The 115,343-nt window shown below is 47.6% G+C and carries 101 protein-coding genes, 1 pseudogene and 1 riboswitch (2 of these 103 running past the window's edge); of the genes and pseudogenes, 60 read left to right on the top strand and 42 right to left on the bottom strand.

All coding sequences use genetic code 11. The annotated features are described in order from the left end of the window. The 15 genes from hflX to DN599_RS08550 form a co-directional block, all read left to right on the top strand. Positions 1-1,088, top strand: the 3' portion of a protein-coding gene (hflX, locus tag DN599_RS08480; RefSeq protein ID WP_110457185.1) for a ribosome rescue GTPase HflX. 211 nt of this gene lie to the left of the window's left edge; only the last 1,088 of its 1,299 coding nucleotides appear in the window; the start codon falls outside the window, past its left edge; it ends in the stop codon at positions 1,086-1,088. 41 nt (positions 1,089-1,129) lie between these two features. After that, on the top strand, positions 1,130-2,272 hold the full coding sequence (gene hflK, locus DN599_RS08485; RefSeq protein WP_110457186.1) for an FtsH protease activity modulator HflK: 1,143 nt from the start codon (positions 1,130-1,132) through the stop codon (positions 2,270-2,272). 2 nt (positions 2,273-2,274) lie between these two features. Continuing rightward, on the top strand, positions 2,275-3,153 hold the full coding sequence (hflC, locus tag DN599_RS08490) for a protease modulator HflC (protein ID WP_110457187.1): 879 nt from the start codon (positions 2,275-2,277) through the stop codon (positions 3,151-3,153). A 324-nt stretch (positions 3,154-3,477) separates the two neighbouring features. Further along, a complete protein-coding gene (gene petA, locus DN599_RS08495) occupies positions 3,478-4,068 on the top strand; it encodes a ubiquinol-cytochrome c reductase iron-sulfur subunit (RefSeq protein WP_110457188.1) in 591 nt (196 codons plus the stop codon). After that, on the top strand, positions 4,068-5,282 hold the full coding sequence (locus tag DN599_RS08500; protein WP_110457189.1) for a cytochrome b: 1,215 nt from the start codon (positions 4,068-4,070) through the stop codon (positions 5,280-5,282). Before petA ends, DN599_RS08500 begins: the two co-directional genes overlap by 1 nt. After that, positions 5,282-5,983 carry a cytochrome c1 gene (locus tag DN599_RS08505; RefSeq protein WP_110457190.1) on the top strand — a complete coding sequence of 234 codons (702 nt, stop codon included), beginning with the start codon at positions 5,282-5,284 and terminating at the stop codon, positions 5,981-5,983. Before DN599_RS08500 ends, DN599_RS08505 begins: the two co-directional genes overlap by 1 nt. 106 nt (positions 5,984-6,089) lie before the next feature. Next, positions 6,090-6,719: a stringent starvation protein SspA gene (sspA, locus tag DN599_RS08510; protein WP_110457191.1), complete on the top strand. Its 630-nt coding sequence runs from the start codon at positions 6,090-6,092 to the stop codon at positions 6,717-6,719. Positions 6,720-6,721: 2 nt separating this feature from the next. Beyond that, positions 6,722-7,177 carry a ClpXP protease specificity-enhancing factor gene (locus DN599_RS08515; RefSeq protein ID WP_110457192.1) on the top strand — a complete coding sequence of 152 codons (456 nt, stop codon included), beginning with the start codon at positions 6,722-6,724 and terminating at the stop codon, positions 7,175-7,177. Positions 7,178-7,355: 178 nt separating this feature from the next. After that, a complete protein-coding gene (locus DN599_RS08520) occupies positions 7,356-7,931 on the top strand; it encodes an anthranilate synthase component II (RefSeq protein ID WP_110457193.1) in 576 nt (191 codons plus the stop codon). 169 nt (positions 7,932-8,100) lie between these two features. Continuing rightward, positions 8,101-10,575: a S9 family peptidase gene (locus tag DN599_RS08525; protein ID WP_110457194.1), complete on the top strand. Its 2,475-nt coding sequence runs from the start codon at positions 8,101-8,103 to the stop codon at positions 10,573-10,575. Positions 10,576-10,772: 197 nt separating this feature from the next. After that, positions 10,773-11,918, top strand: a complete 1,146-nt coding sequence (locus DN599_RS08530) for an HDOD domain-containing protein (RefSeq protein ID WP_110457195.1) — start codon at positions 10,773-10,775, stop codon at positions 11,916-11,918. A gap of 408 nt (positions 11,919-12,326) precedes the next feature. Continuing rightward, positions 12,327-13,544, top strand: coding sequence for an aspartate aminotransferase family protein (locus tag DN599_RS08535; RefSeq protein ID WP_110457196.1), 1,218 nt, complete (start codon positions 12,327-12,329; stop codon positions 13,542-13,544). Positions 13,545-13,677: 133 nt separating this feature from the next. Next, positions 13,678-14,697, top strand: coding sequence for an arginine N-succinyltransferase (gene astA / locus DN599_RS08540; protein ID WP_110457197.1), 1,020 nt, complete (start codon positions 13,678-13,680; stop codon positions 14,695-14,697). Between the two features lie 9 nt (positions 14,698-14,706). After that, positions 14,707-16,167: a succinylglutamate-semialdehyde dehydrogenase gene (astD, locus tag DN599_RS08545; protein WP_110457198.1), complete on the top strand. Its 1,461-nt coding sequence runs from the start codon at positions 14,707-14,709 to the stop codon at positions 16,165-16,167. 104 nt (positions 16,168-16,271) lie between these two features. Then, on the top strand, positions 16,272-17,066 hold the full coding sequence (locus DN599_RS08550; protein WP_110457199.1) for a DUF1338 domain-containing protein: 795 nt from the start codon (positions 16,272-16,274) through the stop codon (positions 17,064-17,066). Positions 17,067-17,245: 179 nt separating this feature from the next. On the opposite strand, the gene DN599_RS08555 is transcribed toward DN599_RS08550, so the two are convergent. The 4 genes from DN599_RS08555 to crp all read right to left on the bottom strand — a co-directional run bounded on the left by DN599_RS08555 (position 17,246) and on the right by crp (position 20,620). Then, complete coding sequence (locus tag DN599_RS08555) at positions 17,246-18,613, bottom strand: ATP-binding protein (RefSeq protein WP_110457200.1); 1,368 nt, start codon at positions 18,611-18,613, stop codon at positions 17,246-17,248. Continuing rightward, positions 18,610-19,284: a response regulator gene (locus tag DN599_RS08560; protein WP_110457201.1), complete on the bottom strand. Its 675-nt coding sequence runs from the start codon at positions 19,282-19,284 to the stop codon at positions 18,610-18,612. The genes DN599_RS08555 and DN599_RS08560 overlap by 4 nt, the downstream gene beginning before the upstream one ends. 279 nt (positions 19,285-19,563) lie before the next feature. Then, complete coding sequence (locus DN599_RS08565; RefSeq protein WP_110457202.1) at positions 19,564-19,902, bottom strand: PepSY domain-containing protein; 339 nt, start codon at positions 19,900-19,902, stop codon at positions 19,564-19,566. Positions 19,903-19,984: 82 nt separating this feature from the next. Next, positions 19,985-20,620 carry a cAMP-activated global transcriptional regulator CRP gene (gene crp / locus DN599_RS08570; RefSeq protein ID WP_012156707.1) on the bottom strand — a complete coding sequence of 212 codons (636 nt, stop codon included), beginning with the start codon at positions 20,618-20,620 and terminating at the stop codon, positions 19,985-19,987. Positions 20,621-21,204: 584 nt separating this feature from the next. Here crp and DN599_RS08580 point away from each other — a divergent pair. Beyond that, positions 21,205-21,978 (top strand): tetratricopeptide repeat protein, encoded by a 774-nt coding sequence (locus tag DN599_RS08580; protein ID WP_110457204.1) that lies wholly within the window; start codon positions 21,205-21,207, stop codon positions 21,976-21,978. Between the two features lie 428 nt (positions 21,979-22,406). Here the strand turns inward: DN599_RS08580 and DN599_RS08585 are convergent, their stop codons facing one another. The 3 genes from DN599_RS08585 to DN599_RS08595 all read right to left on the bottom strand — a co-directional run bounded on the left by DN599_RS08585 (position 22,407) and on the right by DN599_RS08595 (position 24,607). Next, positions 22,407-23,294, bottom strand: coding sequence for a phosphoribulokinase (locus tag DN599_RS08585; RefSeq protein WP_110457205.1), 888 nt, complete (start codon positions 23,292-23,294; stop codon positions 22,407-22,409). 83 nt (positions 23,295-23,377) lie between these two features. Beyond that, positions 23,378-23,629, bottom strand: a complete 252-nt coding sequence (locus DN599_RS08590; RefSeq protein ID WP_110457206.1) for a YheU family protein — start codon at positions 23,627-23,629, stop codon at positions 23,378-23,380. A 3-nt stretch (positions 23,630-23,632) separates the two neighbouring features. Continuing rightward, positions 23,633-24,607, bottom strand: coding sequence for a hydrolase (locus DN599_RS08595; protein ID WP_110457517.1), 975 nt, complete (start codon positions 24,605-24,607; stop codon positions 23,633-23,635). Positions 24,608-24,729: 122 nt separating this feature from the next. Between DN599_RS08595 and DN599_RS08600 the strand changes: the two genes are divergently transcribed. Both DN599_RS08600 and DN599_RS08605 read left to right on the top strand, forming a co-directional pair. After that, positions 24,730-25,236, top strand: coding sequence for a TAT leader-containing periplasmic protein (locus DN599_RS08600; protein WP_110457207.1), 507 nt, complete (start codon positions 24,730-24,732; stop codon positions 25,234-25,236). Positions 25,237-25,343: 107 nt separating this feature from the next. Beyond that, on the top strand, positions 25,344-26,936 hold the full coding sequence (locus tag DN599_RS08605; RefSeq protein ID WP_110457208.1) for a GMC family oxidoreductase: 1,593 nt from the start codon (positions 25,344-25,346) through the stop codon (positions 26,934-26,936). 32 nt (positions 26,937-26,968) lie between these two features. Here the strand turns inward: DN599_RS08605 and DN599_RS08610 are convergent, their stop codons facing one another. Next, a complete protein-coding gene (locus DN599_RS08610; protein ID WP_110457209.1) occupies positions 26,969-27,412 on the bottom strand; it encodes a TIGR02444 family protein in 444 nt (147 codons plus the stop codon). A 228-nt stretch (positions 27,413-27,640) separates the two neighbouring features. After that, on the bottom strand, positions 27,641-29,560 hold the full coding sequence (locus DN599_RS08615) for an ABC transporter ATP-binding protein (RefSeq protein ID WP_110457210.1): 1,920 nt from the start codon (positions 29,558-29,560) through the stop codon (positions 27,641-27,643). Positions 29,561-29,735: 175 nt separating this feature from the next. Here DN599_RS08615 and DN599_RS08620 point away from each other — a divergent pair, with 175 nt between their 5' ends. Beyond that, positions 29,736-29,936, top strand: coding sequence for a YheV family putative zinc ribbon protein (locus DN599_RS08620; RefSeq protein ID WP_110457518.1), 201 nt, complete (start codon positions 29,736-29,738; stop codon positions 29,934-29,936). A gap of 54 nt (positions 29,937-29,990) precedes the next feature. Here DN599_RS08620 and DN599_RS08625 read toward each other — a convergent pair whose 3' ends face one another. Next, positions 29,991-30,302, bottom strand: coding sequence for a hypothetical protein (locus DN599_RS08625; protein WP_110457211.1), 312 nt, complete (start codon positions 30,300-30,302; stop codon positions 29,991-29,993). Positions 30,303-30,794: 492 nt separating this feature from the next. Here DN599_RS08625 and DN599_RS08630 point away from each other — a divergent pair, with 492 nt between their 5' ends. The 4 genes and pseudogenes from DN599_RS08630 to DN599_RS08645 all read left to right on the top strand — a co-directional run. Then, positions 30,795-32,231 carry an MFS transporter gene (locus DN599_RS08630; protein WP_239473267.1) on the top strand — a complete coding sequence of 479 codons (1,437 nt, stop codon included), beginning with the start codon at positions 30,795-30,797 and terminating at the stop codon, positions 32,229-32,231. A 303-nt stretch (positions 32,232-32,534) separates the two neighbouring features. Then, positions 32,535-33,938 (top strand): ATP-dependent RNA helicase DbpA, encoded by a 1,404-nt coding sequence (gene dbpA / locus DN599_RS08635; protein ID WP_110457212.1) that lies wholly within the window; start codon positions 32,535-32,537, stop codon positions 33,936-33,938. Positions 33,939-35,406: 1,468 nt separating this feature from the next. After that, positions 35,407-36,984 carry a GmrSD restriction endonuclease domain-containing protein gene (locus tag DN599_RS08640; protein ID WP_110457213.1) on the top strand — a complete coding sequence of 526 codons (1,578 nt, stop codon included), beginning with the start codon at positions 35,407-35,409 and terminating at the stop codon, positions 36,982-36,984. 1,697 nt (positions 36,985-38,681) lie between these two features. Further along, positions 38,682-38,928, top strand: a pseudogene (locus DN599_RS08645) (transposase); the annotation flags it as partial. Between the two features lie 120 nt (positions 38,929-39,048). On the opposite strand, the gene DN599_RS08650 reads toward DN599_RS08645, so the two are convergent. Then, positions 39,049-40,038 (bottom strand): class 1 fructose-bisphosphatase, encoded by a 990-nt coding sequence (locus DN599_RS08650; RefSeq protein ID WP_110457214.1) that lies wholly within the window; start codon positions 40,036-40,038, stop codon positions 39,049-39,051. A gap of 215 nt (positions 40,039-40,253) precedes the next feature. On the opposite strand from DN599_RS08650, the gene DN599_RS08655 reads away from it, so the two are divergent. Both DN599_RS08655 and DN599_RS08660 read left to right on the top strand, forming a co-directional pair. Next, entirely contained in the window at positions 40,254-42,512 is a 2,259-nt protein-coding gene (locus DN599_RS08655) for a S9 family peptidase (RefSeq protein ID WP_110457215.1), read from the top strand. Positions 42,513-42,736: 224 nt separating this feature from the next. Continuing rightward, positions 42,737-43,183, top strand: a complete 447-nt coding sequence (locus DN599_RS08660; RefSeq protein WP_259650883.1) for a lysophospholipase — start codon at positions 42,737-42,739, stop codon at positions 43,181-43,183. Positions 43,184-43,495: 312 nt separating this feature from the next. Here the strand turns inward: DN599_RS08660 and arcA are convergent, their stop codons facing one another. Continuing rightward, positions 43,496-44,215: a two-component system response regulator ArcA gene (gene arcA, locus DN599_RS08665; protein ID WP_110457217.1), complete on the bottom strand. Its 720-nt coding sequence runs from the start codon at positions 44,213-44,215 to the stop codon at positions 43,496-43,498. A 573-nt stretch (positions 44,216-44,788) separates the two neighbouring features. Here arcA and DN599_RS08670 point away from each other — a divergent pair. The 3 genes from DN599_RS08670 (at position 44,789) to DN599_RS08680 (ending at position 48,109) form a co-directional block, all read left to right on the top strand. Then, positions 44,789-45,220 (top strand): DUF3293 domain-containing protein, encoded by a 432-nt coding sequence (locus DN599_RS08670; RefSeq protein ID WP_110457218.1) that lies wholly within the window; start codon positions 44,789-44,791, stop codon positions 45,218-45,220. 119 nt (positions 45,221-45,339) lie between these two features. Beyond that, a riboswitch (Lysine riboswitch) is annotated at positions 45,340-45,516 on the top strand. A gap of 131 nt (positions 45,517-45,647) precedes the next feature. Next, entirely contained in the window at positions 45,648-47,006 is a 1,359-nt protein-coding gene (gene lysC / locus DN599_RS08675) for a lysine-sensitive aspartokinase 3 (RefSeq protein WP_110457219.1), read from the top strand. After that, a complete protein-coding gene (locus tag DN599_RS08680; RefSeq protein ID WP_110457220.1) occupies positions 47,003-48,109 on the top strand; it encodes a succinylglutamate desuccinylase/aspartoacylase family protein in 1,107 nt (368 codons plus the stop codon). The genes lysC and DN599_RS08680 overlap by 4 nt, the downstream gene beginning before the upstream one ends. Before the next feature lie 117 nt (positions 48,110-48,226). Here the strand turns inward: DN599_RS08680 and asnC are convergent, their stop codons facing one another. From asnC to DN599_RS08705, 5 genes are all read right to left on the bottom strand, one after another. Continuing rightward, positions 48,227-48,688: a transcriptional regulator AsnC gene (asnC, locus tag DN599_RS08685; protein WP_110457221.1), complete on the bottom strand. Its 462-nt coding sequence runs from the start codon at positions 48,686-48,688 to the stop codon at positions 48,227-48,229. A 127-nt stretch (positions 48,689-48,815) separates the two neighbouring features. After that, entirely contained in the window at positions 48,816-49,493 is a 678-nt protein-coding gene (gene rluA / locus DN599_RS08690) for a bifunctional tRNA pseudouridine(32) synthase/23S rRNA pseudouridine(746) synthase RluA (RefSeq protein ID WP_110457222.1), read from the bottom strand. A 94-nt stretch (positions 49,494-49,587) separates the two neighbouring features. Beyond that, positions 49,588-49,875: a hypothetical protein gene (locus tag DN599_RS08695; protein WP_110457223.1), complete on the bottom strand. Its 288-nt coding sequence runs from the start codon at positions 49,873-49,875 to the stop codon at positions 49,588-49,590. A gap of 29 nt (positions 49,876-49,904) precedes the next feature. Continuing rightward, positions 49,905-50,435 carry a class I SAM-dependent methyltransferase gene (locus tag DN599_RS08700; RefSeq protein WP_110457224.1) on the bottom strand — a complete coding sequence of 177 codons (531 nt, stop codon included), beginning with the start codon at positions 50,433-50,435 and terminating at the stop codon, positions 49,905-49,907. Beyond that, positions 50,410-50,820 carry a hypothetical protein gene (locus DN599_RS08705; RefSeq protein WP_110457225.1) on the bottom strand — a complete coding sequence of 137 codons (411 nt, stop codon included), beginning with the start codon at positions 50,818-50,820 and terminating at the stop codon, positions 50,410-50,412. Before DN599_RS08705 ends, DN599_RS08700 begins: the two co-directional genes overlap by 26 nt. Before the next feature lie 362 nt (positions 50,821-51,182). On the opposite strand from DN599_RS08705, the gene DN599_RS08710 reads away from it, so the two are divergent. Both DN599_RS08710 and DN599_RS08715 read left to right on the top strand, forming a co-directional pair. Next, a complete protein-coding gene (locus DN599_RS08710; RefSeq protein ID WP_110457226.1) occupies positions 51,183-52,172 on the top strand; it encodes a 2-hydroxyacid dehydrogenase in 990 nt (329 codons plus the stop codon). A gap of 132 nt (positions 52,173-52,304) precedes the next feature. Further along, positions 52,305-53,042, top strand: a complete 738-nt coding sequence (locus DN599_RS08715; RefSeq protein WP_110457520.1) for a dienelactone hydrolase family protein — start codon at positions 52,305-52,307, stop codon at positions 53,040-53,042. Positions 53,043-53,262: 220 nt separating this feature from the next. On the opposite strand, the gene corA is transcribed toward DN599_RS08715, so the two are convergent. Together corA and DN599_RS08725 are read right to left on the bottom strand one after the other, a co-directional pair. Continuing rightward, positions 53,263-54,234 carry a magnesium/cobalt transporter CorA gene (gene corA / locus DN599_RS08720; RefSeq protein WP_110457227.1) on the bottom strand — a complete coding sequence of 324 codons (972 nt, stop codon included), beginning with the start codon at positions 54,232-54,234 and terminating at the stop codon, positions 53,263-53,265. Positions 54,235-54,260: 26 nt separating this feature from the next. Then, on the bottom strand, positions 54,261-54,806 hold the full coding sequence (locus tag DN599_RS08725) for a mechanosensitive ion channel family protein (RefSeq protein ID WP_110457228.1): 546 nt from the start codon (positions 54,804-54,806) through the stop codon (positions 54,261-54,263). A gap of 376 nt (positions 54,807-55,182) precedes the next feature. On the opposite strand from DN599_RS08725, the gene DN599_RS08730 reads away from it, so the two are divergent. From DN599_RS08730 to DN599_RS08750, 4 genes are all read left to right on the top strand, one after another. After that, positions 55,183-55,926, top strand: a complete 744-nt coding sequence (locus DN599_RS08730) for a spermidine synthase (RefSeq protein ID WP_110457229.1) — start codon at positions 55,183-55,185, stop codon at positions 55,924-55,926. Positions 55,927-56,439: 513 nt separating this feature from the next. After that, entirely contained in the window at positions 56,440-57,009 is a 570-nt protein-coding gene (gene ahpC / locus DN599_RS08740) for an alkyl hydroperoxide reductase subunit C (protein ID WP_110457230.1), read from the top strand. 175 nt (positions 57,010-57,184) lie between these two features. Further along, positions 57,185-58,750 carry an alkyl hydroperoxide reductase subunit F gene (ahpF, locus tag DN599_RS08745; protein ID WP_110457231.1) on the top strand — a complete coding sequence of 522 codons (1,566 nt, stop codon included), beginning with the start codon at positions 57,185-57,187 and terminating at the stop codon, positions 58,748-58,750. A 119-nt stretch (positions 58,751-58,869) separates the two neighbouring features. Next, entirely contained in the window at positions 58,870-60,072 is a 1,203-nt protein-coding gene (locus DN599_RS08750) for a GGDEF domain-containing protein (RefSeq protein ID WP_110457232.1), read from the top strand. A 32-nt stretch (positions 60,073-60,104) separates the two neighbouring features. On the opposite strand, the gene DN599_RS08755 is transcribed toward DN599_RS08750, so the two are convergent. From DN599_RS08755 to DN599_RS08765, 3 genes are all read right to left on the bottom strand, one after another. Next, the gene (locus DN599_RS08755; RefSeq protein ID WP_110457233.1) at positions 60,105-60,302 is read right to left on the bottom strand and encodes a cytoplasmic protein; all 198 of its coding nucleotides are present in this window, start codon (positions 60,300-60,302) and stop codon (positions 60,105-60,107) included. 200 nt (positions 60,303-60,502) lie between these two features. Then, positions 60,503-61,915: a cytochrome C biosynthesis protein gene (locus DN599_RS08760; RefSeq protein WP_110457234.1), complete on the bottom strand. Its 1,413-nt coding sequence runs from the start codon at positions 61,913-61,915 to the stop codon at positions 60,503-60,505. A gap of 264 nt (positions 61,916-62,179) precedes the next feature. Continuing rightward, the gene (locus DN599_RS08765; RefSeq protein ID WP_204165112.1) at positions 62,180-62,635 is read right to left on the bottom strand and encodes an OmpA family protein; all 456 of its coding nucleotides are present in this window, start codon (positions 62,633-62,635) and stop codon (positions 62,180-62,182) included. Between the two features lie 514 nt (positions 62,636-63,149). Here DN599_RS08765 and ohrR point away from each other — a divergent pair. The 4 genes from ohrR to DN599_RS08785 all read left to right on the top strand — a co-directional run bounded on the left by ohrR (position 63,150) and on the right by DN599_RS08785 (position 68,298). Continuing rightward, positions 63,150-63,590, top strand: a complete 441-nt coding sequence (gene ohrR, locus DN599_RS08770; protein WP_110457235.1) for a transcriptional regulator OhrR — start codon at positions 63,150-63,152, stop codon at positions 63,588-63,590. Positions 63,591-63,706: 116 nt separating this feature from the next. After that, positions 63,707-64,873 (top strand): glycerol-3-phosphate dehydrogenase/oxidase, encoded by a 1,167-nt coding sequence (locus DN599_RS08775; protein ID WP_110457236.1) that lies wholly within the window; start codon positions 63,707-63,709, stop codon positions 64,871-64,873. Between the two features lie 96 nt (positions 64,874-64,969). After that, a complete protein-coding gene (gene rlmC / locus DN599_RS08780) occupies positions 64,970-66,145 on the top strand; it encodes a 23S rRNA (uracil(747)-C(5))-methyltransferase RlmC (RefSeq protein WP_110457237.1) in 1,176 nt (391 codons plus the stop codon). Positions 66,146-66,633: 488 nt separating this feature from the next. Further along, a complete protein-coding gene (locus DN599_RS08785) occupies positions 66,634-68,298 on the top strand; it encodes a methyl-accepting chemotaxis protein (protein ID WP_110457238.1) in 1,665 nt (554 codons plus the stop codon). Between the two features lie 164 nt (positions 68,299-68,462). Here DN599_RS08785 and fdhF read toward each other — a convergent pair whose 3' ends face one another. Further along, positions 68,463-72,680: a formate dehydrogenase subunit alpha gene (gene fdhF / locus DN599_RS08790; RefSeq protein ID WP_110457239.1), complete on the bottom strand. Its 4,218-nt coding sequence runs from the start codon at positions 72,678-72,680 to the stop codon at positions 68,463-68,465. Between the two features lie 610 nt (positions 72,681-73,290). Here fdhF and prfB point away from each other — a divergent pair. Both prfB and lysS read left to right on the top strand, forming a co-directional pair. Then, positions 73,291-74,389, top strand: a protein-coding gene (prfB, locus tag DN599_RS08795; RefSeq protein ID WP_162599182.1) for a peptide chain release factor 2 whose coding sequence is annotated in 2 segments (ribosomal slippage) — positions 73,291-73,365 and positions 73,367-74,389 — 1,098 coding nt in all. Because the reading frame shifts where the segments join, the coding sequence is not laid out codon by codon here. 12 nt (positions 74,390-74,401) lie between these two features. Next, the gene (lysS, locus tag DN599_RS08800; protein ID WP_110457241.1) at positions 74,402-75,904 is read left to right on the top strand and encodes a lysine--tRNA ligase; all 1,503 of its coding nucleotides are present in this window, start codon (positions 74,402-74,404) and stop codon (positions 75,902-75,904) included. 146 nt (positions 75,905-76,050) lie between these two features. Here the strand turns inward: lysS and DN599_RS08805 are convergent, their stop codons facing one another. Beyond that, positions 76,051-76,701: a pseudouridine synthase gene (locus tag DN599_RS08805; protein WP_110457242.1), complete on the bottom strand. Its 651-nt coding sequence runs from the start codon at positions 76,699-76,701 to the stop codon at positions 76,051-76,053. Positions 76,702-77,039: 338 nt separating this feature from the next. On the opposite strand from DN599_RS08805, the gene nagB reads away from it, so the two are divergent. From nagB to DN599_RS08825, 4 genes are all read left to right on the top strand, one after another. Then, positions 77,040-77,834, top strand: coding sequence for a glucosamine-6-phosphate deaminase (gene nagB, locus DN599_RS08810; protein WP_110457243.1), 795 nt, complete (start codon positions 77,040-77,042; stop codon positions 77,832-77,834). A 371-nt stretch (positions 77,835-78,205) separates the two neighbouring features. Beyond that, positions 78,206-80,119 (top strand): peptidase U32 family protein, encoded by a 1,914-nt coding sequence (locus DN599_RS08815; protein ID WP_110457244.1) that lies wholly within the window; start codon positions 78,206-78,208, stop codon positions 80,117-80,119. Positions 80,120-80,160: 41 nt separating this feature from the next. Then, positions 80,161-80,535 (top strand): PH domain-containing protein, encoded by a 375-nt coding sequence (locus tag DN599_RS08820; RefSeq protein WP_110457245.1) that lies wholly within the window; start codon positions 80,161-80,163, stop codon positions 80,533-80,535. 268 nt (positions 80,536-80,803) lie between these two features. Then, the gene (locus tag DN599_RS08825; protein ID WP_162599183.1) at positions 80,804-81,784 is read left to right on the top strand and encodes a catalase family peroxidase; all 981 of its coding nucleotides are present in this window, start codon (positions 80,804-80,806) and stop codon (positions 81,782-81,784) included. A gap of 190 nt (positions 81,785-81,974) precedes the next feature. Here DN599_RS08825 and rpiA read toward each other — a convergent pair whose 3' ends face one another. Beyond that, positions 81,975-82,637 carry a ribose-5-phosphate isomerase RpiA gene (gene rpiA / locus DN599_RS08830; protein WP_110457247.1) on the bottom strand — a complete coding sequence of 221 codons (663 nt, stop codon included), beginning with the start codon at positions 82,635-82,637 and terminating at the stop codon, positions 81,975-81,977. A 247-nt stretch (positions 82,638-82,884) separates the two neighbouring features. Here rpiA and DN599_RS08835 point away from each other — a divergent pair, with 247 nt between their 5' ends. Then, on the top strand, positions 82,885-83,805 hold the full coding sequence (locus DN599_RS08835; RefSeq protein WP_110457248.1) for a DUF808 domain-containing protein: 921 nt from the start codon (positions 82,885-82,887) through the stop codon (positions 83,803-83,805). Positions 83,806-83,891: 86 nt separating this feature from the next. On the opposite strand, the gene DN599_RS08840 is transcribed toward DN599_RS08835, so the two are convergent. Beyond that, entirely contained in the window at positions 83,892-84,785 is an 894-nt protein-coding gene (locus DN599_RS08840; protein WP_110457249.1) for a LysR substrate-binding domain-containing protein, read from the bottom strand. Positions 84,786-84,893: 108 nt separating this feature from the next. On the opposite strand from DN599_RS08840, the gene DN599_RS08845 reads away from it, so the two are divergent. After that, positions 84,894-85,334, top strand: a complete 441-nt coding sequence (locus DN599_RS08845; RefSeq protein ID WP_110457250.1) for a CidA/LrgA family protein — start codon at positions 84,894-84,896, stop codon at positions 85,332-85,334. 1 nt (position 85,335) lies between these two features. After that, positions 85,336-86,037 (top strand): LrgB family protein, encoded by a 702-nt coding sequence (locus DN599_RS08850; protein WP_110457251.1) that lies wholly within the window; start codon positions 85,336-85,338, stop codon positions 86,035-86,037. Positions 86,038-86,041: 4 nt separating this feature from the next. Here the strand turns inward: DN599_RS08850 and DN599_RS08855 are convergent, their stop codons facing one another. Next, positions 86,042-86,461, bottom strand: a complete 420-nt coding sequence (locus DN599_RS08855) for a CBS domain-containing protein (RefSeq protein WP_110457252.1) — start codon at positions 86,459-86,461, stop codon at positions 86,042-86,044. Between the two features lie 346 nt (positions 86,462-86,807). Between DN599_RS08855 and DN599_RS08860 the strand changes: the two genes are divergently transcribed. After that, a complete protein-coding gene (locus tag DN599_RS08860) occupies positions 86,808-88,580 on the top strand; it encodes an alkaline phosphatase D family protein (protein WP_110457253.1) in 1,773 nt (590 codons plus the stop codon). A 268-nt stretch (positions 88,581-88,848) separates the two neighbouring features. Further along, a complete protein-coding gene (locus DN599_RS08865; protein ID WP_110457254.1) occupies positions 88,849-89,409 on the top strand; it encodes a phosphoribosyltransferase in 561 nt (186 codons plus the stop codon). Between the two features lie 173 nt (positions 89,410-89,582). Here DN599_RS08865 and pepN read toward each other — a convergent pair whose 3' ends face one another. From pepN to DN599_RS08890, 5 genes are all read right to left on the bottom strand, one after another. Next, the gene (pepN, locus tag DN599_RS08870; protein WP_110457255.1) at positions 89,583-92,243 is read right to left on the bottom strand and encodes an aminopeptidase N; all 2,661 of its coding nucleotides are present in this window, start codon (positions 92,241-92,243) and stop codon (positions 89,583-89,585) included. 101 nt (positions 92,244-92,344) lie between these two features. Next, positions 92,345-92,938: a penicillin-binding protein activator LpoB gene (gene lpoB, locus DN599_RS08875; RefSeq protein WP_110457521.1), complete on the bottom strand. Its 594-nt coding sequence runs from the start codon at positions 92,936-92,938 to the stop codon at positions 92,345-92,347. Positions 92,939-92,963: 25 nt separating this feature from the next. After that, the gene (locus tag DN599_RS08880) at positions 92,964-94,331 is read right to left on the bottom strand and encodes a COG3014 family protein (RefSeq protein WP_110457256.1); all 1,368 of its coding nucleotides are present in this window, start codon (positions 94,329-94,331) and stop codon (positions 92,964-92,966) included. Positions 94,332-94,454: 123 nt separating this feature from the next. Further along, the gene (locus DN599_RS08885; RefSeq protein ID WP_110457257.1) at positions 94,455-94,667 is read right to left on the bottom strand and encodes a SlyX family protein; all 213 of its coding nucleotides are present in this window, start codon (positions 94,665-94,667) and stop codon (positions 94,455-94,457) included. A gap of 9 nt (positions 94,668-94,676) precedes the next feature. Further along, complete coding sequence (locus DN599_RS08890; protein WP_110457258.1) at positions 94,677-95,633, bottom strand: WD40 repeat domain-containing protein; 957 nt, start codon at positions 95,631-95,633, stop codon at positions 94,677-94,679. A 212-nt stretch (positions 95,634-95,845) separates the two neighbouring features. Between DN599_RS08890 and fkpA the strand changes: the two genes are divergently transcribed. Continuing rightward, positions 95,846-96,604 (top strand): FKBP-type peptidyl-prolyl cis-trans isomerase, encoded by a 759-nt coding sequence (gene fkpA, locus DN599_RS08895; RefSeq protein ID WP_110457259.1) that lies wholly within the window; start codon positions 95,846-95,848, stop codon positions 96,602-96,604. 220 nt (positions 96,605-96,824) lie between these two features. After that, on the top strand, positions 96,825-97,199 hold the full coding sequence (locus tag DN599_RS08900) for a YacL family protein (protein WP_110457260.1): 375 nt from the start codon (positions 96,825-96,827) through the stop codon (positions 97,197-97,199). Between the two features lie 147 nt (positions 97,200-97,346). Here DN599_RS08900 and DN599_RS08905 read toward each other — a convergent pair whose 3' ends face one another. Together DN599_RS08905 and narQ are read right to left on the bottom strand one after the other, a co-directional pair. Further along, positions 97,347-97,976 carry a response regulator gene (locus DN599_RS08905; protein WP_110457261.1) on the bottom strand — a complete coding sequence of 210 codons (630 nt, stop codon included), beginning with the start codon at positions 97,974-97,976 and terminating at the stop codon, positions 97,347-97,349. A gap of 41 nt (positions 97,977-98,017) precedes the next feature. Next, on the bottom strand, positions 98,018-99,718 hold the full coding sequence (narQ, locus tag DN599_RS08910; RefSeq protein WP_110457262.1) for a nitrate/nitrite two-component system sensor histidine kinase NarQ: 1,701 nt from the start codon (positions 99,716-99,718) through the stop codon (positions 98,018-98,020). A gap of 246 nt (positions 99,719-99,964) precedes the next feature. Here narQ and nrfA point away from each other — a divergent pair, with 246 nt between their 5' ends. Next, complete coding sequence (gene nrfA / locus DN599_RS08915) at positions 99,965-101,365, top strand: ammonia-forming nitrite reductase cytochrome c552 subunit (protein WP_110457263.1); 1,401 nt, start codon at positions 99,965-99,967, stop codon at positions 101,363-101,365. Positions 101,366-101,508: 143 nt separating this feature from the next. Here the strand turns inward: nrfA and DN599_RS08920 are convergent, their stop codons facing one another. Further along, the gene (locus DN599_RS08920) at positions 101,509-102,051 is read right to left on the bottom strand and encodes a hydrolase (protein ID WP_110457264.1); all 543 of its coding nucleotides are present in this window, start codon (positions 102,049-102,051) and stop codon (positions 101,509-101,511) included. Positions 102,052-102,302: 251 nt separating this feature from the next. On the opposite strand from DN599_RS08920, the gene DN599_RS08925 reads away from it, so the two are divergent. From DN599_RS08925 to DN599_RS08940, 4 genes are all read left to right on the top strand, one after another. Then, positions 102,303-102,641, top strand: coding sequence for a P-II family nitrogen regulator (locus tag DN599_RS08925; protein WP_110457265.1), 339 nt, complete (start codon positions 102,303-102,305; stop codon positions 102,639-102,641). 12 nt (positions 102,642-102,653) lie between these two features. After that, positions 102,654-103,904, top strand: coding sequence for an ammonium transporter (locus DN599_RS08930; RefSeq protein WP_110457266.1), 1,251 nt, complete (start codon positions 102,654-102,656; stop codon positions 103,902-103,904). 227 nt (positions 103,905-104,131) lie between these two features. Next, a complete protein-coding gene (locus DN599_RS08935) occupies positions 104,132-104,482 on the top strand; it encodes a hypothetical protein (RefSeq protein WP_110457522.1) in 351 nt (116 codons plus the stop codon). Between the two features lie 82 nt (positions 104,483-104,564). After that, positions 104,565-105,722 (top strand): tetratricopeptide repeat protein, encoded by a 1,158-nt coding sequence (locus DN599_RS08940; RefSeq protein ID WP_110457267.1) that lies wholly within the window; start codon positions 104,565-104,567, stop codon positions 105,720-105,722. Positions 105,723-105,877: 155 nt separating this feature from the next. On the opposite strand, the gene DN599_RS08945 is transcribed toward DN599_RS08940, so the two are convergent. From DN599_RS08945 to nfsB, 3 genes are all read right to left on the bottom strand, one after another. After that, entirely contained in the window at positions 105,878-106,540 is a 663-nt protein-coding gene (locus DN599_RS08945; protein ID WP_110457268.1) for a thiol:disulfide interchange protein DsbA/DsbL, read from the bottom strand. Positions 106,541-106,690: 150 nt separating this feature from the next. After that, complete coding sequence (locus tag DN599_RS08950; RefSeq protein WP_110457269.1) at positions 106,691-107,374, bottom strand: DNA-J related domain-containing protein; 684 nt, start codon at positions 107,372-107,374, stop codon at positions 106,691-106,693. 106 nt (positions 107,375-107,480) lie between these two features. Further along, positions 107,481-108,134 (bottom strand): oxygen-insensitive NAD(P)H nitroreductase, encoded by a 654-nt coding sequence (nfsB, locus tag DN599_RS08955; protein ID WP_110457270.1) that lies wholly within the window; start codon positions 108,132-108,134, stop codon positions 107,481-107,483. A gap of 246 nt (positions 108,135-108,380) precedes the next feature. On the opposite strand from nfsB, the gene DN599_RS08960 reads away from it, so the two are divergent. After that, positions 108,381-109,421 carry an endonuclease/exonuclease/phosphatase family protein gene (locus tag DN599_RS08960; protein ID WP_110457271.1) on the top strand — a complete coding sequence of 347 codons (1,041 nt, stop codon included), beginning with the start codon at positions 108,381-108,383 and terminating at the stop codon, positions 109,419-109,421. Positions 109,422-109,511: 90 nt separating this feature from the next. Beyond that, a complete protein-coding gene (locus DN599_RS08965) occupies positions 109,512-110,420 on the top strand; it encodes a hypothetical protein (RefSeq protein ID WP_110457272.1) in 909 nt (302 codons plus the stop codon). A 34-nt stretch (positions 110,421-110,454) separates the two neighbouring features. On the opposite strand, the gene DN599_RS08970 is transcribed toward DN599_RS08965, so the two are convergent. Together DN599_RS08970 and DN599_RS08975 are read right to left on the bottom strand one after the other, a co-directional pair. Beyond that, positions 110,455-111,372, bottom strand: coding sequence for a DMT family transporter (locus tag DN599_RS08970; protein ID WP_110457273.1), 918 nt, complete (start codon positions 111,370-111,372; stop codon positions 110,455-110,457). Positions 111,373-111,644: 272 nt separating this feature from the next. Beyond that, positions 111,645-111,881, bottom strand: coding sequence for a ribosome alternative rescue factor ArfA (locus tag DN599_RS08975; protein WP_110457274.1), 237 nt, complete (start codon positions 111,879-111,881; stop codon positions 111,645-111,647). Positions 111,882-112,215: 334 nt separating this feature from the next. Between DN599_RS08975 and DN599_RS08980 the strand changes: the two genes are divergently transcribed. Beyond that, entirely contained in the window at positions 112,216-112,689 is a 474-nt protein-coding gene (locus DN599_RS08980; RefSeq protein ID WP_110457275.1) for a hypothetical protein, read from the top strand. Positions 112,690-112,870: 181 nt separating this feature from the next. Further along, positions 112,871-113,389, top strand: coding sequence for a hypothetical protein (locus DN599_RS08985; RefSeq protein ID WP_110457276.1), 519 nt, complete (start codon positions 112,871-112,873; stop codon positions 113,387-113,389). 19 nt (positions 113,390-113,408) lie between these two features. Here the strand turns inward: DN599_RS08985 and rbsK are convergent, their stop codons facing one another. Together rbsK and rihA are read right to left on the bottom strand one after the other, a co-directional pair. Next, entirely contained in the window at positions 113,409-114,335 is a 927-nt protein-coding gene (rbsK, locus tag DN599_RS08990; protein ID WP_110457277.1) for a ribokinase, read from the bottom strand. A gap of 68 nt (positions 114,336-114,403) precedes the next feature. Further along, positions 114,404-115,343, bottom strand: the 3' portion of a protein-coding gene (gene rihA / locus DN599_RS08995) for a pyrimidine-specific ribonucleoside hydrolase RihA (RefSeq protein ID WP_239473268.1). Its footprint extends 65 nt past the window's final position; 940 of the gene's 1,005 nt are visible here — the last part of the coding sequence; its start codon lies off the right edge, out of view — the gene reads right to left on this strand; its stop codon occupies positions 114,404-114,406.

Genomic DNA, 115,343 nt, shown 5'->3' on the forward strand with positions numbered 1-115,343 from the left:
CTGCCACTGACGCGAGTGTGGTTATTTTTAATCACCCATTGAGTCCGGCTCAAGAGCGAAACCTTGAGTTGGTTTGTCAGTGTCGTGTATTAGATCGCACAACACTGATCCTCGATATTTTTGCCCAACGAGCACGTACGTATGAAGGTAAATTACAGGTGGAGCTAGCGCAATTGCGCCACATGTCGACGCGCCTAATACGTGGTTGGACCCATCTTGAGAGGCAAAAAGGCGGGATTGGTCTACGTGGTCCGGGTGAAACCCAGCTTGAAACGGACAGACGTTTGTTGCGTGGGCGTATCAAAACCATTAATAAGCGTTTGGAAAAAGTCGATAAGCAGCGTGAGCAGAGTCGACGAGCTCGTCAGCGCAGTGAATTAGCCACCGTGTCTTTGGTTGGTTACACTAACGCTGGTAAGTCAACATTATTTAATGCGCTTACTGTGTCAGATGTTTATGCGGCAGACCAATTGTTTGCCACGCTCGATCCGACCTTAAGAAAGTTAGAGTTAACAGACGGGCCGGTTATTTTAGCCGATACCGTTGGTTTTATTCGGCACCTTCCGCATGATCTTGTGGCCGCCTTTAAGGCGACATTACAGGAGACGCGTGAAGCCGATCTGTTACTGCATATCGTCGATTGTTCTGATGACAATATGGGTGATAACTTTGAGCAAGTGCAATTGGTGCTTAAAGAGATTGGTGCTGATGATATTCCACAATTGGTTGTCTGTAACAAGATAGACCTGTTGGAAGATGTGGGCCCTAAGATCGATTACGATAGCGAAGGGGTACCTACGCGTGTGTGGGTTTCGGCTCAACAACGCAAAGGCTTGGAATTACTCGAGGAGGCGATCAACAAAATTGTGGGTCGTGCTGTTTTAGAGTTTACCTTGCAAATCCCAGCGACGGCTGGGCATTATCTTGGTCAGTTTTATCGACTGGATGTGATACAGCAGAAAGAGTATGACGATCTGGGGAACTGTATCTTATCTGTACGTTTATTAGAAGCCGATTGGCATCGATTAACAAAGCAGAGCCAAGGGGAATTGGAAACTTTTATTGTTGAAACAACAGCAGTAGAGTAGTTTTTAGTAATCTCGTTTATTTCATACCTATGGAGTGCTAAATGGCTTGGAACGAGCCCGGTAACAAGGGTCAAGATCCTTGGGGAAATAAAAATGGCAATGACAAAGGGCCACCAGATCTCGACGAAGTGTTTAAGAATATCTCTAAACGCTTTGGCGGCAAAGGTAATGGTTCTGGCGGTGGATTCAGTGCATTAGGATTCGTTATTGTTTTAGGTATCGCCGTGGTGGTGTGGGGACTTTCGGGTTTCTATACCGTCAAAGAAGCTGAAAAAGGGGTTGCGTTACGCTTTGGTAAATATATCGGTGAAGTGGAGCCTGGTTTACAGTGGAAAGCGACCTTCATCGATGAAGTGTTTCCGGTAAACGTGAGTAACGTTCGCTCGATCCCTGCATCTGGCAGCATGCTGACTGCAGATGAAAACGTGGTGTTGGTTGAGCTTGATGTGCAATACATTGTAGTCGATGCTTATCGCTATATGTTTAGCGCTGTCGATGCGAACTCTAGCTTGCGTGAAGCGACCGATAGTGCTTTGCGCTATGTCGTGGGTCACAATCGCATGGATGACATCTTGACCACTGGGCGTGATCAAATTCGCCGTGACACTTGGGATGAAGTGAATCGTATTATCGAGCCTTATAATTTGGGTATAGAGATCCGAGATGTTAACTTCTTGCCAGCGCGTCCACCAGAAGAGGTGAAAGATGCCTTTGATGATGCTATTGCAGCGCAAGAGGATGAGCAACGTTTTATCCGTGAAGCAGAGGCGTATTCGCGTGAGATTGAGCCTAAAGCTCGTGGTACCGTACAACGTATGGAACAGCAAGCTAACGCTTACAAGGAACGTGAAATTCTAGAAGCGCGTGGTAAAGTGGCACGCTTTGAAAAATTACTTCCAGAGTATCAAGCTTCTCCAGATGTGACTCGTAATCGTCTTTATATCGATGCAATGTCTAAGGTTTACTCAGGTGCTAACAAAGTATTGGTCGATGCGAAAAGCAGCGGCAATATGATGTATCTACCATTGGATAAACTGATGGACCAAAGCAAGACATCTAAGCAACCTCAAGCGGCTGCGCAAGGCTCATCTAATGAGTCTGCTAACAGTGTAGTGAATAGTGTAGGTATGCCACTCGACGGGCGTCCTTCTCGTAGCGACCGTACTCGCCAGGGGAGAAACTAATCATGGGTAGATTATCTGTCATTATTATCGCAATCTTGATTGCGACCGGTTTATCTTCACTGCTGGTCGTTAATGAGGGTGAGCGTGCGATCGTATCGCGCTTTGGTAAAATTCTTAAAGATGATGGCGTGACACGGATTTATACGCCTGGTTTACACGTTAAACTGCCATTGATCGATAAGATTAAGTTTTTAGACTCTCGCATCCAGACTATGGACGGCGCAGCAGATCGCTTTGTGACTTCTGAGAAAAAAGACTTAATGGTCGACTCATATGTCAAGTGGCGTATTTTTGATCATGAAAAATACTACTTAGCGACTAACGGTGGTAATAAAGTCCAGGCGGAATCTTTATTACAACGTAAGATTAATAACGATCTACGTACCGAGTTTGGTCGCCGTACTATCAAAGATATCGTCTCTGGTAGCCGAGATGAGTTACAGCAAGATGCGTTGAGAAACGCGTCTGACAGTGCCGAAGATTTGGGTATCGAAGTGGTCGATGTGCGTGTTAAGCAGATTAACTTACCTGCTAATGTGAGTTCGAGTATCTACCAGCGTATGCGCGCAGAGCGTACCGCAGTAGCGAAAGAGCATCGCGCACAAGGTAAGGAGCAATCTGAGATCATTCGTGCTAAGACCGATGCGAGCGTAGAAATTCAAATTGCTGAAGCTGAGCGTAAAGCCTTATCCGTTCGTGGTGAAGGTGATGCTATTGCGGCTAAAATCTATGCAGATGCTTACAATAAAGATCCTGAGTTTTATTCTTTCTTACGTAGTTTGGAAGCATATAAAGCCAGTTTCTCAAGCGGCTCAAACGTGATGGTATTAGAGCCAGACAGTGACTTCTTCAAATATATGAAGCGTTCTGACGGCAAATAAACCATATACATAAAAAAGCCCGACGAGTTCGGGCTTTTTTGTATTTGTTTAATTCAACCTGCTAATTTAGCTTAAATTGTTGTTCTGGCTTTAAACAATTTGCTACCCATTATCCGCGTAATTTGTGACTTTTTCATTGCTATTGGCCATATATATTGATTGTTTTGTAAACAGCGTTAACTTTGTTGGCTGTTTTACTATGATCTGCTTCTAATTTTTGGCTATAATGAGCCCCGCCTCAAATTTGATTTTTGTGCTTTGGGGTAAAACCCCAATATCAAAGTTTTTAAAACAAAAATTCCAACACTCTCTGGAGATAAGTGGATGAGCAATGCGCCAGTCGATACCGGACGTCGCAGATTCCTGACCGCAGCAACCGCCGTAGTAGGTGGTGCTGGTGCCGTCGCTGTAGCGGTTCCTTTTATAAAGTCATGGAATCCGAGTGCCAAAGCGAAAGCTGCAGGCGCACCGGTTGAAGTAAACATTAGTAAGTTAGAGCCGGGTCAGCTGATCCGTGTTGAATGGCGTGGAAAACCTGTATGGGTTGTCCGTCGCACCGAAGAGATCTTAAAAGGTCTTGCCACTCTCGATGATAAATTACGTGATCCTGGTTCAAATGAAGAGCAGCAACCTGCCTATGCGCAAAATGCGGTTCGTTCAATTAAGCCTGAGTACTTTATCGCTGTAGGTCTTTGTACTCACTTAGGTTGTTCTCCGACGTATCTTCCCGATACCTTTGGTGAGCAAGTCGAAGGTGTGGCCTCTGGTTTCTTCTGCCCATGTCATGGCTCTAAGTTTGATATGGCAGGCCGTGTATTCCAAGGCGTTCCAGCACCCCTAAACCTTGTTGTTCCACCTCATCAATACATTGATGACGGCAACGTCATTATCGGTGTCGATCAGGGAGCTGCGTAATGGTAAAGAATATTATTGATTGGATTGATGCAAGAATCCCAATGACGGCGACCTATAACCGCCATGTTGGCCAATATGCAACACCAACAAACTTTAACTTTTGGTACTTCTTTGGCTCATTAGCCATGTTAGTGTTAGTTAATCAGTTACTGACTGGTATTTGGCTAACGATGAACTACGTACCAACCGCGGAAGGTGCGTTTGCCTCTATTGAATACATCATGCGTGATGTTGAATATGGCTGGTTACTGCGTTATATGCACTCCACTGGTGCATCTGCCTTCTTCGTCGTTATCTATCTGCATATGTTCCGTGGTCTTATCTACGGCTCTTATCAAAAGCCAAGAGAGCTATTGTGGCTATTTGGTATGTTGATCTTCCTTGTGTTGATGGCTGAAGCCTTCATGGGTTACCTACTGCCTTGGGGACAGATGTCCTATTGGGGAGCGCAGGTAATTATCTCGCTCTTTGGCGCGATCCCAGTGATTGGTGATGACCTAACACTTTGGATCCGTGGTGACTTCGTTGTTTCTGGTGCGACGCTTAACCGCTTCTTTGCACTGCATGTTATTGCCTTGCCATTAGTTTTGGTTGTGCTGGTATTCCTGCACTTAATCGCGTTACACGAAGTGGGTTCAAATAACCCTGACGGTATCGAAATTAAGAAGAACAAAGATGAAAATGGTTGGCCAAAAGATGGTATTCCATTCCACCCTTACTACACAGTTAAAGATATTATGGGCGTCGCAGGCTTCCTGATTGTCTTCTGTTATGTGTTGTTCTTTATGCCTGAGGGCGGTGGTTACTTCCTAGAGAAGCCAAATTTTGAAGCCGCTAACCCCATGAAAACACCTGAGCATATTGCACCAGTATGGTACTTCACGCCTTTCTATGCGATTTTGCGTGCGATCCCTGACAAGCTGCTAGGGGTTGTGGGGATGGGCTTAGCGATTGCCGTGTTGTTTGTTTTACCATGGTTAGATCGCTGTAAGGTTAAGTCGATTCGCTACCGTAGCATGATCCATAAGCTCAATATTGGTCAGTTCGCTGTATCGTTTGTTGTCTTAGGATACTTAGGTGCGGTTCCTGCCACACCAGCACTAACCATTGCGGCTCGTATCTTTACTCTGACTTACTTCGGTTTCTTCTTAGCGCTTTGGCTTTACAGCAAGAGTGAGAAGACCAAGCCTGTACCAGAGAGGTTGACTCACTAATGAAGAAATTATTGATTGCATTAGTTACTTTGGTGCCATCGCTTGCCTTTGCTGCAGGTGGCGCAAATGTACATTTAGAAAGTGCCAACATCGACCTAAACGATACTGAGTCACTGCAACGTGGTTTAGATAAATTTCAGCACTATTGTGCAGGTTGTCATAGCACTCAATATCAGCGCTATAACCGTGTTGCAGAAGACTTAGATATCTCACTAGACGATATGCGTGATAAGTATATGGTGGTAGAGGGAGCTAAAGTTGGTGACTTGATGGAAAACTCGATTCCAGAAGTCGATGCGGCAAAATGGTTTGGCGCTGCGCCGCCTGATTTGACTTTGGTTGCTCGCGTGCGTGGTGAAGATTGGCTCTATACTTACCTTAAGAGCTTCTATCATGATGAGAGTCGTCCATTTGGGGTGAATAATACCGTCTTCCCATCAGTGGCCATGCCTCATGTACTGCAAGATCTGCAAGGTCTGTCGGTTAAGCAAGAAGATGGTAGTTTTGTGACTACTGGCGGTAAGCTTACTGCTGAAGAGTACGACCAAGTGGTGCGCGATATCACAGGATTCCTGGTTTATTCAGGCGATCCGGTCAAACTTGAGCGTGAAAGCTTAGGTTGGTGGGTGATGGGCTTCCTGTTTATTTTCTTTATCGTGGCTTATCTACTAAAGAAAGAGTACTGGAAAGATGTACACTAACCCCCAATAAAGGTTAGAATGTATTATCCGCATATTCCAAACGGGGGGCCTTGCCCCTCGTTTGTTTTTGCTTTTTTAGCTTTCGACTTAATTTTGGAGGGTATCAATGGCTGTTGCTGCCAATAAACGCTCAATCATGACCCTGTTTTCAGGCGCTGACGATCTCTATAGCCACCAAGTACGTATCGTATTGGCGGAAAAGGGCGTTACCGTTGATGTTCTACAGGTTGATCCTAATGAAATGCCTGAAGATCTTATTGAGCTAAATCCATACAATACAGTTCCGACATTAGTTGATCGTGAGCTAGTACTTTATAACTCGCGCATTATTATGGAATATTTGGACGAGCGTTTTCCTCATCCACCATTAATGCCTGTTTATCCTGTTTCTCGTGGCCAGACGCGTCTGATGATGCACCGTATCGAAAACGATTGGTACACCTTAGTGGATCGCATTCGTAAAGGTGATCGCGCCGATGCCGCTCGTAAACAGTTACAAGAGAGCCTAACTTCTATTTCGCCAATCTTTAATGAAATGCCTTATTTTATGGCGGAAGAGTTTGGTCTGGCTGACTGTTATTTAGGCCCGCTATTGTGGCGTCTGCCTGTACTGGGTATCGAGTTAGACAGCCGTACCGCGAAGGAAGTTAAAGCTTACATGACACGTCTATTTGATCGCGAGTCATTTAAAGCATCACTAACAGAGTCCGAGCGCGAAATGCGCATGGGTATCTAAAAATGAAACCCATGACACCTAATCGTCCGTACTTATTGCAAGCATATTATGATTGGCTGATGGACAATGAGCTAACCCCCCATGTGGTGGTGGATGCTTATGTTCCTGGAACACAAGTGCCTCAGCAATATGTTAAAGATGGACAGATTGTGCTGAATATTACCGCCAGTGCGGTGGGTAATCTACAGATTGGTCACGATGCTATCGAGTTTAGTGCTCGTTTTGGTGGTGTGCCCCAGCAAGTGATTTTACCTATGGCCTCCATCGTGGCTATATATGCACGAGAAAATGGTGCAGGTACGGTATTTGACCAAGAAGAAGCCTATCAGCTTGAACTTGAGCCAGAAGAGACCGGTCTATCGGTAGTCGAACAGAAACCAGCGCCAGCGTCTGCTTCAACATCTGAAGGTGATGAGGCTAAACCTAAGCGCCGTGGTCATCTAACGGTCGTTAAGTAGCAATACATTTAACTGCGTATTATAAAAAACCAGCCTAATGGCTGGTTTTTTATTGCCTACACTTTGCCAAGTGAACCATTGAAGCTAACGAGGTTTGCTAGTGGATGAATAGTTCACTTCTCTGTGTTAGCATCTGCGCCACAAGAATAACCTCACGACCTTAGGCTAGCAGCAGTATATGATCTTAATGATCGACAATTACGATTCATTTACGTTTAACTTAGTGCAGTATTTTCAGCAGCTCGGGCAGGAAATCATAGTAAAACGCAATGATGAGATCACTCTGGCACAAATCGAACAGTTATCGCCTAGCTTACTGGTTATCTCGCCGGGGCCTTGTTCACCAAATGAGGCGGGGATTTCATTGGCTGCTATCAGCCACTTTGCTGGTAAATTGCCGATATTGGGTGTCTGCTTAGGTCACCAAGCCATTGCTCAGGTGTTTGGGGCGGATGTGGTGCGTGCTAAACGCGTGATGCACGGTAAAACCAGTCGTATTACCCATAGTGATAAAAGGTTATTTTCAGGGCTAAATCAGCCGTTAACTGTGACTCGGTATCACTCACTGCTGGTCGACAGTGTACCGAAAGATTTTGTACTCGATGCTTGGTTTGACGATCCGCTTTACGGGCGCGAGATCATGGCTATGAGCCATCGCTCTCTACCTATCTATGGCGTTCAGTTTCATCCAGAGTCGATTTTGACAGAACAAGGGGTGGAGTTACTAAAGCACTTTATCGATATGGCAGGTTAACTTAGGCATAGCCTGAATATGTTACAGTGTGTCTGCTTTCTCTTTTCAAACTGTTACAACATTTATACTTATCCTTCCGCGTTTTTAGTCTATTTTGTGATATAAAAGGCAGCAAAATAACTGCCATACAGCGACTGCTGTTTATGCAAAATAACAAGAAGGAAGGATGATGATGGGTGCTTTTCGTGGTTTTGGCCTCAGCCTATTAACGCTCGCCATGTTGGGCGGCTGTGCGACCTCAGCACAAAACAATTCAGCAGAGACGACAACCTCTGCGTCAGTCACCTTGGCTGCACCGCCAAGTATTGGCCAACCCCTCACACTTAAGCAAATAATGGCCAATCCTGATTGGATGGGAATTTTTGCCAAGGGCGAATATTGGAGCGATGACAGTCAATCCATTTATTTTGCCAGACAAGCCCACGGTGCACCGATTAAGACCTATTATCAACAGCGTCTAACCGAGCCCAGTGCTCACGAGTTAGCATTAGATCAATTACATGCAGCGTCACAGCAACATGGGGTTTTGGATTTCGCCAAAACACGTAAAGCCTATCTTTACCAAGGCAATTTGTTTGTTAAAAACCTGTCGTCAGGCCAAGTGACTCAGTTAACGCGCCAAAATACAGCTATCGATGGGGTGCGCTTTTTAAGTAATGGCGATATCGCGTATTGGCAAGGCGATGATATCTTTAAGATCCATCAAGGTTCTGGTCTGCTAGAGCAGATGGCTAATATCAAGATGGCCATAGAGCCCAAAGCGGTAGAGGCACCATCTAGCTATATTGCCAAGCAACAGCACAGATTGATTGAATATGTGGCTTTGCAGCAAGAAAGCGCTATCGCAAAGCAAACCTATCAAGCTCAGCTTGCCAAGAGCGATCCAACCCTATCGGCCAAAACATGGTATTTGGGTGATAAAGAAGTGGTGAGCCAGCTAAGCCTGTCGCCAACGGGACGTTATGTTTTATTGTCGCTGCGTGACAAAGATTATAGCTGGCGCGCCGAGCACGACATCATGCCTAATTACCTAGGAAAAGATGGCTATGTTGATGCAGTTCCTGTACGGACACGGGTTGCAGAAGACAAGCATCCTGGTGAGCGTTTAGTGTTATTAGATTTGCAAACTCGTGATAAAAAAGAGATCACTATCGAAGGGTTAATTGGTTTTGATGAAGATGTCTTAGCCAAGGTTAAAGCCGAAAATGCGCAAGCGAAGGGTGAACGCTACCAGAGCCAAACTGCGCCGCGTAAGGTGCAATTAATGCAAGATTGGGGCTGGTCTCAAAGCGCCATTCAATGGCAACCCACGCAGGACAAAGTCGCTGTGATGTTGGAAGCTATCGACAATAAAGATCGTTGGCTAGCCACACTCGATCTCAATAAAGGGCGTTTAGTTACCCAGCACAGATTGCACGACGATGCCTGGGTAAACTACAACTTTAATCAGTTTGGCTGGTTGCCCAATAGCGATAGCCTTTATTATCTGTCAGAAGAGACTGGCTATTCTCATCTTTATATTAAGACCAAAGGTGAGGAAGCTACGCCACTGACTCAGGGAAAATATGTTGTTAGCGATATTACCCTTGGCCCTAAAGCGGAGTTTATCTATTACAAAGCCAATAAACAGCACCCAGGGATCGATAATGTTTATCGGGTTGAAATAGTCTCTGGGAAAGAGCAGCAGTTAACCCAATGGGAGGGTCAACTCGATTACCAACTTAGCCCAGACGGAACCAAGTTGCTGCTTAATGCCTCTCGTCGTACCCAGCCTGCAGAGCTATTTGTGCAGGCCATAGGGGGAGAACTCACTCAGCTAACTCATTATACCAGTGATGCGTTTAAGCAATACCCATGGCAAGCGCCCGAAGTCGTTGCAGTGCCATCAACGCATGGTGCCGATGATGTTTATGCGCGAGTCTATTTACCTCAAGGATTTGATAACACCAAGGTGGATAAGTATCCGGCGGTGATCTTCAATCATGGTGCGGGTTATCTGCAAAATGCCCATTATGGCTTCTCGGGTTATTTTCGAGAGTTTATGTTTCATAACTTACTGACTCAAAATGGCTATGTTGTGATGGATATGGATTATCGTGGATCTAAGGGCTATGGTCGTGATTGGCGCACCGCGGTTTATCGTAATATGGGGCATCCCGAGGTCGAAGACCTAAAAGATGGTGTGAGCTGGATGGCAAGTAACGCGAATGTTGACGCTAATCGTGTTGGTACTTATGGGGGGTCTTATGGTGGTTTCCTTACCTTTATGGCGCTATTTACCGAGCCTGAGCTATTTCAAGCCGGTGCCGCTCTGCGCCCTGTGAGTGACTGGGCGCATTATAATGCGCCTTATACCTCTAATATTCTAAATACCCCTGAAGTGGATGCTATCGCCTATGAGCGCAGCTCACCCATAGAGCACGCCCAAGGGCTTAACAAGCCATTATTGATCATGAGCGGTGTACTCGATGATAACGTCTTCTTTCAAGATAGTGTGCGTTTAGTACAACGTCTCATTGAATTGGAAAAGCCAATGTTTGAAACGGCCATCTATCCGGTAGAGCCCCACGGTTTTCGTCAACCATCGAGTTGGCTGGATGAATATCGTCGAATCTTTAAGTTATTCGAGCAAGAGCTTAAATAAATAACAACACAAGGCTTCCTATGGGAAGCCTTTTTTATATCGCAAAATAAATAAGTTAGCTTAATAGCAGGATATTTAGTTATCTATGGTTATTAAAATGTCCGTATTTTTACCACTACAGCGAGCTGTCTGAGTAAGGATTTAGTGTAATATAAAGTGATTAAGCGTTAATTTTGGCCTGTCATAAAGGGGTTTAGGTGGGAAGATCTGTTTCAGGTGGTGTGCGTCCGGGCATTATTGTCGATATTGAACATAGGTTATTGAAGCAGCTGATTGTGGGTAAGCAAAAAACGACGGCTTCGATGTTTGATGAACTCGATAGAGAACTTGAAGGTGACGCTAATAAGCTGGCTATCGAGCGCGATGCCATATTTGAACGTTTATCTAAGCAAATTCAAGCCAGGCAAGTCTTTGAGGCTGTATCTGCACAGCTCATTAGTACGGTTAACTCCACTTTAGATAGTCAATTAGCCTCACCAGAAAAACTGTTGGCGCAATCGGGGCTCAACCAGAGTCAAATGTTGATGTTAGAGGTGTTACATCAGCAAAATCTCGATATAAATCGTTTAAGGTTGATCATTAACGATCTGCCTTGGCTGTGCCGTGACCTGAGCAATATCGTTAACAGCCCTTCTTTTCGACAAAAACGACAACAGCGTTCCGATGTGAAAGTGACTGACTTGAAGTTAGTGCTTAATTTTATTGGTATTGAAAATCTGCGGCAAGTGATCCCCTATTTTTGCCTACGAAATTGGTTGCCAACTGCTAATGCCAATCTGCTATGGACTACGCGTAAGTTATGGCGTTATTCGATGCTTACCGGCATAGCGGCTAAAGCTTTGGCTCAGCTTAATGAGCAAGACGTCGCCTTTGCTTATAGTTGCAGCTTGTTATATCAGTTAGGCACTTCTGTGGTACTTAAAAATGGTGCAAAAGTATTTGAAACTGTCTGGGGTAACTGGCTTAGAGAGGCTAGCGCTAGTCGTGATAAAGAACTGTATGATGCTGTATTAGCAACTGAATTCCCTGCTGATAATATTTATGAGCAGGCATTACAGCATGCTCATAAACTAAACTGGCAACTGCCTAGCTTGCTCGATTTTACCGCGAGCCCCTTGACTCAGGTACAAATTGAACTCGATACCCATTTATCTTACAGCGAGCTATCGACCTATGCGGCCTTAGTCGCCCGAGCGAGCTGCTTTGCTAAGGTGATGATGTTAGAAGAGATGCGCTTAATCACCCCAAAAGAAAAACATTTAATGTTTGATTATTATGAGTTATCAGAGCAAGAGTTGCTCAGACTCAAGGGGCAAAATTACCGTAAGTTAGATCTCTTATAAGCTCATTTTCCCCTCTTTGTTTAACCAAGGCTGGCGTCGATAGTCTTAGTGGTTGTAAATGAATACAGACGTAATTAATTACCTGGTTACACCACAGTTAATAAATGTGTATATATTCATTATTGCTGCATTGTTAACGGTTTTGTGGTCAACTAAGTTTTTTTGTGACTAAATATGCTGCAAACCCCGCCTTTAAACGCTTGTATAAGTCATAAAGCCAAATCTTTATGCATTAATCGTGCACCTCTTCAAGGTGTATCGTGTTAGAAACTAGTATTTTGTTCACATTTTCGTTATTAATGTCATCTAAGATAACTCAATAACCGTCGTCGTTGCAGGTCATTGTCACGACTAAAGGCGGGTACGAATGGTTTTTAAAGCCATCGACAACAAAGAAAGGATAGAGGAATGAGCGTTAATAACAAGCTAACCCGAGCCCAGTTTGATGAAGTTATGGTGCCTAATTATGCACCTTCTGCCGTGATCCCTGTGCGTGGTGAGGGGAGCAGAGTATGGGATCAGGATGGTAATGAATTTATCGACTTTGCCGGTGGCATCGCGGTAAATTGCTTAGGTCACTGTCATCCAGCATTGGTTGGGGCGTTAAAAGAGCAAGGCGAAAAGCTTTGGCATCTTTCGAATGTGATGACTAACGAACCTGCTTTAGCGTTGGCGACTAAATTGGTCGATGCTACTTTTGCTGAAAAAGTCTATTTTGCTAACTCTGGCGCCGAAGCAAACGAAGCGGCGCTTAAATTGGCTCGCCGTTATGCGCTGGATAAGTTTGGCGCTGGTAAAGAGCAAATTATTGCTTTCGATAAAGCCTTCCACGGCCGAACTTTTTTTACTGTGACGGTTGGCGGCCAAGCGGCATATTCTGATGGATTTGGCCCTAAACCTCAGGGCGTGACGCATTTACCGTTTAATGATATTGCCGCGCTTGAAGCTGAAGTGTCAGATAAAACTTGTGCGATTATGCTTGAGCCTCTGCAAGGTGAAGGTGGAATTATCGACGCCTCACCTGAATTTTTAGCTGCGGTGCGTGCACTAGCCGACAAACATAACGCCTTGGTTATTTTCGATGAAGTGCAAACTGGTGTAGGGCGCTTAGGTGCGCTGTATGCTTACATGTTGACCGACGTCGTGCCAGATATCCTCACCACGGCTAAAGCCTTGGGTGGTGGCTTTCCGATTGCGGCAATGCTGACGACCACTGAGATTGCCGAGCACCTTAAAATCGGCACTCACGGCTCAACTTACGGTGGTAACCCATTAGCGTGCGCCATAGGTAATGCCGTACTGGATGTGGTCAATACACCTGAGGTGTTTGACGGGGTTAAACGCCGTGAGCAGTTGTTGCGTGATGGCTTAAATAAGATCAATGACAAGTATCAAGTCTTCGCTGAAATTCGTGGCAAGGGTTTGTTGATGGGTGCGGTATTGAATGAGCAATATCAAGGCCGTGCTAAAGATTTCTTAGTCGCAGGTATCTCGCAAGGGCTGATGAGCCTGATTGCCGGTGCCAATGTGATCCGTTTTACTCCTTCTCTTGTGATCCCAGAGGCAGATATTGCCGAAGGTCTGGTGCGTTTCGAGCGCGCGGTAGCTCAAGTGGCTGCAGACTAAGAGGCGAAAAAGCGCGAGGCTCCATTATCGTGCTTTTTTGTTAGCATAAATTCTTGGCTCTCAAGTGCTTTTGCGGCGCATACGCGCCGTGCTGCCTGTACTTGAGCGCCTTGATAAGTGAGGAGACTCAAAGATGTTAATTATCCGCCCCATCCGCTCGAGCGATTTTGCTGCGCTGTACCACATCGCAGAAGAATCAGGCCATGGATTTACGTCTTTACCCGTCAATGAGGAACTGCTGCGCAATAAGATTGCCCGCTCAGAAGCCTCATTTGTCAAAACTATCGACAAGCCATTCGATGAAGGTTATCTGATGGTGCTCGAAGATACCGACACCCAAGAGGTGGTGGGTACCTGCGGTTTAGAAGCCGCTGTGGGCATGGTCGATGCGTTTTATCATTATCGTTTAGGCACCGAAGTGTATCACTCGGAACAGATTGATGTTCGCAATGAGGTTGAGACCTTAACCTTATGCCACGATTACACGGGCTCAGCCGAGCTTTGTACTCTGTTTTTGGGTGACAAATACCGTAAAAATAATAATGGCCGCATGCTGTCACGCAGCCGTTTTCTATTTTTAGCGCAACATAGCGAACGTTTTGGTGAGACGGTGATCGCCGAGATGCGTGGCGAGAGTGACGCCGAGGGAAACTCCCCTTTTTACACTTGGTTGCAGCAACACTTTTTAGGTATCGACTTTGTGCAGGCCGACTATCTGTCAGGCCTAGGGCAAAAAGCGTTTATGGCAGAGATGATGCCTAAAAACACTGTGTATGTGTGTATGTTGCCAGAAGCCGCGCAAAAGGTGATTGGCGAAGTACATACTAATACGCGTCCGGCGCTTAATCTGCTGCAAGCTGAAGGCTTTCGTTGCCGCGGGTATGTGGATATTTTTGATGGCGGCCCCACGGTCGAATGCAATATTAATGATATTCGCTCGGTCAGAGAAAGCCGTTTATTGACGGTCAAGGTCGGTGATATGCCGGCCTCTGACAGTAGTTTTATCCTCTCAAATACTTTGTTAGCCGATTATCGTGCCACTTCAGCCAAGCTGTTGGTTAGCGATGAAACCGATGAAGTGATTCTCTCTCCTGAACTCGCGGCCGCATTAATGGTTGCCACAGGCGATCCCATCCGTGTCTTAGCAATGTAGGAATAACCAATGACTCAATTTATTAACGGCCAATGGGTTGCCGGCCTTGGTCACGATGTGACCTCAACTAATCCAGCAAATAATGACATTATCTGGCGCAGCAAAACGGCGACAGCAGAGCAGGTCAATCAAGCCGTTGCAGCGGCGCGCGCGGCACAGTTTGACTGGTTTATGCTTGGTTTTGATGCACGCTTGGCGATTATTGAAGCTTACCGCGCCGAACTAGAGGCGCACAAAGATGATATCGCCGAAACCATCGCCCAAGAAACCGGTAAACCTCAGTGGGAAACTGCTACCGAAGCGGGGGCCATGATTGGCAAAATCGGATTATCCGTTGCCGCTTACCATAAACGTACAGGCAGCAGCGAGAATGAAACCCCTGCTGGACGCGCTGTATTGCGTCACAAGCCCCATGGGGTGGTGGCGGTGTTTGGCCCCTATAATTTCCCTGGACATTTGCCTAATGGGCATATAGTGCCTGCACTATTGGCGGGTAACACTGTGGTATTTAAGCCGTCGGAGTTAACGCCTAAAACCGCTGAGCTGATGTTAAAACTGTGGCAACAAGCGGGTTTACCAGCCGGAGTGATTAACCTAGTGCAAGGCGAGGTCGACACAGGTAAAGCCTTGGCATCACATCCGCAAATTGATGGCTTATTCTTTACTGGTAGTTCGCGCACGGGGCATCTTTTACATCAGCAATATGCAGGGCATCCGGGTAAGATTTTGGCATTAGAGATGGGCGGCAATAATCCACTTATCATCAAAGATGTCAAAGACACTAAGGCCGCGGTGCACGATATTATCCAGTCGGCTTACATCTCGTCTGGGCAGCGTTGTACCTGTGCTCGTCGACTCTACATAGAGCAAGGCGATGCCGGTGATGAGTTACTCAATCAACTCGTGCAAGCGGTCAAACAGATCAAGGTGGGGGCATGGAATGCTCAGCCTCAACCTTTTATGGGCTCAATGATCTCAGAGACTGCCGCCAAAGGTATGGTGGCGGCGCAGCGTAACCTACTCAACTTAGGCGCTAGTGCACTGGTGGAGTTAACGCATCTAGAGGCGGAGACCGGGCTGGTTTCTCCTGGACTTATCGATGTCACTCAGGTGATTGAATTGCCTGATGAAGAATATTTCGGTCCGCTACTGCAAGTGGTGCGTTATAGCGATTTTGATCAAGCGATTACGTTAGCGAACGCTACCCGTTATGGTTTGTCTGCTGGGTTACTTGCCGACAGTCGTGACGATTATGAGTATTTCTTAGCGCGTATTCGCGCTGGTATCGTTAATTGGAATAAACAGATCACAGGGGCGTCGGGCGCGGCGCCATTTGGTGGTGTTGGCGCATCGGGTAACCACAGAGCCAGCGCATTTTATGCGGCCGATTACTGTGCCTATCCTGTTGCCTCGGTAGAAGCAGATGTGGTGAGCTTACCTGCGACACTCAGCCCAGGTTTAACGGTATAGCGCACAATAGATGGGGGATCTTATTCCCCCATGTTTATAGACTAGCTGCAAGTTTATTGGCGACATAATTAACGGACAATAGATGCCGTTTAAGGATGAAATTGATGCACACAGATGTAAACCAGCTTTTTGCGTCCCTGTGGGATGATTATGTTGAAATGACCCCTTCTGCCGCAAAAGTACATCAACTCTTGGGTAAGGGTGAGCCGATCATTAACGATCACATTGCCCTGCGTACCTTTAATCTCGACAAGGTGAATTTAAGTGTCTTGGCTAACCATTTTGAGTCTTTGGGGTATGTAGCGTGTGGTGACTACCATTTCGAAGCCAAGAAACTTAAAGCAAAACACTTTGAGCACCCAGATGCGACTCAGCCTAAGGTGTTTATCTCTGAGCTATTGGTGGAAGAGTTTAGCCCGCAGTTGCAAGCCATAGTGAAAGACTTGGTCGACCAAGTTGACGTTGCTGCCACTACGGCGGATAACTTCCTCTATTCTGGGCGTCACTGGACGCTGGATATTGCCACCTATGAAGCCTTACTCGCTGAAAGTGAATATGCCGCTTGGGTTGCCGCCATCGGTTACCGAGCTAATCATTTTACGGTATCGATTAACTATTTAGCGGGGGTCGAAACCCTAGCTGAGGTTAATGAGATCCTAAAAGATAACGGTTTTGTGCTTAACTGTGTGGGCGGCGAGATTAAAGGCTCGCCCGAGGTGTTGCTAGAGCAATCATCGACCATGGCCGATAAAATAGCGGTGAGCTTTAGCGACGGGCAGAAGACGATCCCCAGCTGTTTTTATGAGTTTGCCCTGCGTTACCCTAAAGCCGACGGTGAGCTTTACACCGGCTTTGTAGCGGCCTCTGCGGACAAGATTTTTGAAAGCACCAATAGTTAACTGCCCTGGTAGCTAGCTTGTTGCCTCAAGGCACTAAAAAAGCCGATGTTAAAACATCGGCTTTTTTATTGGCTTAACGCGACAAATTAAAGCAAATTAAGCCATCGCGGTTTTATTACCTTGGTTTAAATACTAGCGGTTTAAAGCCCTTAACGTCGATGAATAGAGCCGTCACTGGCTCACTGCGGCGTAAAGCGTAACTGAACTTTTAAGCCTCCAAGGGCGGCACTGTGCTCAAAACTAAGCTCAATCTCATACTGCTCGGCAATGTCTTTCACAATCGAAAGCCCTAAGCCATGACCTATGATGCTCTCATCTAAACGGGTTCCTCTGTGGGTGAGTAATGACAGCTGATCACTATCGACACCACAGCCATCGTCTTCGATGGTTAACAGTATCGGCTTATCAGCATCTTGCGCTGGCGTGGTTGTGCTAGCAGTCACCGTCGTTACACTAATAGACACTTGAGATTTAGCCCATTTAAAGGCGTTATCGAGCAGGTTGCCAATCAGCTCCATGCCATCTTCCCTGTGTATCGGCAAACGATTGATACTGTCATCAATGGCAAATTGGCACTGTATCTGTTTGCCATGGTGGACTTTATTTAAGGTATGACACAGATCATGCAGATCTTTGGGCAGCTGCATCTGCGCCGCCGGTAGCATGTCGCCAGTTATTCGCGCCGCCGCCAGTTTGCGCTCAATCATTTTATGAATAAGATCGAGTTGCTTTTGCAATGCCATGGCCGAGTCTGGGTCTTTTAGCCCTAGCGCTTCCACTTGCTGCTGCATCACCGCCAGCGGAGTTTTTAAACCATGACTAAGATTGCCTAAATTATTACGGCTGCGTTCCATCTGCTTACTTGAGTATTGCAACAGCTCGTTATAAGTGGTGGCTAGTGGCGCAAGCTCTGGTGGTATCTTATTGACATCTAAAGAGGTTATTTCTCCACCACGCAGTTTGATTAAAGCCTGCTGCATATCGTTTATCGGTTTAAAGGATTGCCTTAAAACTATAAAAATCCCCGCAATCATGGCCAGCAGCATGGCTAAGTTGACCCCAAGCTTAGTGCCATAAACTTGGGTAAAGACTTGACGGCCAATACTCAAGTCTTGGGCGACCGTAATGGTGGCCTGTACTAAGGCAGTCTCGCTGCTTAGCCCTAAAGAGAGCAGTTGGATGTCGTGATTTTGCGGCCCTTTGGTCTGCCAGACTCGGGTTTCCCCTTTGGTTAAAGGGCGAATATCGAGGCGCTGATCCCATAAGGAGCGCGATCTTAGCTCGATATGATCCATATTAAGCTGGTAGTAGCGCCCCGAATAGACAGGTTTGTAGAAGCTCGATAGCTGACTTTGATCTATGGTGATGTCGCCGTTATCGAATTGAATCGCCAGTAATACCTGCTGTAAATCTTCTTCGAGACGGTCAATAATCGAGTCATGAAACGCTTGCCTGAGCATCGACTCAAAAATGACGATGGCAACAAAGGTTGAGATGATCACCAAGCCTGATAACCATAAGCTCAGCTTGGTACGAATGGAGATCATTGTTTTAAGCCGTGAAAAATATACCCTTGTCCGCGGCGCGTTTCGATGGCGGTTTTGCCCAGTTTTTTACGCAGATGGGTCACGTAAACCTCAACTACATTACTCTCTTTTTCGTCGTCAAATTGATACAGTTTGTCGGTCAACTGCGCTTTCGATAGTAGTTTTTTGGGCGACATCAAAAAAATCTTCAGTAAGCGAAATTCCATGGCGGTCAGTTCAAAATGCTGCTCGCCTACGCTGACGCTTTGTTGACCCTCATCTAAAGTCACCCCCTCGAAGCTGAGTTCTTTAGTGGGGGTACTGGCCTTGCCGTGGGCACGGTTGATCAGTGCATTGATGCGGGCCAACAACTCCTGAGTATGAAACGGTTTGCCTAAGTAATCATCGGCGCCAGCATTAAAACCTTCTACTTTTTCATGCCATTGACTGCGAGCCGTCAGCATAATGACCGGTGTGTTAACCCCTTGATTACGCCAGTTTTGTAGTAACAATAAGCCGTTACCATCAGGTAAACCTATATCGAGGATCACGCAATCATAATTGGTCTCTTTGATAAGGTAGTCGGCTTCTGCGGCTTTATCGGTGACATCGGTAACGTAACCCGCTTGTTTTAGCTGTTTTACAAGCTCTGCAACTAAAAGGGTATTGTCTTCAACGAGCAGCAATTTCATATATGGGTTTACCTGTTTGGGTGAGCATTTTCAAACGGGAGCCTTTCAATAAGTGATGACTCCTAAACTGTGACTAATCAAGTCGAGTACCAATTAAGCCAGTACTCTATTGACCGATGAAACATGGTTACTATGAGGCGGAAATTGCAATCAGTAGTCATGGTTAAATATACATTTTATAACACCATAGCCGCGCAGGTTAACCATCAAGAATCATCAGGTAATTATTGCAATTGGTATAAATCATACACCTTTTCCAAGTGGCCATGTAGCACCGTGTTATTTTTTGTCGTGTTGGCAACTGGAGGGCAGTTCGGTGGTGTCTGTTAGCTCGCCGGTGCTGGCATCCATTTTCAGGGAGATTAATTCCCCTTGCGGACTTCTGAGTTGTAGGTGGTAATGCCATTGGCCTTGAGTTTGATACAGATGGGCGTCGAGCAGTTTGACGCTGCAATAGCCTTCGACTTTGGCGAGTACGACATCAAATGGCAGTATTTTTCCGTCGCTGACCAGTTTTTTGGCTTGATTGTGCTCAAGTTCGGTAAAGGGCGTGGCAGATAACGAGGCGACTGAGAGGGCATAGAGGATGAATGCACTAGCAATGTAGATGGGTTTCACTAATGCTGTCCTAAAAAAAGTGGCCTGACAAAAATGTCAGGCCACTTTAGCGAACATCTATTAAATCTAACTTAACGCTAGCTTAGCGAGTTCCATAAACTACGATAGTTTTACCGTGCGCCTGGATAAGATTTTGCTCTTCAAGCATTTTTAGGATGCGGCCTACGGTTTCACGTGAACACCCTACGATCTGGCCAATCTCTTGACGAGTGATCTTAATCTGCATACCGTCAGGATGGGTCATCGCATCAGGCTGTTTAGCAAGATGAAGCAGGGTTTGCGCAATGCGCCCAGCAACATCAAGGAAAGCCAAATCGCCCACTTTCTGGCTGGTACTGTGCAGACGGTAAGCCATTTGCGAAGAGAGTTTCATCAATATCTCAGGATTAACCTGGATCAATTGTTTAAACTTCTTATAAGAGATCTCGGCTATCTCACAGGCTTGCTTAGCGCGAACCCAAGCGGTACGTTCAGCCTGTTCTTCAAATAAGCCTAATTCACCAATAAAGTCGCCTTGGTTAAGGTAAGAGAGGATCATCTCTTTACCTTCTTCATCTTTGATTAATACTGCAACAGAGCCTTTAACTATGTAGTACAGCGTATCTGAGTCTTCACCAGCATGGATCAGTGTGCTTTTGGCTGGATATTTATGAATGTGACAGTGTGATAAAAACCATTCCAAAGTTGGATCCGGTTTAGGCTTACCAATCAGAGCCATGCCTGTGTTCCTCGACTGAATTAATGTATATACAAGAATATGCTAAATAAGTAGATTACGTCAATTGAGCAGAAAAAACCTCGTGAGAGATCAAACTTTGCGACAAATTTGCAACCCAATAAGTAGATTTTACCGTAGTGTAAATATCGGACTTTATAATGATACATTAGTAATATATGTCAACTATTACTGCATTTAGTCGGCGCTATTTGCCCGACAATGCAGTATGCATCACATCAAGCGCTTTACGCTATTCGTTAACCCTTTATTTACGCCTAATGCTACTTATTGGCTGAGACTGTCAATTTTGGTTAAAGAACACGGTTTTTTTAACGATTTCTCTCGACTTAATGAGGCGATTATTGCTAACGTTATTGGTCTGTGTTGGCATTCGTTTAACCAGCCTTCTTGCGTCTTGGCTGTCGAGTTCCATCGTTTGATGACTCATCAATGATTGGTTTAATTGACAACGTTAGTGTTAAAGATGAATGGCTACGTGGTTGTTTTATCGCACCAGCGATTTTTATTGCTTAAGTCGGCCTTTGCCGGACCGAATAAGCTGTTTGATTTGGGAGAAGTGAACCATGAAGATCAATACGTGGATGATAGCCGCCAGCTTATTGCTTGGCAGTGCGATGAGCCATGGTGCGTTCGCATTTTCGATCCCTGCCACGGCGCAAGCGCAAGCCGCTAGTAAGCTGGCGCATATTCAGCTGAAAGCGGCTCAAGGCCAAGCCGAAGCGCAATATTTGTTAGGATTAATGTATGTTTCGGGGCGTTTTGTCGCACAAGACACCCTTTTAGGGCCGCAATGGCTTATTCGCGCTGCTGAGCAGGGCCATCTTAAAGCGGTGCAAACCATTGCCGATCTCTCCTTCGATGGCAAGCTTATTGATAAAGATTTAGCTCAAGCCGAGCGCTGGTATCAACAATTAGCCGCTCAAGGCGATACACGAGCGACATTTCGTTTAGGGTTTATTTATGCCTCAGGTGGTCATGGGGTGGTGCGTAATTGTGGTAAGGCGGTCGATTATTTTCTTGCCGTAGGTGATAACGTGGCGTTGGGCAACGCTTCATGGATATTAGCGACTTGCCCAGAATCTGAATATCGTAATGGCGATAAGGCGATGGCTATCGCTAAGGGATTGGTTGCAGCCAATAACCAAGATCCGACGCATTTAGATAACCTTGCGGCGGCGTACGCCGAAATCGGTGACTTTAACGCCGCAGTCAATATCCAGCAACAAGCTATCCATGCGCTTAAGCAGATGGCTGATCAGCATCGTTTTGATGAGTTTCAGTTACGCTTGCAGCATTATCAGCAGCAGAAACCTTATCGCGAAACCTTACCTTTATAGTTGCTTACTCTTATCGCTTCCTTTCTTCATCGAGCATGAAGGAAGGCTGTTCGCCACTTGCTAACATGAACGTTGCCATCTCCCCTTGCGCTTTCGCTCTTAGTAACAAGCTTCTCTGTATTGGGTTATCAAGTTAGGGATCGGCCTTACTTACGGGCGCCCAAGTGTGATTTTTTAGTCTGAATCACCAGTATTAGAGTTCGGGATAACTGTATCGGATGCTAAGACGAGGCTCAAACTAATGCTAAGGCGGGGGATTTAAGCCGGAGTTTGGCGAGGGAAGTGGTGCGCTAGCATACTCAAGGAAGCAAACAGATCAAGATGGGGGAATTCACTCCCAAGAGTATACTAACTATCAGTCTTTCGCCTGAAATCCCGACGTGTGAGATTCTACGTGGGCTGACTTAAATGAAGCTTAACCTAAGCCGTTATTCAGTATCTAAATCGAGCAGCTGTTGTCTCTTTTCTTGTAGATCGCGGATAAGCGGATTCAATATCAGTTCCATCGCGAGCGACATTTTACCGCCAGGCACTACCAAGGTATTGATGCGAGACATAAATGAGCCATCGATCATCTTAAGGTAATAGGGAAAGTCGACGTTTTTGATCCCGCGAAAGCGGATCACCACAAAACTTTCATCTAAGCTGGGGATGGTTTTGGCGCTAAAAGGGTTAGAGGTGTCGACGGTAGGCACGCGCTGAAAGTTAATATGAGTGCGTGAGAACTGGGGCGTCATATGGTTAATATAATCGTCCATGCTACGCACAATTGACCCCATCACTTTCTCGCGGCTATGACCACGCTCAGAGGTGTCGCGAATGATCTTCTGGATCCATTCTAAATTAACAATGGGTACCATACCAATAAGGAGATCCACATGCTGTGCTACGTTGCACTCATCGGTGACCACCCCACCATGTAAGCCCTCGTAATAGAGCATATCGGTATTGTTGGGCAGCGGTCGCCATTGGGTAAAAGTGCCGGGCATCTGATTAAAAGGCACAGCTTCATCAAAAGTGTGAAGGTAAGAGCGTGTCTCACCTTGGCCCGTTGCGCCATAATCTCGAAAACACTGCTCGAGTCTCTCGAAGTCATTGGCTTCCGGGCCAAAATAGCTGATATTTTTGCTGTCGTTTTGCGATTGGCGGATCTTCAGTTCCATCTCGGGACGGGTATAGTGATGAAAGCTGTCTCCCTCGATCACCGCCGCGTTGATCCCCAGTTGGCGAAAGATATGGCTGAACGCAGTCGTGGTAGTGGTGGTGCCGGCTCCAGAGGAGCCCGTCACGGCAATTATCGGGTGTTTTGCTGACATTTATTTACCTAAAAACGCTGAAGTAGTCACGGCCTGCTAAGCAGGAGTGAAGCAATAGTTATACGGTACAGACCCTGTGCAGGTCAATCTTCTGTTGATGTTGCTAAGGTATTGTCTTTGTGACGAATCGCAATAGATTCATCCTCTTCGCTGTACTCTACAACCAACTCATTGCGCGATAATGCCTGTTGGCATTGTCGTATTGCTGAGGACATCGCCGCATCATCGAGGGCGGCAAAACTGCCATCTTCCATCTGAGTGAATAAAAACTCTTTGATCAAGTTATTTAATGTGTCACTGGGCAGTTGCAGTAACGCTGAGTAAGGCACCAGCATGGTTTATTGTCCTATGTCGAACAGAAAATGGGTAATACGTTTTTCTAAATAATATTGCGGTTTTAGTGGTGTACCGCCGTCGATAAATCCCACGTGGCCGCCATTATGATGCAGCTCATACTGCACCGCGCTCGCCAATTCATTGGCATTGGGGATCACCTCATCAGTCATAAAGGGATCGTCTTTAGCGTGGATCACCAGTGTCGGTTTGGTGATTTTACTCAGATAGGCTAGGCCGCTGGCGCGTTGATAATAATCGGCTACACCAGTAAAACCGTGTAAGGGGGCGGTGACCCGATCGTCAAACAGATGGAAGGTCGTTAACTGCGCAATATCGGCATGGGACACTGGCATCTGGCCTTGCAAGGAGGGCATATCGAGTTTTTCACGCACTTTTTGCTGCAACTGTTTGATAAGGTAAGTTTGATACACTTTCGAAAAGCCGCTTTTCAGCCTAGTGGCACAAGCCGCCAGTTGCAGTGGTGCCGAGATCACTATGGCTCGGTCCACCAAGCTGTTATCGGCTTGCTCGCCCAAATACTTTGCCAATACGTTACCACCTAAGCTATAGCCGACAGCCAATAAGGGGCTGGTGGGAGCGCGCCGTTTAAGCATGCTAAGGGTGGCCTGTAAATCTTGGGTGTCGCCGCTGTGGTAACTGCGGGCCAAGCGATTACTCACTCCAGAACAACTGCGGTGATGGTGCACTACGGCGCATACCTGCATACTGGCCAAGCGGTTAAGTAGGCGCCTGACATAATGAGAGTCGGCGCTGCCTTCTAAGCCATGCACCAAGACCACAATGGCTTGATTGGCCTTGGGTTCACCTAAAAAATCAACATCGATAAAGTCGCCATCATCGAGTTCGAGGCGTTGGCGTGTTAGCGCGGGGCCGCTTACTTTTGTCAGCACCGGTAATATCGTCTGGATATGCGGGTTTTTAGCCCACCAAGGGGGTGAAAAATGTGGTTGCGTCATCATTGGCTGTTGCTGAATGTTAAAACGTGTGTTTAATTATTGTAAGTATCGGCTAGTGTATCACACAAACCCATGCTGAAATTACGTCATGGAGGGTGATGATTGAATATAAGGAATGGCATATGAAAAGACGGACTTTTTTGGCTACCGCGCTTGTCGGCACTGGAGCATTGGCTTTAGGTGTCACGCTTTATCGTCCGCCTTATGTGCGAGTTAACAAGGCGCTCGACCGTCATCACCGGCTGTTATTCAGTTTACTGCTACCTGTGGTGTTAGATGGTGCGCTGCCGCAAACCGAGTCGCTGCGAATTGCCGCGCAAAATCGTACCTTAGATGCCATTAGCGACACCATGGTATTACTTCCCTTAGATGCGCAAGCCGAGCTAGAGCAGTTACTGAATCTATTGGAGTCGCGGCTTGGCATGTTGCTGCTCACCGGGAGCATGACGCCACTGCTACTGCGTAGCCCTGCGCAACTGATTGTCATGTTAGAAAGCTGGCGACACAGTTACTTAGATATGATGGTCATCGCATATCAAGGCTTAAGGGAGTTGATAATGGCCAGTTACTACGCTTGCCCTGAGCATTGGCCGCGGCTGCATTACCAAAAGCCCGCTCTGTTTGGCTAAACCATTAGGCTCACTCATGTGGCTAACGATACCGGTTCGCTGCGTAATGATAGCCACCATAACCCCCCCTTAAACAAGGGTTACAGCATTAACACGGAGGCCAGACCTTGGCGATACCAGACCCCATAGTAGAAGGCCTAGCAAGCGGATGGCATCACATAGATGGCAGTCATCTTGACGCGCCCACCACGTTAGAAGCCGATGTCGTGATTGTAGGCAGCGGCGCAGGTGGCGGTGTGGCGGCGGAGATCCTTACTCAAGCCGGTTTATCGGTGATCATCATCGAGGCGGGGCCGCTCAAGTCCTCAGAGAGTTTTAATATGGAAGAGCGCCGTGCCTATCCCAACTTGTACCAACAAGCGGCCTCGATGAAAACCAAAGATAAGGCGATAGGCATTTTTCAGGGGCGCGCCGTAGGTGGCTCAACCACCATCAACTGGACCACATCGATTCGTACCCCCGACGAGGCGCTGCGCTTTTGGGGAGCGGAAAAGTCGGTGAGCGGCCTGACAAGTGATATCCTCGCGCCTTGGTTTGAGCGGATGGAGCGGCGACTCAATATCACTGAATGGGCTATTGAGCCCAATAACAATAACCTGGCGCTTAAGCGCGGCTGTGAAGCCCTAGGCTGGCAGCACACAGTGATCAAACGTAACGTGGCGGGCTGCTGGAATACCGGTTATTGCGGCATGGGCTGCCCAGTAAATGCCAAGCAGTCAATGTTAGTGACCACTATTCCGGCGGCGCTATCCCAAGGGGCGACGTTAGTCAGTCGAGTGAAAGTGACTAAAATTGAGCACCACAAGCAGCAAGTGTTTGCCTTAAAAGCACAGGCGCTGAATGACGCCCTCACGCCGACAGGGGTCGAAGTACTGTTTAAGGCCAAGCATTATATTTTAAGTGCTGGTGCCATACACACCCCAACCTTGATGTTGCGCTCAAAACTGCCCGATCCTTATCAACTCATCGGCAAACGCACCTTTTTACATCCCACCTTACTCAGTGGCGCAGTGTTTAATGATGCGATTAATGGCCACAGCGGCGCGCCGCAATCTATCTATTCTGATCAATTTGTGTGGCCAAATGGTGCCTCTGGCGAGCTCGGCTATAAACTTGAGGTGCCGCCGATCCACCCGGTGTTAATTGCTTCTAAAACCTTAGGATATGGCCAGAGTCATGCGCAGTTAATGGCCCAGTTTAATCAACTGCAGGTGACCATAGCGCTGGTGCGCGATGGTTACCATAATGACAGTCAGGGAGGCCAAGTGCAGTTAACCGATAATGGCTTTAATCTCGATTATCCGCTTAACGACGTGTTTTGGGGCGCGGCGCGGCGCGCCTTTGCCAGTATGGCTGAGCTGCAATTTGCGGCGGGCGCCAAGCAAGTGCTGCCTATGAGTGAGGGGGTGGGACCGCTATCGAGCTGGGCCGAGGCGAAACAAGCGATTGCCGAGATGACCTTAGCACCACTAAAAACCATCGTGGCGTCGGCGCATGTGATGGGCGGTTGTCCCATGGGTGAAGATCCGGCAATGGCGATGGTCAATAGTCAGGGGCAATCGCACTATTTCGATAACCTGTCGGTGATGGATGGCTCAATCTTTCCCACCAGTTTGGGGGCCAATCCACAACTGTCGATCTATGCGATCACAGCTAAAAATGCCACCGCGTTAGCCCAGCGATTAACCTCTGCACAATAACATCCTCTATTTGAGTGTCACAACGCGATGAACTAACGGTTTGAGATGAGCATAGAGTAAGCGCTTATCTCCACCTCGAACAGGCTCAAATAGCGCATTAGATTGTCGGTATGGGAGGATAATTGCAGTAAGCTTGGGCTGCGCAAAATCAATCTTTGTACCTTGCGCTCTAACATCAGTTCCACCGTCAACATCTGCTGATACTCATCGGGGGCGAGGTGCCCTTTACTGAGTTTTCGCAGGCGGCGAAAGGGTTGCAGCAAGTTGAGCTCAAAGCTTGCTATCTGTGTGATGAGGTGTTGCCAGCCTTGAGTAGGCATAAGATAGTCATGGTTGTCGAGCCAAGTTGCCAGCAGTGCTAAGTTAACATTTAACCCGTGTTCATCCTGTAGTTTGAGATATTCAGCCTGATGTTGGGCATAGAGTAAGTCGCAGTCTTGCCAAAGTGACAGGGGGAGTTGGGTTAAACACGCCATGGTGACAGATCCTTGTGCTACTAATTGATTACGATTCACCGCTGTTATCAGTGAGTGTGATTCATCCAAAATTTGGTTAAGTATTTGTGCGCGCTAGCGAAAGCCTTGAGCGATCATATTAGCCTTTCGCGCCAACATTCGCTATGAGCGTTAACATTAACTTTCGCTGTAATCTGCCCTTGAGGCGAATAAACCGCCTCAAGGGAGTTGGGTGGCTGTGCTAGGTGACTATGATGCGGTGATTTGCGCGGTGACGCTTTGCTCCATCGCTTCAATCTGTTCTTGCAGTTCTAGCCACTCCATTTCGCTCTCTTCCAATGTTTGGGTCAGCTCTGTTCGCTCGCTAAGTACCGCCGTCAGTTTGGCCTTGTTATCGGCGTCATACAGGCTGGTGTCGGCCAGCATATTTTCTAGCTCGCTGAGACGTTCGCTGCACTCTTGCTGCTGTTTTTCCAGCTTGGCTTGTACTTTCTTGAGCGGCGACAGTTTTTGTCTTAATTCCGCTTCGAGGCGCTTTTGCTGCTTTTTATCTTGTGCGGGCGAGGCGTCGCTCACGCCATCACTATGATTATCACTCTTGGCCGCATCGAGCAACCATTGGTGATAATCATCGAGATCGCCATCGAAACTTCGCACTTCACCTTGATCCACCAAGTAGTAGTCGCTGCAACTGAGGCGCAATAAGTGCCTATCGTGAGAGACGATAATCATCGCCCCTTCGAAAGATTGCAGTGCCATGGTGAGCGCATGACGCATCTCAAGATCTAAGTGGTTGGTGGGCTCATCGAGCAGCAGCAGGTTAGGGCGTTGCCAGACCAAGAGCGCTAACACCAAGCGGGCTTTTTCGCCACCCGAAAAAGGTCGCACTGGCGATAATGCCATGTCGCCGTTAAAGCCGTATCCGCCCAGAAAATCACGCAGCTCCTGCTCACGATGGTTGGGCGCAAGGCGCATTAAATGTTGCAGTGGTGAGTCATCTAGGCGCAAAAATTCCAGTTGATGCTGGGCAAAGTAACCTATGTTAAGTCCGGGGTTGGTTTCATAGATGCCGCTTAGGGGTTGCAGTTGCCCCGACAGTAATTTAATCAGGGTAGATTTACCCGCGCCATTACGCCCGAGCAGGCCGATACGCGCACCTGGCACCAAGTTAAGGTGAACATGGTTTAAAATCACCTTATCGCCATAGCCTACAGAGACTTGCTCCATTTTGACCAGTGGATTGGGCAGGGCGTCGGGCGCTTTAAACTCCATATAAAATGGACTATCGGCTTTAGACGGCAGTAGCTCGGTCATGCGTTCGAGCGCCTTTAAGCGGCTCTGGGCCTGCTTAGCCTTACTGGCCTTATAGCGGAATCGGTCAACAAACGACTGCATGTGCGAACGCTCTTTCTGTTGGCGCTCATACGCCACCTGTTGCTGCGCCATCCGCTCGGCGCGAATGCGTTCAAAGGCGCTGTAGTTGCCTTTGTAATAGTTGAGTTTGTGGTGTTCGACATGGACAATTTCATCCACAATGGCGTCGATAAAGTCCCTGTCGTGGCTGATCAGAATCAAGGTACCTTGGTAGGACTTAATCCACCCCTCAAGCCAATACATGGTGTCTAAGTCTAAGTGGTTGGTGGGCTCATCGAGCAGCAACAGATCCGAGCGACACAGTAGCGCTTGGGCCAAGTTGAGTCGCATGCGCCAACCACCCGAGAAACTTTTAACCGGATTTTGCTGATCGGCTTCGGCAAAGCCAAGGCCAGCCAATAAGCTGGCGGCGCGCGATTGAATGGTATAGCCGCCGATGGCATCGAGTTTGCCGTGCAGCAAGGCAATGGCATTACCGTCGTTATCTTGCTGGGCTTGATGCAGTGCCTGCTCTAATTGTCGATATTCTTTATCGCCGTCAATCACATATTCTAATGCGCTGACATCTAACGCGGGTGTCTCCTGCGCCACCGAGGCAATTTGCCAGCCACTAGGAAGGCTAAACTCGCCTTTATCTAAGCTTAAATGACCGAGGATCAGCGCTAACAAGGATGACTTACCCGTGCCATTAGCGCCCACTAAGCCGACTTTATGGCCGGGATAGATAGTCAGTGACGCTTCGTCCAATAGGGTTTTTGAACCACGAATAAGTTGTGCTTGAGTAATGGTGATCATTAAGGTCGACTTGATACTGCATGGAGATAATTGGCTGAGGATAATAGCGTAAAATTGCCTATTTTAGCCACCGTTTAGCAAGAACAATTTCTAACTAATGGAAGTCTTTTTGATTGGCTTATGGCAAAATGCCGTCATTGAATTGCTAATTTACAGACTACAGGTTAATTGCAACGTGAGTAAAGTCAGAGTAAAGAAACGTTTTGTTGCCGGCGCTAAGTGCCCCAAGTGTAAAGCGGTAGACAGTATCGTGCTGTTTAAAGAGCAAGGAGTTGAAACGGTAGAGTGCATCGAGTGTGATTACCGTGAGCAACAAGCCGAAGCCGAGGTTGCCGCTAAGGCGACAGGTGCGGTTATTGGGGTGTTTAAGCCTTAAATTATTTAAGGCCTAAAACAGCTAGGTGCTAGCACCTAGCACTGAGCCTGATGGTTAATCTTTAAAGCCTTCATATAAAAACAGATGACGCGTCTGGTTAAAGCGTGCTTCATCGCTGTTGATAAAGTCGATAGCCAGTTGCGCCTGCTCTTGGCAACACTTATCGAGCTTGGCGATTTCATATTCGTTCATCACTATGTTCATCGCCTCGACCGTCCATTCGCACTCACCTAGGCCTATGGTGACTTCGTCGGGATCATAGTGAGTCACCATCCAGTCTTGTAGCTGCTCAGTTGAGATCTGCTGATTTTTCCATTGTTCAAGTTGTTCGATAAGTTGGCTTTTGCTGATATTGGCTTGTGTCATTGAGTTGGTAATTGCTGGCTGATAAATCTTGCCGCCTAGGATACCGATTTATAACCGGCGATGCGATGCTAAATGGTGCTTGCCGATAACTTAGGCTTAATTAACTAAGCCACAATTAACTAAGCCTTAATGGACTTGGCCTTAAGCTGCACATCTTGGTGATGTGCTTGTTATCGCTAGCGTAAGCTCTATCGCTTATCCCTGCTTGTGTCGTCATTGCCTTAAAGCCATTGCCATTTAGCCAATGTTACTTCGCCAATACGACTTCGCTCCGCCACTGCTTTTTAACTATTGCAGATTAATCACGGCTTATTAATCGCAGTGACTCAGTAGCGTCACTGAGCCAAGGAGGTTAAACCCATAAACCAAGGGGGAGCCTGTGGTGTGTATCGCAACCTTGATAAAATGGCGGGGTAATTTAGGTCGCAAGTGTTGCCTTGTTGTACGCTGCGGGGTAATTTGTTGTGTTTTTTTATTTTTGGATCACATCAAATGAATAATAAAGTTACATCCAAAGCCACCGAGCCGGCAGAGTCGACTCACTCTAAGACGGCTTTTCCGCGTATGTTTTGGGTCGCCAATGGCGTCGAACTGCTCGAACGCGCGGCCTATTACGGCGTATTTGTCGTTATCACCTTGTATTTGTCTCGTATCTTGGGCTTTAGCGACGTAGAAGCGGCGTGGTTAGCTGGCTCCTTCTCGGCAGGTCTCTATTTTTTGCCCACTTTTAGCGGTGCCTTAGCCGATAAGATAGGCTTTAGGGGGGCCTTGCTGCTGGCCTTTGGTCTATTGACCATAGGTTATGCGTCATTAGCGATTTTCCCCATGCTGATAGAAACTCAAGGACTGGTGGAGTATGGCAAGGAAACCGTTTATCGCGGGCTGCGCGAAGCCGATATTCGCTGGGCGATTATCCCTATTTTAATCGTCATCATGATTGGTGGCTCTTTTATCAAGGCGGTGATCACTGGCACTGTTGCGCTATCGACCACCACAGAAACCCGCGCTAAGGGCTTTTCTATCTTTTATATGATGGTTAACATTGGCGCCTTTTCCGGTAAAACTGTGGTTAAACCGCTGCGCGAGTCGATGGGCGATCTGGGGTTAATTAACCTCAACTATTTTGCCGCCAGCATGACGTTACTGGCGTTTATCAGTATTTTGCTGTTCTTTAAGAGTACCGATAACAATCGCTCGGGTAAGAGCCTGGGGCAAATTTGGCAAGCATTAACGAAAGTGCTGTCTAATGGCCGTTTGGTTTCGCTGACCATTATCATTTCTGGTTTTTGGATGGTGCAACATCAGCTGTATGCCACCATGCCCAAATATGTGCTGCGCATGGCGGGCGAAGGGTCTTCTCCTTCTTGGTACGCTAACGTTAATCCGCTGGTGGTGTTTCTGTGTGTGAGCCTAGTGACCACGCTAATGGCAAAACGCAGCGCACTTTCTTCGATGACCATAGGCATGTTTATTATGCCTGTTTCGGCACTATTAATGGCCTCGGGCAATATGTTTGCCGGGACTGACACTATTTTAGGCATGCATCCTATTGCGGCGATGATGATCATCGGCATTGTGTTCCAAGGCTTAGCTGAGTGCTTTATTTCGCCGCGTTTCTTGGAATACTTTTCACTGCAAGCACCTAAGGGCGAAGAGGGGCTGTACTTAGGGTTCTCACATCTACACTCGTTTATTAGCTCATTACTGGGCTTTGGTTTGTCAGGCTATTTACTCGAGGCCTACTGCCCCGATCCGCGCACCTTTAGTGACCATGCTGCTTGGGTTGAAGCCTCATCCCATGCCCATTATATCTGGTACGTGTTTGCCGGTATCGCTAGCGTGTCAGCAGTCTCATTAATTATCTATGGCGCTGTGATTAAACGCATGGATGCTAAAGTGACTGCAGAGGCCGAGCTGGCCACCGCTTAAATCGCGACTCTTGTAGCTGCACTTTAACCATTATCTTAACAGCTGTTATCTCAAGCCCCTGCACCGCGTAGACAAACACTCACGCGGCGCCGGGGGCTTTTTAGCGATAAACCTTTTTAAGCACACTTGCCTAACGCACTTTGACTAAAAGATTGCTATAATCGCCGCCAATACAGGGCAGAGCTTAGCGCATTCGGTAATATGAGGGTGTTGGGTTTGCCTATCGACATGCTTTAAATTCGATTAGCTGTGCACGCGCGATTAATACTCGGCCAAGCCCAGCTGTCCGACTAGGAAAATACCGTGAGTCAAGCCGACAATAACACCGCAACTGCTTTTAACAGCCTGGCGTTAAAACCTGAACTGCTCGAGACCCTAACCACCATAGGTTTTGAGTCTATGACCCCCATTCAAGCCAAAAGCTTGCCAGCCATCTTAAACGGCGAAGATGTGATTGGCCAAGGCAAAACAGGCTCGGGTAAAACCGCCGCCTTTGGCTTAGGATTACTCAATAAATTGGATGTGAAACGTTTTCGCATTCAAGCGTTAGTGATGTGCCCAACCCGCGAGCTGGCCGACCAAGTGGCGGCCGATCTGCGTACGCTGGCCCGTGGCATCCACAATATAAAAATTTTAACCTTGTGTGGCGGCGTGCCTATGGGGCCACAAATTGGCTCGCTTGAACATGGTGCGCATATCATTGTGGGTACGCCGGGTCGTATTATCGATCATCTCGATCGCGGTCGTTTAGATCTTGAAAACGTTAACATGTTAGTGCTGGATGAAGCCGATCGCATGTTAGAAATGGGGTTTCAAAAAGAGCTCGACGCCATCATGCTCGCCGTGCCGCGTGAGCGCCAAACCTTGCTGTTTAGCGCCACTTTCCCTGAGCAAATTCAAACCATTAGCGAGCAGTTTTTGGTCAACCCTGTGATGATCAAGGTTGAAGGCAAGCACGACGGTGACACCATTGACCAGCATTTTTATGAGTGCGGTAACAATAACGATCGCATGAAAGCCCTGCGCCTGTTGCTACTGCATCACAAGCCAGAAAGTGCCGTGGTGTTTTGTAATACCAAACGCGAAACCAAAGATGTGGCCGCGAAATTGGCTAACGATGGTTTTAGCGTTGTGGCGCTGCACGGCGACTTAGAGCAGCGCGATCGCGACCAGATGTTACTGCGATTTGCCAACAAGAGTGCTAGCGTGATGGTGGCTACCGATGTGGCCGCACGCGGGCTCGATATCGATGCGCTCGATATGGTGGTTAACTACCATGTTGCTTACGACACCGAAGTGCACATTCACCGAATTGGCCGTACTGGTCGCGCGGGCAGCAAAGGGGCGGCGCATACCTTCTTTAACCATGAAGACGGTTACAAAATGGCACTGCTTGAAGATGAAATTGGCCGCGACATCGTGGGCGAAGCCTTGCCAAACGAAAGTCTGCTCGACACTTACCCACCCCAGCCACGCATGGTCACCATTCAAATTGATGGCGGTAAGAAAAACAAAATTCGTCCAGGCGACATTTTAGGTTGCCTCACAGGTGACAACGGCATCGAAGGCTCAGAAGTGGGCAAGATTAAGATCACCGAGTTTCGCTCATACGTTGCTGTCGATCGCAAAGTGCTCAATAAAGCCCTTAACAAGATAACCAAGGGTAAGCTTAAAGGTAAGAGCTATCGCGCATGGGAACTGCGCTAACTCATCGCGTTAACTAGCGATTGGGCTTAATTAGCTATCAGGCTATGTTGAAAAGGAGCTAACTAACGTTAGCTCCTTTTTTGTTTGTTGTGTATTGGTGTTTTTGTTGTTTAGTGTTTGGCCGAATTGGTGTTGGTTAAGTGGGTTTGAAGGCGTACTTTTATGGCAACCTATCACCTGCGGTGAGTTTATGTGCAGATACTTCTGCGACACTGTGAGTGAAGCGTAGCTTTATGCTTACGAACGAGAGAGGTATGGATGCCGAAAAATGTTGGGAATATTTTTGGCCATGATTTCGAAGGCCAAAATCGCGCTTACATCTTTATCTAACGCCTCTTCGATTTAGCCGTATTAGGTGTGGATTCAGAATTAAAAGCTAACGTATTTTTGCCCCAAAGTTTGGTGGGCTTGGCATGAAGAACAATGACATTTGCTTGAGTAGCGGCTGGCTGTATTTTTATTAATTGAAAGTGTTTGAAGGTCGAACCTTCAATGTGAGTTAATTGCTTGCAGCAGGCTTATGTGCAAGCGCTCTTTTGGCTCGCCGCAAGCACGTCCGTGTGGGCTCTGCGAAATCATCCATGATTTCGAAGGCCAAAACCGCGCTTACACCTATCTCTAACGCTTCTTCGATTGGACTTCATTTGATACGACTAGTGAGTTAAAGGCTAAGAAGCTTTTTGCCCCAAAGTTTGGTGACCTTGAAATGAAGGCTTGGCATTTTTTTAAGTTTACTTGAGCAGCGTTATGCTGAATTTTCATTTATTGATGTGCTATGAAAACGCACCTTAATGGCAATTAATAGCCTGCCGCAGGCTAGAAAACAGAGCGAAATAGCTGTTTTTTATGCTCGATAAACTGCCTGCAATTTTATAATTAGTCGAATTGTTGTGATTTAATAATTTGTTGTAGAGACCTCTACATCAACTCGTTCAGTTTGCGGGAAACTTATTCAAATTTTCTCAAACTGATGTTAGCTTTATCGCTTTATTTCAATTCATTAGCGTGTCATAGTCGCTGTAAGTTAAATTTTAGGCAGCAGTTTATTGAGCTGCTATTCAATAAGCTGTTCTTGACCTGAGGTAGACGATTTTTAGCAAAAAAGAAGTGATATTTAAGTCTAGCTGAAGGAATAGATAGAGCCAAACGCGATGGAAGAAACGCATTTTCTATGGTAGCTTGAAGGCACTTGCCAAGGCTCGTAAAGCGTAGCTTTTAAAGAGACCTGCAATTGACTTCAAGTGAAGAAGCGATGCTTCCCTCACGCCGCAGGGGGCATCAATTAAGCCCCAAGGGCATGGAATATGAACTCACGGATTGAGTAGCGATAACCTCCTCTCTCCGAAAGTAAAGAACAAGCCGTTACACGAGACCTTTGGCTCGTGAACTAGATCGTTATAAGGCCAATCGGGCATCGAGTATTACCGTAAAGTTTTTCATCTGAGAAAGTAAAATAAAAGGAAGTAACATGGCTGCCAAGTCAAATTTAGTAAACCTTGATGCAATGATCAAAAGAGCTGATTTTGCACACAAACAAGATGAAAGTTCATCTTTTGAAACATTTAATAGTATTCCTGCTCGGGAGCTAGCTTCAGGTAGTCCTATAGTTGCTTTACTAAGAAAGCCTGACTTTCAAAGAGAAACAAACCATTGGACACCAGATCAAGTTGTATCTTTGCTTGAGTGTTATATCAATGGCGACCTAATTCCTTCTGTAATCTTATGGATGTCTCCTTCGTTTTTATTCGTTATAGATGGAGGGCATAGATTAAGCGTAATCCGCGCTTGGATGGAAGATGATTATGGTGATGGGCCAATATCACATAAACTATTTGGCCATGATATATCTGCTGAGCAAAAAAAAGCGGCGGAAAAAACGAGGAAACTTGTTAAAGAAAAAATTGGAGCTTGGAGTTATTATCAAAGTCTTTTAAAAGATAACGATAGTGATGATATAACACCTGAACAAAGAAAAAAGTTAAGCACTTTGACTGCTCGTGGATTACCAGTACAGTGGGTGAAAGGTGATACTGATAAGGCAGAGACATCATTCTTTAATATAAATATGAAAGGAACTCCTTTAGACCCTCTTGAAGAGTTGCTATTAAGGAATAGAAAAAGACCTGTACCAATCGCTGCAAGAGCAATTATTCGAGCAGGTAAAGGGCATCGTTATTGGTCATTATTTGAGAAAGAGAAAACAGAAGTTATTGAAGCGCAGTCGCTTAAATTACACCGTTTATTATTTGATCCTGAGATAAAAAAACCGATAAAAACTTTAGATTTGCCACTAAGTGGTTCTAAGGGTATTAGAACAGCAATTCAAATACTGATTGATTTTATCCTAATTGCAAATTCCAATCAGAAAGACGGTGTGTTGAAATTAGATAAATATCCAGAAGATTTATCTGGTGACGGCACTCTTGATGTTCTGAAAAAAACTATTACTTTAGCATCAAGAATTACTGGAAATGATCGCGGTAGCCTTGGACTTCACCCTGCAATATATTTCTATGGTCCTACAGGTCGCCACTCAAGCGCTATGTTTTTAGGTGCTATAACTCTTTTCAATGAAAAACTGATACAAAACAATAAATCATTTTTTACTAAATTTACAAGTGTCAGAGAAAAACTAGAAGAAATACTTATTAGTAATAAAGAACTTGTCGCTACTATTTTACAAAAACATATTAGCCATAAACGGGCTGATATATTTAAAGATTTGTTAGATAAAGTTGTTGTTAAGTTATCAGAAGAGCAAGAAATAACACAAAATGACTTAATTGTATTATCTCAGTTGGACGGTAAATTAATTTCTGGTGATGTTAAAAATGGTAACTCTAAAATAACAGACGAACAAAAGAGTAAATTATTTATTAATATAGCTTTAAATAATGCTCTTACGTGCCCTATTTGTAACGGTTATTTAGATGTAGATAAATCAGTGTCTTATGATCACATACAAAGAGTTAGAGAAGGTGGCGCAGGGAACTCGGGTAACGTACAACTTACGCACCCTTATTGTAACCAATCAATTAAGCAATAAGGATTTATAACGAGTTGCTTAAACGGAAAAATAACAGTTGGCCTTCGCTTTGCGATTATAGCCAACCATTATTTTCCGCTTAGCAAGGCGTTAATCTATACAAATATTAATCTGAAACAGACTAATCAGAACATTAGTCTTAACAAGCTTTGGTTCAAAAATAAGTTAGCTTTTGATTGTCCGAGTCATATCAGTAAGGTTAAATCGAAGAGATTAAGAACTCAGTGTAGGTATGGCGGTGGGGGTTGGTGGCATGGATGCCACCGTCGAGCGTATAGGGATATACTTGCAGCGCCCCACCGAAATACCTGCACGAAAGGCATGCTGCAGGCAATGGGTTGCCATGAAGGTTAACGCTACCATCAATAAATAAAAACTAACTCGACTAAATGTTACAAGCCAAAAAAAGCCAACACCTTGATTCGAAGGCCAACACACTTTTGTCCAAAAACAACTTAACTTTTGATTGTCCGAGTGACACTAGTAAGGTCAAATCGAAGAGATTAAGAACTCGTGTGTAGGTGCGGCTGAGGCCTTCGATTTCAGGGATGAAATCGCAGAGCGCCCAAGGATGGGTTTACAGCGGTGCCGAGGAAGCACCTGCACGAAAGGCATGCTGCAGGCAATTGGTTGCCATGAAGGTTAACGCTACCATCAATCAATAAAAACTAACTCGACTAAATGTTACAAGCCCAAAAAAGCCAACACCTTCATTCGAAGGCCAAGATACTTTGGTCCAAAAATAAGTTAGCTTTTGATTGTCCGAGTGACACTGGTAAGGTCAAATCGAAGAGATTAAGAACTCGGGTGTAGGTGCGGCTGAGGCCTTCGATTTCAGGGATGAAATCGCAGAGCGCCCAAGGATGGGTTTACAGCGGTGCCGAGGAAGCACCTGCACGTAAGCCTGCGGCAAGCAATTCAAAACAATGTAAGTCAACGCTACCATCAATCAATAAAACCTAACTCGACTAAATGCTACAAGCCAAAAATGCCAATACCTTCATTCGAAGGCCAAGATACTTTTGTCCAAAAATAAGTTAGCTTTTGATTGTCCGAGTCATATCAGTAAGGTTAAATCGAAGAGATAGATAAGTCGGTGTAGGTGCGGCTGAGGCCTTCGATTTCAGGGATGAAATCGCAGAGCGCCCAAGGATGGGTTTACAGCGGTGCCGAGGAAGTACCTGCACGAAAGGCCTGCGGCAAGCAATTCAAAACAATGTAAGTTAACGCTACCATCAGCGATGTAAAAACCTATTCCGGCAAATGCTACAAGCCAAAAAAAGCCAACACCTTCATTCGAAGGCCAAGATACTTTTGTCCAAAAACAATTTAACTTTTGATTGTCCGAGTGACACTAGTAAGGTCAAATCGAAGAGATTAAGAACTCGGGTGTAGGTGCGGCTGTGACCTTCCGTGACAGTGATGTCACGGCAGAGCCTACAGGGATTGTACTTGAACAACATCCCTGTTTAAGAGCCAGTTCGGCATCCATGCCTCTCGTTCGTTGGCTCGAAGCAGCGCTTCACTCTCCGTGTCACAGAAGCACCTGCACGAAAGGCCTGCGGCAAGCAATTCAAAATGATGAAGGTTAACGCTACTATCGTTAACTAAATGAAATAAATAGACGCCCATAGTTAATGTGCATCAGAAACGACCTTCTACTAAGCTTTGAAGAAGCATTAGACAAGGAGGTTGTTATGCGACGCCCTTGCCGTACCCAAATTAGTCTTGAAGACATACCCTATTATCATTGTTGTAGCCGGTGTAGTGAGGCGCGCCTTTTTATGTGGTGATGATGCCTATTCGGGGAAAAATTATGATCATCGCCGCAGTTGGATAGAATCGCTGGTGTTTGAGCTTGCAGCGGCTTTTGCCATTGATGTAGCAGCATTTGCCGTAATGTCGAATCACCTTCATGTGGTGCTACGTATTGATATCGAGACTGATTAATAATGGCTGGCACATATTTGCAGCAAGTCATCGTTACATCAAAAGGTCATGGTTAGAAGCAATAAAAAAGTCGCCCTTGGCGACTTTTTATTGCGAGTGCTGCTAGCTGATTGGCTACAGGCTAGGCTCTTGACTGTAATCGACGCCATGATATTCGAGGCAGGCATCGACCTCGTTAGCCGAGCCTAAAATCACTGCGACGCGCTGGTGAATGTCGCTGGGCTCAATATCCATGATGTTTTCATAGCCGGTTGAGGCTTTACCGCCTGCCTGTTCGACCAAAAACGACATGGGGTTGGCTTCATACATCAAGCGCAGTTTATAGGGTTTGTCTGGGTTTTTATTGTCCGTTGGGTAGGTAAAGAGTCCGCCGCGACACAATACGCGGTGCACATCGCCCACCATGGCGGCAATCCAGCGCATGTTGAATGACTTTTCACGCGGGCCAATTTTCCCTAGCAGTAGATCGCTAATATAGGTCTGCATTGGCGCTTCCCAGAAGCGTTGGTTTGACATATTGATGGCAAACTCGCCAGTATCTTTGCTAATGGCCATGGCATCATTGGTGAGCAAATATTCGTTGGTATCTGGGTTGAGGGTAAATAGCTGCACCCCTTTACCTGTGGTTAAGGCCAGCATGGTCGATGGGCCATACAATACATAACCCGCGGCCACTTGATGGCGACCATTTTGTAAAAAACTCTGCTGACTCAGTTCACCTTTTGGCGCGGGTAGCACCGAAAAAATGGTGCCCACCAGTGAGTTAATATCGATATTCGATGAGCCATCTAGTGGGTCGAAACACACTAAAAAATCGCCACTTTGGCCGACCTCAACAATATGGTCTTCCTCTTCTGATGCTAAGCCGCGTACCGTGCTATCGGCTTTTAGCGCGTCTTTAAGCATGTCATTGGTGATCACATCGAGCTTCTTTTGGGTTTCGCCTTGGACGTTTTCTTGCTCGGTGGCACCGAGTACACCGGCCAGTGCGCCATGACGCACTGCATGGCTTATCGCTTTAGAGGTGTCGGCTAGGGTCAGAATGAGTTGAGACAAAGGAGCTTCAATCCCTTGTGAACTGAGGTGTTGCGCCAGAGTTTGCATGTTATTTCCTATGACATAGCGAGCTAGGCTCACATTTGAGGTCAGCATGTTTTTATAGGGTTTAATTCTGGTGGCTATTCTACCGTAGATGAATCGTTTTTTCAGCGGCTAATTACGCCGGGGGCTAAGTGGCTGCGTTTTTATTTTGCGCAACTTTGAGGCACAATGCGTCATAGCTTAGTTAATCAAACTCGTTTTATATCCAGGACATAATAATGAAAAAAAAATGGATTAGTTCTGCGCTAATGGTGGTGCCTATGCTTTTATCTCACTGTGTATCTGCGGCGCAAGCCGAGCTTAATCAACCCCAAGGTGGTAAGGCAGCGTTAACTGTCGAGCGCTTGTATGCCTCGCCGGCATTAGCTGGCAGCAGTCCGCGGGGGTTAACCTTGTCTCCCGATGGTCAACGGGTGACTTACCTTGCAGGGCGGGTCGACGACCAATACTTATATGACCTATGGCAGATGGATGTGGCCACCGGCGAGCAAGATATCTTGCTCAATGCCGATCGCCTTAAAAGTGGCGAGCTGTCGGACGAAGAGAAGGCCCGTCGCGAGCGTCAACGCATTTATGGTCAAGGGATCATGGAGTATTTCTGGGCCGATGACAGCCAAGCCATATTGATCCCAGCGTCTGGAGCCTTGTATTACTATTCGCTTGCCGATGCCAAAGTGGAAGTGTTGCCAACCGGTGAGGGCTTTATTACCGACGCCAGATTGTCGCCTAAGGGGCATTTTGTATCGTTTGTGCGCGAGCAAAACTTGTATGTGCTTAACCTCGAGACTCGCCAATTAACCGCATTAACCCAAGATGGTGGTGGCGCGATTAAAAATGCGATGGCCGAGTTTGTTGCGCAAGAAGAGATGGACCGCATGACTGGTTATTGGTGGGCGCCCGATGAGTCGGCTATCGCCTTTACCCGTATCGACGAGTCGGCTGTCGAGTTGGTGACTCGCAACGAAATTTATGCCGATGGCATTAAGCTTACCGAGCAACGTTACCCTTATGCGGGCAAAAATAATGTCAGTATCGAACTGGGTGTGGTCAATATTGAAGATAACAACGTACGCTGGATTGATATCGGCCAAACCCCAGATAGCTACCTGCCTCGGGTTAAGTGGCTGCCAGATAGTCAGCATGTGTCATTTCAGTGGCAAAGCCGTGATCAACAGACCTTAGACCTACGCATTGCCGCTTTAAACGGTACCGCGGCACCTACAACGGTTATCAAAGAGCGCAGTAAGGCTTGGGTTAATTTAAACAACGATCTGCATTTCTTGAAACAGCAGCCACAACTGGTTTGGGCCTCGGAGCGTGATGGCTTTAATCATCTGTACCTATTTGATCTGCAAGGTAAGCTTATTAAGCAACTTACCAAAGGAACTTGGGCAGTCGATGAGGTGGAATATGTCGATGAGCAGGCTGGCTGGGTCTACTTTACGGGCCGCAAAAGCAGTGTCATCGAAAAGCACCTATACCGCGTGCCCTTAGCCGGAGGCGAAATAGAGCAAATTAGCCGCCGAGCGGGTATGCATGGGCCAGTATTTGCCGACAATCAGCCTATTTACCTCGATTACTTTAATAGTCTAGTGCAGCCGCCGCAGGTTAGTCTGCATGGTGCTAAAGGGGAGCGCTTGGCTTGGGTCGAGCAAAATAATGTCGATGAATCTCATCCCTTATATCCCTTCTTCGGTCAATGGCAATTACCTGAATTTGGTCAGATAAAAGCGCAAGATGGTCAAGCCTTGCAGTATCGTCTCTTTAAACCCACAGGCTTTGATGCCACCCAGCAGTATCCGGTTGTGGTGCGTGTGTACGGTGGCCCTCATGCTCAGTTGGTAGTCAATAGTTGGAGTGAACAAGACTACTTTACCCAGTACCTGCTGCAACAAGGCTTTATCGTGTTTCAGCTCGATAATCGTGGCTCGGCCCATAGGGGCACTCAGTTTGAACATGTGATCTACAAGCAACTTGGGCAAGCGGAAGTTGACGATCAAAAGGCGGGCGTCGATTATTTGCGTAGCTTAAATTATGTCGATGGTGACAACATTGCGATTTATGGTCATAGCTACGGCGGTTATATGGCCTTAATGAGTCTATTTAAAGCGCCCACGCATTTCAAAGCCGCGATTGCGGGTGCACCGGTAACTGACTGGGCCTTGTATGATACCCACTATACCGAGCGTTATTTGTCGCACCCAGGCAGCAATGCCGAAGGTTATGAAGCCAGCAGTGTACTGCCTTATGTCAAAGATTATCAGTCGGGATTGTTGATGTATCATGGCATGGCCGATGACAATGTGTTGTTTGAAAACAGCACGCGGGTTTATAAGGCGCTGCAAGATGAGGGCAAACTGTTTCAGATGATCGACTACCCCGGGTCTAAGCATTCGATGCGCGGCGAGAAAGTGAGAACGCATCTATACCGCTCGCTGGCCGATTTCTTAGATAAACAACTGAAACAGAAAGGTTAACGATAGTTTCTAGGCGGCAAGCTGGAATTTTTAGCGCTGCGTTAGAACAACAAGCCCTGTGGTTTGATATAAGTCACAGGGCTATTTGGGGAAAGGAATCACTAATTCTTATTTACTGCAGATGCCCTTTTTAGCCAGTTTTAGCTTTTTAATTTCTTGTTTTCCTTTTTCTTCTATGAGCTCAAGCCCAGCGCCACCAACAAAGGCACCAAATAATTGGGCCTGTGTATTTATTGGGGCATTCACTTGGCGCCAATGTCGCTGCGCAAATTAGCGCAAGACGACAGAACATTACTGGACAAGTATTAATTGCGCCTATGCATGACTTTAGTACCGGGTTAAAGAATTACGTCGCACAGGAATATTCATGGTATTACCGAATATTGGGCGAACAGCAATTACGCCAGATCACAGATACCGTTTTGCAGCAACGCAATATAACTCTTCAAGATACGGCAATAGCCCCTTTATTGACCCGTTCAAATACACCCACTTTATTGATAGCATCAGAGCAAGATTCGATAGCTCCAGCAAGTTACTTTAGCCATTTACAATCGCCAAACCTGCAGTTACATTTTTCCCAGAGGAGGACACATGCTGGTCTAGTGATGTTTAATAACCAAGAATTACAGCAGCTACAGGACTGGTTGCAAACCGTAGTTACGGAGTAACTTGGTCTGCAATATGACGCTAATCGCAAATATTGGGACAGGGGCAACCGTACTCATAATCCCTGTTTTTCGTCTATAAATACTAAGTTAGACTATCGCTGATCTAGCCAAAAATGTGCTGCAGATATCGCAGGGCAGGCGATGGGTAACCATGAGGTTTTAGCTTCAAATTAGCATATCCAAAAGCCACTCGGCCGGATTGAAATGATATCGAGCTGGATTCGAAGTCTAGCCCACAGTGGCATAAGTGTTCAGGACACAAAAAAGCCAGTCTCACGACTGGCTTTTTCATTGAATAACATAAGCGTAAGCTTATGCGTCTTCTAAATTACCACAGAAGCGGTAACCTTCACCGTGGATTGTCGCGATGATTTCTGGCGTATCTGGTAAGCTTTCAAAGTGCTTACGGATACGACGAATCGTGACGTCAACCGTACGGTCATGTGGCTTAAGCTCACGGCCGGTCATCTTCATCAGTAAGTCTGCACGAGTCAGGATCTTACCTGGGTTTTCAACGAAGTGAAGCATCGCACGAAATTCACTGCGTGGAAGCTTGTATGACTCGCCCTGTGGGCTAACCAATGAACGGCTGTTAATTTCTAAGCTCCAGCCGTTGAAACGGTAGTATTCTACCGCGCTCTTTTCTTCTGTTTCTACACCAGTGCTATTCACACGGGTCAACAAATTACGTGCACGAATTGTTAGCTCACGTGGGTTGAATGGCTTAGTGATGTAATCATCTGCACCAATTTCAAGGCCCAAGATCTTGTCAACTTCGTTATCACGGCCCGTTAGGAAGATTAGACCGATATTGTTTATTTCACGAAGTTCACGTGCCAACAAAAGACCATTCTTGCCTGGAAGATTAATATCCATAACGACGAGATTGATCTTGTTTTCTTGCATTGCTTTATGCATTTCTGCGCCGTCATTGGCTTCAGTTACCACATATCCTTCAGCCTCGAAAATACTTCTTAGCGTGTTCCGGGTAACGGCTTCATCTTCTACGATCAGAATGTGCGGATTTTGCATATTTATCTACCTAATATTTATTTACATCTGTGCTAACCATGAGCGCGGCGTGCGGTTGCGCCCTAACTTGTCGTGTTGAAAATTACCGAGTCACGTAGGTGCTTTCACTAAAACGACTGAAACCGCAACACACTTCATGATTAGTAAGGTATGCGTATCTCTTTGTTGAAAAAGATGCGCTAACTGTATCCACTACGATTAACAATAGTAGGAAATAGTTCCTTTAACTATTGAAATTTTCAAGTTTCAATATTAAAAGCGACAAAATCGCTCATATCTATAGGAAATTGACAACTTTTGATCACAGTGATTTAGACATGGCGTAACAAAAGTTGTTCATGCTTGACGAGTGGAAGTGAATCAACCGACGTATTGTACTCGTTTTAGTCATTTGTTAACAAATGAAATGTTAACAAATTTACGCTTAGATTTGATGTTTATCAATTTTTTATGGCTAATCTTTTGATTTTATGGTCATTAATTATAATTTAACAGAGATATAATCTGTTTGTTCTAGGCAGTTGAGATGATTTAACTATAATTATCGCACGCTAATTTAGGAATGTTCGGCGAATGAGTACCATAGATGACCATTTTTGGCACAGTTATCAGCATACCCAATTTCTATTGACCCAAGGGTTTTCTCCCGCCTTATCTTTCGCCATCATCACCGCACACAACCCAAGGGGACGAGTGTTGTCAGCGCCTCAAAATCGTCTGTTAGATAGTCAATTACAGCGACATATCATCGAACTTAAGCGTCCTTATCGTGCCATAATCGGGGCCTCTTATGACCGTCGTCATATGGAAAAAAGCTGGGCTGTCCCAATAGAGAAGCCATTAGCGGTGGCACTGGGCCGGCAGTTTAATCAAAATGCGATCTATTTTGTCGAAGGCGATCAGTTGCAATTGGTGCCTTGCTTACTTAATTACCCTGAGCTGACCATGGGCGCTTTTTCGGCGCGGGTTTGTCTGGTCAGTGAGTTACCCGAAATCCAATCTTAGTGCTGTTTTTAAATATGACGGTCACCTTGAAAGGATATTTACTCATATTGAATAAATATCGTTGACTTATTAGACAGATATTTGCTAATTTTCAACCATCTTGTGCGTCAATGCGCTTGAGATACAGAAGAGGAGCGTTAACTAGGTAGTAAGCATGAAGAGGCCAAACTCTGACGATTGCTTATGATGGAGATTAACGCCGAGATAGACAAGTGTTTGGTTTCGTTTGTTTATCGGTCGATATGGTTGAATCCTGTCGATTGTCACCTGTTTTTTGGTGGAGAGCTTCTGGTGGTGATCGCTATTTCCCGTCTTGGGGTGCGTAATCTTTGCACCAGGCTCTTCGAACGAAGTAAGTTCGGAGGTTTATCATGTTATCTATTCTTGTCGTGTCTTGTTACTGCTTCAATGTCGTTGAGGTGGGCTAATGTCGATTGTCGTAGCTAAATTCGGTGGTACATCCGTTGCTGACTACACAGCAATGAGTCGCTGTGCCGACATCATTATTGCCAATCCTAATACACGTATTGTAGTCGTGAGTGCCTCTAGCGGCGTCACCAATTTGCTGGTGGAGTTGACTCAAGCGCAGCTCGATGACGAGCGACGTCAACAGCTACTTAAGCAGATTGCCTCAATTCAATACCAAATCCTTGACCAACTCGGTCGTCCTGCAGAGGTTGCCGCTCACCTCGATGGCGTGCTCAGCCGTATCGCTATGTTAAGTGAGTCCTTGAGTCGTGAACGCTGCAAAGCCACCATGGATGAGTTGTTAGCACAAGGAGAGCAATGTTCAGCGGCGCTGTTTGCTGCTGTATTACGTGAAAAAGGTGAGGCGGCGTCAGCCTTTGATGTACGCCAAGTGATGCGCACCGACAGTCATTTTGGCCGTGCTGAGCCTCAAATTGAGCAGGTTGCAGCCTTATGCGCGGCGCATTTAGCCCCGCTGCTGGCCGAGCAGCGTATTGTTACTCAAGGGTTTATTGGGGCCGATGCACAGGGCGCCACCACCACATTAGGGCGTGGCGGTAGCGATTACTCGGCGGCATTATTGGCCGAGGCCCTTAAGGCATCGGCGGTCGAAATTTGGACCGATGTGGCTGGGATTTACACTACCGATCCACGCTTGGCCCCCAATGCACAGCCCATCGCCGAAATTAGCTTTAATGAAGCCGCTGAAATGGCGACTTTTGGCGCTAAGGTGCTGCATCCTGCGACCATTTTACCTGCGGTAAGGCAAAAAATTCAGGTGTTTGTGGGCTCGAGCAAAGAACCTGAACGTGGCGGTACTTGGATACGTCATCAAGTGAGTGATGAGCCTATTTACCGCGCCGTGGCCGTGCGCCGCGATCAAACCTTACTGAATCTACACAGTTTGCAGATGCTACATGCGCAAGGTTTCTTGGCTGAGACCTTTGCTACGCTAGCAAGGCACAAAATAAGTGTCGATTTGATCACGACCTCGGAAGTTAACGTGTCGTTGACCTTAGATAAAACCGGCTCTGATTCGGCTGGCAATAATTTGCTTAGTGAAGCGCTATTGCAAGAGTTGTCGCAGCATTGCCGGGTGCGTGTGGAAGATAATTTAGCCTTAGTGGCGATAGTGGGCAATAAAATTGCCTCTACACCTGGGGTATGCCGCCGAGTGTTTGAGGTGCTAGAGCCGCATAATGTGCGCATGATCTGCCAAGGAGCTAGCCCACATAACCTATGTGTGTTGGTTGCCGAAAGTGAGGCGGCGCAGGTGGTCCGCTCGTTACATGAAAATCTGTTCGAAGGTGCACGATGAAACCCACTCGTAGTACGTTGAAAATTGGCGAGTTGGCGACAGGGCAAGATCTCGAGTTGCCCATTTTTCAGTTTACGCCAGCCGTGATGTGTGGGCCGAGTGTCTATATTCAGGCGAATGTGCATGGCGCCGAGGTGCAGGGCAATGCGGTGATTTACCAGTTAATGCAGCAACTGGAAAACTGCGAGTTGCTCGGCAGTGTCACCTTGGTGCCACTCGCCAACCCTTTGGGGATTAACCAAAAAAGTGGTGAGTTTACCCTTGGGCGTTTTGACCCGATAACCGGGGTGAATTGGAATCGCGAATACTTAAATCATCATATCGATGTGGCCGCTTGGTATCGACAGCATGCCGAGTTAGACGATAACGCCTTGGTGGCGGCTTATCGCGCCATGTTGCTTGATAGCTGTCAGCAGCGTCTGCAGCATGAGTGGGGCGTGACGACGGGGCATCGCCAAGCGGTCACACTGCAGCATTTAGGGCATCAAGCGGATATCGTGTTGGATCTGCACACCGGGCCCAAGGCCTGCAAACATCTGTATTGTCCCGAATATGATAGTGAGGCCGCGAGGTTATTTTCGATAGCCCACACGCTATTTATGCCTAATGAGTTTGGCGGGGCGATGGATGAATCGATATTTTATCCTTGGTGGCAATTGTGTCAGTACCTAGCAGCGCAGGGGCGAGAATTAGCGCTACCTGTGTCTGCGTTTACCTTGGAGCTGGGCTCGCAAGAGCATATCGATCTCGCCGATGCACGCCTAGATGCCGATGGGATCATGGCGTATTTGAGTCATCGCGGTGTGGTTGCCGACCCCATTTTGCCCGCTAAGATGGCGCGGTATGGCTGTTATCTTCGTGACTATAAAAAATACCACTCCCCCATGGGGGGCATGGTGGAGTATACCGCTAAGTTAGGCGAGCCATTAGCCGCAGGTTCGCCTTTAGCGACTATTTTGCGGGTGGATCAGTATGGCTGTGGGTCTACATTAACCCCTTTATGCTTATCGCAAGCGTGCGTGCCGATTTTGCATTTTGCTTCTGCCTCGGTTTATCAAGGTACCGAGCTGTATAAAGTAATGACCCATGTATTTGAGCTCTAATGCACCGATATTCAAGCTATAAACCTGAGTTGTAAAGCGTCATAGGTTTTAGGTATTAGCGATGCCAGAGGTCGCCACTACCTATAGCGGACATCGCTGCTGCGTTATTGGTAACCTTTATGGTTTAACGGCACGAATAATCGGATTTTGTAGGCTAATTAAGGTTTCGGTAGATTGGATTTCATCAATCGATTGAATGCGGTTAATCAGCACATGCTGCAAACCATCGATAGACTGGCACATCACCTTGACAAAAATACTGTAGTTGCCCGTGGTGTAATAGGCTTCGGTCACCTCCTCTAACGCATTAAGCTTAGCTATGGCGGCAGGGTAGTCACCGGCGCTCTTAAGGTTAATGCCGATAAAACAGCACACATCGTAGCCTAGCGCCTTAGGGTTGACAGTGATCTGCGCGCCAGTAATGATGCCAGCTTGCTTCATCTTTTCTACTCGCACATGAATGGTGCCAGCACTGACACCAAATCGCTTAGCAAGCTCGGCAAAGGGGGTGCGTGCCTCTTGCATTAATGCCGACAGAATTTGATTATCTAATTGATCACGTTGAAATGAACTATCCACTAGTCAATACCGCTTTATGATTAATATTGTTTGCTAATCTACGATATTTTTTGAGTAACGGCTAACTTTTTAGGCCAATTAATGCCAATTTCAATAGCTAATAGCAGCCTAGTTAGGTTGTTGTTAGCTATTGCTGTTCGCTCGGCGTTGCAAATGGGATGTCTGTGCTAAAGGTCATCGGCTCACCGCTGTAGGGGTGATGAAGGGTTAGCGACTGGGCATGCAGCAGTAATCTAGGGGCGAGTCGTTTGGCTAATGCATCGGCGTAAAAGTTATCGCCAAGAATGGGGTGTCCCAAGGCCATCATATGTACCCGCAATTGGTGAGAGCGGCCAGTAATAGGCGTGAGTTTAACCAAGGTTGAGCGTTTCGCGCGGCTAATCACCTCGAAATGGGTGGTCGAGGGCTTACCTAATCTGTGATCGACTTTCTGTTTGGGGCGATTAGGCCAATCGCAGATCAGCGGCAGCTCAACGGTGCCGCTTTGGGGTTTAACATGGCCTGCGACGCGCGCGTAGTAGGTTTTGTGAGTTTCTCTGTCCCTAAATTGGCGTTTCAATTCGCGCTCGGCGCTGCGGCGCAGGGCAAGGACGATAATGCCAGAGGTTGCCATATCGAGACGATGTACTATCTGGGCGTTAGGGTGTTGGCTGAGTACGCGGGCAAAAACGCTGTCATGATAGGCGGGATCGCGCCCCGGGACTGAGAGCAGCCCAGAGGGTTTATTGAGCACGATGATATCTTTGTCTTGATGCACCACATCTAGCCAAGGCGTGGTGGGTGGAGTGTATACAAAATCTTTCATAGTCGGTTCGGTATTTTTAAGCGGCAGCCAAGATACCGTTTAGCGTCATGGCTCGCAAGCAAAACTCACCTGCAGCGGGTAAATTGGGCGCAGTTTACAGGCTATGGCCATTGACATGCATGATGGCAAAGGTCCAAACCACAAAAGCCAGCGACAGATGAATAAAGGCGTACAGAGCTTGATCGAGTCGCTCCATCCCTTTGGCCTGCCAAAGCAGTTGGCCATGCAGCAGGATATTGAGAGGAAACAACATAAACAGTGGGTAGAAACCAATAGGGCTAGCGTCCCCCAATAATGCCCTAGACAATAACGCCCAAACAACCATAAGCACGGTGATGAGCGGCGGCGCCGCTAAGCGATATTGCTGGGGATAGGGAAACATGTAACGTCCTTAATGCTGTGTTGATGAGGCTAAGCGCGTTTTTGCCCGATAAACTGGGCTTTATAGATGGGCTCATCCTCACAGCCTACATTACCTTCAAAATAGTGCAATATATCAAACTCATCGAATTGAGTGAGCAGCTCATCGGCTTGTAGCAAAAAAGCGGGGTTTTTAGGCCGGCCTACCTTGGCTTGCTCTGTAGTGAAGGTCTCGTAAATTAACAGTCCCTCTGGCTTAACACAGTGTTTTATTTGCTCAAATAGCGGTCTGTGTAGGTAGTTAAACACCAGTATTATATCAAACTCATGTACAGGCAGAGCGGGCGCGGAGCCATCTTCAAGATCATAAGCTAAGGCATGGCAGTGTGGAGGCAGCTTGGGTAAATTACTGATATCCTTGTCGATGAAGGTCACATTTGCCCCTTGCTGCGCGAACCATAACCCATTGCGGCCACCACCGCAGGCTAGATCTAATATCTGCAGCTGTGCAGGCTGAGCTAAATTGGGTAAATAGTGGCTAATTAAGGGGGCTACGTTAGCCTTTAATCTCTTTTTTTCCATCGATACGTCGCCTGTGAATAATTGAGTAGTGGCGTAATCCTGCTGGCCCATGGGAGACCACGACCGACAATAATACAATGACGATGAGTAGTTCGGGTTTATAATTGGCCAACGGAATAAATAAACTTAATAATCCTAGTTTTACTATAGTGAGTACGCCCTTTAGTTGGATAAGCCAGCGCCAGTCACGCATGATCTCCCACAGCATTAATAGACTGCCCGATCCCATCGCAAGTATCCAGTATAGGCTCCAGTCGGCTTTGGCTACCCCTAATAAAATCCCTCCGCCGGCCCCGGTAATGCCTAAAATATGTATGGCGCGTAAACTGGTTTTACTCAGGCGTTGTAACCAAAACTGTTTTTCAGAAATCGATTGTCGTCCCATAAGATCAATGGCATCAATAAGTTTGTCTTGAGCTTATCAGGAAATCATGGCAAAGCACATTGGCGCCCTGTTGCGAGAGAGTTTTCGTGATGAAGCTTGCGGTTTTATCATGGGGTTGGGTAATTATATTGACTTGCCATGATCAGTGGTCATGATCCAAGTGTAATGCCTGAGTTATAATGATCTCTTACACTGATTTTATCTTTATTAGAATGTGGACATTAGGCTATATCGCTATGAGCCTTGGAGGGCAGAATGATAACCCGAATATACAAGGGGTAACCGCTTGTTAGGGTTAGCATTGACGCTAGGAACACTCTTTTTCTGTGACCTATGGTCACGCACATTATTGGGAATCAAATATGAAAATTGGTTTTTTTAGTGCTAAGCACTACGACATGGAGCATTTCAATCGCACCAACACAGCTTTTGGCGCCCGCATAGAGTATTTTGATTCTCGTCTGTGCATGAAAACAGTAAAGTTGGCCTTAGGTTTTGAGGTGATTTGTGCCTTTGTTAACGACTCTCTGTGCGAAGAGGTGTTGGTTGAACTGGCTAAAAACGGCACCAAGATTATCGCCATGCGTTGTTCTGGTTTTAACAACGTCGATTTAGTGGCAGCGCAGCGGTTAGGGTTAAAAGTGGTTAACGTACCGGCTTACTCGCCAGAATCGGTGGCCGAACATACGGTTGCGCTGATGTTGACGCTTAATCGCAAGGTGCATAAAGCCTACCAACGTACTCGAGATGCAAACTTTTCGCTCGAAGGGTTGGTTGGCTTTAATATGCATGGCCGCACTGTCGGCGTTATTGGCACGGGTAACATCGGCTTAGCCACCATTAAGGTGCTGTTAGGCTTTGGTTGTAAAGTGGTCGCGTACGACCCATACCCTAACCAAGCTGTTATTGATTTAGGCGTGCCCTATTTATCCCTCGATGAGCTCTATCCCCAATGCGATATTATCAGCTTGCATTGCCCGCTTACCCAAGATAATCACCATCTGTTAAACCAAGAGAGTTTTGCCAAGATGAAACCTAAAGTCATGGTGATCAACACCAGCCGTGGCGGCCTGCTCAATGCGATGGATGCCATGGAGGCATTAAAAGAGGGCAAAATTGGATCTTTGGGCTTAGATGTTTATGAAAACGAAAAGGAGCTCTTTTTCGAAGATAAGTCTAATGAGATCATTCAAGACGATGTGTTCAGACGTTTGTCGGCCTGCCATAACGTGATTTTTACTGGTCACCAAGCCTTCTTAACCGAAGAGGCGTTGGGGTCAATTGCCCTGACCAGCTTAACCAATATTAAGCAGCTGCTTGATGGCGAGGATTGTCCTAACCAGCTTTATTAACCTTAATAAACCGCGATTGATCCTGGCGCTTATGACGCAGTTTTAACGCCATGGTTAACGATGAGTTTTACCTGACATTCTCCCCTTAGGCTGATAAATTATAAGTACATTTATTAGCCCGAGGGCATGAGTATGATGGTTAAACAGGCTGTTCACGATATCGATACCCCCACAGGTCCCATGAGATGCTATCTCTACCGTCCCGATGCCGAAGGGCCGTTTTCGACCATCATCTTCTATTCTGAAATTTTCCAGCAAACGGCACCTATTGCGCGCGCCGCCGCAATCATGGCTGGTCATGGTTTTGTGGTGTTGGTGCCCGAAGTGTTTCACGAACTTAACCCGCTAGGTACTGTGTTGGCTTACGATGATGCGGGCAAAGATAAGGGCAACCAAGACAAATTTACCAAAGGGTTAGAGCATCACGATAGCGACACTCAGGCCTTGGTGGAATTTGCACAGCGCCAGCCGTTTTGCAGCAGCTTAGTGGGGGCGATGGGCGTGTGTATTGGCGGCCACTTGGCCTATCGCGCCGCGCTCAATAGCGATGTGGTCGGGGCCTTTTGCCTGTATCCAACCGATATTCACTCTAATACCTTACCTTGTAATAAGGGCAACGACTCGTTGAGTCGCACTGGCGATATTCAAGGCGAGTTAGCCTTAGTGTTTGGTAGGCAAGATCCACATGTGGATGTCGCCGGGCGGCAACTTATCTATGCCAAACTTAGCGAAACCAAGCGCTGCTTTAGCTGGCTTGAGGTTAACGCTCAGCATGCCTTTATGCGCGATGAGGGTGAGCGATATGACCCGGCATTAGCCTTACAGATGTATGGCCAGGCAGTGGCTTTTTTTCAGCGGGTGCTACGCTAGGCAGCTTTTGGGCTGCCGGCTAGGCACCAAGTGAGAGGCACTATACGTTAGACATTAAGTGTTAGACATTAAGTGTTAGTCACTGTCGACTTGCCAACTCAGCTTTAACATGATCATATTAAATTCAAAGGGCTAATCCTTACCCATGATTAGCCCTTTGTGATGGTGCAGCTTAGCCATTGTCTATGCCTCGCCTAGCGGTAAGCTTGTATTGAAGTGATTAAATCCATTTTCGGCGTCGAAACAGCCAAATCAATACCGCCGTGATGCAGAGCATCACGCCCCAGACAATAAAGTAACCGTAAGGGTTTTTTAGCTCGGGAATATACTCGAAATTCATGCCATAAATACCGGCAATAAAGGTCAGAGGCACAAATATGGCGGTAATAATCGTCAGTACTTTCATGATGTTGTTTAAGCGATGGGCGCTAATGGAGATATAACCGTCAATTAAGTCGCTAGCAACTTGATAAAACAGGTCTGCTAGACTCGCGGCGCGATGTTGGTGTTCACACACATCGTTGATCTCATGCGCCAGTGCGCTATCAAATGGGAGCGATGGTTCATCGCGCAGATTGTTAAACAACTCCACATGATAGTGAAAGTTACGCCGCAAACGAGTGAGATCGGTTTTATACAATACCACTTCGGCCAGTACCTTATCATCGGCGGTGGTCAGCATGACCGACTCAAGTTGTTCGAGGCGGGTTTCTAAATCAAACAGAATTTTATGGTAGCGTTTCACCACAAAGCGGCTGATCTTAAGGCTTAAGGCCCCAGTCCCAGTGGCGAGGGAGATATCGCCCGCGTGCAACGCCGCCATGGTGCGCTCGATGCTGAGCGAGCGGGCCGAGTGGCGAGTGATAATAAAGCGCTCACTGATAAACATCGCCAAGAGAATATTATCGCAATTAATGGATTCAGAATCTGCCGACAAGCCACGCAGCAAAATAAAGGTGTGATCGCCAAAATCTTCAATCTTGGGTGGATGCCTATCGCGTGACGCATCTTGCAGCGCTAGCTGATGCAGGTTAAAAGTTTGTTTTAACATGGCTTGCAGTGGCTCGGTTAACTCGCCATCAATATTAAGCCATAAAATGGCGTCATCGCTCTGTTGCCACTGAACGATATGGGAGTCGTCGCCTTGAATGAGCGAATTATCTTGTGGGCTGTAGAGAAGAGTGGTCAGCATAGTCTTGCCTCTGGTTAGATGACGCCTTAATCACTTTGGATTTGGATATGGTCTTTATCATCTTTTTCGTTAATGAGTGCTGGGGCATGGCTGGATAACTTGAGTACCCCTTTTTGCAGCATCAAATTATTAGGGTAAGTGATAAGCACATCGTCGTCGCGTTGGATCAATACATGGAATAGACATATGTCGGCGATGATCCCTGTGACATCTTCATCCTTATCAATCACTTTAATCTTGTCGCCAATGCGATAGGGAAAGACGAAGAAGATTAAAATGCCGGCGGTAATATTACTCAGTATCGACCATTGTGCGACAAGGGCAACACCCAGTACGGCAAAGATGGATGAGATAAACAGCGACACTTGCTGATATTCAATCCCGAGCGAAACCACCATTAGGCACACCATCAGGGTAAAATAGAGGTAGCTAATGTATTGGATCACCATTTTCGAACGAGTCGCTGATACCTGTTTATGTTGGGCAAGTTTACTGACCCAATTGGTCAATAAGCGCTGGCCAAAAATAAATAATACAATAAACAGGGTGACGATCAGTAGTGAATAGGTCATTAGTAATAGCTTATAAATAAAAGACTTTTAACATTTACTACATGATGCAGGCTTATGCAATGACTCTTGTTACGCATCAGCAAATTGGCTTACGGGTTAATGTGGGATCATAAGTTGAGGGGGAGTGGCTTAGCGATAACCATTATGCTAACGAGCTTGTTGCATCAAGCTGGGTGTTCTGTCGACTAATCGAGCAAACCGGTGGGTTTATCTGTGTAACGGGGTTGAAGTGGAGGATAAATCACCCTGTGGTGGCTGTGTTAGCGCGCCGATTCAGTCATACTATCGCCTTTGTTACTCGGCTTACATCACGCCGCCATCAACGGGCCGGTCGCGATAGGCTCAGTGTTTCATTATGCTTATTGTCGGAGTCCAGATGACAGATTTTCAAACCTTGTATCGCAGCGAGGATGAGTACGGCCCTTTAATCGTTAACGAAGATGGCCAGATGCGCCTGCTTTCGTTTGGCGATAGCGATGAACAAAGCAAACTGCTTAAGTCATCACCGCACATTCCCCAGCATACGTATTTACAAGCCATGTTATTGGTACTGCTTTTTATTAAGCCTAAGCGAGTCATAGTGTTAGGCCTGGGTGGTGGGGGCTTAATTCATGCGTTACGTCATTACGATCGCGCCATTAATATTACCGCCGTCGAGCTGCGCGGCGAGGTGATTGATATTGCTAAACGCTACTTTCAGTTACCTACGGGCAAAAAGCTCACTCTTATCCATCAAGATGCCACCGAGTTTTTGGTGGCGCGGGAGCATAAAAAGGCCGATGTGATTTTTGCCGATATTTATGGTGCCGACGGTGTCGATGAAAACCAGCTGTCAGAAACTTTCATTGCCAATGCGGCGAGCCTGCTTAAGGGTGAGGGGTATTTGGTGCTCAATTGCTGGAAAGAACATAGTCAAAATCGAGAGCTATTAGCGTTACTGCAGCTCCATTTTGTCGAGGTAAGAGCCTGTTTAACCGGTGGCGGTAATTGGGTGGTAATTGCGGGGAAAGTGGCTAAGTCGGTCAGTAGTAGTGGCTTAAAAGCCGAGGCGCAGCAGTTATCCTTGCAATTGGACTTTCCCTTGGGCCGCAGTTTAACGCGATTCGAGCTATGGGAGTGATTTTTAGCTGTTAGCATTTAAATGCGCCACTTTTATAATTAGGGCCTGTTGATCTTTGCTGGTTGAATGTTGTTCGAGACAAAAACGTTTTAATCTAGGCGAGTGGATTGCTGCTTAGTTATCTAAGCAAAATTGACTTAACAAAGAGTAAAACGTTTTTAGCCGAACCCTTCGGGCAGCGTTTGTTGGGTATTTCTACTGCGTTCTCAGCTTTTTATGTAGAATAACTACACCACAAAGCTTCTGCCTTGTATAAATACCCAACAATTAGCTGCAAAAACAACCTTGAAAGATCAACAGGCCCTAGTCACTGCAACATAGTCGCTTAGGGCTAATCGATTTTTTCATTGCGATCAAAGTTCAATTACAAAAATCGATTAGCATGATAGTTTTTACCCGTTATATTTAATTGTCACGCCGCGTTATTATCTCTCCATCGAAACAAACAACGGGTTGCAGCAAACGGCTGCTACCCAAGCGTTAATCTGTTAATAACCCTAAATGGAGCATGACATGACACAATCTATCATCAACACCGAAATCAAGCCTTTTTCTGCAACTGCATACCACAATGGTGATTTCGTCTCGGTAACCGAGCAAGACCTTTTAGGCAAGTGGTCAGTAGTGTTCTTCTACCCAGCTGATTTCACGTTTGTGTGCCCTACCGAACTAGGTGACATGGCCGATCACTACGAGAAGCTACAGTCTATGGGCGTTGAAGTGTACTCAGTGTCAACAGACACTCACTTTACTCACAAAGCATGGCACGATAGCTCAGACACTATCGGCAAAATTCAATACCCAATGATCGGTGACCCAACCGGTACTATCACACGCAACTTTGGTGTGATGATTGAAGAAGATGGTTTAGCACTTCGCGGTACTTTTGTTATTAACCCAGAAGGTGTAATTAAAGTGGCTGAAGTTCATGATCTAGGTATTGGTCGTAGTGCAGCTGAGTTAGTTCGTAAGATCCAAGCTGCTCAGTATGTTGCAACACACGACGGTGAAGTTTGTCCTGCTGCATGGCAGCCAGGTGAAGACACCCTAGCACCTTCTTTAGACCTAGTGGGTAAAATCTAACGCAGCCTCACCCCTAGCGGATAGAGCCACATCTGGCTTATTCGCTACCGGCTAAGTTCATCACTTAGCCCCATTATCTTAATGCTGGCTCAGGTTCCCCCTGCAATGCCTGAGCCGGCACTTTATCGCTATTTTTCTTTACTCATTTTTGAGTCGCCTATATTTAGGAGCTTTTATGTTAGATGCGAATGTAAAAAATCAGCTGACTACCTATCTGCAAAACCTCAAGCGCCCAGTTGAACTTGTCGTATCAGCAGATAACAGTCCTAAAGCGTTAGAATTAAAGTCGTTAGCTGCCGATATAGCTGACGCTTCAAGCTTAGTGTCAGTGACCGAATCCGCGGGTGAACGCACCCCGTCAATGACAGTAACCAACAACGAAACCCATAGCCGCATCAGCTTTGCTGGTTTGCCTATGGGGCATGAATTTACCTCATTGGTGTTAGCTTTGCTGCACACCGGTGGGCATCCGATTAAACTCGATGCAGAGCTAATAGAGCAGATCCGCGCACTTCCCGGCGAGTATCGGTTTGAAACTTATGTATCGTTAAGCTGCCAAACCTGCCCAGAAGTGGTGCAGGCACTGAATATGATGGCAGCTATTAACCCTAATATTAGCAATGTGATGATTGATGGCTCACTATTCCAAGAAGAAGTGAATCAACGCAACATCATGGCGGTGCCCTCTGTTTACCTCAACGGTGAGCCTTTCTCTGTGGGCGGTATTAGTGTGGTTGAGATCCTTAATAAGCTAGACGTCAATGCCGCTGGCCGTAAGGCTGAGCAGTTAAATCAGAAACAAGCGTTTGATGTGTTGGTTGTCGGTGGCGGCCCCGCGGGTGCATCGGCGGCCATATATGCAGCCAGAAAGGGGTTACGTACCGGAATCGTGGCCGACAAGTTTGGTGGTCAAGTCGCCGAAACTGTGGGCATCGAAAACTTTATTTCAGTGAAAGCCACCGAAGGGCCAAAGCTGGTGGCTAACCTTGAAGCCCATGTGCACGAATATGATGTTGATATTATGGATAATCAACGTGCCTTGAGCCTTAAATCTGGCGAGCTATTTGAACTCGAATTGGAAAGCGGCGCAGTGCTGCGCAGCAAAACCGTGTTAATCGCCACAGGTGCCCGCTGGCGAGAAATGAATGTCCCCGGCGAGCAAGAATACCGGGGCAAAGGGGTCGCGTACTGCCCACATTGCGATGGTCCATTGTTTAAAGGTAAACGGGTTGCCGTCATTGGTGGGGGGAACTCAGGTATTGAGGCGGCGATCGATTTAGCCAATATCGTTGAACATGTCACGGTATTGGAGTTTGATAGCAAGCTTAGAGCCGATGATGTGCTGCAACGCAAGGCCGCATCTATGGGCAATATTGATATTATTACTCAGGCAATGACCACTGAGGTGACTGGCGATGGTCAACGTGTTAATGGCCTAAATTATACTGACAGAGCCACAGGCGAAAGCCACCATATCGCCTTGGCGGGTATATTTGTGCAGATAGGTTTGGTGCCGAATGCCGAATGGTTAAGAGGCACACTCGAGCTGACTAACCGTGGTGAGATCATTGTCGATGGGAAAGGGGAAACCTCGCTTGCGGGGGTATTTGCCGCAGGTGATGTCACCAATTCGGCCTACAAGCAGATCATCATAGCCATGGGCAGTGGAGCCACGGCTTCATTAGGCGCTTTTGATTATCTGATCCGTCATAGCGAAGACAGCAGCGTCCAAGCCGCGTAATGTTAGCCTAATACCTTGATTAAACAGCCAGCTTAGCTGGCTGTTTCTGTATCTGCTTATATACTGATTTAACAAGAAGATTTTTATTGAGGTATTATCGGTAACTCACCGTCTTATGTATGACAAATCAAATAATTAACTTCGAACAGCAACATAAAATTGAGACTCTGCGCTACATACTTAACAGCATCAAGTGGGCTGCACTGTTGTCATTGTTTTTAATCGTGGCCATTTCTATGAGCGCTTACGTGAGATCCTTGTCAGCCGAGTACTTCGATGTGTTGGCGCTAATGGTGTTACCTGTGTTGTTGGTGTCGCTATCGGGGCTCGCTATGGGCATCTGGATGGAGCGAGAGGCGATGACTCAGCGCATGGTGCTGAGCTACTTCTTGCTGTTAGCGGCGGCGTGGCTGTTTTTGATCATTAGTTTATTTTTGCAGGCCTCACCTTTGCTTGGATTTAATCAATATTCGGCATTGGCTGGAGTTGAGGCGTTGGTTGATATTTTGGTGGTAACCTTTGCGATAGCTCTATTTCCTAAGCGAAACTGGATGTTGGCTTTTATTATTCCTTTGATGTTGATGGGATTGATCATTCGTATGACGTCGCTGCCTGAAAGTCTGGTATTTGCCTTTACCAAGTTAGGCTGCTTTTTTGTGATCATTTTTACTGGACAGAAAGTGTTAGCCCAGTGGTTCGATACGGCTATCTTGCGAGACGTGGAAAAGCAGATGTTAGTGAAGCAGTTTCGCCGCATGGCCTTGATCGATGTGTTGACTAATTTAAGCAATCGACGCCATTTTGACGAGATTTTACATCAAGAGATCAGAGCCTCAGAACGTAACCGTCATCCGCTGAGTTTAATATTGCTCGATGTGGACTTTTTTAAACGTCTTAATGACAGTCAAGGCCATGTCGCAGGTGATCGCTGTTTGGTACAGCTGGCGGCTATCTTGTCGGAAATCGCTCATCGTCCGCGTGACTTAGCGACTCGCTATGGTGGCGAGGAGTTTGCCCTTATCTTGCCGGAGACCGACTTAAAAGGAGCTGTGGTGATCGCCGAAAAGCTAAAGACAGCTATCGAGCATACGCGAATTCCTCATGCCACCTCAGATATTGCTCCTTACCTTACAGTCTCTCAAGGGGTGTGCCAGTGGCAAGAGGGGATCGATGCCGCGGCCTTTATTCGCAGCGCCGACGCATTACTCTACGAGGCTAAAAAAGCGGGGCGTAACACCTTTAAGACAGGCATAGCTAAGCCCGTGGTGAGCCCAAAGCAGGCGTGTTTTTATAATGCAGGTGATGTAGAAAAGCCCACCTAATGTGGGCTTTTTATTGGCTTATAAGTGTGCGCTTATGCCGTGGTATTAATATTGTTGCCTATGTTTCCAACTGGCGCCGCGCTTGGTGCGGGCGTCGCTGCATTAATTAATTGCAGTGCAATTTCTCCCTCAGCTTGTTGTTGCTCCTTAGCAAGCTGAGCCACTTTTACCCCAACACTGCCATTGCTCATATTGGGTTGGAGGTTGCTGGTACCAATCGTTACTGCCATGAGGACTGCCTTAAATTAAATGGTGCCTTATGTTAACGATAGCCCATTATCATATGGATTTTTGTATCGTTAACGCGAAACGCTATTAAATTAGCTCTTAGCCTAACTTAACTATAGTGTTATCGGCCTAGTCTTGCGCAGCTTTAATTCTCTTTTTAAGGTAAGCGCGGTGATGTGCCATACCATCACCGCATGGCAGCCTAACCTTGGCGCGCAATCAGCTTACGGCCTAAGGTGATAATCAAGGTTAAGCCAATGGATGCGGCAATCAAGGCGATCGCTAACGTGACGTTTTGCAGTGCCGTAGGATCGACCGCTAAGGTGCCGCCCAGTCCAATCATCATGATGCCCGACATCAGTTTGAGGGTTTGCCCCTCTTTCTCCGTTAGCTTACGTTTACCTAAGGTGGCACTGAAGGCGATGACAATAATGGCCAGCGGGATTACATAAACAATATTGTAAAAAGCCAGATACAGGTAGCGATCGAATGCGGGGAGTTCATGCATCGACAATACACTGGTGTAAATCATCGGAAAACCAGCGGTGCAAAGCAGCTCGTAAGCATTGGCTAAAATGGCTAATACCACAGTGCCTGCGATCATCGCCGCCATGCTGCTGGCGCTGGTGAGTTTACCCATCCGCTTAATGAGTCCGGTGCGGTTTTCTGCCGACATCGACAAAGTCACCTCTCCTTTGGTAAAGAAGTAGTCTTTGATATTGATAACGCCCGCGACTAAGGCCATCAATCCGGCGCCTAATATAATCCAGCCACCATCACTGCCCGCACCGAGCAGTTCGAAAATATTGAGCCATGCAATCATAAATAGGAAGTAAATAAAGCCGGAGAAAAAGACAAAAATACCGCCCACAATCAACATTCTGCTTCGGCTTTTAGCGTTAACCATGATGGATAATAGGAATAACAGCACGAAAAAGGCGCAGGGGTTAAAGGCGTCGACTCCAGCCAATACCACTGTCAGTACGGGCAGTGATAGGGTTTCGGGAGCGATAACGCCAATGAGAGGTAGTTCTACCGGTTGCACTTGACTTACAGGGGCAGTATTAGCTGTGTCACCGAGGCCTAAATCGCAGGTGCCAGCTTGTTCACTTTCAGTGCAGGTGCCAAAGAGGGGCGAGGCATCGGCAGTGTCGGCATTGGCCTGTGGGGCCAGATGCTCGTCATCGCTGACTTGTCCACCTAAGGCGCGATAGCACGCTTTAAGGTTTTGCACTATGTACTGCCCGGTGACCGCTTCGCTACTGTAGCCCACAGTGGCTTTATCGCAGGCGGCAATGTAGGGCACCGAGCGGGCAGGTACTTGGGTCTTTTGGGCAATCTGTTGCCATTTATCCATGGTGCCATCGGCCGAAATCATGTGTGACTCCAGCTCTATCCAGGGATATTGTTGTGGCAGCGAATCGATAAAAGGGTGGGCCTCGGCGCAATGGGGGCAGGTTTTAGACCAAAAAAAGTATAGCTTTATTTTTAACTGCCCTTGGTCGTCGACATAGTGCCAAGTGGTATCAGATTGAGTGGTTTTGTCGGCGCCTTGGCTGGTAAAGGGGCTGAGACTTAATAGTAATAATAAACTTAAAATGACAATTCTTAACATGTTCCCTCCTCGGGAAGTGCTCGCCTGATCAAGATGGCAAGGGTGAAAACCCTGTTATCAATAGTTTACTGCGCAGCCAAAGGGAGATTAAGTTTATCTGTCATATTTGCAATACAAATCGTGAAATGGCAGGTAAGTGTTAACTGGGGCAGATTTTGCTGCTGAGCTCAACGAGGGATAACGCATGTTTATTGCTGGCGGCGATTGCCGCCAGTTTGGACTTAATTCGTCGATATCATTTGCGGTGTAGGTTGGTCCGTGGGTTTAATCGCTTAGGTTTGCATCAGCGGTATCAGTTTGCTCTGAGCGACTCTCCTTGGCGGCGACCGTTACTGGATGAGCATCTTGACACCAATGTATGCGTAGGGTGCGGCTATTGTCATTACTCGCTGTGAGGATGCGGGTCATAATGGGCGCCTTGTAATCAGATTTCGCAAGGTACTCTTTTACGCGTTCGATGCGTCGATACGCCAGCCAACGGTCATATTTTCGCAGCTTTTTATCGGTTTGGCCTTTATAGATAGGGAATTCGAGTAATAAGTAGCCGTTATCCGTTTGAGTATCAGTGATGAGCTGTTGCAGTTGCTTGGCGTGATGTTTTCCAAAGTACGAGCTGTTGACATCAAATGGTATATCTACCAACTCAATCTCTTGTGGGCAGTGCGCTGCGGCATTACCTAACCATAATAGTGAAAGCAGAGCCAGAATTAGCTGCTTCATAGTGAACACCTCCAATGTGTTGTTGTGATCTATTTTGTTAAGCCAAGTCTTTGACTTAGGTCTATAACCTTAGGTTTTGTAGCAAAGTATGACTTCAGGTCTATCAAGTTGTGGCTAGGGTTGTTTTTAAGCTGTTAGTGTTAGAGTTTCCCGCCTGTGGCGCTAGGTTTGATACATAAAAAGTTGTTTTTTACTGCAAGTTAATTGCCTTTGTGCTCTATAAAGTTGAGCAAGGCCAGTATGCAGCCATTAACGGCGCAGTGTCACACTTTCAGCCTATTATTATAAGCTGGGCAATTTAGGATAAAAGTGTTTACAAATCAACCGCATTTATTAATAAAATGCAATTTTGATGATAATAATTGAGTCATTACACAAATCTGGTGTTTTACGCGTTGGATCGGCATGGCATTGTCTTACTAGCGCGATCGCAATTTTTGTCGTTGTCAGTGGGATCAAGATTGCAGTAGACTGATGAAAAGTTGTGTGCAATTAAATACTGGAACAACCGTAAATGAGTCAAGATAACAGCCATAACCCTTTGCTATTGGAAAATCAGATCTGTTTTGCTTTATACAGTGCCACCAATGCCATGATCAGAGCCTATCGCCCCTTGCTTGAGGCGTTAGATCTCACCTATTTGCAATACTTGGCGATGATGGTGCTGTGGCAACATCAGGGGATCAGCGTTAAAACCTTAGGTGAAAAGTTACACCTAGACTCTGGTACCTTAACGCCCTTGTTAAAGCGCCTCGAAGCAAAAGGGTTGGTGACACGCGGTCGCAGTGAAACAGATGAGCGAGTCAGAGTGTTACATCTCACCGACAAAGGCTTGCAGCTTGAAACGCAGGCTCAGCAAGTGCCCATGCAAATGCGCTGTAGGTTAGGTGGCGAAGATGCTGAATTTGCTCAGTTAAAACAGCTGTGCGATAAAGCTTATGCCTATTTAAGCTGAGTCAAGATAAAACGCGTGGCGGTTGTTTGTTATATTGGTTCGCGCCAGGATAGCGCATCGGATTTAAAGTTAACCTGATATAAATGCGCGATGATTTTAAGGGGATAAGAAGTGCTATGGACGCTGTCGATTTAATCGTCATTGGCGCCGGAATAACCGGTGTGGGTATCGCGCAGCGGGCACAAGCGGCAGGTTATCGCGTTACCGTGCTTGAAAAATATGGTGTTGGTGAACAAACCTCATCCAATTCCAGTAAGCTTATCCACGGTGGCCTGCGCTACCTAGAAAGCGGCCAACTGGGCTTGGTTCGAGAGTCGTTAGCACAGCGTAAAGCGTTGTTATCCTTAGCTCCCACCTTAGTAAAACCTGTGCCTTTTTATATTCCCGTCTACCAAGACAGCCAGCGCGGCCCATTGGCTATACGCGCTGGGCTGAGCCTTTATGCCTTGCTCAGTGAGTTTGACCCGTTGGGGCAATTTAAGTCGCTGGAGGCAAAAGAGTGGAGCTCACTTGGTATTACGCTCAAGGGGCTTAGGGCCGTGTTTCGTTATTGGGACGCGCAAACCGACGATTTGGCGCTGACCCGTGCCGTTGCCGCCAGTGCCGAGCAACTTGGCGCCAACATTATTACTCAGGTGCAGATAGAGCAGATCATTCATGACGGCGACGGCTGCGTGGTCAATTACCGTCACAACAACGGGGCTGCGAGTCTGCACGGGCGCTGCGTCATTAATGCCACTGGGCCTTGGGTCAACGATACCTTAGAACTTGTCACTCCTAAGGTGGATAAACTGGCTATCGAGCTGGTGCAGGGCAGTCATTTGGTGCTGGATATCGCCGCGCCTGCTGGCATTTTGTATCTCGAGTCTATTTACGATAAGCGGGTAGTATTTGTGATGCCTTGGCATGGTAAAACCATGATAGGCACCACAGAGACGACGATTGCGACGCCGCAGGATGCCAAGGTCACGGTTGCAGAAACACAATATTTACTGGGGATTTATCGTCATTACTTTGCCCATATGACAATGGATGCTCTCGAGAGCAAGGTCGTTGGTCACTATTGCGGTGTGCGAGTCTTACCTAAACAGACGAGAACAGCGTTCGATACCCCTAGAGACACCATCATGGATGCTCAGCCGAGTCACCCACACTTATTGACCATTTATGGGGGTAAGCTCACCACCTTTAGGCATACCGCCGCCGATGCTATGCTATGGCTGCGTGAGCAAATAGGTGTCAGGCCGATAAAAGCCGATGTTGATCATTTGCCCTTAGGCTAAATGGACTGTCATCACGGATAGAGGCATTAAGCCTTGATGTAGGCGTGGTGAAAGATCCTTGCTCAGCAGGTGATTCTTTAGCTGAAAGGCGCTAAAATGGGCCGCCTTTTCTATTTATCTCAGAGCCTATCACCCGTGAAGTGTGCCCATTTCGATGCTAAGCAGTGTTTATCTTGTCGTCATATTCAGACACCTTTAGCCGAGCAGTTAACGGCTAAATCGGCAGTATTACGCCAGTTGCTGCATGGATTACCGGTACAAGAGTGGCTGGCACCCGTATGTGGGCCTGAAAATGGATTTCGTAACAAGGCCAAAATGGTGGTGCTGGGCGCCGCTCATCAGCCTATTTTAGGCATAGTGAGCCCCAGTGGCGAGCCTGTCAGTCTGTGTGATTGCCAGCTCTACCCTGATGATATGCAGCAGCTGCTGCATCGCTTACAGCTGTTTGTGCGCCAAGCAGGTATCCCACCATATCGGGTCGATAAACAAAAAGGCGAATTGAAGTTTATTTTGCTCACCCGCAGCCAAGTTCGCGGTGAATATATGCTCAGGTTTGTGTTGCGTTCCACCGATGCCATTGCTCGTATTGAGCGCGAACTGCCAGCTTTATTATCTGAATATCCACAAATTAAGGTGGTGTCGGTTAACTTGCAGCCAGTGCATATGGCAATTCTTGAGGGGGACACGGAAATGTTCCTCACCGAAGCGACTCGCTTAGAAGAACGTTTTAATGACGTACCACTGTCTATTCGCCCTAAGAGTTTTTTTCAGACCCATCCCATGGTGGCTGAAAAGCTATATCAAACTGCTCGTGAGTGGACCGCTGAACTTGCGCCTCAATCGATTTGGGATCTGTTTTGCGGTGTGGGCGGCTTTGGCTTGCACTGCGCCTCTGGCGAAATAGCGTTAACCGGCATCGAAATCGAACCTGAGGCGATAGCATGCGCCAAACAGTCGGCAGCGGCGATGGGGTTAGAGAAGGTGCAATTTACCGCCCTCGACTCGACCGAATTTGCCAGCGGTAAGCAAGCTCAAGATAAGCCTGATCTGATTATTGTGAATCCTCCCAGACGTGGCATAGGTCAATCTCTGTGCCATTCATTAAGTGAGTTCGCCCCAAAAGCGATTCTTTACTCCAGTTGCAACCCTCATACCTTAGCCAGTGATCTACGCCAGATCAAAGGCTATCACATCACCAAAGTTCAACTTTTTGATATGTTTCCCCATACCGATCACTTCGAAGTGTTAACCATGCTAGTTAAGGATGTGTAGCGCAATTGTGTTTCTCGAGTGTATTAATGTGGTATGACCTGCTTGATTTTGCCAGAGAAGTGGCAATTTCGTTTTAGTTTTGCTGTTAGACTGTCGTACTTTAGTGATAGGGGGCGACTTTGCTGCTGAAAGCTTGGCTCAATTTAGTGATAGATATTGTAAAAGTGTAAGTCGTTAGCAGGCTATCTTGTTAATAGACTGTCTTACTGTTCGATCATTACTGATATTAAGCCATTAATTTTCAATGTTTTGTCGTTCAACTGGTCGGATATATTCGCCTTATGGTGATTTCGGCTTATCTTCATCTAGTGCGCTGTGGGTCAGGTGATACTTGAGTTTCTCATAATGAAACAAGGTATTGTGTTGCTCTTGGTATTTTTTGTACGGCAGCTAAAGCGATATTGACTATAGTTTAACTATTGGGTTCATCAAGCAAGCGATTAACCTCTGTTTTTAATTAATGTATCAATCTGTTATGGAGCATGGAAATGTGGCAACTTAAAATGAAGAATAAGCTACTGGTGTTTGCCTTATTGCCGTTAATCATCAGCTTTTTGTTGCTGGTGGCTATCACCTATACCCTAGAGTCGAACGCCCTTGAAGAAAACATGAACACTTTTCGTGACTCCCTCTACAGTGAGCGTAAGAGTCTATTAGAGGAAGAGGTAGAGATAGGCGTTGAGATTGTTAAGTATCAGCTGAGTCTCGGCGATAGGGGTGATGTCAGTGCGGCGTTGCGTAACGTCCGATTTGGCAGCGCAGGTTACTTCTTTATTTATGACTTTACCGGTAAGACCATATTTCATGCTGTGGCGCCAGCATTGGAAGGCACAGATCAGATAGGTATGACTGACCCCAACGGTAAAAAAATTGTGGTAGGGCTTATTGACACCGCCCGTAATGCCGATGGTCATTTTGAATTTGAGTATGCCAAACCTGGTACCAGCCAAATCATCCCTAAATTCAGCTATAGCGCTGTGGTTCCCGGTACTAATTGGGTGATAGGGACGGGGGCCTATGTTGATGACTTGGATGTGATTATCGATGACTATCGCGCGTTGATGACCCAAAATATGCAGAATAAGGCGATGACAATTGTGTTTATTGTCTTAGTGATCATTGGTATTACGACCGTGGTGATGCTATTTGCGGCGCAGCGTATGGTCAATCCAATTCATAATATGGTGAGCAGCCTTGAAGATATTGCCAAGGGAGAGGGCGATCTGACTAAACGGCTTGAGGTTGAAGGTCAAGATGAGATAGCCATGTTAGGACGCTCCTTTAACCAGTTTGTTGAAAAGCTGCAAGGCATTATCAAGCAGGTAGCACAGGCAACGCTGGCCGTGAAAGGGGGGGCTGATAGCATCTTAACCCAGACGCATACCATGTCACAGCAGTTACAAAGCCATAATAATGAGACAGATCAGGTTGTCACCGCGATAACCGAAATGTCGGCGACCGCATCAGAAGTGGCGATGAGCACAACTCAGGTCGCCGAGGCGACACAAGCTGCGACACAAGATGTGGGAAATGCCCAGCTGTGTGTCGATACTTCATTGAGCGAAGTGTCGGCATTAATGGCCGAAATCGATACCGCCGCCACCCACATTACCTCGCTTAATGAGCAATCACAAAAAATCAACAGCGTACTGAGTGTGATTGGTGGTATTGCCGAACAGACCAATCTATTGGCGCTAAATGCCGCGATCGAGGCGGCGAGAGCGGGTGAGCAAGGGCGAGGCTTTGCGGTGGTTGCCGATGAAGTGCGCAGCCTGGCCAGTCGCACTCAAGCGAGTACCTTAGAGATCAATGAAATGCTGTCAGAGCTGCACAACTTAGTCTCGCTGGCGGTTAATAGCATGGAGTCGAGCCAGCAAAGTTGTCATCGCTCAGTCAGCTCATCGCGGGCGATTTCCGACAGCTTAGGCGCCGTTACTTCTGCGGTGACCTCTATCAATGATATGAGTACCCAAATTGCCACCGCCGCCACCGAACAAAGCTCGGTAACCGAAGAGATTAACCGTAATGTGTTTGCTATCCAAGATATTGTCAACGAGCTACTGCAGTCGAGCAATAGCGCTTCGGATACCAGCCAAGAGTTGGCTCACGAAGGGCGTAACCTAGATTCGTTAGTAGGCCAATTTAAGGTGTAAGCGCTATCGGCTGGAAAAGATAAGTTTGATGCCAAAAAATGCTAATCAGCTTGGTGTCGTAAATATAAAACATGTCAGCAGTGTCCCTGCAGTGTCATAGCAAAAAGGCCACCCATTTATGGGTGGCCTTTTTGCTACTAGCCGTTTGGGGCAGGTCTTCGATGTTAGGCTAGTTCAATTTCCTTTTCGACCTTCACAGCGCAAATCTTAAACTCGGGGATTTTAGCCACAGGATCTAACACATTATTAGTCAGTTTATTGGCCGCCGCTTCGGCAAAGTGAAACGGTAAAAATAGCACGCCTGCTTGCGCCCGCTTAGTGACGAAGGCGGCAATGCGAATACTGCCACGTCGAGTCGATAGTATTAGCATGTCGCCGTTGGCTATCTGGAGCCTATCGGCATCGAAGGCCGAGATCATCACCTTAGGGCTGCCCAGCTCATTGAGGCCTGCTGTTTTACGGGTTAAGGTGCCGGTATGAAACTGCTCGAGCAAGCGCCCAGTCGAGAGAATAAAGGGATAGTGCTCACAGGGCATTTCGGCGGGTAAGCGATAGCCAACTGGCTTCATTATGGCCCTGCCTCGGGTAAATTGTTCTGTGTGTAAAATAGGCGTGCCTGGGTGGCCTTCGCTCGGGCAAGGCCACTGAATGCCGTGGCGCCCAGCATGGCCGTTAACCGCGGTATCTTGCCAACGTATGCCGCGATATTGTGGCGTAACTTGGGTTATCTCATGCCAAATTTGGGGCTCATCTTGGTAATGCCAGTGGGCGCCAAGTTGATTGGCGATAGCTTGAACTATCTGCCAGTCTAAACGTGCTTGCCCAGGCGGGTTCACCGCCGCTTGCAGTTGCTGAACTCGGCGCTCGGTATTGGTAAAGTGGCCTTGTTTTTCGGCAAAACTGGCCGCGGGCAGTACCACATCGGCAAGCTGAGCCGTTTCGGTCATAAAGATATCTTGCACCACTAACAACTCGGCAGCGGCCAACCCCTGTAATACATGGGCTTGATCAGGATCGCTCAGTACCGGATTTTCCCCCATCACATAGAGGGCTGTTAGTTTGCCGTGTGCCAGCGCATGCATCATCTCGGTGGCGGCGATACCGACAGTGCTCGGCAACTGCGGTTGTTGCCACGCCTGTTTAAAGAGTTGCTGCACCTTGGGATCTTCAACCCTTTGATAGCCAGTAATATAGTTGGGCAGCGCGCCCATGTCGCAGGCGCCTTGCACATTGCTCTGTCCGCGCAGGGGGTTAATCCCCGCGCCCGCCATGCCTATGTTGCCGCACAAGAGTTGTAAATTGGCGATGGCGGTAACGTTATCATGGCCCGAGGTGTGCTGGGTCACGCCCATGGCGTAATAGAGGGCGGTTTTGCTCGCCGTGCCTATCATCTTCGCCAGTTGCTGTATTTCGGCTGCACTGACGCCGGTGATAAGCGCTGCATTTTCAAGGCTGTAGTCTGGCTTCATCACCTCGGCTTGCAGAGCGTCAAAGCCATCGACCCTTTGGTTGATGTAGTCGCTGTCGTGCCAATTGTGGCTGATTATCTGCTGCATCAGGGCATTTAATAGCATGACATCGGTGCCGGGGCGATGGCAAAGATAGAGCTGAGCGTGATCGGCTATGCTGACCCGTTTGGGATCGATAACCACAAGACGTGTACCGTGTTGCTGTATGGCCTGTTTAATTTTTGAGGCGATAATGGGGTGAGCCGACTCGGTGTCTGAGCCCAAAATCACAATCAGATCGGACTCTTTGATAGAGGCGATATCATTGGTCATGGCGCCGCTACCCAGCGAGTCTTGCAAGGCAGTTACCGTTGAGGCGTGGCACAGACGGGCGCAGTGATCGATATTATTGGTGCCAATTACGCTTCTAAACAACTTTTGAAACAGGTAGTTGTCTTCGTTAGTGGCTTTAGCGGACGCAAGCCCTGCTATGGCATCGCTGCCGTGTTGGGTTTTTATCTGCTGAAGCTTATCGGCAATAAAGCTGATGGCCTCCTCCCAGCTGACCTCGACCAAAACGCCCGCTTTACGCAGTAACGGCATGGTTAGGCGCTCTGGGCTGTTAACAAAATCGAAGCCAAATCGTCCTTTAACGCAAAGCATTCCCTCATTAACAGGAGAGCTAGTGTCACCGCTGACCCCGGTGATGGTATGGCTTTCTGGGTCGGTATGCAGCGTGATGCGGCACCCTATGCCGCAATAGGTACAAACCGTCGAGGTTTGTGAGTGGCTAAGGTTGCGCCCTTGGCGTTTGTCACGTGCATCTGTGAGTGCGCCGGTGGGGCATACTGAAACACAATTGCCGCACTGCACGCAATCGCTGTCGGCCATGCTGACGCTAAAGCCGGCTCTGGGAGCTTTGCGCAATGGGGTTTGGCTGCCTTGGGGCAGAGCCAGATAACTGTCAGGCTCAAAGCTGATGGCGTGATGCCCCGCTTGCTGGTGACACATGGCCACGCAGGCGCCGCAACTGATGCAACGGTTGGGATCGAAATGGATAAATGGGCTGCTGCTATCGGGGACAAAAGCGCGGGGCTCATTGCCAAGGTCTTGGCTGCTGATACGATACTCGCTGGCATAGTCTCTTAGGCGGCAATCGGTATTAACTTGGCAGCCACATTCGAGGCAGCGAGCCGCTTCCGCCATGGCGACGTCATTGCTAAAGCCCAATTCAATCTCTGCAAAGTTATCTGCTCTGTCGCTTAAGGCGAGCTCGGGCATCTTAGCCTTATTTTGCTGTAATTGCTGAGGATAGTGGCGCCAGTCTAATGCCGCTTTGCTGCGTTTTTGTGAGTTAAACGTCTTGGGGTTTAGCTCGCAGGTGAGTCCGCCATCCAGCAGTTTTTGCATGGCCATCGCGGCCTTTTTTCCATCGGCGACCGCGGCCACGGCCGTTGCAGGGCCGGTGCGAGAGTCACCGAGCACAAATAATTTATCGATACCCGCCGACATGGTGTGCTCGCAGCCAGAGAAGGTATTCCAGCGGGTTAATGCCACTTCGCCCACGCTCAGTTGACTCTGTGGGTGTTGTAAAAAAGCCATGTCTGGGGTTTGCGAAACGGCGGGGATCACGGTATCGAACGCTTCAGTAAAGGTTTCACCCGTGGCTTTAGGTGAGCGTCGCCCAGAGGCATCGGCGTCGCCTAGAGCCATTTTCTCAAAGGTCACGGCATTGACGCGCCCTTGGCTATCGCCATGGTTTTCAATGGGATTAGTGAGAAAATAGAAGCGCACACCTTCATGTTCGGCCTCGGCTATCTCATAGGCTTCTGCGGGCATCTCATCGCGAGTACGGCGATACACTAAAGTGACATCGGCGCCTTCACGCAGTGCGGTGCGGGCGCAGTCGATAGCTGTGTTGCCACCCCCAATGACCGCCACTTTTTGTCCTGTGGTGTAGCGCTTATCGGTGCAGTGATCTTTAAGGTAATCGACCCCAAGATAGCAGCCATCAAGCTCGCTACCTGGGTAGTTCATCGGCACCGCTTTTTGCGCGCCAATGGCTAGGCAAACTCCATCGAATGTGGCGAGTAAATCATTGAGGTGGATCTCATGGCCTAAGCGGGTATTGGTTTGGATTTTCATGCCATTTTGACACAGCAAGGCTATCTCCTGATCCAGTATGGCTTTGGGCAGGCGGTATTCGGGAATACCGTACCTTAGCCAGCCGCCCGCTTGCGGCATGGCTTCAAATAGGGTGACATCATGGCCGGCATTGGACAGATAAAAGCCGGCACTGATCCCTGCTGGACCACTGCCGACGATGGCGACCTTTTTGCCCGTTGGCGCTAACCTGCTGGGCACATAGCTGTCGCCTTGCAGGTCAATATCGGCGGCGTGGCGTTTAAGTTGTCGAATGGCTAGCGGCTCGTCTAACTCACCTCGGCGGCAAGCGGATTCACAAAATGCGGGGCAGACACGGCCAATGGACAAGGGCAGTGGCAAGGTATCTTTAATGATTTTTACCGCTTGGCGATGATTGCCCTGAGCGATATGCAGTAAGTAAGACTGTACATCCACGCCTGCAGGGCAGGCTTGCTGGCAGGGCGCTTGGCAGTCGGCATAATGATCGTTCAGTAGCTGTTTAAGTGAGGCTTGGCGTATTTTACTCAGGGCGGCGGAGTGAGTGATGACCTTGAGGTTGTGGCTCACTTTTGTCTCACAGGCTTTGACGGTTGCACTATTGCCGTGCGCGTCGAGGGTCTGTACAAAACACAGGCCACAACTTTGCTGGTTCATCGCCTGCTCATCACTGAGGCTGGCACCTTGATAACATAAATGAGGAATGGCTATGCCCGCATTGAGGGCACAGCTCAGTATGGTTTCATCTGCAGAGGCATAAGCGGTTTTACCGTCGAAACTGAGCGTTATCATATAGGGACCTTTTTAGCATCGTTGACTATGCTCGGCAATGTGTCGCGAGATGAATGCCATGCGTCAGCGCGTTTTTTTGAGAATAAGATTTTGCTTGAGTATACCCAGAGGGGTTTTGTCGACAGGTCTTAGAAGTGACTATTTATGCTGGTTCTGCCTGTGAGATCGCAATAGCTTTTAAGAGTGTGCTCTGATGCCGTTTGCATTAAAACTTGGTGTGATACGGCTTGCAAAGTGGGTGGTTTTTCTTGGTGGTATCACTGTTTTGCCTATGATGTTTTTGACAGTTGTTGTGAGTGTTTTTTTGAACGTTGCTTGAACGCATGGTGAATGGGCTGTCGGTTGTCGATAGTTGTTCGTGTGCAGGCCAAGTGCGAGCGGGTATCTGCTTGCTCTGTGTGCCATGGGCAAGAGGCTCGTTAGGTCAAAGTGTCAAGGCGTGCCCGCTAACCTGAGTGTAGCGCGTTAGACTAGTCATTTGCGGGCTAATGCCTTTAGGGATTAAATAAGCGCAAATCTATCGGATTCGCCCCTAGGCTAATGCGGGTGATTCAGTTAAAATAGCGGGTTTTCTATCCGTGTATAAATCCGACTAAAAGTTGATTAAATCATGTTTGAAGTAAATCCAGTAAAATTCAAAATCAAGGAACTCGCTGACCGTACCGACCTTCTTCGGAGGTATCTTTGACTACGATGCTAAGCGTGAGCGTCTAGAAGAAGTCAGTCGAGAGCTTGAGAGCTCTGAAGTATGGAACGATCCTGAGAATGCTCAGGCCTTAGGTAAAGAGCGCGCCTCCCTAGAAGCGGTCGTCAAAACGATCGATGATATGGACAGTGGCTTAGAAGATATCGAAGGTTTGGTTGAGCTGGCCGTTGAAGAGGACGATGAAGAGACCTTCAACGATGCAACCACGGAATTACAACAACTTGAGAAACGGTTAGAAGAGCTTGAGTTCCGTCGCATGTTCTCCGGTCCAAATGATGCGTCAAATTGTTACTTGGATATTCAATCGGGTTCGGGCGGCACCGAGGCGCAAGATTGGGCCAATATGGTGCTGCGCATGTATTTGCGTTGGGGCGAAGCTAAGGGCTATAAGCCAGAGCTGATAGAAGTGACCGACGGCGATGTGGCTGGCATTAAGGGCGCCACCATTAAATTTACCGGTGAATACGCCTTTGGTTCACTGCGGACCGAAACGGGCGTACACCGTTTAGTGCGTAAGTCGCCATTCGATTCGTCGGGTAAGCGTCACACCTCATTCTGTTCTGTGTTTGTGTACCCAGAAATTGATGATTCCATTGAAATTGACATCAATCCGTCGGACTTGCGTATCGACACCTACCGCGCCTCGGGTGCGGGTGGTCAGCACGTTAACAAGACCGAGTCGGCGATTCGTATTACTCATTTGCCCACCAATACCGTGGTGCAATGTCAAAATGATCGCTCGCAACATAAAAACCGTGATGCGGCGATGAAACAGTTAAAAGCAAAGCTGTATGAGCTAGAGATGCTTAAACAGAATGCCGATAAACAAGCCGCCGAAGATGCTAAATCGGATATCGGCTGGGGTAGCCAGATCCGCTCTTACGTGCTCGATGATGCACGTATTAAAGATCTGCGTACCGGTGTAGAAAATCGAAATACTCAGAGCGTCCTCGATGGCGATCTGGATAAGTTTATTGAAGCTAGCCTTAAATCTGGCCTTTAACGAGAGAAGAAGATGACTGAACAAACCCAAGACGAAAACAAGTTAATTGCAGAGCGCCGTGCCAAGTTAGAGCACATCCGCGCAACTTGCCCTGCTAACGGTCACCCAAATAACTTCGATCGTAAACATAAAGCGGCAGATATTCAGGCCGAATATGGTCACTACAGCAAAGAAGAGCTTGAGGGCATGAATGTGCAGCGCTCGATTGCTGGGCGTATCATGGCCAAGCGTGGTCCATTCTTGGTGATCCAAGATGTCAGTGGTCGCATTCAGGCTTACGCCGGTAAAGATGTTCAAAAAGAGCTTAAAGCTAAGTATCAAGGGCTAGATATCGGCGACATTATCGGTGTCACCGGTCAGTTGCACCTGTCGGGTAAAGGCGATCTGTATGTCAATATGGAGCAGTACCAACTGCTGACTAAGGCACTGCGTCCACTACCTGAGAAGTTCCACGGCCTGACAGACCAAGAGACGCGTTACCGCCAACGTTATGTTGACCTTATCGTTAACGAAGACTCTCGTAATGCCTTCATCATGCGCTCGAAAGTGGTTACCGCTATTCGTAACTTCATGGTGAAAAAAGAGTTTATGGAAGTTGAAACCCCAATGATGCACAGCATCCCTGGTGGTGCGTCGGCGCGTCCATTTGTGACTCATCATAATGCGCTCGATATCGAAATGTATTTGCGTATCGCACCAGAACTTTACCTTAAGCGTTTAGTGGTCGGTGGCTTTGAGCGAGTGTTCGAAATCAACCGTAACTTCCGTAACGAAGGTCTGTCGCCACGTCATAACCCAGAATTCACCATGATGGAATTCTATATGGCGTATGCCGATTATAACGATCTGATGGATCTGACCGAAGAGATGTTGAGCTCGATTGCGGTTGAACTTTGTGGGTCAGCTAAACTGCCTTACGGTGAGCACACAGTTGACTTTGGTGGCCCTTACGAGCGCCTTAGCATGCTAGATGCGATTAAAAAGTACAATCCAGACAACGCCACTATTCAGTCGATGACCTATGAAGAGGTCAAAGATCTTGAGTTTATGCGTAACCTCGCTAAGAGCCTAGGCATGACGATTGAGAAGTTCTGGACTTGTGGTCAACTACTGGAAGAAATTTTCGGTGAAACCGCAGAGCCTAAGCTGATGCAACCGACCTTTATTACCGGTTACCCAGCGGATATCTCACCTCTGGCGCGTCGTAACGATGACAACCATTTCATCACCGACCGCTTTGAATTCTTCATCGGTGGCCGCGAAGTGGCTAATGGCTTCTCAGAGCTTAATGATGCCGAAGATCAAGATAGCCGCTTTAAGGCTCAGGTTGACGCTAAAGATGCTGGCGATGATGAAGCCATGTTCTATGATGCCGATTACATCACCGCGCTAGAGCACGGTTTGCCACCAACGGCAGGTCAAGGTATTGGTATCGACCGTTTGGTGATGCTGTTTACCAACACGCACACGATTCGTGACGTGATCTTATTCCCAGCGATGCGCCCACAAGGCTAATGCACTGCTAGGAATAAAAAAACCAGCCCTCGGGCTGGTTTTTTTACGGCCAAAATTCGTCTTATCGCTGCAAGTGAAGCCAGTATGGTTAGCGTTTCAGTTTATCGGCTCACAGTCGGCTCACTTAGTCAGTGGCATAGCGATAATTAGCGCGGACTCTCGGTATAGGTGTCCAGTTGTGAGGCTAATGGGCCAAGGGATTGCACTTCACCGACTCGCATGTCGCCCAGATAAATTGAACCAATGCGCATTCGCACTAGGCGCAAGGTGGGAAACCCCACCGCGGCAGTCATTTTTCGGATTTGGCGATTCTTGCCTTCGGTCAAGGTAATGGACAACCAGCGGGTTGGCCCATGGCGCGGATCGCGAATTTTTTTGCCTCGCTCCGGGAGCGCTGGTGGCTCATCAAGCAGCTTAACCTTACAAGGTAGAGTCTGATATTGTTCACCCTTAATACCTATGCTAACCCCCTGACATAGCTCAGCAACGGCCTTGGCGTCTATCTCTCCATCTACCTGTACGTAATACTCTTTTTCAATCTGTTTACTGCGAACCAAGTGGCTAGTCATACCGTCGGTGGTGAGCAGCAGTAAGCCTTCCGAGTCGTGATCTAACCGACCAATCGCCATGATCCCTGCGGGGAAACCGGCTAACTCACCGAGAAGTTTTTTGCTTTTGCGCCGCTCGGGTACAAATTGGCTCAGGTAGCCATAAGGTTTGAAAATTTTAAAGTCTTGCGCTGACGGCAAATGAGCCATATCACTGATATCGTTGATGGCGGTATGAGGTTTGGACATAAATAACCTGTATAAAAAACTGAGGCTATATAACCCAAATCAAGGTCACATAGTTAATATTTTCATAGTATTAGCGGGTTGTTTTGGCTCTATTGGCAACTGCGATACCAAGGTGCCTGCCTATGCTAAAGATGCTGTTTGATCTACGGGAGCTATGATACTCGTTCCAGAAGAGGATTACTAATGACAACGCTGTCATTGTTGGTTATAGTCATGTTATCAAAAGGTGGTGATTGATGTTGCGCGCGAAGGCTGATTAACTGGTTTTTTGGGGCAGTGGTGGGTAGGTGTGGCCGAGTCAGTCATTTTTACGGATCAGGTTTAGGCGAGTCTAGATTATGCAAATTGTGATTTTAAACAACAGTGACGATGTCGCGTCATATGGCGCCAATATTTTTATTCAACAACTAAGACGCAAGCCAAGCTCTGTGTTGGGGTTGGCTACGGGCTCGACGCCGCTGGCTTTATACCGTTTATTGATTGGTGCTAATCAAGTGGGCGATGTCTCGTTTGCCCAGGCGACCAGCTTTAACTTAGATGAGTATTTAGGGCTCGATGGTCAGCATAAACAAAGCTATCGCTACTTTATGGATCAGCAGTTGTTTGACCATATCGATATCGATAAGCAGCGCACCTTTGTGCCGCCGGGTGATGCTAGCGATCCGATTGAGGCCTGCGAGCGCTATGAGCGCCAGATAACCCAAGCGGGTGGCATCGATATCCAGCTGCTCGGCATAGGGCGTAATGGCCATATCGGTTTTAATGAGCCCTCATCGGGCTTAATGTCGCGCACGCGAGTTAAAACCCTCACCAAGGCGACGATTGAAGATAATGCCCGATTTTTCTCAGCCGATGAATATCAGCCCCATCTGTCGATCACCATGGGGATAGGCACCATATTAGACGCGAAAAAAGTGCTGTTGCTCGCGACGGGCGCCAATAAAGCCGCGGCGATTAAGGCGACGGTTGAGGGCGCATTGAGTGCATCGTGTCCGGCTTCAGCCCTGCAACTGCACCGTAATGCCATGTTGGTGCTCGATGAAGCGGCGGCCTCTCAATTGGATGATTGTGATTTTTATAAACATATTGAAGCGGAAAACCAAAAATTACAGGCCAGATTAGCCAAGGGCTAATAGATTTTTCCCTGCGCGGTTAAGGTTTCTTTGGTCTGATTTAAGCCTCCTGCACTCCTTTAACTAAATGCTATTTCCCATCTTTAAGGTGCCTCGGTCTACAGCCTGCGCACCTTTTTATCTGCTATCAGCGTTTTATTGCCCCATCAGCGGTTAAGACTGACGGTCGCAAGGCCTCTCACATTGAAGTCCTTTTTCCTTTGACAGATAAGCGCTAACGGCTTGCTACTAGGGTACTGGGCATCTGCGGCTTGAGCGGACAGTGCAAAAAACGCCTAAAATCGACTACGCTTGACCGTGCTATGTTAGCCGTGTCTGTTATAATCGCGGCCTAATTTTTATGAAGCAGCGACCTGATTGAGTAACGCCCCATGGATAAGCCTGAGATTTTTACCCCCGATAGCCCGTCACCAGCCCCTGTTGTGACCCGCTCAAACCGCCTAGAGCTATTGGCTCCCGCTAAAAATGCTGATTTTGGTATTGAAGCTATTCGTCATGGTGCCGATGCGGTGTATATCGGTGGTCCAGCCTTTGGGGCGCGTGCAACTGCGGGTAATAGCGTCGAAGATATTGCCCGTTTATGTCAGTTTGCTCACCAATACCATGCGCAGGTGTTTGTCGCCATCAATACCATCTTGATGGATGATGAGCTAAAAGCGGCCGAAAAGTTGATATGGCAGGTGTATGAAGCCGGCGCCGATGCGCTTATCGTGCAAGATATGGGCATATTGCAGCTCGACATTCCGCCTATCGCCCTGCATGCCAGCACGCAAATGGATAACCGTAATCCAGAGAAAGTGGCGTTTCTCGAACAGGTGGGGTTTTCGCAGGTGGTGTTAGCGCGAGAACTTGGATTAAGCCAAATTCGCCAGGTGGCCGCCAATACCAATATGCAGCTGGAATTTTTTATTCACGGCGCCTTATGCGTGGCCTATAGCGGCCTGTGTAATCTAAGTCATGCCTTTAGTAATCGCAGCGCTAACCGAGGCGAATGTTCTCAGATGTGTCGTTTGCCTGGCGATCTAAAGACCCGTCAAGGTGAGGTGCTGGCACAAAATGAACACCTATTGTCTTTAAAAGATAATAATCAAACCGATAATTTAGAAGCGCTTATCGATGCCGGTATTCGCTCATTTAAAATCGAAGGGCGCTTAAAAGACTTAAGTTACGTTAAAAACGTTACCGCTCATTATCGGCAAGAACTCGATAAAATTATCGCGCGTCGCCCCGAGTTTGCTGCCTCAAGCCATGGCCGCTGTGAACATAGCTTTACCCCTAATACCGAAAAAACCTTTAACCGCGGCAGAACCGACTACTTTGTTAATGACCGCAGCCAAGGGGTGAGTGATTTCCGTTCGCCCAAATATATTGGTGAAGAGGTCGGTAGCGTGGTGGCGCTGGGTAAAGACTATATCCAAGTGCGCTCGACCCATGGGTTTAATAATGGCGACGGTCTGTGTTATTTCCCGCCCAATTATGAAAAAGCCAAACAGTCAGACGATAAACTACAAGGGCTGCGAGTCAATCGCGCCGACGGCGATAAACTGTATGTGATTGCCGTACCGGGCGACCTTAAAGTGGGCGCAACCTTATATCGAAACCACGATCAGGCGTTCGAAACGCTGCTGGCTAAAGAGTCGTCTAAGCGCATTATTAACGTCGATATGATGTTAGCCGACACCCATGATGGCATAGCTTTAACCATGACGGATCAATATGGCATCAGCGCCAGTGTGGCATTGCCTATGGAGAAGACGCCGGCTAGCGATCCCGACAAGGCCCTGCAAAATGTGCGTAAACAGCTATCAAAACTCGGCAGCACCGACTTTAATGCACGTCAAATCACTATCGACACCGCCAGCCCTTGGTTTATGCCAGCCTCGGTATTAAATGGTCTGCGCCGTGACACGGTTGCCGCCCTTGAGCAGGCTCGTATCGACAGTTATCAGCGTCCTAAAGCGTGGAAATATAACCAAGATGCAGTTTACCCTGTAAAGCACTTGAGCTTTATGGGCAATGTGGCTAATGAGCAAGCCAAGGCGTTTTATACCCGTCACGGGGTGATTGAGATTGAAGATACCTACGAGAAAAATGGCATCAGTGATGATGCGCCCTTGATGGTGACTAAACACTGCTTACGCTTTAACTTTAACCTTTGCCCCAAAGAGGTGCCTGGCATTAAGGCCGACCCTATGATTTTGGAGATCGGCAAGGATGTGCTAAAACTGGTATTTGACTGCCCTAAGTGTGAAATGATGGTGGTCGGTGCCAATCGGCAAGTATAGGCGTCTCTAAGCGCCACATTCACTGACTTAAGGAAAAGATCATGGGACTGTTAGATGCGCTAATGGGCAATGCTTCAGAGGTTGATTTACAGGAGTTGGCGGCCGATCTAGGCCCCATTATGGGCGACAATGAGCAGCTGGCTTTGGCCTATCGCGTGATGCGCGATATGTTTGTATTTACCAATAAGCGCCTCATTTTGATTGATAAGCAAGGGGTAACAGGGAAAAAGGTCAGTTATCACTCTGTGCCTTATAAGGCCATAACTCACTTTCAAGTGGAAACTGCCGGAACCTTTGATATGGATGCCGAATTGAAGCTGTGGATCTCTGGACAAAAAGATCCACTGGTCAAAGAGCTCAAAAAAGGCACCGATGTGGTTGGGATCCAAAAAACCATAGCGAACTTTTCGCTCTAGTGTGGCCGGGTGCCTCAAGTGAGTACACTCCTCTAAAACGCCTAAGGCATCGATATGCCTTAGGCGTTTTTTTTATTTTCTGTGGCATGACGCGGCAGCGATTATCATTTTTAGCTTCAAGCTCAACAAGGGCAGGCTTAATGCAAAGCTATGCTGACTAGCCGCTGGTAATTAAACTCACTCATTTAACCTCAGTTGAAATAAAAGGTGATCAAGCGCGGTCTTACTGTCCATCGTATTTAATTGATAACGTTTAGCGGAGTTAATCGTGAATTTTAAAGCACTATCACTATCAGCATGTTTAGTGTCAACCATGGCTGCAAGCGGCGTGGCTCACGCAGAAGCCACAGGCGTAGATTTTATTAATGTATTTGAAAAGCTTGCGGGTAAACAACCGGGTGTGCGTAAAGGGCATGCCAAAGGGGTGTGCGCCGTGGGTGAGTTCACCCCAACCGATGCGGGTGGTCGCTATTCTAGTAGTGCCCTATTTAATGGTGAAAAATCCACGGCTAACATTCGTTTTTCAATGGCGGGTGGCAACCCTGCGGCCAATGAAACCGAGCGAAGCCCTCGTGGAGTGGGAGTTAAGTTCACCATGGCCGATGGTAGCGTGCACTACATTGCAGGCTTAACCACGCCAGTCTTTCCGGGTAAGTCACCCGAAGTCTTTTTAGGGTTACTTGAAACCTTAGTGCCTGACGAACAAGGTAAAGTGGATTTTAGTCAGGTGGCACAATACCGTCAGGAGCACCCAAGCACCTTACCGCAGTTTAATTGGCTGCAAGCCAATAATCCGCCAAGTTCATATGCATCGGTTAATTATCACGGTATTCATGCCTTCTATTTTGTCGATGACCAAGGTAAGAAAACCAAGTTTAAATGGCGTTTAGTGCCGACCGAAGGGCAGAAACTGTTAACTAAAGCGCAGATGAAGCAGTTGCCAGACACCTTTTTAGCCGACAAATTGAAAGAGGAGCTAAGCCAAGATCCGGCCCATTTTGAGCTGCAAGCGGTTATCGGTCAGGCCGATGATGTCACCAATAATCCATCACAAGCGTGGCCAGAAGATCGTGAAGTGATCACCTTGGGCACATTGAGTATTACCAGCAGCGGCGATAACAACTGCGATTTGATTAACTTCGATCCTAATGCGTTGGCTCAAGGGGTTGAATCTAGTGATGACCGTATTTTACGTTTACGTTCAACTGCTTACGCTATTTCTTTTGGTAAGAGATTAAGTGGCCAATAAGCCTGTTTAATGACCAGTATTAGGTGCGCTAGCTAACGCAGAATCGCCTTTTAGTACAAGCTTGTCATACTAAAAAGCCACGCTATGGAGATGGGGTGGCTTTTTAATGGTTACTTTTTAATGGTTAATCATCAATATACCGCTGGGTTATTGCATGTGAACGGTATACAGCAGACTACCACTCAAATGGTTAGTCTTGCTCGATGGTGTTGACACCCTCAGGTGTACCGACCAATAGCACATCTGCGCCGCGCAGAGCGAATAAGCCGTTAGTGACCACACCGACTATCTGGTTAATCTTCTCCTCTAGCTCTTTGGGGTTAACGATCTTCATGTTGTAAACATCTAAGATCACGTTACCGTTGTCGGTTACCACACCTTCGCGATACACAGGATCGCCACCGAGCTTAACTAATTCACGTGCCACATAAGAGCGCGCCATAGGGATCACTTCCACAGGCAGTGGGAACTCACCCAATACATCCACCTGCTTAGTGTTGTCGACGATACAGACAAACTTTTTGGCCACTGCCGCGACAATCTTCTCACGAGTTAGCGCCGCACCACCGCCTTTAATCATATCCATATGACCATTGATTTCGTCAGCTCCGTCCACATATACAGCTACCTCATTGACCGAATTAAGGTCGTATACAGGAATGCCCAAGGCTTTCATTTTTTCAGTCGAGGCTTCAGAGCTCGACACTGCGCCTTCGATATCGGCCTTGATGGTGGCTAAGGCATCAATAAAATGGTTGACGGTTGAGCCTGTACCGACGCCGACTATGGTGTCTTTCTCAACGTATTGTAGGGCTGCCCAACCAGCTGCCTTTTTCATTTCATCTTGAGTCATAAGGAGTTCCTGTAAGGATAAACGAATCTTCTGTCGTTATTATACTCATAGTTGCTGTTAGGGGTATGTGAAATGCTTCTGTTTGTTTAACTTACTTAGCCGAGAATGTGGCAATAGCACATTATTCTATTTTTCTGCTGGTAACTGACTTATCTGCGGCGTAATTTAACAGGTATCTATGCTGTATGGCCGAATGAATCGGTTTTGCTAAAGGATATCGCTGGATATTTTAATTAAAGGAGACTCTATGGCAGGCGCAAGTTTGTTAACTTTGCTCGATGATATTACCACCATTTTAGATGACGTCGCAGCTATGAGTAAGATGGCTGCACGTAAAACTGCAGGAGTATTGGGCGATGATTTAGCGCTTAATGCGCAGCAGGTGTCTGGCATTAACGCTGATCGTGAACTGCCAGTGGTCTGGGCTGTGGCTAAAGGTTCATTGCGTAATAAAGCGATTCTCGTGCCGGCGGCCTTGTTGATCAGTGCCTTTATTCCTTGGGCGGTGACCCCACTACTGATGTTTGGTGGTCTGTTTCTCTGTTATGAAGGATTTGAGAAGCTCTATCATAGCGCGACTCACTCCCATGAGCCGAGCAGTGAGCCTCACGCAGATATCGCATCGCTCGATCTGCAAGCCTATGAAAAACAGAAAATCAACGGCGCGATTCGTACCGACTTTGTGCTATCGGCGGAGATCATTGCCATCACGTTAGGTGTCGTGGCTCACACCAGCTTTATGACGCAGGTGGTGACTTTAACTGTTATTGCTGTGTTGATGACCATTGGGGTTTATGGCTTAGTCGCGGGAATTGTGAAACTTGACGATGCCGGCCTTTACTTAAGCCAGCGTCAGGGCGAAAGTATGCTGACCCGTTTAGGACGACGCTTTGGCCACAGTTTAGTTAATGCAGCGCCTTATCTGATGCGCGGCTTAACCGTGGTTGGTACCATCGCGATGTTTATGGTGGGGGGCGGTATTTTAACCCACGGTATTCATAGCCTGAGTGAACTGTTTAACCAGTGGGCAGCTGTGGTGGAGCAGTGGGCGATGCTTGGGCCGGTATTGAGCTTTATCACCCCTAGTGTGCTTAATGCGCTGTTTGGCGTGCTTGCCGGTGCCATTGCCGTCTTGCTTATGTCTGGGATCAGTAAACTGCGTTCGTAACTTTGGGTTCGTCGCTATGGGGTCGTAACTCCACGTTCTTAACTACGCTATGTTTATCAACGCCGCCAATAGGGCGGCGTTTGGTTTTATGGTTGGAGCTGTAGATGCTCATTCACCAGATCTATCATGGCACTGGCTGCAAATGACAGTGGCTTCTCTTTCTCCCAAAATAGGCTCATGCGCCACTTAAGCTGGGTCTGTGTCAGAGCTCGGCTGACAACGCCTTCGAGCTGATAACGCTCGGCGATAAACTTGGGCAGCAACATGACGCCAATTCCTGCAGCCACTAAGGCAATGCCAAATTCAGGCTGATTAACATGGGTGGGGTTATCCAGTGTCACCCCTGCATCATTGCAGGCGCTAATGACCATTTCATGTAAAGAAAATTCAGGTTCAAACAGAATTTGCGGGCAGTGCTGTAGCGCGCTCATCGGGATATCAGTGTTGGCTGCTAGTGGATGCTGGCTGGGTAACACCACCACCATGGGCTCAGTATGAATGGCGATGGCGTCAAGGTCTTGATTGAGTTCAATAATACCTGTGGCGAGCTCAATCTCGCCTTGTTGCAGCGCTAAGCTCTGCTCTACGCCGCCGCGCACCAATAGTTGGGTCTTTATGTGTGGATAGCGTTGGCGATATTTGGCGATGATGGGGGCAAATAGTTCGGCGCTGCCTAGCGGTGCGAGCCCCAGTTTTAACTCGCCCTGATTGAGGCCTTTGAGTGCATCGAGTTCGTCAAATAGTGCCTGCTTGGTATCAAGGAGTTGTTGTGCATAGCGGTAAACTAATTGGCCATGGATCGTAAGGGTGATGGCTGTGCCGCGTTTGCCACGCATCAGTAGCGGCAATTGCAATTCGGTTTCTAATTGATTTATCGATTTAGATAGCGCCGGTTGGCTGATATGGATTTTTGAGGCCGCGCGATTAAACCCACCACAATTAACGATTTCGACAAAGTAATGCAGAGCCTTGAGATCCATTTGTGAATAGCTTTTAGTTATGCAATTTATAAATAATATTCATTTTTTCTATTAATGATGCAAGCGTAAAATAATCCTATTCATCATATTTCCGTTTAAGTTTCTGCTATGAGTGACTCTTTTTTATCGCTAAAACGTCTATTGCAGACGCTATTGCAAGTTGGCTTACTCTGTTTGCTCGCCTTAACGGCGCAATGGTTAGTGAATATCTTGTCGCTGCCTATCCCTAGCAGTGTTGTGGGCCTGTTGGGCTTGTTTGGTTTACTGGCACTTGATTGGTTACCCGAACGTTTTGTGGCCGTTGGTGCAACTTGGTTATTAGGGGAACTCTTGTTGTTTTTTATTCCGCCTGTGGTGGCTTCACTGCATTATGCGCCCTTGTTTGAGCAATATGGCGTCAGCTTGCTACTGACCTTAGTGTTAGGCAGCATTTGTGTATTGTTGATCACAGGAGTGGTGATTGACTGTGTGTTTCGATTTGAGCACCGTCGCAATCGCCGTAAGAGTGAATTGGCCGCGACGACGCAATCAACAAGAGTAGGCCATTAATATGCAAGCGTTTATCGCGTCTCAAAGTTTAGCCATTGTCTGCTTAGTGGTAACCCTGTTGTGTTATTTTGTCAGTAAACGTTTATATCGTGCTTATGGTTATTGGTGGTTGTCACCGATGATTTTGACGCCTGTGTGTCTGCTGACTTTTGTGGGGCTGTTGGCTATCCCGCTGCCCACTTACTTTGTTTACAGCCATTATTTAAGTGCGTTGTTAGCACCTGCCACCATTGCTTTTGCATTGCCAATCTATCGAGAGCGCCATCTGATCGCCCGTTACCCATTAACCCTGAGTTTAGGGGTTATCACAGGCTTGCTCGTGGGGTTATTCTCTTCGTGGTTGTTGGTTAAATTGATCTACCTGCCGCCAGAGTTGTCGCACAGTATATTGGTGCGCTCAGTTTCAACGCCATTTGCCATAGAAGCAACGACGGTATTTGGTGGCGAGCCCGACTTGACTGCCATGTTAGTCTTGCTCACTGGTGTCTTAGGTATGTTGTTGTGTGGGCCTGTATTTACCTTAGCCAAAATTAGCAGCCCACTGGCTAAAGGGGCTGCATTAGGGGCGTCTGCTCATGGCGTGGGGGCGGCCAAGGCGGCAGAGTTTGGCGCTGAGGAGGGCGTTGTAGCAAGTCTCACCATGATCTTTACTGGCATCACTATGGTCGTTGTTGCGCCCCTATTTGCCTATCTTTTGTTATGAGCCATTAGGCTTTTAACAGTGTGGCACACAGTTTCACAAAGTCCGATGAGGTGATGATCCCTTCAATCTTGTTATTGTCGTTTACAACGGGTAAACACCCCAATTTGTTATCAATAAAATAGTCGACCACCACGGCTAACGGCTCATCGACGCTAAGTTGTTGAAATTGCTTTTCCATAATGTCTGCCACTAAGGTTTTACGCTCTTTGCGATCGAGCGCATCGGGGCCATAAGCGGTAAGCATGTGGATCACGGTGGAGATCATCTTCTTATGAGTCAATATTCCCACGAGACGCCCGTCATGCTCACTGATGACAGGCAAGTGGCGAACCCCACGACTCTGCATCAATAGGTGGGCATCTTTGGCGGTCGCCTGATCGCTAATACAGACGAGGTTGGTGCTCATAATATCGCTAACGTGCATTGTTGATTCCTTCAACTGACAGTGAGTATGTCGATGATAATAGCAGCAATGTTGACTGCGTTAAATATCTGTTTATTAGTTACAATTTTATGTTTTATTCTTAACTACATGCAGGCGCACTGCCACCTTAAAATTAGGTTTAGGTGAATTAATCGGCAGTTAGCTTAACCTGTAATAATGTTGCAATATCGTTGCACAATACTTATCGTCATTAGACCTCTTACCAGGCGCCGAGCATCACTTAAGGTGATTGCTTTGCCATGCTTAAGCTGTACTCCTATGACGTGAAGTGTGTTTCGCTAGGATAATAGGCATCAATATAAGAATAACCATGAAAGGGATAACAATGAAAATACACTATTCACGCAGGGACTTTTTAGCCATGTCGGCTAAAGGAGTGGGCGCCGCGGTCATCTCCTATGGCTTAATGGGCTGCTCAAGCAGTGACGATGATGAGCAAGCTAACGCTGCCCGTGGGGAGTTTCTCAATGGGGTTGCCAGTGGCGATCCCACTCACGAGGCGGTGATCTTGTGGACCCGAGTCACGCCCGAGGTTGAGGGGGAGCTCAATGTCAGTTGGGAAATCGCGACCGATGAAGCCTTTAGCAATATTATTGGCAATGGCGAAACCACCACATCTGCCGCGCGCGATTATACGGTGAAAGTCGATGCCATCGGGCTGATGTCGGGCACAGCGTATTATTACCGCTTTAAATGCGGCGAGGGTTATTCCGAGGTCGCGATGACTAAGACCTTACCCGAGGGCGCAGTGGAGCAAGTTAAATTAGCGGTAATGTCGTGTGCTAACTTTCCTGCAGGCTATTTTAATGTGTATCAGTTGGCCAGTGAGATGGCTGGGCTCGATGCGGTGATCCATCTAGGCGATTATATTTATGAATATGGCCGAGGGGGCTATGCCAGTGAACATGCCGCCGAGCTTGGCCGGGAAGTGTTACCCGCAGGTGAGCTGTTAACCCTTAGTGATTATCGCACGCGCTATGCTCAGTACCGCAGTGATGCCGCATTAAATGCCCTACATGCCAAAGTCCCTTTTATTACTGTGTGGGACGACCATGAAGTGGCCAACGATAGTTGGGCTGATGGCGCAGAAAACCACAATGCAGATGAAGGGGATTTTACAGCGCGCAAAACTGCTGCGCTGCAAGCCTATTTTGAGTGGCTGCCTATTCGTCCATGGTCTGAGGGCAATCATCAAGAGATCTATCGCTCATTTAACTTTGGCGACTTGGTCGATTTACATATGCTCGATACCCGCCAATTAGCGCGTGATAAGCAGCTCGATTATGCTGACTATATCGATGATGCCAGCAATACTATCGACAGCGCGCGCTTTATGGCCGATGTCACCAGTGATACCCGCACTATGTTGGGGGCTGAGCAGTTGCAGTGGTTGCAAGCATCGTTGCTTAATGGCACAGGTAAGTGGCAGGTACTGGGCCAGCAAGTGCTGATGGGCAGTATGTTGTTGCCAGCGGCTATCGCCACCCAAAAATTGTCTGTGTACCAATACGCCGAGTTGGGGGCCTTAGCGCAACTAGCTGCGCGGGCCCAGGCAGGCGATCCGACCTTAACGGCGCAAGAGTATAGCTATTTGATCGCTAACCAGTATAAGTTAACCCCCGAAGTGATGGCCTTGCTGCAACTGCCTGCCATTCCTTATAACTTAGATGCCTGGGATGGCTATGCCTATGAGCGAGAAGTGATTTTAGCCACAGCTAAGGCCAAAGGTGCTAACTTGGTGGTGATAGCCGGTGACACCCATAATGCCTGGGCAAACGAGCTAACCGACAGCCATGGCGACAACGTAGGTGTTGAGTTTGCCACCAGTTCAGTTTCCTCTCCAGGGTTGGAGTACTATTTAGGCATTGAAGCCGATCAGCAAAGTGTTACCGAAGCGGGCATTGTTGATCTGGTCGAGGGGCTGAAATACACCAATCTGCGCGATCGTGGTTTTATGGTACTTAGCTTCGATCACAATCAGGTTAAAAGTGACTGGCATTATGTCGATACCCTAATGTCGCCAGACTTTAGCGAGGCCAGCGATAAGCAGGCGAGCGCCATTACTCTGGCTGGTGAGGTGAAAATCACGCTGGGGTAAGTCCGTAGGTTGATAAGCCCAGCTTAGCCGTCACTTGGCAGCTTTACTGTTTATAAAAGTGAACCTGTCCTGCAGTTTTAGTTATTTAGTCCTGCAGGGGCAGGTTTTTTAGTATAAAATCCAGCCCCAAAATCCCGTAGCCACTTTTTAATCGTTTTGAGTTTCAATCCGATATTCTTGTGCTACGTTGAATTTGGGCAAAGGCTAATCTTTTTAGATTAGCCTTTGCCCAATCGAATACTCAATATAACAAGATGGGGACGGTCAGATGTCAGAGAAACGCTTTATTACTGCGCAGGAGTTGCTTGAAGATTCCTTTCGTTTAGCAGCACAAGTTTTTGACAGTGGTTTCAGACCACAATTTATTGTTGGGATCTGGCGTGGTGGTGCTCCAATAGGGATTGCGGTACAGGAGTATTTTGATTTTAAAAAGGTCGACACCGATCATATTGCCGTTCGTACGTCCTCTTACTATGGCATTAATCAGCAGAGCAAAAAGATTAAAGTGCATGGTTTGCATTACATTGTTGAAAATGCCAATGCCGATGGTGGGTTATTGATTGTCGATGATGTGTTTGATTCAGGCCGTAGCATCCACGCGCTTAAAACCAAGCTCCAAGAGCTGATGCGCCTTAATATGCCAACCGATGTGCGTATTGCTTGCCCTTATTACAAACCTAAAAACACCGCAGTTGAGCTAAAGCCGGATTACTTTATCCATGAGTCTGATGATTGGTTGGTGTTCCCCCATGAAGTGTCTGGGTTATCACAGCAAGAGCTGCTGGAAGGCAAGAGCGATCTGAAAAACATTAAAGAGCTGTTTATTTAAGCCCCTTAGGTTTATCGCATACGGTTTATCCATCGACTGTATTTCATAGTGTCGGCCTAGGCCGTTACCCTATATGTTCGCCGTAGATATTGCTCGGTATTCGGTTTGCTTAAGTAGCTAACCCATGGGTTAGCTATAAAGAAATGCCACCCTCTGGGGTGGCATTTTTTATGTTATTGACGCAAAGGCTGCTGGATGGTGATGCAGGCTTGTTCAGCTTCGATAGCCTGCTTCACGCCGCGCTGGGTGACCGGGCTCAAGTCAGGCTCGCTATTAAGCAAGCGCGATAAACGCGCCACGCTAGCGTAAGAGCACTCTTGCGGCAGTAAATACTGGTTGTAGGCCTGCATAAAGCGGGCGCTATTACGTTTATCTAACTGTGCAAGCTCGTTTAAGCGTTGCTCGGCGGTTGCTTGGCTAAGGGCTTTTTGCTCGCTAGGATAAAGGTGCGGCATGATACGCAGCAGTTTGGCCAACATCAGGCTATCGGCATCGGCGTTATGTCGCTGTATACGTTCAAACCATTGGCGTTTTTGCGCCGCAATGGGCTGGGCGACTTCGGCGCTCAGGGCCAGCATTTGCGCTTGCGGCGAAGAGTCGCGCAGCTTCTCTTGCTGTAATAGTCGCTGGGCGCCTATGGCATCGTAACGATTAAGGTGGATCACCATGTCCCAGCGCAGGGCAGGCGTCAGCTCAACCCCAGTGAGCCGCTCGGTGCCGTTAAGCAGTGCGCTCAGATGCTGCTTAGCCTGATGGCTGAGCGCAAAATCAATATAGGCCTCAAGCCACAAGTGTTGGATCTCTGGCATAGCTTGACGGCTCATGGTCAGGCGCAAGCTCATCTGCTCTAATGCCCTCATCGCCCGCTGGCTGTAATGTTGCCGATTGGGACTCATCTGCTCAAGCAATGCCTTGGCTTGCCTCAACTGACTTAACAGAGGTTGTAATACCTGAGGGTCATCTTCTTGCGGCGCGTTGATAAATACACTGCCAAGAAACTTGTCGAGAGTGAGCTCGCCCCGAGTGACACTGTGCCACAGGGTTTGCCACAGCATGATGCGCAACTTGGGCTCGTCAACTTTACTCAGATGCAATAGCGCCGTCGTTAAGGATTCTGGATCAAGTTGTACCTGCACATACCCCCAATCTTGGTAGTTGGGAAACACTAAATCGGGACAGCGCACCCCTTGCAGCCGCTTAATCTCAGTGTCGCTACCACTGTAGGTCGTTGCCACGACCAAATTGCGATGCAATGTGTCACGGCCCAAGGTAAACAGCCCCAGTTTAACCTTTTGTTGCCGTAAGGTGGGATATTGCTCGCTGGCACTCTGATGTAGATTAAAGTGGCTGATGCGGCCGTTGCTGCACTGGAACTGCGCCTCGATACGGTTAACTCCAGCCTGGTAGAGCCACTGCTGGGCCCATGTTGCTAACGGACGTTTGGCCGCTAAGCTTAGGCTCGCGATAAAATCGTCAAGGTTGGCATTGCCAAAGCGGTGCTGCTCAAGGTAGTACTGCAGGCCTTGGTTGAAAGCGGTATCGCCCACCAAGTAATTGAGTTGAGTTAACAGGGCGACCCCTTTGCTGAGCATGGCTTGATTGACGCCCGGCTCAACCTGCGCGCTATTCATCACAGCCTGTTTTGGTGGGGTTAGACTGTGCTTGTCATCGAGCTGGTAAACATTGTGTATGTCTTGATATCTGGCGGGGGTGGAAGGGTCTGCAATCATCGCCTTGTTGGCCAGTAAAATACCTAGGCTCTGGCTGAGCCAAAAGCTGTCCCACCAGTTTAAGGTCACTAAATTACCGAACCATTGCTGGGCTAAGGTGCGTAAGTTGAGTGACAAGGAAGGCGTCGCATCAATAGCGGTTTCAGCAAAGGTGGCGTTGGCGGCATTGGCCATCGTCTGTGTCGGCAGGTGTGGCACTAGAATTTGGTTGTAATGATTAAAAGGATAGTCGACACCGAGTTGTTGACGGTAGAAAGTGAGTCCTTGATGGGTTTGCGCCAGCCAAGTGTCGGTGTCTATCTGGTGGGCAATCGATTGCCGCGCCAGCAATCGCAGCGTCAGCGATGCTTCATCCGATTGCCATTGATGATATGGGCCTGCGATAAGCGAAAATGTATGCGGACTCAGCGGGGGGCTCGGTGCAAAGAACCATTGGCTAAGGTTTGTGCCGTGGCGTTGTTCTCGCTCAGCGGCCGCGCTGAACACTCGCCAGTCGCTGGGAGCGGTGACCGAGAGTTGAAACACCGCTTTTAAGTTGGGTTGATCGAACACCGGCATCATGCGCTGGGCGCTGGCGGGCAGCAGGTGGCTATAGAGGTAACGGCGACCGTCAACGGCATCGATAGCTTGGATCAATCCCTGATCGCCTATGCTGTATGGGTGGCTATAACTGAGACTGACTTGATTACTACCACGATTAAGCAGCGAGGGGGAAAGGCGCAGGTGCTGACCATCGTAATTGGGATAGAGGCGCTGGTCATTAATCGTTAGCTGGTGCAGTCGCGCCTGATGTAAATCCAATAATAAGGGCGCGTCGTTGTCATTTAAGCTAAAGCTGATGGTCGCCTCACCACGAAAGTGCTGATTATCGCTGAGATCTAGCGCCAATTGATAGTGAATATCACTGATGCGATTGGCACGCGAGCGTGCCTGCTCGGCGCTGATGGTGGCGTTATCTTGTGCTTGGTGAGCAGGCTGCGTCGTGGGTGTACTTTGGCATGCGCTGAGCAATAGCACCGCGGCGGCCATGATACACAGGCTCAGGCCTGAGTGTCGCTGTTTAGCCGGCAGGCGCTGTTTCAACGCGAGAATGTGTTGAGCCATGGAGTTGTCATTAATCAATCTGGGCTGATGTGATCGGAAGGCGATGTATCACCTGTCATAAAAAAACCAGCACGTTGCTGGTTTTTTTTGGCAGGCAAAGATCACAAACCGAGGAACGACTTAGAACGTGTCTTACGGATCTCTTTTTCATCAGACCATTCAATGAGGCCCGTCTCGAGATCCATCAAACGCATGGTCATCTTGTAGTACACATCAGTGGTGCTACCGTCTTGTTTGACTATGCTCGACAAGTTGCCATACAGCATAAACTGCGCGCCGATTTGGCGGCCAAAATTAATGGCAGTTGAAGGGTCAACCATGCCAGAGTTATTTTGGTAATCCAGTTGCTTACGAACACTGTCTACCTTAGTCATGTCGATAAAGCGGAACTTACCTGAGCGCAGTAACTTGTTGCTGATCGAATCGGTAACTGATTCGGTATCAATATGCTCAGAGGTTTTATTTTTGATATTGTCGACAAAAATAATGGGACGGTCGTTGGCTGTCATTGCCACGACGGGTGGGAAAGTCAACATGCTGTCGACCATTTTGGCGGTGATCGCTTGCAGATCGGTGGAACCGAAGTTTTCATTTACGGTTTCTACTTCAGTGGCATCACCGTATTGAACCCGTGATTGACAGCCCGCTAGGCCGATGGCCACAGCAATGATAAAAATGAGCTTGAACTTTTTCATAAACATACCGATTCCTGTAATGAGGTTAAATGATTATTGAATAAAAGCGGGTGTAATTACCAGTATCAATTATCCAAATTAATGTTGTTCTACCACTTTGTACGTCTATCGTCTGCGCCTGACCTTGGTCGAGTTGGATAGCATAGCGGCCAGCATCCACATAATCGCGGGCGATTTGGGCTTGCTTTGGCAGGGTTAGCCAGCTGCGTCGGTCGGGTTGTTCGGTGACGACATTAAAAATTTGTATGGCAAGCGCCGCCGCATCGAATTGATTGTTAGCCTTTTTTGAGTCGCTTCGCACCCGTCTTGCCATTTCTGATTTAGCGTAAATTCGAGCCGCTTGGCGAAACAGTGCGGCGGGCAACGCCTCTTTTAATGCTGTGATGGCTAAGGCGTCGATGTTGGCGAGTGGCGCGGCGGTTAAGCGGCGCCCAAGGCCATTAATCTGTGCAGGCCGTACAGGAGAGCGGTCGGGGTAATAGGTGGCTAATGATGCCGTTTGCCAATTGCCATGGATAGAAAAAGGCACGGTAAAGCTTTGCTTTTCTGGGACAAAGTCGCGCTCGACTAATAACACCACTTGTCCTTGCCCTGCGCTGGCGGGGTTAGCATCGCCCCAGCGGCGAACAAAATCATCCGCTTGCGGCATTGACAGTTGCTTGGCTAATCGGACTAAATCTTGTTGCAGATAAGGGTTGTTTGGGGTGATTTGCGCCGCTTTGCGATAATCGATAAAGGCATCGTTAGCCTCGCCCAATAACTCATACAGTAACCCTGTGGTGTAATAACTGTAGGCGTTTAAAAACGAGCTGGTGGTGTTGCCCGCAGCTTGTCCCAGTTTGTTGATCTCGGCATCTATGGTGCCGTTGGCCATCGACTGCACCCCTTGCATCGACTTTTGATAACGGGCTTGTTCTGAACTTTGCAGTTGATTACTGCGCCGAACTTCCACTAAGGCGGCTTCGCTGTCACCACTGAACAGGTGGTTCAGGGCTTGGTACTGATGCAGCATGATGCGCTCAAACCCAGGCCCACGGTAAGGGATCACATTGTCGTTAATCAACAGGCTAGAGGCTTTGGCGCCGGTATCCGAGATGCTGAGGGTAGCTTGTTCATCAAAGGCTTGATAAGCGTCAATTGCCTTATCGTAATAGCCTTTACTGGCGCTGAAGTCGCCACCTATTTGCGCTACTCTGCCAGCTTCTTGGGCGTATAACAATTTATCGGCGCCGTTTATTTTATCATCCAGCTGGTGGTAGATAGGGCTGGTGGTGGGGCGATTTAATGCTGCTTTTATCGGGGCGATTTGCGACGGGTAGCTAATGAGTACGCTGTTAAAGGCACAACCCGATACACTGAGACTGACGAGCATAATCATAACGAGTCGTTTCATCAGGTTATTACCTTAAGATGATGAATATACTGGGTTAACTTCATGTCAGTCTCGCTCCCATGCGCTAGAGTCTATCGCGATAACTTACCAGAGTGGCGGGGCATCGCCACTCAGATGATCGATTTAGTAGTGCGGTGGCGGCGTTTCATCCGCGGGATTAGCCATATTACTTGGCTCAGATTGTTGCACCTTGTCGACCAGTATACGCAGTTTTTCCTGCTGTTCATCGACAATGGCATTAAGCTTAATGACCTGTTGATCCAGTGCTTCAATAGTACTCTCTTGAAACGCAAGTTTCATTTCAAGTTCTTCAATTCGTTGTTCTAGTGGCACCAATAATTTCCTCTATAAGGGGGGCATAGGCCAAGTTTCCAGTAGACCATTGCTACTAATGCTACTGACCTGTTGATGGTTATCTTCAGCTACTGAGTATACAACGGCTCCTTTGATTTGGGCATGCTCTGTGCGACTGACTCGCCAATTAACCAGCATTTTTCCATCTAAAACTCGCCAGACACTCACTTCTCTAGCCGGAGTACCCGTTAGTAACTTGCTGTTGTCGCGAGTAAAGCGTGCACTGGAAAAATTATGAGTGCGCCGATGAATATTGAGCTGGCTGTGTTGGCTGCCATCTTGGGTGTTCCAAATGATGGCTTGATTGGTGCTGTCGGAGGCAAAAGCCAGCTCACCTTGCTGACTCAAGCTGACGTTAATCACCCGGCTGGGCAGCGACCAAGTATGGATGGGTTGGCCTGTTGTCGCATGCCAGAGGATCACTTGGTTATCATTGGCTCCCGAGAGGGCAAGCTCTCCATTACGTGAGATGGCCACGCTGTTGACCTTTTCACTATGACCTAGAAATTTGATTAATCGATTTTGGCTGGGCGCCAAGGACATCACGCTACCATCGGTGAGGCCGATTAACAGGGCGCCACTATCGGCAATCGCAACCGTTTGCCCGCTGGCTGGTAACGACCACCATCCGAGCGAGCGACCATCTTCTATGCTCCACAGCGCCACTGAGTCGCGACTCAGTGATGCGGCGTATTGCTGATTGGTAGAAATAGCGGTGTCGATGGCTTGGCTTTTTTGCTCACCGTGAAACCAGCGATATTTCTGGGTGTGCGTGGTTAAATCCCATAATTGTAAATCGCTATTGGCGGTACTGATCAACAGATAATGCGCATCGTCAGACAGGGTCGCGCTATAACTGGGTTGGCTGATGATGACGTTTGTTTCAGGCTGTGGTTGGCAGGCGGTGATAAATAATGCACAAATTAGCAGCACAGTGAAACTTTTCATGAACTTGCTCCGCAATATATTGTCTTTAGCTCAAGGCGATTACATTGACGCTAGCAGTCACTGCTAAGCCGCTTAGGGCTTACGGAACACAGTGATAGGGCTGGCTTAACATCGATAATGTAATTGGTATATGTTAATTAACTAGTATAAAGTGGTTCGTCTTAGAAGAGTAAGGTTATTGTAACCACGAGAAAATGCTGAGGAAGCTTTTAATGAAGTCGATTTACAAAATTTCACTGGTCGCGCTAGCAGTGGTTGGTTTAACAGCTTGTAACCAAGAGCAACAATCAACAACCGCCGCAGAGGTTAAATTAGAAACTACGCAGCAAAAACAAGCGTATAGTGTTGGTGCTTCTATTGGTAAATACATGTCAGGCCATATTAAAGAGCAAGAAGAGTTAGGTTTAGCTGTTGACCGTAGCCTCATCATCACAGGGTTCACGAATGGCCTAAATGATGAACTCAAGTTGACCGAAGAAGAGATGCAAACCGTATTGCAAAGTCTAGACGAAACCTTAAATGAGAAGCGTCAGGCACAGGCGACCGCCATGGCTGAAAAAGCCTTGGCTGAAAGCGCGGCATTCTTAGCAGAAAACAAGGCTAAAGAAGGCGTGACGACCACAGAGTCTGGCCTGCAATATGAAGTGTTAGTCGCAGGTAGTGGTGACATGCCAGCAGCAGAAGACACTGTCGAGGTGCACTATGTGGGCACATTGATTGACGGTACCGAATTTGACAGCTCTGTTGCTCGCGGCGAACCCGCTAAGTTCCCACTTAACCGGGTTATTCCAGGTTGGACCGAGGGTGTTCAATTAATGCCTGTTGGTGCCAAGTACAAGTTTGTTATTCCTGCTGAATTGGCTTATGGCAATCGTGACACTGGTACTATTCCAGCTAATTCAACGCTGATTTTTGAAGTTGAATTACTCTCTATCGAAAAAGCCGCAGCAGCGGCAGCCAGCGAAAAATAGTCGCTGACTCGATATAGTATTAAAGGGCGCTTAGCGCCCTTTTTTGTGGCTATAATTTGCCTTATGTAGCAATGAGCTGCATTTAGGTGAAGCTTGAAACTGGCTGAAACGTTGGTTTTGTCTACAAGCAGGGCGAACCCGACGAGATAACAGCGCATTGTGCGTAGGCTTGGGGTAGAATTTATCATTGAGAGTGGCATAACAATTTTAGGGTTTAATGATGGAATATGAATTTCGCCGCAATACATTAACGGGCACCTTAGTGGCTAATTTCACCATGGACCATGAGATCATGGGGCTGTGGTTTGTCGATGAACTGGGCGAAGATAATTTGCTGTATGAGCAAATTAAACAAGTGATTATGCAGTTGCAGCAAGGCACGCTCAGTGAAAAGCGTATCTTGGGTAAAGCGATATCAGTCGACTTAGACACCGAGCAAGTGCGGGTCTTTGCGAATGTGTTAGAGATGGAAGATGACTATGAGCTCGATGAGTCCATGTCACTTTATAATGGTGAGTCTGAGGCGTTTTGTGGTTTAGAAGATTTTGAGCAAGCCTTAGCCAACTGGCGTACCTTTATTCACGAGAGCCGCTAATCTAAGGCGGGGTCGAGTCATCCACGGCGCATCCCATGGCTATTGAAAATTTAGCCATGATTTAAGCTTAACCATGGCTACGCTCAACTAAATCATGATTGCGCGTAACTGGGGTTAAGCCTAAACAAGACTCACGTTTCATTAAGCTTAGTGATTGAGGTAGCGCACAGCCATCTCGGTGCGTGATTTTGCATCGGCCTTACGTAGCAGGTTTTTGACATGCACTTTTACCGTGCCTTCACTGATATGCAGTTGCTCTGCGATCACCCTATTACTTTTACCTTCGGCTAGCTGCTGTAAAATCTGTAACTCTCGTGGTGTCAGGCTACTTATCCATTCTTGTTCATCTTGTTCCTCTTGGAGGAGCTGTAAATGAGCTTCTACCGAGGCAGAAAGTACTTGTTGCCCCGACATCGCTTGCTTCAGTTGCTCGAGCAGCAGATCAGGCTCGGTATCTTTTAATAGGTAGCCGTCGGCTCCAGCGCGGATCAGGCGCACTACATCTTGTTTAGCATCAGAGACTGTTAAAATCACGATGCGGCTAGTGATCTCCTCTTGACGCAAGGCATTGAGGGTATCAAGTCCTGTCATCCCTTTCATATTGAGGTCGAGTAACACGATATCTGGCTCGTTGACGGCCACTAACGCCAGTGCATCTAAACCGCTGCCGGCTTCCCCAAATAGGGTGAAATCGGCATCGGAAGCGATCAGCTGACAGATGCCTCGACGTAATAAAGGGTGATCATCGACAACTAATACGGAATAGGGCTTACCCATGGTTTTGTCTCCAGGCGTTGTGTGCCGTTATTGCAGCCAAGTTATTCTGGCTCTGTCTTAGGTGGAAATTGTAGCGTGACCGTGGTGCCACCTTGAGTGTTACCGCTGAACTCTAGCATACCCGATAATCGACTGGCGCGTTCATGCATGATCCCGATACCAAAATGTTGATCCCGCTCCGTTAATTTATCGACACCCACACCATCATCACTAATGCTTATTACCACCTTGTCGCCTTGGGTCGTGCAATCGATATGGATATGGTTCGCTTGGGCATGCTTAATGGCGTTGAGCGTGGCCTCTCGGGTGAGCTGTAATACGTGAATATGCTGATAGGCCCCCAATAACTGTGCCGGTAGCTGGTAATTAAGGCTGATTTGGGCTAGAGACTGGCAGCGTAGCTGCGCTAACATCGCCTCCATGGCGTTATATAAGTTAGGGTCATTTATGGTTAAACGGAAGGTCGACAATAACTCTCGTAGTTGCATGTAGGCAGTATTGACTCCTTCATTTATCTCACTTAATTGGCTTTCAACTTGTGGGCTACGACAGTCGGTATCGAGGCTTTTTGATAACAAATTGACCTGAATTTTTAAAAAAGTTAACAGTTGTCCGAGAGAGTCATGCAGCTCTCGGGCGATAACGGCGCGCTCTTCCATCAGGGCCAGTTGTTGGCGTTGCTTGCCAGTATTGTGAATCACAATAGATCGCGCCAGCATGATGGCAAAGTTGTCAAATAATGCGTAATTAATCTCGCTATCGCTGCGTACTTCTAAATGGCCCAATTCGTTATCGGCAAACTTTAGGGCAAAACGGGTGGTTTCTGGTGCTGCCAGTGACCAGCCGCCATCGGCCTCGATACACAGGGGCGCTTGCCCCTCTTGGGCGATCACTAAGCGCAAGTTGGTATTTGGCTCATGAGCCTTGAGCTGCTCTAAGGCTTGCTTAAGCGTGCTGATCTCCAGTGTGCCTGAGTGCAGCATAACTAGGTTGTCGTACAAGAGTTTCAACTCGTTGTTGGCACGGGTAAGCGCAAAGGTTTTTTGTTTGACCTGATTTTCGAGGTCGGCATAGAGCGAAGATAGCTCTTTGGCAGTGCTGGCCAGTGCGTTACTAAGGGCGTTTAGTTCAACATATTCACTCTGCGGCACGGCAACATTAAAGTCACCTTTAGAGATGGTGTTAGCAGACTCCATTAATTGATGCAGCGGTTTCACGACTTTACGCTGAGTAAAGCGTACTGCAAAAAATGCAATAACTAACATTAGGCTGAGGCCGATAATCTGGCTGGCAGTCAGCAGGCGTAATTTAAAGGCGGCGTGTTTTTCAGTTTCTAGCACCAGTAAATCTATGGTATCGACGAAATCGCTGAGTGCGGCGGCATATTGGCGCGAGTTTTCGGTTTCGATATAACGCTTCATCACCTGCCATTTTTGGATAACCAATTGGTATTGCTCACCTAATGCATCCGGACTTATCCAGCTGAGCGCGCGTTTTAAGGCATCAGAATAAAGGGTGGCTTCAAACTCGGCAATTTTCTCATCGGCATTTTCACTACCAGAGTTGGCGTAAAACATCAGTCGATAGCTTTGCATCCGCAGTGAGCCTGAAGCGTTAATTGCCCGTGCATCACCTAGACTGTAGGCTAAATTGGCAATAGCAAAGGTGGCCAAGCTGCTGGACAGTAAAATAAAGGTCAGCATAAGCGCAAAAATGGTGGCGGTGAGACTGCCTTTTTTCATTAGGAACCGTCGCTTAAAATCGAAGAAGAGCAAGACTAAGTAAGGCCAGTATTATTAATGAGTCATCAGCATAAAAGTTAACATATTGGCTAAAATGTGACTTACAACACATTTACATTATGATCTAACTCAAAATTCATCTCAGTTACCCCATAAGAGGTATATTTAAAAAACAGCTTAAGGGCTAACTTTGGCCATGGAGATGTTGTGGTTATTATCGATAACTATAAATAATACGGAGATGAGATGGTGAAAAATTTAACAAAAAAAACCTTTGCAGTGAGCGCGTTGGTTGCAGCAAGCTTAATGACAAGTGGCGTGATGGCCAGTGACAAAACTGAGCCACGTAATGAAGTGTATAAAGACAAATTCGCGAAGCAATATAACAGTTGGCATGAGACCGCTGAAAGCGAAGAAGTTGTTGATATGTTAGAGCAGGTGCCCAGTTTAGTGGTGCTGTGGGCGGGATATGGTTTTGCCAAAGACTATAATGCGCCTCGTGGTCATATGTATGCGGTAACGGATGTACGTAATACCTTACGTACTGGTGCGCCTAAGTCTGATGAAGATGGCCCAATGCCGATGGCGTGCTGGTCATGTAAAAGTCCCGATGTGCCACGAATGATCGAAGAGCAGGGTGAAGATGGCTACTTTAAGGGCACTTGGCATAAAGGCGGTGCTGAAATCGTCAATACTATCGGTTGTTCTGATTGTCATGAAAAAGGCTCGTCTAAGTTGCGCATGTCTCGTCCGTATGCCGACCGCGCCATGAACACCCTAGGAACGCCTTTTGATAAAGCGTCGAGAAAAGATAAGCAATCTATGGTGTGTGGTCAGTGCCACGTAGAGTACTACTTCGAAAAAACAAAAGATCACAAGGGCTTTGTTAAGTTCCCTTGGGATATGGGCGCTACCGTTGAGCAGATGGAAGTCTACTATGACAGCATCGAATTTACCGATTGGACCCATGCTCTATCGAAAACACCTATGCTTAAAGCTCAGCACCCAGGTTATGAAACTTGGCAGCTTGGTGTCCACGGCAAGAACAATGTGACCTGTACCGATTGCCATATGCCTAAGGTGAAAAATGCCGAAGGCCGTAAGTTTACCGACCATAAAGTGGGTAACCCATTTGACCGCTTCGAAGAAGCCTGTGGTAGCTGTCATACTCAAAGTAAAGAGTTCATGGTTAACCTAACCGAAGAACGTAAAGTGAAAGTAAACGACCTTAAGGCGCGTGCTGAGGCACAGTTGGTTAGAGCTCACTTTGAAGCTAAAGCAGCGTGGGATGCAGGTGCTAGCGAAGCTGAAATGAAGCCTATTTTAATGGATATTCGTCATTCACAGTGGCGCTGGGATTACGCTACGGCTTCTCATGGTGTTGCAGCGCACGCAGCAGATGAAGCCTTACGCATACTCGGTACCGCGGTCGATAAAGCGGGCGACGCTCGTATTAAATTGGCGCAGCTACTAGCAGTGAAAGGGGTTAAGCAACCAATTGCGATTCCTGACGTATCGACCAAGGCTAAGGCCCAAGCGGCGCTAGGTATGGATATGAAAAAGATGAACGCCGATAAGGAAGAGTTCAAGAAAACAGTACTGCCTAAGTGGGATGCCGAAGCTAAGCAGCGTGAAGCAACGTACTAAGCAGTGATAAAGGCAAACCCGTTACGTGAGTAAATCTAGCGTGGTTGGTTAAGCGTTTGTCTTGAGTTATCACACTAAAAAGCCCTGGTATCTAACCAGGGCTTTTTTTATCTTCTGCCTATCTCCCGAGACTTGCTAGCAGTTTATTTAATCATCTTTAGCAGGGCCCTAAAGCGCTCGCCGCTGGCTTCGCACTGCAGTTCAAACAGTAAGGACTCACAGTTAGTCACTTTAGCACCGTACTGAGTCATCATCTGAATACCAAGCTGCTTATTTTCAGCACTGCGTGACGATACTGCATCGGCGATGACATCGACCCGATAACCATTGTCGAGTAGATCGCGACAGGTTTGGTAGACACAGATGTGCGTTTCAATGCCCGCCACGAGTACGTGTTTGCGTTTGATGGCTTCCATTGCGTGGCGAAAAGCCTCGGTATGCCAAGCACTAAAATGGGATTTGGCTATGGGTTGGTGATGCGGGGCGAGTAGGGCGTGCAATGCTGGACTCGTGGCGCCGAGTTTATCGGGTAACTGCTCTAGCCAGACAATGGGGATATCAAACAGTTCTGCCGCTTTGATCAAGGTGGTCAACTTGTGCTCTAAGGCGTCGGCTTGGTGCATCATTTGGGCAAGTTTGCCCTGCACATCGACAATCAATAACACACAATCCTGTGGTTTTAACATAGTCAGCTCCTCCCATGGTTGGCTTTCTATCATACCTAGGATAACGCCATAACCAATCGGTCATAAGTCGAATAGGCGGGCGCTTGTTTTTTGTGCATAGACAGGCTGTACGCACCAAAATGGTGCGGCAGTGGGTGGGTAAACTTGATGCCTTAAAAATAAGGTTATGATTATTAAGGTTTTACATTATTGGCCTGATGATTGAATTGTCTCTTGCAATACCACATCACAATCACGAGCCGGAGGCTGGAATGAAACTAATCAGTGCAATTATCAAACCTTTTAAATTGGATGATGTGCGAGAAGCCATTGCTGGAATGGGGATAGAGGGCATGACAGTCACCGAGGTGAAAGGTTTTGGGCGCCAAAAAGGCCATACCGAACTCTATCGTGGCGCCGAGTATCAAGTCGATTTTTTACCTAAGGTTAGACTCGATATTGCCACTAAGGCCGAAAACGTTGATCACCTGATTGAGTCTATCGTGGCGGCGGCTCGAACGGGCAAGATAGGTGACGGCAAAATTTTTGTGACAGATTTAGATCAGGTTATCCGTATTCGTACGGGCGAACTCGATAACGAAGCACTGTAAGGGGATAAGACAATGGAAGAACTAAAGGCATTAGGTACCACGGTGACCGAGTTGCGATTCGCACTAGACACATTTTACTTTTTAATTTCAGGTGCGCTGGTGATGTGGATGGCGGCGGGGTTTGCCATGCTAGAAGCGGGTTTGGTGCGCTCTAAAAACACCACTGAGATATTAACCAAAAACGTCTGTTTGTACTCCATCGCCTGCATCATGTACCTAATTGTGGGTTACAACATTATGTATGTCGATAACACCGAAGGCGGCTGGTTGCCCTCGTTAGGCGCACTGATTGGCTCACAAGCGGGCGATGCCGACCATGCCTTAGAATCGGATTTCTTCTTCCAAGTGGTGTTTGTGGCGACTGCCATGTCTATCGTCTCGGGGGCGGTCGCTGAGCGGATGAAGCTTTGGTCTTTTTTACTCTTCTCTGTGGTGATGACGGCGGTTATCTATCCCATAGAAGGTTACTGGACATGGGGCGGTGGCTTCCTGTCTGAGGCGGGTTTTGTCGACTTTGCTGGCAGCGGTATTGTACATATGGCTGGCGCGACAGCGGCTATTTCTGGGGTGTTACTGCTCGGTGCACGTAAAGGCAAGTATGGCCCTAACGGTCAGGTAAACCCGATCCCTGGGTCTAACTTACCCATGGCAACCTTAGGTATGTTTGTGTTGTGGATGGGCTGGTTTGGTTTTAATGGCGGCTCGCAGTTATTGGTATCGGACATGGAGAACGCCTCGGCTGTGGCCAAGATTTTTGTTAACACCAACTCGGCTGCCGCGAGCGGTGCCATCGCAGCGCTCATCGTGTGTAAGATGGTGTGGGGGAAGGCGGATTTAACCATGATCCTCAATGGCGCCTTGGCTGGTCTCGTCGCCATCACTGCCGATCCGTTATCGCCTTCATTGCTATTAGCCGGTGCTATCGGCCTGTTTGCCGGTGGCATAGTGGTCTTCTCTATTGTGATGTTTGATCGCATTAAGATAGACGATCCTGTAGGCGCAATCTCGGTGCACGGTGTGGCGGGATTATTTGGTTTACTCTTGGTACCGCTATCGAATGCCGATGCGACCATAACAGGGCAGTTACTTGGGGCGGCAGTGATTTTTGCTTGGGTATTTAGTAGCTCATTTGTGGTCTGGTACGTACTCAAGGTGACGATGGGGATCCGAGTCACTGAGGAGGAAGAGTACAATGGCATGGATGCATCTGACTGTGGTATCGATGCTTATCCTGAGTTTGTCTCGCTCAAGAGTGCCAACTAAGTCCCAATCATGCAGGCGCTTAGCTAATGTTAAGCGCTGAGCGTAAGTAATCATGATGATAGCGAACGATCGTTTAAGTGATCATCATCGTTGGCGTACAAGATGATATTTGCGGGGCCATTGCAGTAGTGCAGTGGCCTCGCTTTTATGTATGATGTGGACACACGCTAGGTGTCTATTGCGCCATACTGTCTATGGCCAACGGCGAGTTAATTGCGAGGAAGACCATGAACATTGTGCGAGTCAGTCTCTACAGCCTCTACCTAAGTCTGCTCTCTATTGGCTACGTGTCTATCAGTGCTAGTCACGCTGGCGAAGTCGTGGTGCGTAAGTCCAGTGAACCTTTCGATGCATTTGCGGTGCGAGACCAAGTGTTGCAAGACCATCAATGGCGAGAGGCGCTGCGAATGCAGCAACAGCTCACGATTTTACGCGCCCTGCCACTGGGCTGCGTACTGGTGCCGACGCCTTATCGCTACTTTCATTGCGGCGCCCATTTCTATCGGCCTTATCGCGATGGTAAGTCTAATAATGAGCTTTATATTGAAATTGACCCACCAGAGTCTAGCCCAAACTAATATTTTGTAACGCTTTGGCGCGGCAAAAGACCATGGCCTCATTTATGCTAAATGATATGGCGTTCAGATTGAGACCTGTTTTATGCGGCAGTTACTTTGGCTTGCATGGATGATGGGGTTACTGCATGGATGCGCCTCAACCCCCAGCACTCGCTCGGTTGATAACATTGAGCAATATTTTTTAGATAACCACTTTAAGTCAATTATCTTACCTGTGGTGCCAGCTCAGCTGTTTGCCTTGTCACCTCAGACCACTCAAGTGCTGCAGCAGGCATATCAAAGCAGTCAAGCGTCACGCACTGCAACCATGGCCCATCGTTGGTTAGCCAATTATATCAGTGCTAGCCAAGGCGGTTTTAGCTATCAAGATAATATAACGCGTATCCCTCAGCAGACCTTTGAAGATAGGGCGGGGAATTGTATGTCGCTGGTGTTGCTTACCACCGCCATGGCTGATGCACTTGGCGTGGCGGTTGAATTTCAGCAGATAGCGGTGCCACCCGTGTGGGATAAGCAAGGCCAGTTTTATCTCATCAATGGTCACATCAATTTACGCTTATTGCCACAAGCCACCAAGGACACCGTGCTGGTGGCTAGTCAGGAGATCCAGATCGATTTTTTACCCGAACGAACCATGCGCAGTTATGCTAAATCCCGTATCGATAAAACCACTGTGATGGCGATGTTTTATAACAATGTTGCGGCCGAATCTTTAGTGGCCGGTGATTATGATTTAGCTTATCAATACAGTAAACAGAGCTTGCGCTTGCGTGCCGATTTTATCCCTGCACTCAATACCTTGGCGATATTATATCGCTATAAAGGGTTAGATGATGTCGCCGAAACCTTATACAAGTTGGCGTTAACCCTTGATGATGATGACATGAATGTCTTGTACAATTATGCCTTGCTGTTAGAGAGTCAGCAGCGTTTAGTCGAGTGGGCGCAATTGCATAAAACTCTCGAGTTGGCTCGTATCAGCAACCCCTACTATTACTACAATATGGGGCAGCAGGCCTATATGGATCATGAGTACCAAAGGGCATTAACTTGGTATAAACGAGCCGTGGAGAAAGCCGATTATCGTCATGAATTTTATTTTGGATTATCACGTGTCTACTGGGTCACAGGCGATACACGTAATGCACGGAAACATTTAGAAAAAGCCCTCTCATTGTCAACCGATGCGGCTAATCAGCGTCGTTATCAAGCTAAATTACAGGCGATGCAAAGCCATTAAATATAAGCTACTCACTATCAGATAAGAGATTAACTTCAGACCATTAACGCTAAGTCGTTATTAGAGCAAAGCGCATACATTATTTGAGTGAGGTTGGATACAAAAAAGGCTTCCGAAGAAGCCTTTTTAAAGGGAGAAAGTCATTCAGCTAAGGCTTATTTATGCTCAACCGCCAGATAGTTAATAAGATCAATCAACTCACCTAGGGTGCGCACTTGGCCTAAATTGACCGCGTATTTGTCGTTAACGATAAAGGTGGGTACGCTTTGAATGCGAAACTCACGTTGCTGCGCACGCCACAGGTTAATTTTATCGGTCACGGCTTGGCTATCGGCAAGGCTGTCATAGTTGCTGACGTCGATGCCGTTGGCGCTAAACACCTTTTTGATATCATCACGGGTATTGATCTCAGGCTTGTCGTGAGCGCTGTGATCATGGTCATGGCTTTGGCCGTTGGCCCCCTCTTCACCTTGAATGGCAGCAAACATGGCATGGATCATTTTGTCTTCGACGTTAAGCTCTTGGATCACCGCCAGTGAGCGCATCACTTCGGTGCCAATATCGCTATCCATAAAGTCTACATGCTTACTGTCGAAGCTGACGCCTGGCTTAAGGTTCGCCTTGATGTCCCCTAGGTATTGGGTTTCCATATTGAAACAGTTATGGCAGTAAAAAGAGTAAAACTCGGTTAATTTGGGCTCGGTGCTTGGTGCCTTGTCTGATACGACAGTGAAATGCTTACCTTCTATAAACTGTGCGGCAAAACTGCTTAATGGAGCAATGGCTAGAGTCAGTGCTAATGCGATATGTTTGATCATAGTGTCCTCAAATGACAGCGTGCTGCTTAATGGTAATTAACATAAAAAATATAATATTTTTAGCATAATAGTTAAAGCTTAAGTATGACTTAACGGCGCTTAAGAAACAGTGCCCACAATGTGACTTAGCTTGTATATTGAGGCGGCATTTTACCACTTTTCACGCAAAGTTTGCCAAGCCTCACAAACTTGCCGAAATTTGGCGGCATCGCCACCTTGACGATCCGGATGCCATTGCAGGGCTAAGCGACGCCATTGTTTGCGTATCATCTTGCTGGTGGCGTTATCATCGAGCTCGAATACGCTTAAGGCTTGGCGCTTATGCATTGCGTTGGGGTTGGCGCCAATATATTGCTCATAGCGGTGCCAAAATGATTCGAGGATCTGCTGGATCACATTGGCACTGGTATCGTAGTTGTGCCAATCCATGTAGTAATCACGCAGTGAGTCGTCTTCAGATAATTGCTGGTTGAGATCGCTTGGCACTCGCCTAAAAATTTGGATTTGCATCGATTTTACCTGCAGCCAGCTGTCAGGCAGTAACATCTGTTGCAGTTGAAACAGGGCATTCATGAGTAGGAAGTTTTGTTTAAACAGGGCTTTTTGTGGGTCGCTGTCGAGATCTTGCATCAGGCCCTGTTGTTGCAATTTGGCCGCGAGATGATGCACTTTCCAGCTGTGTGGCGTGCTTTGCAGTAGTGAGAGCAGCGGCCAGATAAGCGGATTATCACCTTTAATCGAAGCGGTCGTTGCCACAGCGTGCTTGGCTTCAGAGTTCGCTTCGGCATTGGCATCGAGTGAGGCTGGGTCTTGGGGGTGTTTCGCTAGCAACATAGGGATCATCCATAACCAATGATAATTTTTACTATGGCAATAGCAAAGATGGAACGCAAGCCTTTAATGGCGCGCCCATTATGTGCAGACGCGCCATGGCTCAGGCTTAAATCTCGGTGAACAGTTCACTTAAGGGTAAGCGTGACTTAGGCAGCTTAGCGTTAAAGTCCTCTTCGCTGTGATGGCCAAGGGCGACCACCACCGAAGCGCAATAACCTTGGGCGGGTAAGTCCAGCAGTTGGTTAAGTTTAGTCACATTAAACCCTTCGATCGGGCAGGCGTCGATATCGAGTAGACTGGCGCCAAGCAGCAGGGTGCCTAGCGATAGATACACCTGCTTTTCCATCCAATGCTGGGCATCTTTGAGTTCGACTCTGTGCATATTGGCAAAAAAGGAGCGCCCAGCATGTTGCCCTTGCTTGGCCTCGTCGTTAGCAAAGCGGCCATCGCTCGCCTCTTGCTCCAGTAGCCTTTGCAAGTGCGCTTCATCCATACTTGTTTTGGTGCACAGCACTAGTACATGAGACGCATTGAGGATTTTATCTGTGTTAAAACCAAAATCACTGGTGGCTTGGGCAATGGTCGCCTTGCCTTGCTCGCTGGCGGCTAACACAAAGTGCCAAGGTTGCGAGTTGGTCGACGATGGGCTGAGTCTGAGCAACTGTTTTAACTCATCAATTTTCTCATCGGCGATCTTTTTAGTGGGGTCAAACACCTTAGTGGTATAGCGTTTGTTGGCAAAAAAACTGATTGGCTGCATGCAGGTTATCCTATGTGCGAGCAATGAACGATGTGGCGATTCTACGCCAGTCACCATTCAATGAACATGGTGTAAAATCACAAATATTGGCAAAATTATATTGATGATAGGCATCATATGTAACGCATGGCTGAGTGTCATCGATGGGCTGATTGGCAGCTTGTCGATAAGCGCTGAAAGTGTGGTTCACTTTTTGTCATGTTATGCTGCCAGCTTATGAATCGTTATTTAGGTTAAGAGGTATTTTTGTCTACTGAATCTGCAGCTCAAGTACAGCTAAAAATAGCCAGCTTTAATCTGTTCAATTTTATTGCGCCGCCAGATGCCTATTACGATTTCAATAACATCTATAGCGAGCAGCAATGGCAGCAAAAGTGTGACTGGATAACGGCTTATGTTAATCAATACCGTCCCGATGTAATAGGTTTTCAAGAGGTGTTTTCAACTGATGCGTTAAGGGCACTGTTAAACGCTGCTGGTTATCCCTATTTTGCTGTGGTCGATATCCCAGAGGTCGCAGATGAGTTTATCTATCGCAGCCCAGTGGTGGCCTTGGCCTCTAAATACCCGATAAGCGCCATTCATGCCTGTAGTGCCGCCCCTGAATTTGCCGCGTTATTGGGGCTCAGCGCCGACTTTGCATTCAGTCGCACACCGGTGCGGGCGACTGTGGAGCTGCCTGCTCTGGGGCCATGCGATTGTTATGTGGTGCATTTTAAATCTAAGCGCGGCCAGTTCAGTGTGGAACAAGCTCAAGAGTTGCTTGGTGTTGCCCCGAGCGCGATGCAAGCCAGTTTTGCCATCGAGGCCGCTGCCAAGTGGAGCGCCGCTATCGTGCGCGGGAGCGAGGCGAGCCTGCTGCGTTATCTCATTGCCCAGCGGCGCGCCGCCACGGCTTACCCCGTGATCTTGATGGGTGATTTTAACGATACCTTGCATAGCGGCGTGCTATCGAGTCTGGTCAGTACGGATACCCGCTTGATTGCCACTTATGGTGAGCAGGGCTTTGACGATTACCGCTTGCAAGATGCCTATCAGTTATTTGAGCAATCCCATTACAGCGTGACAGCCGTTGCGCGGCCAGCCACTCACTACCATTTAACCCAAGGGGCGGTGTTAGATTACATCTTACTGTCTAATGAGTTTGACCCTCATAATGATCAGTGCCTAGCAGAAGTTGAGCACTACCACACCTATGATAGGCACTTGCTTAACCCTGAGTATGCTCGCGACAGCCATAGCACAGATCATGCACCTGTCATGATCACCTTAAAGATCAGGCAGTAAACTCGTTTGTCATCTTGCAGGTTATAGGATAGTTTGAGCCTATTGACTGGGGCATAATGCTGGCGCATGGCGAGATAAAGGGTACAAAGAATGCTTGACGCTATTTGTCGTATGGATAAGTTATCGCAAACCGTCTATTCGGTATTTCAGTTTCAACGCCTCGATGAGGCGGAGATTGAACGCTTGCGTCAGCACCTATATTGCCCAGCCTGTGCTGGTAAGGCGTATTTTCGTAAAGCCTCTAAAGATGGTAAGGCAGCCTGCTTTGGCTCGCGTTATCATCAATTAGATTGCCGCGAATTTAAGCCCAGCGCCAACCGCCAACGTGAAGAGCAAGATGCCAGCGAGGTTAACCAGCTTATTGTCGACAGCGATGCGCTGCGAATCGACTTTTCTAAACGCGCATCAAGCCATAGTACTAAGGCAAAAACCGCAGCAACGGCTACAGATAACAGGGTTTCCGAGCCAGCAGTACCAATGTCCCAAACGGCTCATTCGCCCATCACACCTCCCGTTAAAGAGAGCACGCCAACGCCCAGTGAGGCTAGCATTCCCACGCCCGATAAACGCATCGCCCGCGAAGGGTTAGAGAAACTGTTACACAGTTTATTGCGTGGCAGCGAGCTGGCTAACTCAGATTTATGGGTGTATACCGATGACAAGTATCGTTGGCGCGCTAAAAATCTGTTTGTTAATTTTAGTCAGGCTAGCCCCACTGACAATGGGGCGCCGCGTATGTATTGGGGCACTATTTCTCATACCGATAAGGCGATGCTCTGGCTTAACCCTGCCGACTGTAAAGATGTGGGGATCCCAATCAATGGCTTTAAAGAGGAGTTACAACAGCGTTTTGCTATTGAACATCGCCGCGATCTCGAAGGGGCTGGGATCATCTTATTTGGTAAGTGCTTTTGGAATAAAGAGAAAACCCGCAAGATCATTCAGCTATGGAATCGCGATATCAGCCGAATGCACATCTCGCTCGCCGAAGAGGGGTGATGATACGAGCCTGGCCTATGTTGCATTCATAGGGTTACTGGCCTATGCGACCGAGTCGGCGCCTTAGTCTATCGCCAAATTGGTATAAGCCCAGTCCGCCCAGCACCAAGCCCGCACCTATCACCAGTGCTTCGGTTATCGCCTCGCCATTGAGTTGTGCCCCCAAGGCCATGGCAAAGACCGGGGTGATAAGTGTTACTAATGCCACAGTGCTGGCGTTTAGGTGCTGCAAAATATAAAAGTAAGCCACAAAGCCGATAAGTGAACCAAAAACCCCCAAATAAGCTATGGCCGCCATGGAACGCACCGACCAAGTATCGATAGGTAAGCTGGCATCAAAGAGTAACCAAGCCAGCGCAAATAATGGCGTGGAAAAAAGCAAGGCTCCCACGGTACTCGCAATGGGGTGAATGGCAATGTGGACGGTTTTAATTAATACACCGCTAAGGCTAAATAACAACACGGCACATAAGATAAGACTTAGGCCAATCCAGCTATCACTGCCTAGTGCCAATTTAGCCGAGCACACCACTCCTAAGCCCGTAAATGCCAGCAGTAATGCCAGTATACGCATGGGGCCAAATTTGGGCTCGTTCAGCAGCTTCTGGGCCAACAGCCCTGAGATCAATGGCGATAAGCCAAATATTAACGACATGGTGCCCGAAGGCAGATAACGAGCGGCAAAATAACTGAGTAACATGCCGCCAACGATACCGATAGCAGAAAAACCATAGAGCTTAAAGGCGATGCGATTCCAAGGGAGGCGGATCTTAGTCATGATAATAACCAGCAAACCAAGCACCAAAGCGATTAGCATGCGCAGTAAGACTGCCATGGTCGGATGAACCGACTCGCTGCTCCATACAATACCAAGAGGCGTAGTTGACCAGATAAGCACTACCGCTAAAAATGATATTGGTACAAGTTTAGGTAAAACGGCTTGAGATGACATGGTGAACAACGCCTTATGACGATGATTAAGCAATCGCTGATGAAGGCCGATTTTGACTGAGTTGCGCCGATATTGCTATTAAGGAATATCGCCACTGGCAAAATAATGATGATAACAAGGTGACTTAGCTCCGTTTGTGGTAACAGTTTGTTATAAAAGCGGTAATAACAAATCTGACGGTGTTTACGCTAGCAACTTAATCAGTTAGTCGGGGGAATGGCGTGTTGGTGTTCGATATAGCAGTTAAGGCGGGAGGCAGTGCAGTTTTTATTCTAGGAATTTACTGATGAACTGATAGGAATAAATAGGCTTAAAAAGTCAAAAAGGGCAACGCCCTTTAGCATTTGCCCTTTTTGTTGTTTGCGGTTGTATGATCCTTTGCCTTTTTTAGGCTTCTCAGTGCGCATTCTAAATAACTCACTGGTGACGATAGCTTTTAAGGCGTTGTCTTTAATGACGCCACGGCCACTGTCATGGGGTATCGTGCGTCGATGATTTTTTTTACTCATCTTGTCTCCTCTTTATCCTAATGAGCGATTCAAAACTGAATCCGATTAGCAGTTGTCAGTACTGAATAACACTATCGCTTAACGCGCTCTCATCAAGCAGCAACTGCTCTTGCTACCCAAGAGTGGCGCTTAGCCTGCGCTTATTTGCGTCTTGGCTAAGCAGCGCAATATTACGCCTATTTTTTAGATAAAGTAAAGCCCATTTTTAGCGATTTTTAGTCATTATTTTTATCACTTGAGTGGCGTCTGTGGCGCTGGTTCGCCGCGGCGCTACACTTAGACTGTTGAGCGTGTCAGCCAGGCTTGATATTGACCCATTATTTAAGGAGTGAATATGATAAAAATTAATGGATTTATAGGTTTAGTTTTTTTGCTGTTTACCCTGCTGGGGGGCTTAATGTTAACGCAGGTCAAGGCTGAAGAGTTAGCGCCGCCGTCCAGTGATGCCCTGCAGATGGCGGGAGCCAAGGGGGTATTTGCTTTCACACCAGTGGACTGGCAAGCAGGCGAAACCACTTGGTGGCTCGACTCCGATGGGGTGGCGCCAGACGTGGCGGGGTGTCATATCGGCACCGATGAGGATGGCAATGTCAATGGGCGCATGTTTGGCGAGGCTTGTTTAACGGATGTGGTATTGGTGGAGTCAAACCCAGGTAAAGGGGTGGTTCATGCTCACAGTAACGATACTGGTCATCCCGATCAGTTTGATTGCCTAAAGTGGTGTAAGGCGAGCGGCAATGCCACTGGTCGCTGTGAGGTCGCCAGTGCGCCACCGTGTGAGCAATCAGCGAGATGTGTCTGCCAGTAAATTTATCGCTAAGTTTGTCTGCGGTGACATAAGAATAACGGCCACAGCAGTGCAGCTGACATACGGCTCATTGATTAGGCTGTTAGCGTGATTATGACTAAATTAATTCTCGCTTAAATAAAGGCTCGTATAGTGTGTAGCAGTTTCACTTATTTGCGCTTATTAAAGGGGGGAGTGATTTATGAATAACGTATTGAATCTAGTGCTTGCGGTATCGGCATTGTCGCTAACGGCCTGCGGGTTTGTGGGCGATGATAAGGCGCAAATGGAGCAAGCATGGTTAGCGCAAGATCAGCAATTAAAAACCGTAGTAGAGCAGATCCGCGCTCAAGGTATTGCAACCGTGGCCCAAGGTGCGGCGGCTGGGTCGGTAGCACAGTGCGTGGCGAGCCAGCTGTCAAAGGATCCATTGGGTCAGTTAGTGAGCGTCGAAGGAGCGTTGGTGGAGCAGGCAAAAATAGCAGAGTTAATGACACAGTTACAAGCTGCTATGGAGCAAGAGGTGAGTTTTTCACAGCTATTTGAGCTGTTGCTGCAAGGGGCCGACTTAGCCGCTTATGCATCGGCATTGGTTGACCAGCAAGGGCTAGAGCAGGCATTGCAAACGGTAGAACAGTTGGCACGCTCGGGCGGTGAATTTGCCACCCAAGATTTAGGTGTGCATTTTCAGCAGTTGCTACAGGAGTGCCAACAAGGCTAACTCATCGTTATTTCTACGTTCATGGCGCTGATGGGGCGATTGCTAATTCATGGCGATAAGGGATCGATCGCTGCGCGCCGGCTCGGGTGACTGCGATGGCCGCGGCTCGGTGGGCAAATTTCACCGCCGCATCTATGGTATACCCTTCACTTAATGCCACCATTAAGGCGCCATTAAAGGTGTCACCAGCTGCCACAGTGTCGATAGCATCGACCTCACAGCCCGGCAGTAAGCCACAAAATTCCTCACTGCTAACGTAGGCTCCTTGTTTACCTAAGGTGATGATCACTGTTTTCAGCCCTAATTGGTGCATCATCTGGGCGGCTAGTTTGGCGCTGGCACTATCGGTGACTTCTATGCCGGTTATTGCCTCTGCCTCGGTTTCATTTGGGGTAATAATATCCACCAATTGAAACAACTCTTTGCTTATTGTTCTTGCTGGGGCTGGGTTTAGTATGGTGCTGCAGCCTTGATATTTTGCTAGCTTTAGGGCATTTAATACGCTGAGCACTGGGGTTTCTAACTGCACCAATAACCAATCGGCGGCCTCGATAAGCGGCTGATGGCGTAACAGGGCGTCAGGGGTGAGTGTGGCATTAGCGCCTGGCGAGACGCCAATCATGTTTTCACCATTTTTATCGATAAAAATCATAGCATTACCTGTAGAGGTTTTTGCTATTTGATGCACGCCATCGGGATGGATACCATCGCTGAGCCAAGCATTACAGAGTTGTTGCCCGGCCACATCGTCTCCCACATGGCAGATAAAATCGACCCGAGTGCCTGGTTGAGCAAGGCGGGCGCTGGCCACGGCTTGGTTGGCACCTTTGCCACCATATTCGAGGCGATAATCGCGGCTCATTAAGGTTTGTCCAGACTCGGGGAGGAAATCGAAATTCATCACATGGTCAATATTGGCGCTACCTAAGATAAGGAGTCTGGTCATGATTATCGTCCTAATAATGAGTGGTTCTTCAGATAAAAAGGGGCGAAGGCCCCTTTAATATAAGTGAATTATTGATTGTATGCGGTTAAGCATTCAACGATAAGGTCGACAAAGCCTTGCCGGTCCAGATCAAATAGTACGGTGGCATTGGCGGGCTTGCCGGTTAAGTGGTAGCGGTCGACGACCGTCATGCCCTGAGTGTACTCACCTTTGGTTTCTACGCCTACCCAGCACTCTTGGGCACTAAAGAGTTCAGGTTTGAGCAACCAAGCGATGGTGCAGGGATCATGTAGTGGTGCGCCGATAAAGCCCCACTTAGGATCTCTGTGATAGATCATAAAGAAGTCGAGTAACTCGGCAACACATTGCGCCACAGGATTAGGAATTTGGCGAATACGCTCAACATCTTCATCCATGATCTGGGCTTTATGGGTTACATCTAGTCCACACATGGTGATGGGGATGCCTGACTTAAACACCATATCGGCGGCTTCTGGGTCAACAAAAATATTAAACTCGGCAGCTGGGGTCCAGTTACCGACACCCGCGGCACCACCCATCAATACGATACGTTCAATCTTGCTGTGCAGTTCAGGGTAGTTGGCCAAAAACAGGGCAATATTGGTTAGTGGTCCCGACGGAATTAAGGTCACAGGATCTTTGCTTTGGCGGACTTTTTCGGCCATCAATTCAAGGGCGTTTTGCTCAAGGGCAGCAAAGCTAGGCTCGGGCAGTTGTGGGCCATCGAGACCACTTTCACCGTGTACGTTGTCGGCAATAATTAACTCTCTTGCTAATGGCTTAATGGCGCCGCTAGCAACGGGGATGTCTGAACGATTAAGCAGTGTCAGCATGCGCAGAGCATTATTAAGCGTTTTATCTGGTGTTTGATTGCCAGCACTGGTGGTCACAGCCAAGGGATTGAGCTGCCCGCTGCTGAAAGCTAAAACTAAAGATATGGCATCGTCATGGCCGGGATCGCAATCGAGAATGATCGGACGCGCGTTG

This window comes from Shewanella algidipiscicola (assembly GCF_900380485.1).
GTDB classification, from domain to species: domain Bacteria; phylum Pseudomonadota; class Gammaproteobacteria; order Enterobacterales; family Shewanellaceae; genus Shewanella; species Shewanella algidipiscicola.

Excerpts from the sequence above, each read along its gene's own strand:
- hflK (WP_110457186.1), top strand. The coding sequence starts at position 1,130 with ATGGCTTGGAACGAGCCCGGTAACAAGGGTCAAGATCCTTGGGGAAAT.
- hflC (WP_110457187.1), top strand. The coding sequence starts at position 2,275 with ATGGGTAGATTATCTGTCATTATTATCGCAATCTTGATTGCGACCGGT.
- petA (WP_110457188.1), top strand. The coding sequence starts at position 3,478 with ATGAGCAATGCGCCAGTCGATACCGGACGTCGCAGATTCCTGACCGCA.
- DN599_RS08500 (WP_110457189.1), top strand. The coding sequence starts at position 4,068 with ATGGTAAAGAATATTATTGATTGGATTGATGCAAGAATCCCAATGACG.
- DN599_RS08505 (WP_110457190.1), top strand. The coding sequence starts at position 5,282 with ATGAAGAAATTATTGATTGCATTAGTTACTTTGGTGCCATCGCTTGCC.
- sspA (WP_110457191.1), top strand. The coding sequence starts at position 6,090 with ATGGCTGTTGCTGCCAATAAACGCTCAATCATGACCCTGTTTTCAGGC.
- DN599_RS08515 (WP_110457192.1), top strand. The coding sequence starts at position 6,722 with ATGAAACCCATGACACCTAATCGTCCGTACTTATTGCAAGCATATTAT.
- DN599_RS08520 (WP_110457193.1), top strand. The coding sequence starts at position 7,356 with ATGATCTTAATGATCGACAATTACGATTCATTTACGTTTAACTTAGTG.
- DN599_RS08525 (WP_110457194.1), top strand. The coding sequence starts at position 8,101 with ATGATGGGTGCTTTTCGTGGTTTTGGCCTCAGCCTATTAACGCTCGCC.
- DN599_RS08535 (WP_110457196.1), top strand. The coding sequence starts at position 12,327 with ATGAGCGTTAATAACAAGCTAACCCGAGCCCAGTTTGATGAAGTTATG.
- astA (WP_110457197.1), top strand. The coding sequence starts at position 13,678 with ATGTTAATTATCCGCCCCATCCGCTCGAGCGATTTTGCTGCGCTGTAC.
- astD (WP_110457198.1), top strand. The coding sequence starts at position 14,707 with ATGACTCAATTTATTAACGGCCAATGGGTTGCCGGCCTTGGTCACGAT.
- DN599_RS08550 (WP_110457199.1), top strand. The coding sequence starts at position 16,272 with ATGCACACAGATGTAAACCAGCTTTTTGCGTCCCTGTGGGATGATTAT.
- DN599_RS08555 (WP_110457200.1), bottom strand. The coding sequence starts at position 18,613 with ATGATCTCCATTCGTACCAAGCTGAGCTTATGGTTATCAGGCTTGGTG.
- DN599_RS08560 (WP_110457201.1), bottom strand. The coding sequence starts at position 19,284 with ATGAAATTGCTGCTCGTTGAAGACAATACCCTTTTAGTTGCAGAGCTT.
- crp (WP_012156707.1), bottom strand. The coding sequence starts at position 20,620 with ATGGCTCTGATTGGTAAGCCTAAACCGGATCCAACTTTGGAATGGTTT.
- DN599_RS08580 (WP_110457204.1), top strand. The coding sequence starts at position 21,205 with ATGAAGATCAATACGTGGATGATAGCCGCCAGCTTATTGCTTGGCAGT.
- DN599_RS08585 (WP_110457205.1), bottom strand. The coding sequence starts at position 23,294 with ATGTCAGCAAAACACCCGATAATTGCCGTGACGGGCTCCTCTGGAGCC.
- DN599_RS08590 (WP_110457206.1), bottom strand. The coding sequence starts at position 23,629 with ATGCTGGTGCCTTACTCAGCGTTACTGCAACTGCCCAGTGACACATTA.
- DN599_RS08595 (WP_110457517.1), bottom strand. The coding sequence starts at position 24,607 with ATGACGCAACCACATTTTTCACCCCCTTGGTGGGCTAAAAACCCGCAT.
- DN599_RS08600 (WP_110457207.1), top strand. The coding sequence starts at position 24,730 with ATGAAAAGACGGACTTTTTTGGCTACCGCGCTTGTCGGCACTGGAGCA.
- DN599_RS08610 (WP_110457209.1), bottom strand. The coding sequence starts at position 27,412 with ATGGCGTGTTTAACCCAACTCCCCCTGTCACTTTGGCAAGACTGCGAC.
- DN599_RS08615 (WP_110457210.1), bottom strand. The coding sequence starts at position 29,560 with ATGATCACCATTACTCAAGCACAACTTATTCGTGGTTCAAAAACCCTA.
- DN599_RS08625 (WP_110457211.1), bottom strand. The coding sequence starts at position 30,302 with ATGACACAAGCCAATATCAGCAAAAGCCAACTTATCGAACAACTTGAA.
- DN599_RS08630 (WP_239473267.1), top strand. The coding sequence starts at position 30,795 with ATGAATAATAAAGTTACATCCAAAGCCACCGAGCCGGCAGAGTCGACT.
- DN599_RS08640 (WP_110457213.1), top strand. The coding sequence starts at position 35,407 with ATGGCTGCCAAGTCAAATTTAGTAAACCTTGATGCAATGATCAAAAGA.
- DN599_RS08650 (WP_110457214.1), bottom strand. The coding sequence starts at position 40,038 with ATGCAAACTCTGGCGCAACACCTCAGTTCACAAGGGATTGAAGCTCCT.
- DN599_RS08655 (WP_110457215.1), top strand. The coding sequence starts at position 40,254 with ATGAAAAAAAAATGGATTAGTTCTGCGCTAATGGTGGTGCCTATGCTT.
- arcA (WP_110457217.1), bottom strand. The coding sequence starts at position 44,215 with ATGCAAAATCCGCACATTCTGATCGTAGAAGATGAAGCCGTTACCCGG.
- DN599_RS08670 (WP_110457218.1), top strand. The coding sequence starts at position 44,789 with ATGAGTACCATAGATGACCATTTTTGGCACAGTTATCAGCATACCCAA.
- lysC (WP_110457219.1), top strand. The coding sequence starts at position 45,648 with ATGTCGATTGTCGTAGCTAAATTCGGTGGTACATCCGTTGCTGACTAC.
- DN599_RS08680 (WP_110457220.1), top strand. The coding sequence starts at position 47,003 with ATGAAACCCACTCGTAGTACGTTGAAAATTGGCGAGTTGGCGACAGGG.
- rluA (WP_110457222.1), bottom strand. The coding sequence starts at position 49,493 with ATGAAAGATTTTGTATACACTCCACCCACCACGCCTTGGCTAGATGTG.
- DN599_RS08695 (WP_110457223.1), bottom strand. The coding sequence starts at position 49,875 with ATGTTTCCCTATCCCCAGCAATATCGCTTAGCGGCGCCGCCGCTCATC.
- DN599_RS08700 (WP_110457224.1), bottom strand. The coding sequence starts at position 50,435 with ATGGAAAAAAAGAGATTAAAGGCTAACGTAGCCCCCTTAATTAGCCAC.
- DN599_RS08705 (WP_110457225.1), bottom strand. The coding sequence starts at position 50,820 with ATGGGACGACAATCGATTTCTGAAAAACAGTTTTGGTTACAACGCCTG.
- DN599_RS08710 (WP_110457226.1), top strand. The coding sequence starts at position 51,183 with ATGAAAATTGGTTTTTTTAGTGCTAAGCACTACGACATGGAGCATTTC.
- DN599_RS08715 (WP_110457520.1), top strand. The coding sequence starts at position 52,305 with ATGATGGTTAAACAGGCTGTTCACGATATCGATACCCCCACAGGTCCC.
- corA (WP_110457227.1), bottom strand. The coding sequence starts at position 54,234 with ATGCTGACCACTCTTCTCTACAGCCCACAAGATAATTCGCTCATTCAA.
- DN599_RS08725 (WP_110457228.1), bottom strand. The coding sequence starts at position 54,806 with ATGACCTATTCACTACTGATCGTCACCCTGTTTATTGTATTATTTATT.
- DN599_RS08730 (WP_110457229.1), top strand. The coding sequence starts at position 55,183 with ATGACAGATTTTCAAACCTTGTATCGCAGCGAGGATGAGTACGGCCCT.
- ahpC (WP_110457230.1), top strand. The coding sequence starts at position 56,440 with ATGACACAATCTATCATCAACACCGAAATCAAGCCTTTTTCTGCAACT.
- ahpF (WP_110457231.1), top strand. The coding sequence starts at position 57,185 with ATGTTAGATGCGAATGTAAAAAATCAGCTGACTACCTATCTGCAAAAC.
- DN599_RS08750 (WP_110457232.1), top strand. The coding sequence starts at position 58,870 with ATGACAAATCAAATAATTAACTTCGAACAGCAACATAAAATTGAGACT.
- DN599_RS08755 (WP_110457233.1), bottom strand. The coding sequence starts at position 60,302 with ATGGCAGTAACGATTGGTACCAGCAACCTCCAACCCAATATGAGCAAT.
- DN599_RS08760 (WP_110457234.1), bottom strand. The coding sequence starts at position 61,915 with ATGTTAAGAATTGTCATTTTAAGTTTATTATTACTATTAAGTCTCAGC.
- DN599_RS08765 (WP_204165112.1), bottom strand. The coding sequence starts at position 62,635 with ATGAAGCAGCTAATTCTGGCTCTGCTTTCACTATTATGGTTAGGTAAT.
- ohrR (WP_110457235.1), top strand. The coding sequence starts at position 63,150 with ATGAGTCAAGATAACAGCCATAACCCTTTGCTATTGGAAAATCAGATC.
- DN599_RS08775 (WP_110457236.1), top strand. The coding sequence starts at position 63,707 with ATGGACGCTGTCGATTTAATCGTCATTGGCGCCGGAATAACCGGTGTG.
- rlmC (WP_110457237.1), top strand. The coding sequence starts at position 64,970 with ATGGGCCGCCTTTTCTATTTATCTCAGAGCCTATCACCCGTGAAGTGT.
- DN599_RS08785 (WP_110457238.1), top strand. The coding sequence starts at position 66,634 with ATGTGGCAACTTAAAATGAAGAATAAGCTACTGGTGTTTGCCTTATTG.
- fdhF (WP_110457239.1), bottom strand. The coding sequence starts at position 72,680 with ATGATAACGCTCAGTTTCGACGGTAAAACCGCTTATGCCTCTGCAGAT.
- lysS (WP_110457241.1), top strand. The coding sequence starts at position 74,402 with ATGACTGAACAAACCCAAGACGAAAACAAGTTAATTGCAGAGCGCCGT.
- DN599_RS08805 (WP_110457242.1), bottom strand. The coding sequence starts at position 76,701 with ATGTCCAAACCTCATACCGCCATCAACGATATCAGTGATATGGCTCAT.
- nagB (WP_110457243.1), top strand. The coding sequence starts at position 77,040 with ATGCAAATTGTGATTTTAAACAACAGTGACGATGTCGCGTCATATGGC.
- DN599_RS08815 (WP_110457244.1), top strand. The coding sequence starts at position 78,206 with ATGGATAAGCCTGAGATTTTTACCCCCGATAGCCCGTCACCAGCCCCT.
- DN599_RS08820 (WP_110457245.1), top strand. The coding sequence starts at position 80,161 with ATGGGACTGTTAGATGCGCTAATGGGCAATGCTTCAGAGGTTGATTTA.
- rpiA (WP_110457247.1), bottom strand. The coding sequence starts at position 82,637 with ATGACTCAAGATGAAATGAAAAAGGCAGCTGGTTGGGCAGCCCTACAA.
- DN599_RS08835 (WP_110457248.1), top strand. The coding sequence starts at position 82,885 with ATGGCAGGCGCAAGTTTGTTAACTTTGCTCGATGATATTACCACCATT.
- DN599_RS08840 (WP_110457249.1), bottom strand. The coding sequence starts at position 84,785 with ATGGATCTCAAGGCTCTGCATTACTTTGTCGAAATCGTTAATTGTGGT.
- DN599_RS08845 (WP_110457250.1), top strand. The coding sequence starts at position 84,894 with ATGAGTGACTCTTTTTTATCGCTAAAACGTCTATTGCAGACGCTATTG.
- DN599_RS08850 (WP_110457251.1), top strand. The coding sequence starts at position 85,336 with ATGCAAGCGTTTATCGCGTCTCAAAGTTTAGCCATTGTCTGCTTAGTG.
- DN599_RS08855 (WP_110457252.1), bottom strand. The coding sequence starts at position 86,461 with ATGCACGTTAGCGATATTATGAGCACCAACCTCGTCTGTATTAGCGAT.
- DN599_RS08860 (WP_110457253.1), top strand. The coding sequence starts at position 86,808 with ATGAAAATACACTATTCACGCAGGGACTTTTTAGCCATGTCGGCTAAA.
- DN599_RS08865 (WP_110457254.1), top strand. The coding sequence starts at position 88,849 with ATGTCAGAGAAACGCTTTATTACTGCGCAGGAGTTGCTTGAAGATTCC.
- pepN (WP_110457255.1), bottom strand. The coding sequence starts at position 92,243 with ATGGCTCAACACATTCTCGCGTTGAAACAGCGCCTGCCGGCTAAACAG.
- lpoB (WP_110457521.1), bottom strand. The coding sequence starts at position 92,938 with ATGAAAAAGTTCAAGCTCATTTTTATCATTGCTGTGGCCATCGGCCTA.
- DN599_RS08880 (WP_110457256.1), bottom strand. The coding sequence starts at position 94,331 with ATGAAACGACTCGTTATGATTATGCTCGTCAGTCTCAGTGTATCGGGT.
- DN599_RS08890 (WP_110457258.1), bottom strand. The coding sequence starts at position 95,633 with ATGAAAAGTTTCACTGTGCTGCTAATTTGTGCATTATTTATCACCGCC.
- fkpA (WP_110457259.1), top strand. The coding sequence starts at position 95,846 with ATGAAGTCGATTTACAAAATTTCACTGGTCGCGCTAGCAGTGGTTGGT.
- DN599_RS08900 (WP_110457260.1), top strand. The coding sequence starts at position 96,825 with ATGGAATATGAATTTCGCCGCAATACATTAACGGGCACCTTAGTGGCT.
- DN599_RS08905 (WP_110457261.1), bottom strand. The coding sequence starts at position 97,976 with ATGGGTAAGCCCTATTCCGTATTAGTTGTCGATGATCACCCTTTATTA.
- narQ (WP_110457262.1), bottom strand. The coding sequence starts at position 99,718 with ATGAAAAAAGGCAGTCTCACCGCCACCATTTTTGCGCTTATGCTGACC.
- nrfA (WP_110457263.1), top strand. The coding sequence starts at position 99,965 with ATGGTGAAAAATTTAACAAAAAAAACCTTTGCAGTGAGCGCGTTGGTT.
- DN599_RS08920 (WP_110457264.1), bottom strand. The coding sequence starts at position 102,051 with ATGTTAAAACCACAGGATTGTGTGTTATTGATTGTCGATGTGCAGGGC.
- DN599_RS08925 (WP_110457265.1), top strand. The coding sequence starts at position 102,303 with ATGAAACTAATCAGTGCAATTATCAAACCTTTTAAATTGGATGATGTG.
- DN599_RS08930 (WP_110457266.1), top strand. The coding sequence starts at position 102,654 with ATGGAAGAACTAAAGGCATTAGGTACCACGGTGACCGAGTTGCGATTC.
- DN599_RS08935 (WP_110457522.1), top strand. The coding sequence starts at position 104,132 with ATGAACATTGTGCGAGTCAGTCTCTACAGCCTCTACCTAAGTCTGCTC.
- DN599_RS08940 (WP_110457267.1), top strand. The coding sequence starts at position 104,565 with ATGCGGCAGTTACTTTGGCTTGCATGGATGATGGGGTTACTGCATGGA.
- DN599_RS08945 (WP_110457268.1), bottom strand. The coding sequence starts at position 106,540 with ATGATCAAACATATCGCATTAGCACTGACTCTAGCCATTGCTCCATTA.
- DN599_RS08950 (WP_110457269.1), bottom strand. The coding sequence starts at position 107,374 with ATGTTGCTAGCGAAACACCCCCAAGACCCAGCCTCACTCGATGCCAAT.
- nfsB (WP_110457270.1), bottom strand. The coding sequence starts at position 108,134 with ATGCAGCCAATCAGTTTTTTTGCCAACAAACGCTATACCACTAAGGTG.
- DN599_RS08965 (WP_110457272.1), top strand. The coding sequence starts at position 109,512 with ATGCTTGACGCTATTTGTCGTATGGATAAGTTATCGCAAACCGTCTAT.
- DN599_RS08970 (WP_110457273.1), bottom strand. The coding sequence starts at position 111,372 with ATGTCATCTCAAGCCGTTTTACCTAAACTTGTACCAATATCATTTTTA.
- DN599_RS08975 (WP_110457274.1), bottom strand. The coding sequence starts at position 111,881 with ATGAGTAAAAAAAATCATCGACGCACGATACCCCATGACAGTGGCCGT.
- DN599_RS08980 (WP_110457275.1), top strand. The coding sequence starts at position 112,216 with ATGATAAAAATTAATGGATTTATAGGTTTAGTTTTTTTGCTGTTTACC.
- DN599_RS08985 (WP_110457276.1), top strand. The coding sequence starts at position 112,871 with ATGAATAACGTATTGAATCTAGTGCTTGCGGTATCGGCATTGTCGCTA.
- rbsK (WP_110457277.1), bottom strand. The coding sequence starts at position 114,335 with ATGACCAGACTCCTTATCTTAGGTAGCGCCAATATTGACCATGTGATG.